Annotated in this window: 112 protein-coding genes and 1 tRNA gene (1 of these 113 only partly in view); 88 read left to right on the top strand and 25 right to left on the bottom strand. The window is 63.4% G+C overall.

Features of this window, described 5'->3' with window-relative positions; translation table 11 throughout:
* A protein-coding gene (locus AC0V2Y_RS05175) for a VOC family protein (RefSeq protein WP_099411623.1) crosses the window boundary here: on the top strand, positions 1–300 show its 3' portion. Its footprint begins 78 nt before the window's first position; 300 of the gene's 378 nt are visible here — the last part of the coding sequence; the start codon falls outside the window, past its left edge; its stop codon occupies positions 298–300.
* A gap of 23 nt (positions 301–323) precedes the next feature.
* Here the strand turns inward: AC0V2Y_RS05175 and AC0V2Y_RS05170 are convergent, their stop codons facing one another.
* The gene (locus AC0V2Y_RS05170) at positions 324–1,022 is read right to left on the bottom strand and encodes a hypothetical protein (protein ID WP_475415432.1); all 699 of its coding nucleotides are present in this window, start codon (positions 1,020–1,022) and stop codon (positions 324–326) included.
* Positions 1,023–1,160: 138 nt separating this feature from the next.
* Here AC0V2Y_RS05170 and AC0V2Y_RS05165 point away from each other — a divergent pair, with 138 nt between their 5' ends.
* The 4 genes from AC0V2Y_RS05165 (at position 1,161) to AC0V2Y_RS05150 (ending at position 7,811) form a co-directional block, all read left to right on the top strand.
* A complete protein-coding gene (locus AC0V2Y_RS05165; RefSeq protein ID WP_475415431.1) occupies positions 1,161–2,000 on the top strand; it encodes a M15 family metallopeptidase in 840 nt (279 codons plus the stop codon).
* Positions 2,001–2,217: 217 nt separating this feature from the next.
* Positions 2,218–6,039, top strand: a complete 3,822-nt coding sequence (gene tssM, locus AC0V2Y_RS05160) for a type VI secretion system membrane subunit TssM (protein ID WP_475415430.1) — start codon at positions 2,218–2,220, stop codon at positions 6,037–6,039.
* Complete coding sequence (tagF, locus tag AC0V2Y_RS05155; protein ID WP_475415429.1) at positions 6,036–7,016, top strand: type VI secretion system-associated protein TagF; 981 nt, start codon at positions 6,036–6,038, stop codon at positions 7,014–7,016. Before tssM ends, tagF begins: the two co-directional genes overlap by 4 nt.
* Before the next feature lie 9 nt (positions 7,017–7,025).
* Positions 7,026–7,811 carry an OmpA family protein gene (locus AC0V2Y_RS05150; RefSeq protein WP_475415428.1) on the top strand — a complete coding sequence of 262 codons (786 nt, stop codon included), beginning with the start codon at positions 7,026–7,028 and terminating at the stop codon, positions 7,809–7,811.
* A gap of 14 nt (positions 7,812–7,825) precedes the next feature.
* On the opposite strand, the gene icmH is transcribed toward AC0V2Y_RS05150, so the two are convergent.
* Genes icmH through tssJ form a run of 3 tightly spaced genes read right to left on the bottom strand, consistent with a single transcriptional unit; the run spans position 7,826 to position 10,622 of the window.
* Positions 7,826–8,611, bottom strand: a complete 786-nt coding sequence (gene icmH, locus AC0V2Y_RS05145; protein WP_475415427.1) for a type IVB secretion system protein IcmH/DotU — start codon at positions 8,609–8,611, stop codon at positions 7,826–7,828.
* Entirely contained in the window at positions 8,608–9,972 is a 1,365-nt protein-coding gene (gene tssK / locus AC0V2Y_RS05140) for a type VI secretion system baseplate subunit TssK (RefSeq protein WP_475415426.1), read from the bottom strand. Before tssK ends, icmH begins: the two co-directional genes overlap by 4 nt.
* Before the next feature lie 50 nt (positions 9,973–10,022).
* Positions 10,023–10,622 carry a type VI secretion system lipoprotein TssJ gene (tssJ, locus tag AC0V2Y_RS05135; RefSeq protein ID WP_475415425.1) on the bottom strand — a complete coding sequence of 200 codons (600 nt, stop codon included), beginning with the start codon at positions 10,620–10,622 and terminating at the stop codon, positions 10,023–10,025.
* A gap of 284 nt (positions 10,623–10,906) precedes the next feature.
* On the opposite strand from tssJ, the gene AC0V2Y_RS05130 reads away from it, so the two are divergent.
* The 12 genes from AC0V2Y_RS05130 to AC0V2Y_RS05075 all read left to right on the top strand — a co-directional run bounded on the left by AC0V2Y_RS05130 (position 10,907) and on the right by AC0V2Y_RS05075 (position 23,839).
* Positions 10,907–11,494, top strand: a complete 588-nt coding sequence (locus AC0V2Y_RS05130) for a hypothetical protein (protein ID WP_475415424.1) — start codon at positions 10,907–10,909, stop codon at positions 11,492–11,494.
* Between the two features lie 37 nt (positions 11,495–11,531).
* Positions 11,532–12,041, top strand: coding sequence for a type VI secretion system contractile sheath small subunit (tssB, locus tag AC0V2Y_RS05125; protein WP_475415423.1), 510 nt, complete (start codon positions 11,532–11,534; stop codon positions 12,039–12,041).
* Position 12,042: 1 nt separating this feature from the next.
* Positions 12,043–13,542 carry a type VI secretion system contractile sheath large subunit gene (gene tssC, locus AC0V2Y_RS05120; RefSeq protein ID WP_475415422.1) on the top strand — a complete coding sequence of 500 codons (1,500 nt, stop codon included), beginning with the start codon at positions 12,043–12,045 and terminating at the stop codon, positions 13,540–13,542.
* 31 nt (positions 13,543–13,573) lie between these two features.
* Entirely contained in the window at positions 13,574–14,065 is a 492-nt protein-coding gene (locus AC0V2Y_RS05115; RefSeq protein ID WP_034750126.1) for an Hcp family type VI secretion system effector, read from the top strand.
* A 64-nt stretch (positions 14,066–14,129) separates the two neighbouring features.
* Positions 14,130–14,603 carry a type VI secretion system baseplate subunit TssE gene (tssE, locus tag AC0V2Y_RS05110; protein WP_475415421.1) on the top strand — a complete coding sequence of 158 codons (474 nt, stop codon included), beginning with the start codon at positions 14,130–14,132 and terminating at the stop codon, positions 14,601–14,603.
* The gene (gene tssH, locus AC0V2Y_RS05105; RefSeq protein WP_475415420.1) at positions 14,600–17,242 is read left to right on the top strand and encodes a type VI secretion system ATPase TssH; all 2,643 of its coding nucleotides are present in this window, start codon (positions 14,600–14,602) and stop codon (positions 17,240–17,242) included. The genes tssE and tssH overlap by 4 nt, the downstream gene beginning before the upstream one ends.
* Before the next feature lie 20 nt (positions 17,243–17,262).
* Positions 17,263–18,297 carry a type VI secretion system protein TssA gene (gene tssA, locus AC0V2Y_RS05100; RefSeq protein ID WP_475415419.1) on the top strand — a complete coding sequence of 345 codons (1,035 nt, stop codon included), beginning with the start codon at positions 17,263–17,265 and terminating at the stop codon, positions 18,295–18,297.
* 33 nt (positions 18,298–18,330) lie between these two features.
* Positions 18,331–19,140, top strand: coding sequence for a substrate-binding periplasmic protein (locus AC0V2Y_RS05095; RefSeq protein ID WP_475415418.1), 810 nt, complete (start codon positions 18,331–18,333; stop codon positions 19,138–19,140).
* A gap of 49 nt (positions 19,141–19,189) precedes the next feature.
* The gene (locus AC0V2Y_RS05090; RefSeq protein WP_475415417.1) at positions 19,190–19,702 is read left to right on the top strand and encodes a lipocalin family protein; all 513 of its coding nucleotides are present in this window, start codon (positions 19,190–19,192) and stop codon (positions 19,700–19,702) included.
* 264 nt (positions 19,703–19,966) lie between these two features.
* Positions 19,967–21,730: a methyl-accepting chemotaxis protein gene (locus tag AC0V2Y_RS05085; RefSeq protein WP_475415416.1), complete on the top strand. Its 1,764-nt coding sequence runs from the start codon at positions 19,967–19,969 to the stop codon at positions 21,728–21,730.
* Positions 21,731–21,872: 142 nt separating this feature from the next.
* The gene (locus tag AC0V2Y_RS05080; RefSeq protein WP_475415415.1) at positions 21,873–22,568 is read left to right on the top strand and encodes a tRNA-uridine aminocarboxypropyltransferase; all 696 of its coding nucleotides are present in this window, start codon (positions 21,873–21,875) and stop codon (positions 22,566–22,568) included.
* An 80-nt stretch (positions 22,569–22,648) separates the two neighbouring features.
* Entirely contained in the window at positions 22,649–23,839 is a 1,191-nt protein-coding gene (locus AC0V2Y_RS05075) for a PA0069 family radical SAM protein (RefSeq protein ID WP_475415414.1), read from the top strand.
* Here AC0V2Y_RS05075 and AC0V2Y_RS05070 read toward each other — a convergent pair.
* Both AC0V2Y_RS05070 and AC0V2Y_RS05065 read right to left on the bottom strand, forming a co-directional pair.
* Positions 23,836–24,495, bottom strand: a complete 660-nt coding sequence (locus AC0V2Y_RS05070; RefSeq protein ID WP_475415413.1) for a gamma-glutamylcyclotransferase — start codon at positions 24,493–24,495, stop codon at positions 23,836–23,838. The two genes, AC0V2Y_RS05075 and AC0V2Y_RS05070, sit on opposite strands and share 4 nt — an antisense overlap.
* Positions 24,496–24,523: 28 nt before the next feature.
* Positions 24,524–25,480, bottom strand: a complete 957-nt coding sequence (locus tag AC0V2Y_RS05065; RefSeq protein WP_475415412.1) for a LysR family transcriptional regulator — start codon at positions 25,478–25,480, stop codon at positions 24,524–24,526.
* A 126-nt stretch (positions 25,481–25,606) separates the two neighbouring features.
* On the opposite strand from AC0V2Y_RS05065, the gene AC0V2Y_RS05060 reads away from it, so the two are divergent.
* From AC0V2Y_RS05060 to AC0V2Y_RS04990, 15 genes are all read left to right on the top strand, one after another.
* Complete coding sequence (locus AC0V2Y_RS05060) at positions 25,607–26,140, top strand: VOC family protein (protein WP_092710160.1); 534 nt, start codon at positions 25,607–25,609, stop codon at positions 26,138–26,140.
* A 48-nt stretch (positions 26,141–26,188) separates the two neighbouring features.
* Entirely contained in the window at positions 26,189–27,223 is a 1,035-nt protein-coding gene (locus tag AC0V2Y_RS05055; protein ID WP_475415411.1) for a fumarylacetoacetate hydrolase family protein, read from the top strand.
* A 15-nt stretch (positions 27,224–27,238) separates the two neighbouring features.
* Positions 27,239–27,889, top strand: coding sequence for a maleylacetoacetate isomerase (maiA, locus tag AC0V2Y_RS05050; protein WP_475415410.1), 651 nt, complete (start codon positions 27,239–27,241; stop codon positions 27,887–27,889).
* A 140-nt stretch (positions 27,890–28,029) separates the two neighbouring features.
* Positions 28,030–28,809, top strand: coding sequence for a uracil-DNA glycosylase family protein (locus tag AC0V2Y_RS05045; RefSeq protein ID WP_475415409.1), 780 nt, complete (start codon positions 28,030–28,032; stop codon positions 28,807–28,809).
* Positions 28,810–28,847: 38 nt separating this feature from the next.
* Positions 28,848–29,399 (top strand): NADAR family protein, encoded by a 552-nt coding sequence (locus AC0V2Y_RS05040; RefSeq protein WP_475415408.1) that lies wholly within the window; start codon positions 28,848–28,850, stop codon positions 29,397–29,399.
* Between the two features lie 189 nt (positions 29,400–29,588).
* Positions 29,589–30,065, top strand: a complete 477-nt coding sequence (gene iscR / locus AC0V2Y_RS05035; RefSeq protein ID WP_034779566.1) for a Fe-S cluster assembly transcriptional regulator IscR — start codon at positions 29,589–29,591, stop codon at positions 30,063–30,065.
* Positions 30,066–30,105: 40 nt separating this feature from the next.
* The gene (locus tag AC0V2Y_RS05030) at positions 30,106–31,362 is read left to right on the top strand and encodes an IscS subfamily cysteine desulfurase (RefSeq protein ID WP_070288779.1); all 1,257 of its coding nucleotides are present in this window, start codon (positions 30,106–30,108) and stop codon (positions 31,360–31,362) included.
* A 55-nt stretch (positions 31,363–31,417) separates the two neighbouring features.
* On the top strand, positions 31,418–31,807 hold the full coding sequence (iscU, locus tag AC0V2Y_RS05025) for a Fe-S cluster assembly scaffold IscU (protein ID WP_034779562.1): 390 nt from the start codon (positions 31,418–31,420) through the stop codon (positions 31,805–31,807).
* Positions 31,808–31,858: 51 nt separating this feature from the next.
* Positions 31,859–32,179: an iron-sulfur cluster assembly protein IscA gene (gene iscA, locus AC0V2Y_RS05020; RefSeq protein WP_034750079.1), complete on the top strand. Its 321-nt coding sequence runs from the start codon at positions 31,859–31,861 to the stop codon at positions 32,177–32,179.
* Between the two features lie 66 nt (positions 32,180–32,245).
* Positions 32,246–32,761: a Fe-S protein assembly co-chaperone HscB gene (gene hscB, locus AC0V2Y_RS05015; RefSeq protein ID WP_475415407.1), complete on the top strand. Its 516-nt coding sequence runs from the start codon at positions 32,246–32,248 to the stop codon at positions 32,759–32,761.
* Between the two features lie 108 nt (positions 32,762–32,869).
* On the top strand, positions 32,870–34,750 hold the full coding sequence (gene hscA / locus AC0V2Y_RS05010; protein WP_475415406.1) for a Fe-S protein assembly chaperone HscA: 1,881 nt from the start codon (positions 32,870–32,872) through the stop codon (positions 34,748–34,750).
* Positions 34,751–34,821: 71 nt separating this feature from the next.
* Positions 34,822–35,163 (top strand): ISC system 2Fe-2S type ferredoxin, encoded by a 342-nt coding sequence (fdx, locus tag AC0V2Y_RS05005; RefSeq protein ID WP_070311300.1) that lies wholly within the window; start codon positions 34,822–34,824, stop codon positions 35,161–35,163.
* A gap of 1 nt (position 35,164) precedes the next feature.
* Positions 35,165–35,359, top strand: a complete 195-nt coding sequence (iscX, locus tag AC0V2Y_RS05000; RefSeq protein WP_070288776.1) for a Fe-S cluster assembly protein IscX — start codon at positions 35,165–35,167, stop codon at positions 35,357–35,359.
* On the top strand, positions 35,346–36,263 hold the full coding sequence (locus AC0V2Y_RS04995; protein WP_070311301.1) for a class I SAM-dependent methyltransferase: 918 nt from the start codon (positions 35,346–35,348) through the stop codon (positions 36,261–36,263). Before iscX ends, AC0V2Y_RS04995 begins: the two co-directional genes overlap by 14 nt.
* A 177-nt stretch (positions 36,264–36,440) precedes the next feature.
* Positions 36,441–37,199, top strand: a complete 759-nt coding sequence (locus AC0V2Y_RS04990) for an rRNA pseudouridine synthase (RefSeq protein ID WP_475415405.1) — start codon at positions 36,441–36,443, stop codon at positions 37,197–37,199.
* Here the strand turns inward: AC0V2Y_RS04990 and AC0V2Y_RS04985 are convergent.
* The 5 genes from AC0V2Y_RS04985 to AC0V2Y_RS04965 form a co-directional block, all read right to left on the bottom strand.
* Positions 37,196–37,624 carry a group III truncated hemoglobin gene (locus tag AC0V2Y_RS04985; protein ID WP_475415404.1) on the bottom strand — a complete coding sequence of 143 codons (429 nt, stop codon included), beginning with the start codon at positions 37,622–37,624 and terminating at the stop codon, positions 37,196–37,198. The genes AC0V2Y_RS04990 and AC0V2Y_RS04985 overlap by 4 nt on opposite strands.
* A gap of 63 nt (positions 37,625–37,687) precedes the next feature.
* Positions 37,688–38,224 (bottom strand): RDD family protein, encoded by a 537-nt coding sequence (locus AC0V2Y_RS04980; RefSeq protein WP_475415403.1) that lies wholly within the window; start codon positions 38,222–38,224, stop codon positions 37,688–37,690.
* Positions 38,214–38,981, bottom strand: coding sequence for a DUF3106 domain-containing protein (locus AC0V2Y_RS04975; RefSeq protein ID WP_475415402.1), 768 nt, complete (start codon positions 38,979–38,981; stop codon positions 38,214–38,216). Before AC0V2Y_RS04975 ends, AC0V2Y_RS04980 begins: the two co-directional genes overlap by 11 nt.
* Positions 38,981–39,385, bottom strand: coding sequence for a DUF3619 family protein (locus AC0V2Y_RS04970; RefSeq protein WP_475415401.1), 405 nt, complete (start codon positions 39,383–39,385; stop codon positions 38,981–38,983). The genes AC0V2Y_RS04975 and AC0V2Y_RS04970 overlap by 1 nt, the downstream gene beginning before the upstream one ends.
* Positions 39,382–39,951: an RNA polymerase sigma factor gene (locus AC0V2Y_RS04965; RefSeq protein ID WP_475415400.1), complete on the bottom strand. Its 570-nt coding sequence runs from the start codon at positions 39,949–39,951 to the stop codon at positions 39,382–39,384. Before AC0V2Y_RS04965 ends, AC0V2Y_RS04970 begins: the two co-directional genes overlap by 4 nt.
* 496 nt (positions 39,952–40,447) lie before the next feature.
* On the opposite strand from AC0V2Y_RS04965, the gene AC0V2Y_RS04960 reads away from it, so the two are divergent.
* From AC0V2Y_RS04960 to AC0V2Y_RS04920, 9 genes are all read left to right on the top strand, one after another.
* Positions 40,448–42,178, top strand: a complete 1,731-nt coding sequence (locus AC0V2Y_RS04960; protein ID WP_475415399.1) for an acetolactate synthase 3 catalytic subunit — start codon at positions 40,448–40,450, stop codon at positions 42,176–42,178.
* 1 nt (position 42,179) lies between these two features.
* Positions 42,180–42,671, top strand: a complete 492-nt coding sequence (gene ilvN, locus AC0V2Y_RS04955) for an acetolactate synthase small subunit (RefSeq protein WP_010399754.1) — start codon at positions 42,180–42,182, stop codon at positions 42,669–42,671.
* A 75-nt stretch (positions 42,672–42,746) separates the two neighbouring features.
* Complete coding sequence (ilvC, locus tag AC0V2Y_RS04950) at positions 42,747–43,763, top strand: ketol-acid reductoisomerase (RefSeq protein WP_076567050.1); 1,017 nt, start codon at positions 42,747–42,749, stop codon at positions 43,761–43,763.
* Positions 43,764–44,015: 252 nt separating this feature from the next.
* The gene (locus AC0V2Y_RS04945) at positions 44,016–44,324 is read left to right on the top strand and encodes a hypothetical protein (RefSeq protein WP_475415398.1); all 309 of its coding nucleotides are present in this window, start codon (positions 44,016–44,018) and stop codon (positions 44,322–44,324) included.
* Between the two features lie 164 nt (positions 44,325–44,488).
* On the top strand, positions 44,489–45,727 hold the full coding sequence (locus AC0V2Y_RS04940) for an MFS transporter (RefSeq protein ID WP_475415397.1): 1,239 nt from the start codon (positions 44,489–44,491) through the stop codon (positions 45,725–45,727).
* A gap of 205 nt (positions 45,728–45,932) precedes the next feature.
* Positions 45,933–46,700 carry an SIMPL domain-containing protein gene (locus AC0V2Y_RS04935; protein ID WP_475415396.1) on the top strand — a complete coding sequence of 256 codons (768 nt, stop codon included), beginning with the start codon at positions 45,933–45,935 and terminating at the stop codon, positions 46,698–46,700.
* A 101-nt stretch (positions 46,701–46,801) separates the two neighbouring features.
* On the top strand, positions 46,802–47,557 hold the full coding sequence (locus tag AC0V2Y_RS04930; protein WP_475415395.1) for an SIMPL domain-containing protein: 756 nt from the start codon (positions 46,802–46,804) through the stop codon (positions 47,555–47,557).
* A 157-nt stretch (positions 47,558–47,714) separates the two neighbouring features.
* A complete protein-coding gene (pssA, locus tag AC0V2Y_RS04925; RefSeq protein ID WP_086136413.1) occupies positions 47,715–48,566 on the top strand; it encodes a CDP-diacylglycerol--serine O-phosphatidyltransferase in 852 nt (283 codons plus the stop codon).
* Positions 48,567–48,614: 48 nt separating this feature from the next.
* A complete protein-coding gene (locus tag AC0V2Y_RS04920) occupies positions 48,615–50,159 on the top strand; it encodes a 2-isopropylmalate synthase (protein WP_070288764.1) in 1,545 nt (514 codons plus the stop codon).
* A gap of 76 nt (positions 50,160–50,235) precedes the next feature.
* Here the strand turns inward: AC0V2Y_RS04920 and bamE are convergent, their stop codons facing one another.
* Positions 50,236–50,733, bottom strand: a complete 498-nt coding sequence (bamE, locus tag AC0V2Y_RS04915) for an outer membrane protein assembly factor BamE domain-containing protein (RefSeq protein ID WP_475415394.1) — start codon at positions 50,731–50,733, stop codon at positions 50,236–50,238.
* A gap of 185 nt (positions 50,734–50,918) precedes the next feature.
* On the opposite strand from bamE, the gene rpsO reads away from it, so the two are divergent.
* From rpsO to AC0V2Y_RS04745, 34 genes are all read left to right on the top strand, one after another.
* Positions 50,919–51,188, top strand: coding sequence for a 30S ribosomal protein S15 (rpsO, locus tag AC0V2Y_RS04910; protein ID WP_010399743.1), 270 nt, complete (start codon positions 50,919–50,921; stop codon positions 51,186–51,188).
* 220 nt (positions 51,189–51,408) lie between these two features.
* Positions 51,409–53,526: a polyribonucleotide nucleotidyltransferase gene (gene pnp, locus AC0V2Y_RS04905; protein ID WP_475415393.1), complete on the top strand. Its 2,118-nt coding sequence runs from the start codon at positions 51,409–51,411 to the stop codon at positions 53,524–53,526.
* Between the two features lie 216 nt (positions 53,527–53,742).
* Positions 53,743–54,438, top strand: coding sequence for a hypothetical protein (locus AC0V2Y_RS04900; protein ID WP_475415392.1), 696 nt, complete (start codon positions 53,743–53,745; stop codon positions 54,436–54,438).
* A gap of 6 nt (positions 54,439–54,444) precedes the next feature.
* Positions 54,445–54,744, top strand: a complete 300-nt coding sequence (locus tag AC0V2Y_RS04895) for a hypothetical protein (RefSeq protein WP_475415391.1) — start codon at positions 54,445–54,447, stop codon at positions 54,742–54,744.
* Positions 54,745–54,887: 143 nt separating this feature from the next.
* Complete coding sequence (locus tag AC0V2Y_RS04890) at positions 54,888–56,828, top strand: methyl-accepting chemotaxis protein (RefSeq protein ID WP_475415390.1); 1,941 nt, start codon at positions 54,888–54,890, stop codon at positions 56,826–56,828.
* A gap of 154 nt (positions 56,829–56,982) precedes the next feature.
* Positions 56,983–57,192, top strand: a complete 210-nt coding sequence (locus AC0V2Y_RS04885) for a hypothetical protein (protein WP_475415389.1) — start codon at positions 56,983–56,985, stop codon at positions 57,190–57,192.
* Positions 57,193–57,437: 245 nt separating this feature from the next.
* Positions 57,438–58,199, top strand: a complete 762-nt coding sequence (locus tag AC0V2Y_RS04880) for a GIN domain-containing protein (protein ID WP_475415388.1) — start codon at positions 57,438–57,440, stop codon at positions 58,197–58,199.
* 60 nt (positions 58,200–58,259) lie between these two features.
* Positions 58,260–58,868 carry a tetratricopeptide repeat protein gene (locus AC0V2Y_RS04875; RefSeq protein ID WP_475415387.1) on the top strand — a complete coding sequence of 203 codons (609 nt, stop codon included), beginning with the start codon at positions 58,260–58,262 and terminating at the stop codon, positions 58,866–58,868.
* A gap of 69 nt (positions 58,869–58,937) precedes the next feature.
* The gene (locus AC0V2Y_RS04870) at positions 58,938–59,918 is read left to right on the top strand and encodes an NAD(P)H-quinone oxidoreductase (RefSeq protein ID WP_475415386.1); all 981 of its coding nucleotides are present in this window, start codon (positions 58,938–58,940) and stop codon (positions 59,916–59,918) included.
* Between the two features lie 73 nt (positions 59,919–59,991).
* A complete protein-coding gene (gene tpiA, locus AC0V2Y_RS04865) occupies positions 59,992–60,741 on the top strand; it encodes a triose-phosphate isomerase (protein ID WP_475415385.1) in 750 nt (249 codons plus the stop codon).
* Between the two features lie 28 nt (positions 60,742–60,769).
* Positions 60,770–61,174, top strand: a complete 405-nt coding sequence (secG, locus tag AC0V2Y_RS04860; protein WP_034749996.1) for a preprotein translocase subunit SecG — start codon at positions 60,770–60,772, stop codon at positions 61,172–61,174.
* A gap of 191 nt (positions 61,175–61,365) precedes the next feature.
* Positions 61,366–61,450 (top strand) — tRNA-Leu (locus tag AC0V2Y_RS04855).
* Positions 61,451–61,627: 177 nt separating this feature from the next.
* Positions 61,628–61,987: an NADH-quinone oxidoreductase subunit A gene (locus AC0V2Y_RS04850; RefSeq protein ID WP_010399734.1), complete on the top strand. Its 360-nt coding sequence runs from the start codon at positions 61,628–61,630 to the stop codon at positions 61,985–61,987.
* Between the two features lie 3 nt (positions 61,988–61,990).
* Positions 61,991–62,467 carry a NuoB/complex I 20 kDa subunit family protein gene (locus AC0V2Y_RS04845; RefSeq protein ID WP_010399733.1) on the top strand — a complete coding sequence of 159 codons (477 nt, stop codon included), beginning with the start codon at positions 61,991–61,993 and terminating at the stop codon, positions 62,465–62,467.
* A gap of 17 nt (positions 62,468–62,484) precedes the next feature.
* Complete coding sequence (locus AC0V2Y_RS04840; RefSeq protein ID WP_475415384.1) at positions 62,485–63,078, top strand: NADH-quinone oxidoreductase subunit C; 594 nt, start codon at positions 62,485–62,487, stop codon at positions 63,076–63,078.
* Positions 63,078–64,331, top strand: a complete 1,254-nt coding sequence (locus tag AC0V2Y_RS04835; RefSeq protein ID WP_010399731.1) for an NADH-quinone oxidoreductase subunit D — start codon at positions 63,078–63,080, stop codon at positions 64,329–64,331. The genes AC0V2Y_RS04840 and AC0V2Y_RS04835 overlap by 1 nt, the downstream gene beginning before the upstream one ends.
* A gap of 12 nt (positions 64,332–64,343) precedes the next feature.
* Positions 64,344–64,823 carry an NADH-quinone oxidoreductase subunit NuoE gene (nuoE, locus tag AC0V2Y_RS04830; RefSeq protein ID WP_035820520.1) on the top strand — a complete coding sequence of 160 codons (480 nt, stop codon included), beginning with the start codon at positions 64,344–64,346 and terminating at the stop codon, positions 64,821–64,823.
* A complete protein-coding gene (gene nuoF, locus AC0V2Y_RS04825; protein WP_010399729.1) occupies positions 64,820–66,115 on the top strand; it encodes an NADH-quinone oxidoreductase subunit NuoF in 1,296 nt (431 codons plus the stop codon). Before nuoE ends, nuoF begins: the two co-directional genes overlap by 4 nt.
* A gap of 22 nt (positions 66,116–66,137) precedes the next feature.
* Positions 66,138–68,471, top strand: a complete 2,334-nt coding sequence (gene nuoG / locus AC0V2Y_RS04820) for an NADH-quinone oxidoreductase subunit NuoG (RefSeq protein ID WP_475415383.1) — start codon at positions 66,138–66,140, stop codon at positions 68,469–68,471.
* On the top strand, positions 68,471–69,553 hold the full coding sequence (gene nuoH, locus AC0V2Y_RS04815) for an NADH-quinone oxidoreductase subunit NuoH (RefSeq protein ID WP_475415382.1): 1,083 nt from the start codon (positions 68,471–68,473) through the stop codon (positions 69,551–69,553). The genes nuoG and nuoH overlap by 1 nt, the downstream gene beginning before the upstream one ends.
* Positions 69,554–69,567: 14 nt before the next feature.
* Positions 69,568–70,056 carry an NADH-quinone oxidoreductase subunit NuoI gene (gene nuoI, locus AC0V2Y_RS04810; protein WP_010399726.1) on the top strand — a complete coding sequence of 163 codons (489 nt, stop codon included), beginning with the start codon at positions 69,568–69,570 and terminating at the stop codon, positions 70,054–70,056.
* A 66-nt stretch (positions 70,057–70,122) separates the two neighbouring features.
* The gene (locus AC0V2Y_RS04805) at positions 70,123–70,755 is read left to right on the top strand and encodes an NADH-quinone oxidoreductase subunit J (protein WP_034779507.1); all 633 of its coding nucleotides are present in this window, start codon (positions 70,123–70,125) and stop codon (positions 70,753–70,755) included.
* The gene (gene nuoK, locus AC0V2Y_RS04800; RefSeq protein WP_010399724.1) at positions 70,752–71,060 is read left to right on the top strand and encodes an NADH-quinone oxidoreductase subunit NuoK; all 309 of its coding nucleotides are present in this window, start codon (positions 70,752–70,754) and stop codon (positions 71,058–71,060) included. The genes AC0V2Y_RS04805 and nuoK overlap by 4 nt, the downstream gene beginning before the upstream one ends.
* Before the next feature lie 46 nt (positions 71,061–71,106).
* Entirely contained in the window at positions 71,107–73,206 is a 2,100-nt protein-coding gene (nuoL, locus tag AC0V2Y_RS04795) for an NADH-quinone oxidoreductase subunit L (protein WP_475415381.1), read from the top strand.
* A 29-nt stretch (positions 73,207–73,235) separates the two neighbouring features.
* Positions 73,236–74,735 carry an NADH-quinone oxidoreductase subunit M gene (locus tag AC0V2Y_RS04790; protein WP_475415380.1) on the top strand — a complete coding sequence of 500 codons (1,500 nt, stop codon included), beginning with the start codon at positions 73,236–73,238 and terminating at the stop codon, positions 74,733–74,735.
* 16 nt (positions 74,736–74,751) lie between these two features.
* A complete protein-coding gene (nuoN, locus tag AC0V2Y_RS04785) occupies positions 74,752–76,254 on the top strand; it encodes an NADH-quinone oxidoreductase subunit NuoN (protein WP_475415379.1) in 1,503 nt (500 codons plus the stop codon).
* Positions 76,255–76,257: 3 nt separating this feature from the next.
* Complete coding sequence (locus AC0V2Y_RS04780) at positions 76,258–76,587, top strand: DUF2818 family protein (protein ID WP_475415378.1); 330 nt, start codon at positions 76,258–76,260, stop codon at positions 76,585–76,587.
* A gap of 59 nt (positions 76,588–76,646) precedes the next feature.
* The gene (locus tag AC0V2Y_RS04775) at positions 76,647–77,219 is read left to right on the top strand and encodes an NUDIX domain-containing protein (protein WP_475415377.1); all 573 of its coding nucleotides are present in this window, start codon (positions 76,647–76,649) and stop codon (positions 77,217–77,219) included.
* 8 nt (positions 77,220–77,227) lie between these two features.
* Complete coding sequence (locus AC0V2Y_RS04770) at positions 77,228–77,923, top strand: hypothetical protein (RefSeq protein ID WP_475415376.1); 696 nt, start codon at positions 77,228–77,230, stop codon at positions 77,921–77,923.
* Between the two features lie 12 nt (positions 77,924–77,935).
* A complete protein-coding gene (gene ispD, locus AC0V2Y_RS04765) occupies positions 77,936–78,649 on the top strand; it encodes a 2-C-methyl-D-erythritol 4-phosphate cytidylyltransferase (RefSeq protein WP_475415375.1) in 714 nt (237 codons plus the stop codon).
* Positions 78,650–78,666: 17 nt separating this feature from the next.
* Positions 78,667–79,167 carry a 2-C-methyl-D-erythritol 2,4-cyclodiphosphate synthase gene (gene ispF / locus AC0V2Y_RS04760; RefSeq protein WP_475415374.1) on the top strand — a complete coding sequence of 167 codons (501 nt, stop codon included), beginning with the start codon at positions 78,667–78,669 and terminating at the stop codon, positions 79,165–79,167.
* A 211-nt stretch (positions 79,168–79,378) separates the two neighbouring features.
* Positions 79,379–81,349, top strand: a complete 1,971-nt coding sequence (locus AC0V2Y_RS04755) for a PKD domain-containing protein (RefSeq protein WP_475415373.1) — start codon at positions 79,379–79,381, stop codon at positions 81,347–81,349.
* Between the two features lie 115 nt (positions 81,350–81,464).
* Positions 81,465–82,640, top strand: a complete 1,176-nt coding sequence (locus AC0V2Y_RS04750) for a PQQ-dependent sugar dehydrogenase (RefSeq protein ID WP_475415372.1) — start codon at positions 81,465–81,467, stop codon at positions 82,638–82,640.
* Positions 82,641–82,697: 57 nt separating this feature from the next.
* A complete protein-coding gene (locus AC0V2Y_RS04745) occupies positions 82,698–83,000 on the top strand; it encodes a hypothetical protein (RefSeq protein ID WP_436494861.1) in 303 nt (100 codons plus the stop codon).
* Positions 83,001–83,010: 10 nt separating this feature from the next.
* On the opposite strand, the gene AC0V2Y_RS04740 is transcribed toward AC0V2Y_RS04745, so the two are convergent.
* Positions 83,011–84,225, bottom strand: coding sequence for an MFS transporter (locus tag AC0V2Y_RS04740; RefSeq protein ID WP_475415371.1), 1,215 nt, complete (start codon positions 84,223–84,225; stop codon positions 83,011–83,013).
* Positions 84,226–84,315: 90 nt separating this feature from the next.
* Between AC0V2Y_RS04740 and AC0V2Y_RS04735 the strand changes: the two genes are divergently transcribed.
* On the top strand, positions 84,316–84,936 hold the full coding sequence (locus tag AC0V2Y_RS04735; RefSeq protein ID WP_070224096.1) for a TetR/AcrR family transcriptional regulator: 621 nt from the start codon (positions 84,316–84,318) through the stop codon (positions 84,934–84,936).
* A gap of 8 nt (positions 84,937–84,944) precedes the next feature.
* Here AC0V2Y_RS04735 and AC0V2Y_RS04730 read toward each other — a convergent pair whose 3' ends face one another.
* Entirely contained in the window at positions 84,945–85,283 is a 339-nt protein-coding gene (locus tag AC0V2Y_RS04730; protein ID WP_475415370.1) for an MmcQ/YjbR family DNA-binding protein, read from the bottom strand.
* A 515-nt stretch (positions 85,284–85,798) separates the two neighbouring features.
* Between AC0V2Y_RS04730 and AC0V2Y_RS04725 the strand changes: the two genes are divergently transcribed.
* Positions 85,799–86,455: a CCXG family PEP-CTERM protein gene (locus AC0V2Y_RS04725; protein ID WP_475415369.1), complete on the top strand. Its 657-nt coding sequence runs from the start codon at positions 85,799–85,801 to the stop codon at positions 86,453–86,455.
* Positions 86,456–86,547: 92 nt separating this feature from the next.
* Here AC0V2Y_RS04725 and AC0V2Y_RS04720 read toward each other — a convergent pair whose 3' ends face one another.
* From AC0V2Y_RS04720 to AC0V2Y_RS04695, 6 genes are all read right to left on the bottom strand, one after another.
* Positions 86,548–87,528, bottom strand: coding sequence for an FHA domain-containing protein (locus AC0V2Y_RS04720; protein ID WP_475415368.1), 981 nt, complete (start codon positions 87,526–87,528; stop codon positions 86,548–86,550).
* On the bottom strand, positions 87,525–88,916 hold the full coding sequence (locus AC0V2Y_RS04715; RefSeq protein WP_475415367.1) for a S1 family peptidase: 1,392 nt from the start codon (positions 88,914–88,916) through the stop codon (positions 87,525–87,527). The genes AC0V2Y_RS04720 and AC0V2Y_RS04715 overlap by 4 nt, the downstream gene beginning before the upstream one ends.
* Before the next feature lie 96 nt (positions 88,917–89,012).
* The gene (gene ribA, locus AC0V2Y_RS04710; protein ID WP_475415366.1) at positions 89,013–89,666 is read right to left on the bottom strand and encodes a GTP cyclohydrolase II; all 654 of its coding nucleotides are present in this window, start codon (positions 89,664–89,666) and stop codon (positions 89,013–89,015) included.
* Positions 89,667–89,887: 221 nt separating this feature from the next.
* Positions 89,888–92,131, bottom strand: a complete 2,244-nt coding sequence (locus tag AC0V2Y_RS04705; RefSeq protein WP_475415365.1) for a PhoX family protein — start codon at positions 92,129–92,131, stop codon at positions 89,888–89,890.
* 156 nt (positions 92,132–92,287) lie between these two features.
* Positions 92,288–92,674, bottom strand: coding sequence for a DoxX family protein (locus tag AC0V2Y_RS04700; RefSeq protein ID WP_429237955.1), 387 nt, complete (start codon positions 92,672–92,674; stop codon positions 92,288–92,290).
* 27 nt (positions 92,675–92,701) lie between these two features.
* Positions 92,702–93,403, bottom strand: coding sequence for a pirin family protein (locus AC0V2Y_RS04695; RefSeq protein ID WP_475415364.1), 702 nt, complete (start codon positions 93,401–93,403; stop codon positions 92,702–92,704).
* A gap of 166 nt (positions 93,404–93,569) precedes the next feature.
* Here AC0V2Y_RS04695 and AC0V2Y_RS04690 point away from each other — a divergent pair, with 166 nt between their 5' ends.
* Both AC0V2Y_RS04690 and AC0V2Y_RS04685 read left to right on the top strand, forming a co-directional pair.
* A complete protein-coding gene (locus AC0V2Y_RS04690; protein ID WP_475415363.1) occupies positions 93,570–94,496 on the top strand; it encodes a LysR family transcriptional regulator in 927 nt (308 codons plus the stop codon).
* A 153-nt stretch (positions 94,497–94,649) separates the two neighbouring features.
* Positions 94,650–96,806, top strand: coding sequence for a putative bifunctional diguanylate cyclase/phosphodiesterase (locus tag AC0V2Y_RS04685; RefSeq protein ID WP_475415362.1), 2,157 nt, complete (start codon positions 94,650–94,652; stop codon positions 96,804–96,806).
* 8 nt (positions 96,807–96,814) lie between these two features.
* On the opposite strand, the gene AC0V2Y_RS04680 is transcribed toward AC0V2Y_RS04685, so the two are convergent.
* Both AC0V2Y_RS04680 and AC0V2Y_RS04675 read right to left on the bottom strand, forming a co-directional pair.
* The gene (locus AC0V2Y_RS04680; protein ID WP_475415361.1) at positions 96,815–97,348 is read right to left on the bottom strand and encodes a DUF4256 domain-containing protein; all 534 of its coding nucleotides are present in this window, start codon (positions 97,346–97,348) and stop codon (positions 96,815–96,817) included.
* Positions 97,349–97,412: 64 nt separating this feature from the next.
* A complete protein-coding gene (locus tag AC0V2Y_RS04675; protein WP_475415360.1) occupies positions 97,413–98,321 on the bottom strand; it encodes a LysR family transcriptional regulator in 909 nt (302 codons plus the stop codon).
* A gap of 97 nt (positions 98,322–98,418) precedes the next feature.
* Here AC0V2Y_RS04675 and AC0V2Y_RS04670 point away from each other — a divergent pair, with 97 nt between their 5' ends.
* On the top strand, positions 98,419–99,642 hold the full coding sequence (locus tag AC0V2Y_RS04670; protein ID WP_475415359.1) for an MFS transporter: 1,224 nt from the start codon (positions 98,419–98,421) through the stop codon (positions 99,640–99,642).
* 13 nt (positions 99,643–99,655) lie between these two features.
* On the opposite strand, the gene AC0V2Y_RS04665 is transcribed toward AC0V2Y_RS04670, so the two are convergent.
* The gene (locus tag AC0V2Y_RS04665) at positions 99,656–100,543 is read right to left on the bottom strand and encodes an EamA family transporter (RefSeq protein ID WP_475415358.1); all 888 of its coding nucleotides are present in this window, start codon (positions 100,541–100,543) and stop codon (positions 99,656–99,658) included.
* A gap of 77 nt (positions 100,544–100,620) precedes the next feature.
* On the opposite strand from AC0V2Y_RS04665, the gene AC0V2Y_RS04660 reads away from it, so the two are divergent.
* Positions 100,621–101,109, top strand: a complete 489-nt coding sequence (locus AC0V2Y_RS04660) for an Lrp/AsnC family transcriptional regulator (protein WP_475415357.1) — start codon at positions 100,621–100,623, stop codon at positions 101,107–101,109.
* A 4-nt stretch (positions 101,110–101,113) separates the two neighbouring features.
* Positions 101,114–101,935, top strand: coding sequence for an APH(3') family aminoglycoside O-phosphotransferase (locus AC0V2Y_RS04655; RefSeq protein ID WP_475415356.1), 822 nt, complete (start codon positions 101,114–101,116; stop codon positions 101,933–101,935).
* 13 nt (positions 101,936–101,948) lie between these two features.
* Here the strand turns inward: AC0V2Y_RS04655 and AC0V2Y_RS04650 are convergent, their stop codons facing one another.
* A complete protein-coding gene (locus tag AC0V2Y_RS04650) occupies positions 101,949–102,473 on the bottom strand; it encodes a hypothetical protein (RefSeq protein ID WP_475415355.1) in 525 nt (174 codons plus the stop codon).
* A gap of 125 nt (positions 102,474–102,598) precedes the next feature.
* Between AC0V2Y_RS04650 and AC0V2Y_RS04645 the strand changes: the two genes are divergently transcribed.
* Entirely contained in the window at positions 102,599–102,982 is a 384-nt protein-coding gene (locus tag AC0V2Y_RS04645; protein ID WP_475415354.1) for a glutaredoxin domain-containing protein, read from the top strand.
* A gap of 8 nt (positions 102,983–102,990) precedes the next feature.
* On the opposite strand, the gene AC0V2Y_RS04640 is transcribed toward AC0V2Y_RS04645, so the two are convergent.
* Positions 102,991–103,227, bottom strand: a complete 237-nt coding sequence (locus AC0V2Y_RS04640) for a DUF3820 family protein (protein ID WP_034749909.1) — start codon at positions 103,225–103,227, stop codon at positions 102,991–102,993.
* 144 nt (positions 103,228–103,371) lie between these two features.
* Between AC0V2Y_RS04640 and AC0V2Y_RS04635 the strand changes: the two genes are divergently transcribed.
* From AC0V2Y_RS04635 to AC0V2Y_RS04615, 5 genes are all read left to right on the top strand, one after another.
* Positions 103,372–104,583, top strand: coding sequence for an MFS transporter (locus AC0V2Y_RS04635; protein WP_475415353.1), 1,212 nt, complete (start codon positions 103,372–103,374; stop codon positions 104,581–104,583).
* A gap of 75 nt (positions 104,584–104,658) precedes the next feature.
* The gene (locus AC0V2Y_RS04630) at positions 104,659–105,876 is read left to right on the top strand and encodes a YeeE/YedE family protein (protein ID WP_475415352.1); all 1,218 of its coding nucleotides are present in this window, start codon (positions 104,659–104,661) and stop codon (positions 105,874–105,876) included.
* 68 nt (positions 105,877–105,944) lie between these two features.
* Positions 105,945–107,423, top strand: a complete 1,479-nt coding sequence (locus AC0V2Y_RS04625; RefSeq protein ID WP_475415351.1) for a sodium:solute symporter — start codon at positions 105,945–105,947, stop codon at positions 107,421–107,423.
* Positions 107,424–107,498: 75 nt separating this feature from the next.
* Positions 107,499–109,373, top strand: a complete 1,875-nt coding sequence (gene sppA, locus AC0V2Y_RS04620) for a signal peptide peptidase SppA (RefSeq protein ID WP_475415350.1) — start codon at positions 107,499–107,501, stop codon at positions 109,371–109,373.
* 72 nt (positions 109,374–109,445) lie between these two features.
* Complete coding sequence (locus tag AC0V2Y_RS04615; protein ID WP_475415349.1) at positions 109,446–109,997, top strand: N-acetyltransferase family protein; 552 nt, start codon at positions 109,446–109,448, stop codon at positions 109,995–109,997.
* The last annotated feature ends 421 nt before the right edge of the window (positions 109,998–110,418 follow it).

Below are 110,418 nucleotides of genomic sequence, written 5' to 3'. Positions count from 1 at the left end.
GGCATGCAGCTGGAAACGTTCGGTGCCGGCCGCCATGCCTTCAAGTTTGGCGCGCAAAAGATCAATCTGCATGAAGCCGGCAAGGAATTCCTGCCCAAGGCAGACTTGCCCACGCCCGGCGCGCTGGACCTGTGCTTCATCGCCGCCGTGCCGCTGGACGTGTTCATCGCCCATCTGGCGGCGCTGGGCATTGCCATCGAGGAAGGACCAGTGTCCCGCACGGGCGCCAATTGGCCCATCCGCTCCGTGTATCTGCGCGACCCGGACCGCAACCTGATCGAAGTGTCCGAGCGCGCCTGAGGTTGCATGCGGCGCCCAGGCGTTCAATGGCAGGCGGGATCGCTGTCCCAGCGGCCCGAGCAGATGCGTGAGCGGCACAGCATGCCTTCGATCAGGCCCAGCTGCTGACAGCGCCGCAACAGTTCCGCCGTTTCGTGTTCCGGTCCCTGTTCCTGTCCCTGTTCCTGCCTGCGCAGCACCACGTCGCGCACAGGCGGCGCCGTGCCTTCCTGCCGGTGCGCATGGGCCACCATCGCCGTCAGCAAGGCGACGTCGCTGTCGCCGGGCGCGGCAGCCGGCCTCGTCCCCTGTGGGCGGGCGGCCGCCTGGCGCGCGGGCGGCGGCGTCTTGTGCGGCGCGCTGGCGTTCGCGGCGGCCGCAGCGGGCAAGGGCGGTCCCGCCGTATTGACGATGGTGGCCGCCTGCTCCGCGTGCGGCAGCGCCGTTGCTGCTGGCACGGGGGGAATCTCGGTCATGGCTGTGGCGGGCGCCGGCGGCAGGGGCGGCACCTCCGTGTCGTAGGCGAGCACGGCCGTTACCAGCAACGCCAGGCACAGCGCGCCGGCGGCGCCGTGCCGCCAGCCGGGGCGCCAGCGCAGGGCCTGCATGGCCGCGGGTGCGGCGACGCCGTGCTCGAGCTGCGACAGGATGCCCTTGCCTTCGATGCGCGCGCCAGCCGCGCCGGCTTTGCTCAGCAGGTCAGGACCGCGTGCCTGGCCATCCCCGGTTTTCAGTAAAGACAAAATATCACCTCCGCAGTGGATCAAATTCGACTGACCTTGATGTAAACCGCGCTCATGCGGGCCGCGGACGCCTACGATCTAGCGATACCGCCGAGCAATGACTTGCCCGGTCCCGCCGATTCCCTCACGGAGCGTCCCATGTTCGTCGCCCTGATCCTGATGTATTTCCTGCTCGCCTGTTTTGCCTGCTGGCTGCTGCTGTTTCCCGGCGGCCGCGCCATCGTGCTGCACACGCTCGTCAACCTGGGCTGGCGCATGCAGCGGCGCGCGCAGGGGCTGCAGCGGGGCGGCGGCGCGCAATGGCAGCGCGTGCAGCGGCACACGGGCTCGGGCATGTCGCGCGCATGGCGGCTGCTGTGGCGGCATCGCTGGCTGAGTTTGGCAGGCGGCGTGCTGGTCATCGTGCCGCCCCTGCTGGCCTGGCTGTCCAGCGACCGTATCGCCCTGCGCGGCTATGCCGACCAGCAACACGTGATCAATGACCAGGTCAGCGACTTGCTGAAAGGCGAGCAGCTGGTGCCGCCGCCGGCCTTGCCGCCGCTGCTGTTTTCCACGGCGGAGGTGACGCAGCTGCGTCCGCTGCTGGGCGGCGCCAGCCGCAACTGGCAATTGCTCGACCACGATTTCGCGCAGCGCCTGCTGCTGGTCTTCAAGATCATGAAGGACGTGCATGGCTACGACATGGTCTTGCTGGAAGGCTACCGCAGCCCGGCGCGCCAGGACCAGCTGGCGGCGGCCGGGCCGAACGTGACGAACGCCAGGGCGTTTCAAAGCTATCACCAGTACGGCCTGGCCGCCGATTGCGCATTCATGCATGAAGGAAAGCTCATCATTTCTGAAAAAAATGCCTGGGCCATGCGCGGCTACCGTTTATATGGCGTGACGGCCGAATCGGTGGGGCTGCGCTGGGGCGGGCGCTGGACCATGATGGATTTTGGCCACACGGAATTGCCGCAACCGCGCGTGCTGGGCAAGTAAGCCGCGCCAGCCATTCTAGCGCCGCGTACCGGCCCGCATTTCACCGCTGCAAGCTTGCTTGCGCAGCGTCAATGGCATGCCGGCGCCTGCCGCGCGCTGGCGCCTTGAACTTGTCATATGTCAACAAAGGCGCGCCGCATTGCTGTCAGCATGGGCCGAATCCGCCTCGCTGCGCGGCGGCGTTCCTCCTGCTTTGCGACCTCACCCTGGGCTCATCATGCTGCGACGACTCTGGCATTTCCTCACCGACAGCCGCAATCTGACCATCTTCGGCTTCGTGGCGCTGGCCGTGTCCCTGTACCTGGGCGCCGAGGTGCTGGAAGTGGCGCTGGTCTGGGCGCTGGCCTTGCTGCTGCTGGCTTTTCTCACCTGGCTGGGCCTGTGGCTGTGGCGCAGGCGACGCGCGCGGCGCGATGCGCAGGCGCTGGGCCAGGCCATCCTCAACGAGGCCGAGATCGCCGCCGCGCAAGCGGCCTCGGCATCGACGGCCAACAACACCCAGCATGGCGAACTCGACGCGGTGCGCACGGGCATGCTGGCCGCCATCGATACCATCAAGACGTCCAAGCTGGGCCTCAAGTCGGGCGCCGCCGCCCTGTACGAATTGCCGTGGTACATGATCATCGGCAATCCGGCCGCCGGCAAGAGCAGCGCCATCCTGCATTCGGGCCTGCAATTTCCTTTCGCCGACGGCAAGATCGTGCAAGGCGTGGGGGGCACGCGCAACTGCGACTGGTTTTTCACCACGGACGGCATCGTGCTCGACACGGCAGGGCGCTACTCCGTCGTCGACGAGCACCGGGGCGAGTGGTTCGGCTTTCTCGACCTGCTGAAAAAATACCGGCGCAAGGCGCCCATCAACGGCATCCTCATCGCCGTCAGCATCGCCGAACTGAAGGGCGACCCCGACGTCGGCATGCAACTGGCGCGCAGCCTGCGCAAGCGCGTGCAGGACGTCATCGAGCGCCTGGAAGTATTCGCGCCCCTGTACATCGTATTTACCAAGGCGGACCTGATCGCCGGCTTCACGGAGTTTTTCGCGGACGCCGAACGCAGCGAGCGCGAGCGCGTCTGGGGCGCCACCATGCCGTACCAGCGCAAGCTGCCCACGGCCGACTTGCTGAGTTTTTTCGACCAGAGTTTCGATGAATTGCACGATGGCTTGACGGAGCTGAGCCTGGCCAACATGGCGCACCGGCAACGCAACACGATGGCGCCGGGCGTGTTTACGTTCCCGCTGGAATTTGCCGCCGTCAAGCCGGCCTTGCGTGCCTTCATCGCCACCCTGTTCGAGGAAAATCCGTTCCAGTTCCAGCCCGTGTTCCGCGGCTTTTATTTCACCAGCGCGCTGCAGGAGGGCGAGCCCGTCAGTGCCTCCTCGCAGCAGGTGGCGCGCCGCTTCGACCTGGCCTTCGCGCCGGCCCCGGCCGCCGTGCCATCGGGCGCGCGCCAGCACGGCTATTTCCTGCTGGAGCTGTTCCGCAAGGTCATTTTTGCCGACAAGCACCTGGTGGCCAACTACGCCAACCGCGCCAGGCTGCGCTTCAAATATGCCGTGTTCTTTGCCGCCACCGTGTCGCTGGGCGCCTGCCTGGGCGGCTGGAGCTGGTCCTACCTGGGCAACCGGCAACTGGTGGCCAACGTCGAGGCTGATTTAAACAAGGTGGTGAAGCTGCAGGAGAAGCGCCTGGACTTGCAGTCGCGTCTGGAAGCGCTCGAGATATTGCAGGACCGCATCGAGCAGCTGGAAGCGTACCGGGAGCAAAGGCCGTGGTCCTTGCGCCTGGGCCTGTACCAGGGCGACCTACTGGAGCGCAAGCTGCGCGAGGAGTATTTCGCCGGCGCGCGCCAGGTCATGCTGACCCCCGTGGCGGGCGCGCTGGAAGCCCTGCTGTTCGAAATGAACGCCAGCGCCGACCAGCTGCAGCCCACGGCGCGCACGCCGCAGACGCCGGCCGCCGCATCGCCCGCTGCAGCACCCGCCGCGCCGCGCAGCGTGCAGTACCAGGCGGCCAGCGCGACGAATGTGGAAGACGCCTACAACGCGCTGAAAACCTATCTGATGCTGGCCGACAAGACGCATGCGGAGAGCAGCCACCTGAACGACCAGCTGACGCGTTTCTGGCGCGGCTGGCTGGAGGGCAACCGGGGCGCCATGCCGCGCGAGCAGATGATACGCAGCGCCGAACGGCTGCTGACGTTTTACCTGGCGCAGATCGGCGACCCGTCCTGGCCGCGCATCGAGCAGAAGCTGGCGCTGGTCGACCAGGCGCGCGAAAACCTGCGCCGCGTGGTGCGCGGCATGCCGGCGCGCGAACGCGTGTATGCCGACGTCAAGGCGCGCGCCTCGACGCGCTTTCCCGGCATGACGGTGGCGCGCATCGTCGGCGAACAGGATCAGGCCCTGCTGGCGGGGAGCTACGCCGTCTCCGGCGCCTTTACGCGCCAGGCCTGGGAAAAGTTCGTCGAAGGCGCGTTTCGTGATGCCGCCAACCGCGAGCTGCAAAGCGCCGACTGGGTGCTGAAAAGCGCCTCCACCGACGACCTGACTCTGGAAGGCAGCCCGGAGCAGATCGAGAAAAACCTGGTGGCCATGTACAAGGCCGACTACGCGCGCGAGTGGCAGAAATTCGTGCAGGGCGTGGCCGTCGCCGACCTGAAAGGCTTCGACGGCGCCGTGCAGGCGATGAACCGCCTGGGCGACCCGCAGTCGTCGCCGGTCGCCAGGCTGCTGACGGCCATCTACGAGGAAACCTCGTGGGACAACCCGGCGCTGCAGAATGCCCAATTGCGCAAGGCCGAGCGGGGCATCATCGCGTGGTTCAAGGAAACGGTGCTGCGCCGCGCGCCGTCGCAGCTGACGGCCAGTCCCGGCGTCAATGCGCAGCTCGACCCGGCGCGCCTGGACAAACCGATGGGGCCCGTGGGGCGCGAATTTGCCGGCGTGGGCAAGCTGGTGGCGGCCAGGGACAACAATGGCTCGCTGATGCGCGCCTACCTGGAAGCGCTGTCGAAACTGCGCAGCCGCTTGAACCTGCTGAAGAACCAGGGCGACGCTGGGCCGGGCGCGCGCCAGTTCATGCAGCAGACCCTGGAGGGCAGCGGTTCCGAGCTGTCCGACGCCCTGAAACTGGTCGACGAGCAGCTGCTCACGGGGATGAGCGACGCGCAAAAGCAGGCGATACGTCCCATCCTCGTGCGCCCGCTGATGCAGACCTTTGCCGTCATCGTCGCGCCGGCCGAACTCGATATCAACAAGACCTGGGCGGCGCAGGTGTATGAGCCGTTCCAGAAGTCGCTGGCCAACAAGTATCCGTTCGCGCCCACGGCGCGCATCGAGGCGAGCAATCTGGAGATCGGCCAGTTCTTCGGCCCGGAAGGCCTGGTGGCGAAATTCGTCACGACGTCCATGGGCCCCCTGGTGGTGCGGCGCGGCGACGTGCTGGCGCCGCGCACCTGGGCCGACATGGGCATCAGCCTGTCGCCGCAGGTGGTGGCGCGCTTTCCCGGCTGGATCGCGCCGCTGGGCGCGGGCGGCGTGGCGGCCACGTCGACGGCGGCGCAAACCGTGTTCCAGATCCAGCCGTCGCCCGCGCCTGGTACCCTGGAATACACGGTGGAGATCGACGGCCAGCAGCTGCGCTACCGCAACACGCCGGCGCAGTGGACGAACATGGTGCATCCGGGCCCGCAGGGCGCGTCGGGCATGCAAGGGGCGCGCATCACGGCCGTCACCTTCGACGGACGCACGGTGGAACTGTTCAACGAGCCGGGGCAGTTCGGCCTGAAGCGCATGATCGATGCGGCGGCCAAGAAGCGCAAGGACGGCGGCGTGTTCGAACTGCGCTGGGCGCGCGGCGAGGTGGCCGTGGCGGTCGACCTGAAAATCACCAGCAGTGCGGAAACGATGGCGACGGGTGCGGGCGGGACTGCGGCGGTGCAGGAACAGGGCTTTCGCGGCATGCAGCTGCCCGAGACCATCGTGGGTGCTGCGCCTCCTGTGCCGGTCATCGCCGCGGCTGCGGGAGTGTCGCCATGATGCGCGCGCAACAGCAGGTGCGCCTCGGCTACTTCGGCAAGATCCCCGCGCGCGGCGATTTCATCAAGGCTTGCGACAACCACGCGCTGGTGCAGCTGCTCGACGACTGGCTGGCGCAGGTCATGACTGCGCTGACGGCGGAGCCGCGCTGGAAGCTCAATTACGACGCCTTGCCGCCGCTGCGCTTTGCCTTCGTCGGCACGCGCAGCCGGCGCGCCATCGCCGGGCGCCTGGAAGCGAGCAACGACCAGTCGCTGCGGCGCTTTCCCTTCATGGCCATGGGCGCGCTGGAAGTTGACGACGCCGAGGCCTTCGTCGGCTGCAGCCCGCTGGCGCTGGCACCGCTGTGGCAGCGCGTGGAGCAGCTGTCGCAGGGCATCGTGGCCAGCGCCGAGCCGGGACCGGCGCTGCTGGCGCTGGCCGGCAACGTGGTGGAAATCGAACCGGCCGCACCGTGCCACGCGGCGCGGCTGGCCGCCTTCCTGCAGGCGCAGACCGTGCATGGCTTGCAAACGATGCTCGCTTCGCCCGCGTTCCCCGTGACGGTGCGCGAACTGCTGCTGGGCCTGGGCCTGCTGCTGCAGCCGGTGCGCCGGAGCGGCTTGCCGCGCCTGGAGAAAAGCCTGGTGCTGCCGCTGCCGCAAGAGGCGCAGCTGCGCGAGCTGGTGGCCAGCTTCTGGCTGCACCTGATCGCGCCTTTCCTGCGCCAGGCCGATTTCGAACTGGCGCTGTTCTTTTCCCACCTCGACGAGGCGCCCGTGCTGGTGATCGGCTTTTGCGGCGCCGACCCGCACGGCTTGCGCGCGCTGATCGATCCGCAGGCCGGTAGCGAACGGCTGATCGTCTTCGACCGGCTCGACTGGGTCGAGGAGCAGCTGGGACGCGCTGCGGCGCTGCGCCGGTTTTCCGCCTGCCTGCAGCAGGAGCAGCTGTCGCTGCGCTCGGCCTGCGCCATGTTCACGGATACCTTTGCCTGAAGGATTGCGATGAAACCAACCGTTTTCTTCCTGCTGCTGGCCGCCGCCGTTCCCTGCACCGCCCAGGCGCAGGCGCAAGCGCCGCAGACCCCGATGCCGGGGCAGATCCTCGTCACGGGCACCCTGGCCGATGAGGCGGGCAAGGCTGCCGTGCTGGCTCGCCTGCGCGAACTGTACGGCGCCGAGCGCGTGGTCGACCAGATCGCCATCGGCAACGTGGCCGTGCCGGCCAACTGGAACGGCTACGTGCAAAAGCTGATCGCGCCGAACCTGAAGCTCATTTCACGGGGGCAGATCAGCATCGACGGCAACAACGTCAGCGTGCGCGGCGAAGTGGCGAACGAGGCGCAGCGCCAGCAGATCGCCAGCGACATCGCCACCAGTCTCAATCCCACCTACATCGTCAACAACGGCTTGCGGATCAAGGCGGCCGAGGCCGAGCAGGGCTTGCTCGATGCCGCGCTGGACAAGCGCATCATCGAATTCGACAGCGGCAAGGCTTCCATCACGCCGGCCGGCCTGGCCATCCTCGACGAGATGGCGGCCGCCATGCTCAGGCTGCGGGGCCGCAAGGTGGAGGTGATCGGCCACACGGACGATACGGGCCTGCGCGCCAGCAACGTGGCCCTGAGCCAGGCGCGCGCCGAAGCCGTGCGCGCCTACCTGGCCAGCAAGGGCGTCGCGGCCGATACCGTGCTGGTGTCGGGTCAGGGGCCGGACCGCCCCGTGGCCAGCAACACGACGGCCGATGGCCGGGCGCGGAACCGGCGCATCGAGTTCCGCATCGCGCAATGATCCGCGCGCAATGATCAGGGCAGGGTGATCGTCAGGTGCGCAGGGCGCGGGGCCAGTTTGACCAGGTCCGCATACGCGGCCAGGGTCGTTTGCGTGCCGCGCGTCAGATGCGTTTTCAGGCCCAGGTAGGCGCAGATGGCCAGCAGGGCGAAAAAGCTCGACAGCGCCCACAGCGGCACGTCGCTGCCGCGTTTGTTGACCACCTGGTCGGGGCGTTCCGCGCGCGGCGCGAAGCCGCGGCTCTTGCCCTTGATGTGGGCGATCTCGTCGCCCAGGCGCGCCGTCAGATAGCTGAGTTTTTCACCGCCGTCGATCGCATACTTGCCCTGGAATCCCAGCAATAAACACATGTGGAACACCTGCAGCGCCTGCACGCGCATGGCGCCCTTGCCGCGCAAGGCGTCGAGGCGGTCGAAAAAGTGTTCGCCGGCCAGCTGGTCGCCGAAGATCAGCAGCTGCAGCGGGCGCCGCTCCCACTGCTTGCGCAGGGCGAACGGCGAGGCGAGGATGATTTCATCGACGGCCGCGCAGAACGCATACTTGGCCGCCTCGATATCGTCGCCATCGGCGCGGATCTTTTTCGCTTCGCGTTCGAAGTCGTCGAGGAAGGTCGTGATGCGGTCCATGAAGCTTTGCTCGTCGCCGGGCGCCGAACCGTGCTTCAGCATGAACAGCATGTAAAAGCCTTCGTGCATCAGGTCCAGCAGGGCGCTGCCCGCATGCCGGCTGCCGCCTGCCGGGGCGGCGCCGCGTGATCCCAGCAGGGAGGGCGCCGCGCGCCGTTCGATGAGCTGGCTCATGCCGTCACCGCGATCAGTTCCAGCTGCAGGTCGCGTATGCCGGCCGGCACGTACACGGAGATCGACTGCGCCTTGAGCATCTGTTCATACAGGGCGCCGCGGTTTTCAATCGCAAAGTAATAGGTGTCGGGCCGCACGGGGATGGCCGCCGGCACTTGCGGCGCATGCGACAATTTGAGGCCGGGCATGGCCGTGAGCACGCATTTTTCCACGTCGTCGGGCGCGCCCACTTTCACGCGCACGGGCACCACCTCCACCAGTTCGATGGCGGGCATGGCGGCGCGTATCGCCAGGTACAGGGTGGTGTGCTGGTCGATCTTGCCCGAGTCGAGCTTGCCCAGATGATACGAGGGCTTGTCTTCCAGCAGGGCGATGGAAAAATACTTCGACGAGATGACGGTGTCGAGCAGTTCGCGGATGATCGCGTCGATGGCGTCGAAGCAGGCGCCCGGCTGCGCGTGGTCGTAGGCCGGCAGGCTGGCCAGGGTGTAATGCTTGGAGTAGCTGAGCAAGCCGCCCGCCAGGCCCAGCAGCGCCTCGTACAGGCGCTCCGGATGCAGGGCCGGATGGCGCACATAGTGCATCAGCGCGGCGGCGGCCGTGCTGACCGTGTGCAGCAGCCAGAACGAGGACACGTCGCCCGAGCGGAATTCGATCACGTTGCGGCTCGGTTCGCGGTGGTGGCCGTGCAGCGCGCTCACCTTCGCCTGCAAGGCGTCGAGCAGGTGTTCCAGCACGCCCTGCAGGCGCGGCGCGCCGGCGATCGCCAGGCTGGGCGCCATGAACGAGGGCACGGGCTCGAAGCCGCCCGATACCGTGCGCCGCAAGGCGATCAGCGGCAGGCAGTCGTAGGAGCCGCGCGCCTCGCTGTCGGGAATCAGGCGCACGGTCTTCTTCAGGTAGGCCACGTCGGCCACGGCGGACTCGGTAAACAGGTCGGGCGTGGCGCGCATGGCGTGCGCAAAGCGCGTGGCCGCCGGCGTGCCCGCCGCCTGCGCCGTGTAATTCATGCCCTCGCGGTTGAGGATGGGCAGCGCCGCGTAGTACGTCACTTCCTGCACCGCCGGCGGCAGCGCTTCCAGGTCGACCGGAGGGGGCAGGGTGTCGCTGCCGGGCGCGCCGTCGCCCAGCGCCTCGAACACTTCGCCGTCGCGGAAGATGGCCGACAGGGCGTGCAGGCGCAGGGTGCCCGTCTTCAGCGCGGCCAGGTCCCACTGCATGTGCGCCACGCCCCACAGGTAGGGATGCAGCGCGCTGGCCGTGTGATGCAGGCGCGCTTCGTGATACTGGTCCTGGCGCTGGAAATGCTGCGGCCGCAGGAACAGGCCTTCTCCCCACAAGACTTTCGCTGCCATGCCCATCTCGTTTCTCCTTGTATGTGTGGTGCGCCGCTGCGTTGTACGGGTTTGCTTTACTGGCAGCGCGCGGCCGGCGGCGTGGACGCGCCGCTGATGCTGAGCGCGCAGGCATGCAGGCCGATGGTGATGCCGCCGCGTGCCGCGTCGGCGGCGGCAAAGGTGGCGCGCCAGCGCTGTGCCGCAGGCGCGCGGAACAGGGCCACGACGCCGATGAAATACGCTTCCTTGCTGACTTTTTCCTGCACTTCGTAGCGCTGGCCCGGCACCAGCAGGACCTCTTTGACTTCCATCAGGTCGGCGCCCAGCGCCGCCTTTTCGCGCTGTGCGTCGAGGAAGCTGTCGTAGGGCGCCTGCTCGAAGGCGGCGTTCTGGCGCAGCTTGTAGATGCGCGCCACCAGCGCCAGCGGCCGGCCGTCGGCATCCGTGTTGAGGCGCTGCGCCGCGTGCAGGCGGATGCTGACGTTGCGCGGCGGCTGCTGCGCGTCGGGCAGTTCCGGCGGCGGCTTGGCCAAGCCCGCCATCTGCAGCGCCGCGTTGGCCAGGGTGCCGATGGCGCCGCCCGCACAGCCGGCCAGCAGCAAGGCCAGCAGCGACACCGGCAGCAATAGCGCGGTGGCGCGGACCGGGCGGCGGAACGGGGCGTCAGATGGCATAGGCTGGGCTAGCTTTGCAAGGTGAATGGAGGAAATAAAAGTGCTGCAGTCATTTAAACGCATGCAGTGGCGACCTGCTTGCGTTGGCGCAAGATCCGCCTGCGATCAACGCAGTTCCTGCGCCAGATCAGGATTCATGTCGCTGTACACGGCTGTGATGTGGAACTTCTTCTTTGCTGATTAATCTCAATCTGGCCAAAAAATTGGCGATCAATAATGGCCTCCACCAAGGCGCCGCCCATCTTTCCCAGCGGTAGCGTCCTCCACGTGAAGGAGTGCCCCCGATGAAGCCAGCCACCACGTTGCCCCGTATTGCCTGCCTCGCCAGCGCCTTGCTGCTGGCCTCCTGCGCCACGCCAGAGCAGGCGGCGCCCCCTCAACCTGCCGCGCCGACGCTGGCGCAAGTCATGAGCGACGCCGATGCGGCCGCGCGCGCCGGCCAGTACGAGCGCGCCATGACCCTGCTTCAGCGCGGCGGCACGAGCTACCCGGCCGACAAGGCGCCGTGGCTGCAGATGGCGCAGATGAAGTTCGACCGCGGCCAGTACGGCGACGCCATCGGCCATGCGCTCGAAGCGCTGGAACGCGACCCGGACGACAAGGTCGCCAACAGCATCGTCGCCGTGAGCGGCTTGCGCCTGTCCGGCAAGGCGCTGGCCGACCTGTCGCGGCAAAACAATCTGAATGGCTCGCTGCGCTCGGAGGCGCAGGACCTGGCCAAGCTGCTGCGCGCGAGCATCGGCGAGGACGTGCTGCTGCCGCCGGCCAGGCGCCCGGCGGCCGGCAAGCGCGCCGCCGGTGCCGGCACGCCGGCGGCGAAGGGCGCGGCGGCGCCAGGCAGTGCGGCCGACCCGTTCAGCGGCCTGAAATAAGCCAGCATCCCCACCATCTCCTTGCAAAGGAAGCGATATGCCCAAGTCCGACAGCGTGCAGAAACGCCTGCAAAAGATACGCGCGCCGCGCGTGCAAATGACCTATGACGTCGAGATCGGCGACGCGATTGAAAACAAGGAGCTGCCCTTCGTGGTCGGCGTGCTGGGCGACTTTGGCGGCAATCCGGACAGCGAGAAAAAACGCCTGAAGGAGCGCAAGTTCGTCGCCATCGACCGCGACAACTTCGACGAAGTGCTGGCCGGCGTGGAGCCGGTGGCGCGTTTCGCCGTGCCGAACCGCCTCAGCGAGGCGGGCGGCACGTTCGCCGTCGACCTGCACTTCCGTTCGATGGACGACTTCCGTCCGGAATCGGTGGTGCGCCAGGTCGAACCCTTGCGCAAGCTGCTCGAGGCACGCACCAAGCTGGCCGACTTGCGCAACAAGCTGGCCGGCAACGACAAGCTGGAAGACTTGCTGACGGAAGTGCTGAACAACACGGACAGCCTGGCCACCCTGAAACCGCAGTTCCCAGCGCAGGAGGATTGAGATGAACGCCCAGGCAGAAGCCCCAGAATCCCTCTCTGTATCCGCATCCGATGCGCCGGCCGCCACCGATTTGCTGGACCAGATCGTCGAGCAGAGCCGCGTCGCCAAGTCCGGCGCCGAACATGCGCGCGCGCGCGACCTGATCTCGGAACTGGTGGCGCAGGTGCTCGATGGCACGGTGCTGATGTCCAGCAGCCTGTCGGCCACCTTGGACGGGCGCGTGGCGGAAATCGACCGCCTGATCTCCGCCCAGCTCAGCGAAATCATGCACGCGGCGCCGTTCCAGCAGCTCGAGCAAAGCTGGACGGGGCTGCGCTACCTGGTCGGTAATTCCGACACGGGCACGCGGCTGCAGATCCGCATGTTCAACGCCACCAAGCGCGAACTGGTGAAGGATTTCCAGGCGGCGCTGGAGTTCGACCAGAGCAGCATGTTCAAGAAGGTGTATGAGGAGGAATTCGGCACCTTCGGCGGCGCGCCGTTCGCCGCGCTGCTGGGCGACTTCGCCATCTCGCGCCAGCCGGAAGACATGTATTTCGTCGAGCAGATGTCGCACATCGCCGCCGCCGCGCATGCGCCGTTCATCGCCTCGGCCGCGCCGGAACTGTTTGGTCTGGAAAGCTACGGCGACCTGGGCAAGCCGCGCGACCTGGCCAAGGTGTTCGACACCATCGAATACGCGAAATGGAAAGCCTTCCGCGAATCCGAGGATGCGCGTTACGTCGGCCTGACCTTGCCCCGCTTCCTGGGCCGGCTGCCGTTCAATCCCGTCGACGGCACCACCGTCGAGGGCTTCAATTTTGTCGAGGAAGTCGACGGCAGCGACCATCACAAATACCTGTGGTGCAACGCCGCGTATGCGTTCGGCTGCAAGCTGACAAGTGCCTTTGCCGACTATGGCTGGTGCGCCGCCATCCGCGGCGTGGAAGGCGGCGGCCTGGTGGACGACCTGCCGACCCATACCTTCAAGACGGACGAGGGCGACGTGGCCCTGAAATGCCCGGCCGAAGTGGCGATCACGGACCGCCGCGAAAAGGAATTGTCGGATCTGGGTTTCATCTCGCTGGTGCACTGCAAGAACACGGCGTATGCGGCGTTTTTCGGCGCGCAGTCGGCGCAGAAAAGCCGCAAGTACAACAGCGACGCGGCCAACGCCAACGCGGTGCTGTCGTCGCAGCTGCAGTACATCTTTGCCGTTTCGCGCATCGCCCACTACATGAAGGCCATGATGCGCGACAAGATCGGCAGCTTTGCCGCCGCCTCCAACGTGGAAGATTTCTTGAACCGCTGGCTGATGCAGTACGTGCTGCTCGACGATAACGCCAGCCAGGAACAGAAGGCGCAGTTCCCGCTGCGCGAGGCGTCCGTGCAGGTGCATGAAGTGCCGGGCCGGCCCGGCGTGTACCGCGCCGTGTCCTTCCTGCGGCCGCACTTCCAGCTCGATGAATTATCCGTTTCGCTCCGACTGGTCGCGGAGTTGCCGAAGTCGACCAATTCCTGATTCACCCATCTTTCAACCAGAGGAGCACACCATGGCAATCGATGTATATCTGCAGATAGACGGCATCAAGGGCGAGTCCACCGATGACAAGCACAAGGACTGGATCGAGTGCAAATCGGTCAGCTGGAGCGTCGAGCAGCCGAAGTCCGCCACCGCCTCGACGGGCGGCGGCCACACGGCCGAACGCTGCGAGCACAAGGACATCGTCATCTCCAAGCTGGCCGACCTGGCCTCGCCGGTGCTGCTGCAGACCTGCTCGGCCGGCAAGACCATCCCCAAGGCGCGCTTCGAATTCATGCGCGCCGACGGTCAGGGCGAACGCGTCAAGTATTTTGAGATCGAAATCGAGAATGTGCTGATCGGCGCCGTCACGCCGAACGTGGAAGAGGGCGACATCCTCGGTGAACACGTCGGCTTCAAGTTCTCGAAAGTGAAGTGGAAATACACGCAGCAAAAGGTGACGGGCGGCGCCGGCGGCAATACCTCGGGCGGCTGGGACCTGGCCGCGAACCGCGTGGCTTGATCCATGGCGCGCGGCGCGCGACGGCCACCTTCGCCCGCGCCGCGCCGACTTTTCAGGAGAGCGCATGGACAGTTATGTACCTGGCCTGTTCGACCGCCTGATGGGCGACGGCGGTGCGGCGGGCGGCGTGGCGGCGCGCCTGTCGCTCGATCAATTGAAGGATGCGGTGGCGCGCGACCTGGAGGAACTGCTCAACACGCGCGTGGCCCTGCCGCCCGGCGCGCTCGACGCCTATCCGGAATGCGCGGCGTCCATCGTCAACTATGGCCTGATCGATTTCGCCGGCATGTGCCTGTCCAGCAGCGATGACCGCGCCCGCATCTGCGCCGCGCTGAAGGGGGCCATCGAACGCCACGAGCCGCGCCTGCGCAACGTGCGCGCCCGCCTGGAGCGTGAAGCGGGCGCCATCAACCGCGTCGGCTTCGTCATCAGCGGCACCCTGGCCGTGATGGCCGGCGGCGAGACGGTCAATTTCGACGCCGTGCTGCAGCCATCGTCGCTGCGCTATTCGATCAACCGCAAGGGAGCCGCCGCATGAGCAATAACCTCAAAACCCTGATCGCCAAACTGAATGACACGTCACGCACGGCCGCCACCCGCGCCGCCGCCATCTGCGTGGGACTGGGCCAGTATGAAGTCGATATCGAACACCTGTTCCTGGCGCTGCTGGAACAGGAGCGCAGCGATTTCGTCACCATTGCGCGGCGCAGCGAAATCAGCCTGACGGCGCTGGAGGCGGACCTGCGCCGCGAAATCGGCGGCTTCCGCACGGGCAGCGCGCGCACGCCCGTGTTTTCACCGCACTTGCCGCTGCTGTTCGAACATGCCTGGCTGGTCGCCTCGCTCGATACGGCGCAGCCGGGGCCCATCCGCAGCCGCCATCTGCTGCTGGCGCTGCTGACGGAGCCGGAACTGTCGCAGCTCGCGTACCGCGGCTCGAAGCTGTTCGCCCGCTTCAGCGTCGAGCAATTGAAGCATCATCCGGATAGACTCACGGCCGGCTCCGGCGAGGAGGAAAGCGCGGCAGTGCCGCGGCTTTCCGACACCGGTGACGATCCTGTTGCTAGCCTGGCCAGCAAAACCCCGGCGCTGGATCAGTTCACCACCGACCTGACGCAGCTGGCGCGCGACGGCAAGCTCGATCCCGTGATCGGCCGCGAGGCGGAGATACGCCAGGCCGTCGATATCCTGCTGCGCCGCCGGCAGAACAATCCGATACTCACAGGCGAGGCGGGCGTGGGCAAGACGGCCGTGGCGGAAGGCCTGGCCTTGCGCATCGCCGCCGGCGACGTGCCCGAGGTGCTGCAGGGCGCGCACATCCACGCGCTCGACATGGGCTTGCTGCAGGCCGGCGCCAGCGTGAAGGGAGAATTCGAAAGCCGCCTGAAAAATGTCATCGACGAGGTGGCGAAAAGCCCGCACCCGGTCATCCTCTTCATCGACGAGGCGCACACGATGATCGGCGCCGGCGGCCAGGCGGGGCAGAACGACGCGGCCAACCTGCTGAAACCGGCGCTGGCGCGCGGCGCCCTGCGCACGATCGCCGCCACCACCTGGAGCGAGTACAAAAAATATTTTGAAAAGGATGCGGCGCTGGCGCGGCGCTTCCAGGTGGTCAAGGTGGAAGAGCCGAGCGAAGACATCGCCTGCGCCATGCTGCGCGCCATGGCGCCGCTGATGGAACGCCATTTCGGCATCCGCGTGCGCGACGCCGCCATCGTCGAGGCGGTGCGCCTGTCGCACCGCTACATCAGCGGGCGCCAGTTGCCGGACAAGGCCATCGGCGTGCTCGATACGGCGTGCGCCAAGGTGGCGCTGGGCCAGCGCGCCACGCCGGCACAGCTGGAAAACGCACACCGGCGGCTGGAGCGCATCGGCGCGGAAATCGCCGCCTTGAGCCGCGAGGCGGCCGATGGCGAAGCGCCCGGCAAGGCCGGCGCCGCGCGCCTGGCGCGGCTGCGGCGCGAACATGACGAAGGCCAGGCGGCGGTCGCGGCGCTGGCGCAGCGCTGGGAGCGCGAAAAAACGCTGGTGGCGCAGATCGGCGACTTGCGCGCGCAGCTGCGCGGCGAGCGGCCGGGCGAAGTGGGCGCGGCGCGCCTGCTGGCGCTGAAGGAAGAACTGGCGGTCCTGCAGGGAGAAGCACCGTTGTCGCCGCTGGAAGTCGACGCCCAGGTGGTGGCCGGCATCGTCGCCGCCTGGACCGGCATCCCGCTGGGCAAAATGCTCAAGGACGAGATCCGCACGGTGCTGGCCCTGGATGGCGCGCTGCGCGAACGGGTGCTGGGACAGGACCACGTCATCGACGCGGTGGCGCAGCGCGTGCGCACGGCGCGCGCCAGCCTGGACGACCCGAACAAGCCGCAAGCCGTGTTTTTGTTTACGGGGCCGTCCGGCACGGGCAAGACGGAAACGGCGCTGGCGCTGGCCGATCTGCTGTATGGCGGCGAGCGCAAGCTCATTACCATCAACATGAGCGAATACCAGGAGGCGCACAGCGTGGCCGGCCTGAAAGGCTCGCCGCCCGGCTATGTCGGCTATGGCGAGGGCGGCGTGCTGACGGAAGCCGTGCGGCGCCAGCCCTACAGCGTGGTGCTGCTCGACGAGGCGGAAAAAGCCCATCCCGACGTGCTGGAACTGTTCTTCCAGGTCTTCGACAAGGGCGTGCTCGATGACGCGGAAGGACGCGAAGTCGATTTTCGCAACACCATCATCATCGCGACCTCGAACCTGGGGTCGGGCGCCATGATGGCCGCCTGCCTGAACCGCACAGCGCCAGACTTGCCCACGCCGGCCGCGCTGGAAGAACTGGTGCGCCCGCAGCTGGTGGCGCATTTCAAGCCGGCCCTGCTGGGCCGCCTGAAGGTACTGCCGTTCTATCCCCTGAACGACGCGGTGCTGGCCGAGATCATCGCCCTGAAGCTGGCGAGGATAGGCGCGCGCATCGCGCGCAACCACCAGGCGCAGTTCAGCCATGACGCGGGCCTGGTCGACGCCGTGCTGGCGCGCTGCACCGAGGTCGATTCGGGCGCGCGCAATGTCGATCAAATTCTGAACGGCAGCCTGCTGCCGGCCATCGCCGAAGCGGTGCTGGCGCGCATGGCTGCAGGCGAGCCGGTCGCGTCGATACGCGTCACTGCCAGCAAGCAGGGGCAATTCAAGTACACTATCCGATAATCCACCTTCCGGAGAGCGCCATGTTCAACCTGGAGCAGTTGCTGCACCCCGTCAGCGCCGTCAGCCCCTGCGGCGAAGACATCACCTTCAGCCAGGAGCTCGACGCCATCGCGCGCGCGCGCCAGTACGACGACCCGAGCCTGGACCAGGGCGAGTGGGTGACGGCGCTGAAGGAAGCCGACTGGCCTTTCGTGGCGACGCGCTGCGAACAGCTGATCGCCACGCACAGCAAGGATTTGCGCGTGGCCGTGTGGCTGGCCGAGGCGCACGCGAAAACGCGCCATTTCCGCGGCTTGGGCGACGGCTACGCGCTGCTGGCCGGCCTGTGCGAGCGCTATTGGGATGGCTTGTATCCGCCGGCGGAAGAGGGCGACCAGGAACAGCGCATCGGCAACGTCTTCTGGCTGCTCTCGCGCACGCCGCAGCTGCTGCGCGAGATCCCGCTGACCGAAGGCAGCGATGGCCTGTTCTCGCTGCAGGATTTCGATGCGGCGCGCCAGCGCGCGGCCGCCAGCCTGGCGCAGGGCGCAGCCGATCAGGGCTGGGGCGATGCGCGCCACGACGAAGGGGTGACCCTGGCGCAGATGGAGGCGGCGCGGCAAAGGAACACGCGCGCCTTTTCCGACGCCTTGCTGGCCGATGCCCAATACTGCATGCAGTCGCTGCTGGCCTTCGAGCGCAGCGTCGATGCGCGCTTCGGCGTCGATGGCCCGAGTTTTCGCGCCGCGCGCGAAGCGCTGGAAAACGCCATTCATTTCATCGCGCCGCTGTCGCCTGGCGCGGACCTTGCCGGCGCGCCGGCCGCCGGTCAGGGCGCTGACGCAGGTGCAGGCGGGGGCGCCATCGTGCAGCGCCAGCAGGCGCTGGCCCAGCTGCGCCAGGTGGCCGATTTCTTCCGCCGCACGGAGCCGCACAGCCCCGTCGCCTACCTGGCCGACAAGGCCGCCAGCTGGGGCGAGCTGCCGCTGCACCTGTGGCTGCGCGCCGTCGTGAAGGATTCAAGCACCCTGGCGCAGCTCGACGAGATGTTGGGCACGAACGGCGCGAACGGATGATCGGTTTGCGCGCTTCCATGCTAATCTTCCGGCATGTCCAGAATGCTCATCCTGCCTGCCGCGCTATGCCTGTTCATCGCCGCCGGCGCGCGGGCCGAGGGTGCGACGCCGCTGGTGATCTATGGCGACGACGATTATCCGCCGTACTCCTACGTCGAGAACGGCCGGCTGAAGGGCATCTACACGGAGATCGTGCGCGAAGCCGTGCAATCGATGCCGCAATACGCGGTGCAGCTGCGCCCCGTGCCCTGGAAACGGGGCGTGCTGATGCTGCAGACGGGCGAGGCGTTTGCCCTGTATCCGCCGTATTCGTGGCGCAGTGAGCGGCCGTACGTGCGCTATTCCGTGCCGCTGCTGATGGAGCAGCTGGTGGTGCTGTGCAACCAGGACGTGCTGGCGAAACGCGCGCTGCGGCAGTGGCCCGCCGATTACGGCGGCCTGCACATCGGCGTGAACGCGGGTTTTTTGCTGGGCGATGCGAAGCAGACGGCAGCCCTGCAAGCGGCCAACATCGTGTTCGATACGGCCAAGGGCACGCGCACGAATCTGCTCAAGCTGATACGCGGGCGTATCGATTGCTATGTCAGCGACCGCCTGTCGGCGCAGTGGGAATTGCAGCGCATCCGGCGCGAGGGTGCGCCGGGCACGCCGGTGCAGGCGATCCAGGCGATACAGGAAACCGCGCAGCTGGCCAGCCAGCAGGGGCACCTGGGTGTGACGGAGCGCCGGCCCGCCGCCTACCCGTACCGCGATGATTTTATCGAACAATTCAATGCCGCCATTGTGCGCATGCAAGCCAGTGGCGCGATCCGCCGCATCGTCGACCGCGCGTTGCTGCCCTGACCTTGCTGCCCAGAAACTGCTACCTTGATTTCATTCGTTGGAGAAGACCATGAAAAAACTGTTGTTCCTGTGTGTGCTCGTGCTGGCCGGCTGCGTGGGCCGGCCCGAGAATATTGTACCTGTCAGCAACTTCGACACGACCCGCTATCTGGGCAAATGGTACGAGATCGCGCGCCTCGACCATTCGTTCGAACGGGGCCTGAGCCATGTGACGGCCGACTACAGCCTGCGCCAGGATGGCGGCCTGAAAGTGCTCAACCGGGGCTACCAGGATGCGGACGCGAAGTGGAAGGAAGCGGAAGGCAAGGCGTATTTCGTCGACAAGAAAGACGTGGGTTACCTGAAGGTGTCGTTTTTCGGCCCCTTCTATGGTGCCTATATCGTGTTTGATTTGGACCAGCAAGAATACAGCTATTCCATGATCAGCGGCCCCGACAAGTCCTACTTCTGGTTGCTGTCGCGCACGCCCAGCATGGATCCTGCCTTGCAGCAGCGCCTGATCGAGAAAGCACGGGGGCTGGGTTTCGATACGTCAAAATTGATCTACGTGAAGCAAAACTGACCTTGCTTGCCTGCCGCCCGTTCGTGGCGGCAAAGCACCTTCTGGTTGTTGCTTTTCTGCATGTTATTTCTTGCAATACCATCCTGATTCACTCACAATCTGCTCCAAAGTGGTGCGCTGCGGCGTGCTGCCATTCTGGTGACGCGCCTACCGTTGCGTCGCCGCTCGTGATTGCCGCACGGCGGATGCCTGCTATAGTGATTTGTAGCAGTAAGTCGGTTTCGTGGCGTCTGTGCATTGTTTTCTTCAGATAGGAATCACGCAATGAAAAACCTCAAAATCGGCGTACGACTCGGTGGCGGTTTCGCTGCCGTCCTGCTCCTGTTGACGACCCTGACCGTGGTGGGCATCGTGCAGATGCAAAGCGCCAGCAAGGAAACCGATGCGCTCGTCAACGTCAAGGTGCGCAACGAGCGCCTGATCGGTGAATGGACCAAGGTCATCGAGGTGAACGCGGCGCGCACGGCGGCCGCCTGGAAAGTCAGCGATCCCGAACACCAGAAGCAGTTTGAAAAGGAAATGGCGGTCTCGTCATCGCGTGCCACGGAAATCCAGGACGCGATCGGCAAGAGCGAGCTGAACGCTGAAGAGCAATCGCTGTACCAGGAGGTGCTGAGCACGCGCAAGGCCTACACGGAAGTGCGCAAGAATGTGTTCAAGGCCAAGAATGCGGGCGACCTGGAACTGGGCAAGCGCCTGTACGAAGGCGACATGGCCGCCAAGCGCGACGTCTACCTGGCGGCGCTGAAGAAGCTGGAATTGCTGGAAGCCAAATTGCTCGATGAAACGGCCGCGCAAATCCGTTCGCGCTACGAAAACGGCCGCTTGCTGCTGATCTCGCTGGGCGTGGTTGCCATCTTGCTGGGCATCGCCTGCGCGTACTGGATCACGCGCTCGATCACGCGTCCCATCACGCGCGCCGTCGAGGTGGCGCAAGCCGTTTCCGCTGGCGACCTGACCAGCCATATCGTGGTGGAAAGCCGCGATGAGACGGGGCAGCTGATGCACGCGCTGAAAAATATGAACGATAAACTGGTCAGTATTGTCGGCCAGGTGCGCGCCGGCACTGAATCCATCAGCACGGCGTCGAGCGAAATTGCGGCCGGCAACCTGGATTTGTCGTCCCGCACGGAAGAGCAGGCCAGTTCGCTGGAAGAGACGGCGTCATCCATGGAAGAGCTCACTTCCACCGTGAAACTCAATGCCGACAATGCGCGCAGCGCCAACCAACTGGCCATCGACGCCTCGCAGATCGCCAGCAAGGGCGGGGTGGTGGTGTCGGAAGTGGTCAGCACCATGGGCTCGATCAACGATTCCTCGCGCAAGATCGTCGATATCATCAGCGTCATCGACGCCATCGCCTTCCAGACGAATATCCTGGCATTGAACGCGGCCGTGGAGGCGGCCAGGGCCGGCGAGCAGGGCCGTGGTTTTGCCGTCGTCGCTTCCGAAGTGCGCAACCTGGCGCAACGATCGAGCGCGGCGGCCAAGGAAATCAAGGGCTTGATCGACGATTCCGTGCAAAAGGTCGAGGCCGGTTCGCAACTGGTGGACAAGGCGGGCCGCACCATGGATGAAATCGTGCAAAGCATCAGCCATGTGACGCAGATCATGAACCAGATCACCGACGCCAGCGATGAGCAGCGCGCCGGCATCGAGCAAGTCAACCAGGCCATCGGCCAGATGGACCAGGTGACGCAGCAAAACGCGGCCCTGGTGGAAGAAGCGGCCGCCGCGGCCGAATCCATGCAGGAACAGGCGGCCAAGCTGGCCGACGTGGTGGGCGTGTTCAAGCTCGATGCCACGCAGCAATATGTCTCGGCCAGCGTATCCGCCCGTCCCGCCGCAGCCACCGTCGTCAAGCCTGCCGCACGGCGCACGGTCACCGCTTCTGCGCGCACCTCCGCGTCGACGTTCGTCGCCCACTCTGCCAGCGGCCCAGCCAAGGCCGCAAAACCGGACACGACGCCCGCCAGCAAGCCGCGCGCACCGGTCGCTTCCGGCGCCGATGAGTGGGAAGAGTTTTAATCCGTTGTTTTAATCCGTTGTTTCAGGCCTTTCCAAGCAGTTTTTGGCAGTTGTTTTAACCGGCCCTTCACACGGCCATTCCCGCTGGCATGGCGTGGGCGCTACAATCGCGGCTTGAAGACAGCCGCGAACGCGCTCCGCCATGACCACCCGCCGTACCTCCAGCACTAGCTCCAGTCATCCCTCAGCATCGTCCTCCCTGGCGGAGCCGGCCAAACGCGCACGTTGCCCGGTCTGCCTGCGCGCCGCAGCCAGCTGCATCTGCCGCTGGATCGCTCCCGTTGCCCACGCCGTGGAAGTGCTGATCCTCCAGCATCCGCTGGAAGTCCACAACGCCAAGGGCAGCGCCCGCTTGCTGCACCTGAGCTTGCCCAACAGCCGCCTGCTGACGGGCGAACAGTTTGCCCCGGAGGCGCTCGCCGAATTGCTGGCCGGCAAGCACAATGTGCTGCTGTACCCGGATACGCCCGGCGACCGTTCGCTGGGCATCGCGCCGCCGCCAGCGCTCGACCCCGCCATCTTGCTCGATCCCGCCCGGTTGGCGACCCAATTGCGGCTGGTGGTGCTCGATGCCACCTGGCGCAAGAGCCGTAAGATGCTGTACTTGAATCCTTCGTTGCAACAGCTGCCGCGCCTGCCGCTGCGCGATACGCCCGCCTCCCATTATCTGATCCGCAAGGCGCACGCGCCAGACCAGTTATCGACCCTGGAAGCGACGTGTTATGCCCTGATGCAGTTGGAGCAGGACGTCCCCCGCTTCGTTCCCCTGATCGCGGCATTCGACGGCTTTGTCGCGCAGCAGTTGAGTTATGTCATGCTGCACGGCGAAAAAGCTTGAAACGACAGCACGGCAGCCCTTGATCTTGGCCGCACAGCGGCATAGTATACTGTACGTATATACAGTTGATGGGGCCGTTCATGAAAGCAATCATTCCAGAGCACGATGACAGCTTCGCCGGGCAAGCCATGTTGCCGCCGCAATCGCTGAAAGCGCACAAGGGGCGCGGGGCCGTCTCGAACCTGCAGGGGCGCCACGAGACGCATGCGCGCGCCGGTTTCGACGATGGCTGGAGCGTGGGCGGCCTGGATGAGCCAGGCGGGGAGGAGAGCACGCCGACCTGGAAGACGCAGGTCAGCGACGAGCAGGCGCGCACCATCCTCACGCGCAACGCTTCGCCCGATTTGCCGTTCAACGTGTCGTTGAACCCGTACCGGGGTTGCGAACATGGCTGTATATATTGCTTTGCGCGTCCCACGCACAGCTACCTGGGCCTGTCGCCGGGCCTGGACTTCGAAAGCCGCATCTACGCCAAGGTGAACGCCCCCGAACTGTTGCGGCGTGAACTGGCCAAGCCGTCGTATGTGCCCGAACCGATCGCCCTGGGCGTCAATACGGATGCGTATCAGCCCTGCGAACGGGAACGGCAGTTGACGCGGCGCGTGCTGGAAGTGCTGCACGAGTGCGATCATCCCGTGGCGCTGATCACGAAATCGTCGCTGATCGAGCGCGATATCGACATCCTGGCGCCCATGGCGGCCAGGCGCCTGGCCGCCGTGGCCGTCACTGTCACGACGCTCGACCCGGCCATCGCGCGCACCCTGGAACCGCGCGCGGCCGCACCGGCGCGGCGATTGCGCACCATCCGCACCCTGACGGAGGCGGGCATTCCCGTGGGCGTGAGCATTGCGCCCATCATTCCTTTCGTGACGGAGCCGGAAATCGAGCAGCTGCTCGAAGCCGTGCGCGACGCGGGCGCCATCCACGCCCATTACGTGGTGCTGCGCCTGCCGTGGGAAGTGAGTCCATTGTTCCAGCAATGGCTGGAAGCGCACTTTCCTGAACGGGCTCAGCGGGTGATGAACCGCGTGCGCGAAATGCGTGGCGGCAAGGACTACGACAGCGCGTTCGGCGCGCGCATGCGGGGCGAAGGCGTGTGGGCCGATCTCATCCGCCAGCGCTTTGAAAAGGCCGTGCATCGGCTGGGGCTGCATGGCAAGGGCGGGCGCTTCAAGCAGCTCGATTGCACGCAGTTCCGCCGCCCGCTGGTGGTGCCGCCGCTGGGCGCAAACGTAAAAAAAGGCAATGCGGGGCAGCTGGATCTGTTTTAAGTTAAACCAGCGTCAGCGCTGATGCCGCAGGGGTGTGCCGCGGCGCTGTCCTGGCTATGTGCCTGGAGCTGCGTCAGGTGTTGCTCGATGGCAAAGACATGCGGATCGCTCTTGCCCAGTTCGCGCAGGGCGTTGGCCAGGTGCAGCAGGTATTCGCTGTTCGGACCGCTGGGACCGTTTGATCGGGCGATCTGGCGCGCGATATCCAGTTCCGATGCGGCACCGAGGAAGGCGGCGTTTTCCTCGTTGGCGATGTACACCAGGCCTTCGACCTTGCTGCCATCGTCGAAGGTGATCTCGGTGGCCAGGCGCAGGTAGCCGTTCTTTTCGCGGTGGTCGAGGTGGGCGAAGACTTCGGGCGTGATCAGATACGCCATGCCGTCGCACACGGCGCCCGCCTGCGGCACGATGGTAGCGACCCGGCCCGGCGCCATCGGCGTGCCCCGGTGGTCGTGCGAACCTTGCCAGAAGCGCCGCGTCCAGCCTGCGATGCTGGCGGGACGCCGTTCGATATAGGGGAAGTCCGCCTTGTAGATCAGCGAGCCATAGCCGAACAGCCAGACCTGCGCATGGCCGTCGAATTTGTTCATGCGCTGGTTGATGGCGATGGTGGCGGCGTCGGTGGGCGACAGGTCGTGCTGGTCAGGCTGGGTCATGGCGTTAGCGGCAAGGGGCGATGCGCCATTATAAAGGGCCGCCGGCCGGCAGCGTGTCGCGGGCTGCGGGCCCGCCCGCGCCCACATTCCACTCGTGCGTCTCGACGAAGCGGAACAGGAATGCCATGAAGCTTTCGGCCGCCGGCGACAGCGAACGGCCCGTCTTCGTGTAGACGAAAAAGCGTCGCGTCAGTTCCGGCTCGTGCAGGGCGCGCATCTGCAATTTGTAGAGTTTGACCATCGGCTCCGCGTAGGGCAGGCAGACCGTGATGCCCAGGTTGGCGCTGACCATGGCCAGCGCCGTCGTCATGAAGGTCACTTCATTGTAGGGGTTGAGCGACAGCTCGCGAAACGCGCCGTGCATGTCGCGCAGCAAACGCTCCGTGAACTGGCCCTGCAGCGAAATGAACGGGTAGTCGCCCACGTCGGCCCAGGTCACGCGCTCTTTCTGTTGCAGCGGATGCTGCTCGGGGAAGACCAGCACGAAGGGCATTTCGAACAGCACTTGCGCGGCGATTTCCGCCGTCGGGTCGCGCTCGGGGCCGATGCCGAAATCGACTTCGCCGCTGAAGACGCGCGCCGACACGTTTTCCACGGGGCAATCGACCAGGCGCAATTGTACGTCCGGGTGCGCCTGGCGGTAGGCGGCGATCACTTCCGGCAGCAGGGTGCAGGCCATCATCTGCGGCGCGGCGATGCGCACCAGGCCGGTCTTCAGGGCCTTGCGCTGGGCGATGCCGGCCATGGCGCCGTCGAGGTCCTCGATCATCTTTTCAAACAGCGGATACAGTTCGCGGCCGATTTCCGACAGCTGCGTCTTGCGCGTGCTGCGCTCGACCACGCGCACGCCCAGCACGCTTTCCAGTTCCTTGATCAAGCCGCTCAAGGCCGATTGCGTCACGTGCAGGTATTCGGCGGCCAGGGTAAAACTGCCGGTCTTGGCCAGCGCCACGAAGGCGCGCATTTGCCGCAGGCTGGGACTCATAAGATAATCCGATAAATCAATGGTTAAAAATTGTTTGTATGATAGCTGTAACTCGATTCTAATGGTGAAAAGCTGAAAAACAGGCCAGCCATCGCGCCCCGGGCGCCATCCATTGGAGACAAGCACATGAAGATCAAGCAAATCCACCACGTTGCCTACCGCTGCATCGACGCGAAGAAAACCGTCGAGTGGTACGTCAAGCATTTGAACATGAATTTCGTCCTCGCCATCGCCGAAGACCTGGTGCCGTCGACCAAGGCGCCGGACCCGTACATGCACGTCTTCCTCGACGCGGGCCAGGGCAATGTGCTGGCCTTCTTCGAGCTGCCGACGCAGCCGCCGATGGACCGCGACCGCAATACCCCGGCCTGGGTGCAGCACCTGGCGCTGGAAGTGGGCAGCATGGAAGAACTGCTGGCCGCCAAGGAGCGTCTGGTGGCCGGCGGCATCGAGGTGCTGGGCCCCGTCAATCACGCCATCTTCCAGTCGATCTATTTCTTCGACCCGAACGGCCACCGCCTGGAACTGGCGGCCAACGTGGGCACGCCCGAGATGATGGCCAAACTGGACGCCGTCAAATGGGAAATGCTGGAAGAATGGTCGCAGACGCGCCGCGCACCGAAGCACGCCGCCTGGATGCATGCGCCAGCCGACGCCTGAGCGCCGCACACGGCATCCATCTGAACCCTACGCCTAACAAGGAATACCATGAAACTCGCAACCCTGAAAAACGGCAGCCGCGACGGCGCCCTGATCCTCGTCAGCCGCGACCTGCGCCAGTACCAGCGCGTGGCCGCCATCGCTCCCACCCTGCAGGCGGCGCTCGACAACTGGGACGCCGTGGCGCCGAAGCTGGAACAAGCCTACGCCGACCTGAACGCGGGCCGGGCGCCGGACGCGCAGCCGTTTGACGCCAATCTGTGCCACTCGCCGCTGCCGCGCGCCTACCAGTGGGCCGACGGTTCCGCCTACATCAACCACGTGGAACTGGTGCGCAAGGCGCGCAACGCGGAAGTGCCGGCCTCGTTCTACACGGACCCGCTGATGTACCAGGGCGGCTCCGACAGCTTCATCGGCCCGCGCGATCCCATCTTCGCCCTGTCGGAAGAGTGGGGCATCGACCTGGAGGCGGAAGTGGCGGTGATTACGGGCGACGTGGCCATGGGCGCCGGCGTGGCCGACGCGGCGCAAGCGATCCGCCTGGTGATGCTGGTCAACGATGTCTCCTTGCGCAACCTGATCCCGGGCGAACTGGCCAAGGGCTTCGGTTTCTTCCAGTCGAAGGCGGCCAGCGCGTTTTCGCCCGTCGCCGTCACGCCCGATGAGCTGGGTGCCGACTGGGCGGACAGCAAATTGCACCTGCCGCTGCTGGTGGACCTGAACGACAAGCCGTTCGGTAAACCAAATGCGGGCGAAGACATGACCTTCAATTTTGCGCAGCTCGTCGCCCATGCGGCGAAGACGCGCGAACTGGGCGCCGGCAGCATCGTCGGCTCGGGCACCGTGTCGAACAAGCAGGGCAACCTGTTCGGTTCCAGCATCGAGAACGGCGGCGTGGGTTACTGCTGCCTGGCCGAAGTGCGCATGTATGAAACCATCGAACATGGCGCGCCCAAGACGGCGTACCTGAAGTTCGGCGACACGGTGCGCATCGAAATGCGCGACGCGGCCGGCGCCAGCATCTTCGGCAGCATCGAGCAGGCGGTCGCGCTGTATGTTGGCAACAGCGCCGGCCGCGCCTGAGGGGGAGGCCGCGCCATGAAGCTGTACACCTATTTCCGCAGTTCGGCCGCCTACCGCGTGCGCATCGCCCTCAATTTGAAGGGCATCGCCTACGACAGCATCCCGGTGCACCTGCTGCAGGACGGCGGCCAGCAGCTGCTGCCGGCCTACCGCGCCGTCAATCCGTCGGCGCTGGTGCCGGCGCTCGATGACGAGGGCGCCATCCTGACGCAGTCGCTGGCCATGCTCGAGTATCTCGACGAGACGCGGCCAGCCGTGCCGCTGCTGCCTGCGGATGCGCTGGGACGCGCCCGCGTGCGCGCGCTGGCGCTGGCGATCGCCTGCGACGCCCATCCGCTGACGAATCTGCGCGTGCTGAAATACCTGAAAAACACCCTGGGGCTGTCGGACGAGGCCAAGCAGGAATGGTACCGCCACTGGATGGCCGAGGGACTGGCGGCCGTGGAAGCGCTGCTGGCGCAGGGCGACCCGGCCGGAACGGGCCTGTTCTGCCATGGCGACAGCCCCACGATGGCCGACTGCTGCCTGGTGCCGCAGGTATTCAATGCGCAGCGCTTCGCCATCGACCTGGCGCCGTACCCGCGCGTGGCGCGCATCCACGCGCATTGCGCCGGCTTGCCGGCCTTTGCCGCCGCGCATCCGTCGCAGCAGCCTGACGCCGAGTAAGTTTGAGCCGCATCAAACGTAAGCCGCCCCGGTCAGCATGCAGACCGGGGCTTTTTTATGCGGAATTGATTTTGGGCAGTCAATACCCGCTTGCCGGTGCGCTACAATTTGCGTTTGCCCAAATATTTTACTGACGCGCCATGACCGCAACAACCGTTCCTGCCAGCATCACCGATGCCCTGTCCCTGGCGCATGCTTCCTGGCGTCCCATCCTGCTGCGCGGCTTGCAGGCCGTGATGGCGGCCGATCCCGCCTACCTGCCGGCGCTGGCCGTCGACGATTACCTGCCCACGCAGGGCCGGCTGTTCGCCGCCTTTGCCCTGCCGCTGGCGCAGGTGCGCTACGTGCTGGTGGGCGAGGGGCCGTATCCGCGCGCCGACAGCGCCACGGGCGTGTGCTTCATGGATGGCGCCGTCGGCAGCCTGTGGTCGGCGACGGGCCTGTCGAAGCCCGTCAACCGCGCCACCTCCCTGCGCAACTTCATGAAGATGCTGCTGGTGGCCGATGGCCAACTGCTGGGCGGAGATACTTCCGGCGTGGCCATGGCGCCCGTGGCGGCGGCCGCGCTGCAAGCCGGCAGCGGCGTCATCCAGACCCTGCCCGATTTGCAGCGCAAGATGACGGAGCAGGGTTTCTTGCTGCTCAACGCGGCGCTGGTATTCCGTGCCCACGTGCCGCCCGTGCAGGATGCGCGCGGCTGGCTGCCCTTCCTGCAGGTGGTGCTGGAAGCGCTGGCGCAGCAGGGCGGGGCGGCCTTGCCGCAACTGGTCTTGTGGGGCAAGATTGCCGAGCTCATCAAACGCTTGCCGGTGGCCGCAGCCTTGCCGCAGGTGACGGCGGAACATCCGTATAATCTGTCCTTTATCGGCAACAGCGACATGCAGGCCCTGTTTGGCCCGATGCAGCTGTTGCGTGCTTGAGCTTGAATCATCGCCTGTCTGGCGGAAGTGCGGGGAATATGCAAATCAGTAACGTGGAAGAATTGAAGGCGTGGATCGCGGCGGGCGGCGAGCCCGACTATCTGTATTTCTGGGGCCACACGCCGGCGCAGCCGCAGGTGCCCGACAAAAGCTGCTTCAGCCAGTGGTTTCCCTCGCCATTCAGCCTGGCCGGCGTGACGTACGCCACGGCCGAGCACTACATGATGGCGCAAAAGGCGGCCCTGTTTGGCGACACGGCCGTGCAGGCGCGCATCGTGGCGGCCGCACGGCCGTCGGAAGTGAAGAAGCTGGGGCGCGAAGTGGCCAATTTTGACGCCAGGGTGTGGGAGGCGGCGCGCGCGGGCATCGTCTTCGATGGCAACTTTGCCAAGTTCTCGCAAAAAGCCGCGCTGCGCAAGTTTTTGCTGGGCACGGGCGAGCGCGTCATCATCGAAGCGAGCCCCGTCGACCGCATCTGGGGCGTGGGCCTGGCGTCGGACAATCCGCGCATCGGCGATCCGGCCCGCTGGGACGGCTTGAACCTGCTGGGGTTTGAGTTAATGAAAGTACGTAGCGCTCTGCGTGCCTGAGCAGTATTGTTGTTTTCCTGATGCCGCCGCGCCTGGCGCGGCCGGCCATGCCCCTTCCAGCCCTGTGGTCATCGAGGGGCGCTCTGACAAACCCCGCCGAATTTGTTATACTTGACTAAATCATTCAACTACTCGGGGTTTGAGAAGTTGAAAAACCGCAATATTTTAAACCAGTTGACCAGAGGATGTATGCGTCTGACTACAAAAGGCCGTTTTGCCGTGACAGCGATGATCGATCTTGCCCTGCGCCAGGGCAAGGGACCGGTCACCTTGTCCGGCATCAGCCAGCGCCAGTCGATTTCCCTGTCCTACCTGGAGCAGCTGTTCGGCAAGCTGCGCCGCCATGAGATCGTCGAATCGATCCGCGGTCCCGGCGGCGGCTACAGCCTGGCGCGCCGTGCCGACAAGGTGACGGTGGCCGACATCATCATCGCCGTCGACGAGCCGCTCGATGCCACGCAGTGCGGCGGCAAGGAACATTGCCACGGCGCCGACGCGGCCACGGGGGCGCGCTGCATGACGCATGAATTGTGGTCCACGCTCAACGAAAAAATGGTCGATTATCTGGATTCTGTGTCCTTGCAGGACCTGGTCGACCAGCAGAGACAAAAGATTGCCGAACAAAGCGTGATGGTGATGCACCGTAACCACGCCGCCCTCGGTTGAACATAACAAAATACCAAGTTGCTGATTGCAGGAGTTATTGATGAACGCCCCAGAAAAAAACGTAGGCCAAGTGCACTTTGAAACCGCACCGCATTTCCCGATCTACATGGATTACTCGGCCACCACGCCGATCGATCCACGCGTCGCCGACAAGATGATTCCCTACCTGCGCGAGCAGTTCGGCAATCCGGCCTCGCGCAGCCACATGTACGGCTGGACGGCGGAAAAAGCCGTGGAAGAGGCACGCGGCCACGTGGCGGCCCTGGTGAACGCCGATCCGCGCGAAATCATCTGGACCTCCGGCGCGACGGAAAGCAACAACCTGGCCATCAAGGGCGCTGCGCAGTTCTACAAGACCAAGGGCAAGCACATCATCACCGTCAAGACCGAGCATAAATCGGTGCTCGACACGGTGCGCGAACTGGAACGCATCGGCTTCGAAGCGACCTACCTGGAACCGCAGGACAACGGCCTGATCACCGTCGAGCAGCTGGCCGCGGCCGTGCGCCCGGACACCATCCTCGTGTCGGTGATGCTGGTGAACAACGAAATCGGCGTGATCCAGCCGATCGACGAAATCGGCGTGTTCTGCCGCTCTAAAGGCATCATCTTCCATTGCGACGCCGCGCAAGCGACGGGCAAGGTCGTCATCGACCTGCAAAAGACCAAGGTCGATCTGATGACCTTCACGGCGCACAAAACCTACGGCCCGAAAGGCGTGGGCGCCCTGTACGTCTGCCGCAAGCCGCGCGTGCGCCTGGAAGCGCAGATGCACGGCGGCGGCCATGAGCGCGGCCTGCGCTCGGGCACCTTGCCGACGCACCAGATCGTCGGCATGGGCGAGAGCTTCCGCATCGCCAAGGAAGAAATGGACAGCGAAATCGGCCGCATCAAGGCTTTGCGCGACCGCCTGGCCAAGGGCCTGCAGGAGATCGAAGAAGTCTACATCAACGGCGACATGGATCACCGCGTGCCGCACAACCTGAACGTGAGCTTCAACTACGTCGAAGGCGAGTCGCTGATCATGGCGATCAAGGATATCGCCGTGTCGTCCGGTTCGGCCTGCACCTCGGCCAGCCTGGAACCATCGTACGTGCTGCGCGCCCTGGGCCGCAGCGACGAACTGGCGCACAGCTCGATCCGCTTCACCATCGGCCGCTTCTCGACCGAGGAAGACATCGACTTCGCCGTGAACCTGCTGAAATCGAAAGTACACAAGCTGCGCGAACTGTCGCCGCTGTGGGACATGTTCAAAGAGGGAATCGATATTAACTCCATCCAATGGGCAGCCCACTAACCAACACCGTGGCCCCTGTTGACGGGGCCGGCAAGAATATTAAAGGAGCATCAAAATGGCTTACTCGGACAAAGTACTCGATCACTACGAAAACCCGCGCAACGTGGGCGCTTTCGACAAGGGTGATGAAACCATCGGCACCGGCATGGTAGGCGCGCCTGCCTGCGGCGACGTGATGAAACTGCAGATCAAGGTCGGCGCCGACGGCCTGATCGAAGATGCGAAATTCAAGACCTACGGCTGCGGTTCGGCCATCGCATCGAGCTCGCTGGTGACCGAATGGGTCAAGGGCAAGACCCTGGACCAGGCGCTGGCCATCAAGAACACGCAGATCGCCGAAGAACTGGCCCTGCCGCCAGTGAAGATCCACTGCTCCATCCTGGCGGAAGACGCCATCAAGGCGGCAGTATTGGACTACCAGACCCGCCATCCGGCTGCGGCCTAAGTTTGCATCCTGCCCGGCGCCGCAAGGCGCGGGGCGGGCGCGGAGAAATACATGATCACACTGACCGAAAAAGCGGCGAAACACATCAACCGTTATATCGAACGGCGCGGCAAGGGCATGGGCCTGCGCTTCGGCGTGCGCACCACGGGCTGCTCGGGCCTGGCCTACAAGCTCGAATATGTCGATGAAGCGGCGGCCGAAGACAGCGTCTTCGAATCGCACGGCGTGAAAGTCTTCGTCGATCCGAAAAGCCTGCCTTACATCGACGGCACGGAACTCGATTTCGCGCGCGAAGGCTTGAACGAAGGCTTCAAGTTCCACAATCCGAACGAAAAAGACGCCTGCGGCTGCGGCGAGTCCTTCAGGATTTAAACAGCTGGCAAGACCCCGGTCGGTGCGCTGTACCCATCGATTGCGGTACAGCGACCACTGACAATTATGCAAAACCACTTCGAATTATTCCAGTTGCCGGCGCAGTTCGGGCTCGACATGAGCGCGCTCGACGCGGCCTACCGCGACGTGCAGGGCAAGGTCCACCCGGACCGTTTCATCAACGCCAGCAGCGCCGAGAAGCGCGTGGCGATGCAATGGGCCACGCGCGCCAATGAAGCCTATCAAACCCTGAAAAGCCCGCAAAAGCGCGCGCAATACCTGTGCGAACTGAATGGCGTCGATCTGCAGACGGAATCGAACACGGCCATGCCCGTCAGCTTCCTGATGCAGCAGATGGAATGGCGCGAGGAACTGGGCGATGCGCGCGCGGGCAAGGATGCCGAGGCGCTCGACGCCCTGGACCGCCAGCTGCGCGGCGAACGCAAGGCCCTGCTGGCCCAGGTGGCGACCCAGCTCGATGGCGGCGACTATGTGAATGCCGCGCAAAGCGTGCTCGCCCTGATGTTCCTCGACAAATTCGGCGAGGAAGTCCGTTTTGCCTATGAGGCGATCGAGGTTTGATCGCCGGATAGCTTGACCGGCGTGCCAAGCGCCAGTCTGGCGCGCGTCTTATAATGCGCACCAGGCATCAGCTGCATCACGCAAAAAATTAATCGAGGCACGAATACAATGGCACTTCTGCAAATTTCCGAACCAGGCATGTCGACCGCGCCGCACCAGCACCGTCTGGCCGTCGGCATCGACCTTGGCACCACCAATTCCCTGGTCGCGACCGTGCGCAACAGCATTCCCGAGGTGCTCAACGACGAAGAAGGGCACTCCCTGCTGCCGTCCGTCGTGCGCTACCTGCCGAACGGCCACGCCAACATCGGCTACAAGGCCCTGGCCGCACAGACCACCGACCCGAAGAACACCATCGTCTCCGTCAAACGCTTCATGGGCCGCGGCCTGGCCGACATCGCCTACGCGGAAAACCTGCCCTACGACTTCCAGGATACGCCTGGCATGGTGCAGCTGAAAACCGTGGCCGGCGTGAAAAGCCCCGTCGAAGTGTCGGCGCAAATCCTCGCCACCCTGCGCCAGCGCGCGGAAGACTCGCTGGGCGACGACCTGGTGGGCGCCGTGATTACCGTCCCAGCGTATTTCGACGATGCGCAGCGCCAGGCGACGAAAGATGCGGCCCAGCTGGCCGGCATCAATGTCTTGCGCCTGCTGAGCGAGCCGACGGCCGCCGCCATCGCGTATGGCCTCGATAACGCGTCCGAAGGCGTGTACGCCGTGTATGACCTGGGCGGCGGCACCTTCGATATCTCGATCCTGAAGCTGAGCAAGGGCGTCTTCGAAGTGCTGTCCACGGGCGGCGACTCGGCCCTGGGCGGCGACGATTTCGACCGCCGCCTGTTCTGCTGGATCAGCGAACACGCCAAGCTGGCGCCGCTGTCGGACGAAGACACGGCCATCCTGATGGTAAAGGCGCGCGAGATCAAGGAATTGCTGTCGACCAAGCCGGAAACGACGATCGACGCCAAGCTGAACTCGGGCGAAGAAATCCACCTGCGCATCACGGCGGCCGACTTTGCCGCCATGACGCAGCATCTGGTGGCCAAGACCATGAACGCCATCAAGAAAGCCCTGCGCGACGCGAACGTGGATGCGGACGACGTCGACGGCGTGGTGATGGTGGGCGGCGCCACGCGCATGCCGCACGTGCAGCGCGCCGTGAGCGAATTCTTCCACACGACGCCGCACGCGAATATCGACCCCGATAAGGTGGTGGCGCTGGGCGCGGCCATCCAGGCGAACTTGCTGGCCGGCAACCGCGCCGCCGGCGACGACTGGCTGCTGCTGGACGTGATCCCGCTGTCGCTCGGCATCGAAACCATGGGCGGCCTGGTGGAAAAGATCATCCCCCGCAATTCGACGATACCGTGCGCGCGCGCCCAGGAATTTACGACTTTTAAAGATGGCCAGACGGCCCTGGCCGTGCACGTGCTGCAGGGCGAGCGCGAACTGGTCAGCGATTGCCGCTCGCTGGCGCGTTTTGAATTGCGCGGCATTCCGCCGATGGTGGCGGGCGTCGCGCGCATCCGCATCACCTACCAGGTCGATGCGGACGGCTTGCTGTCCGTCTCGGCGCGCGAACTGCGCTCGGGCGTGGAAGCGTCGATCAGCGTCAAGCCCGCCTACGGCCTGGGCGACGACGACATCGCCCGCATGCTGCAGGATTCGTACACCTCCGCCGACACCGACATGGTGGCGCGCGCGCTGCGCGAAGAGCAGGTGGAAGCGGAACGCATCCTGCTGGCCACGCAGTCGGCGCTGGACGAAGACGGCGGCTTGCTCGACGACGCCGAACGCGCAGCCGTGGATGGCCTGATGCAGAAGGTGCGCGACGCCATTGCGCAATCGCAAAGCGGCGCCATCGACCACCAGGCATTAAAACTGGCGATCGAGGCGCTGGCCGACGGCACCGAGGATTTCGCCTCGCGCCGCATGGACCGCAGCGTGCGCACGGCGCTGACCGGCAAAACGCTGGACCAGGTGGTTTAAAGATAATTGACATGCGCGCCGCAGGCACTCGCCGCGGCCGCGCCCCGAATGACAGACTGAAAGAAGAAACCATGCCACAAATCGTTATCCTGCCGCACGCCAAGCTTTGCCCGGACGGCGCCGTCATCGAAGCACCAAGCGGCAAGTCCATCTGCGACATCCTGCTGGAAAACGACATCGACATCGAGCACGCCTGCGAAAAATCGTGCGCCTGCACCACCTGCCACGTGCTGGTGCGCGAAGGCATCGAATCCCTGAACGAAGCGACGGAACTGGAAGAAGACATGCTGGACAAGGCCTGGGGCCTGGAAGCCGTGTCGCGCCTGTCGTGCCAGTCCATCGTGGCCGAGGCCGACCTCGTCGTCGAAATCCCGAAATACACGATCAACCAGGTCAGCGAAGGCAGTCACTAAGATGAAATGGTCCGACATACACGCGATCGCCGAGGCGTTGTTCGACGCGCATCCGGACATCGACCCGCTGACCGTGCGATTCACCGACCTGCACAACTGGGTGGTGGAACTGGACGGCTTCGACGATGACCACACGCGCGGCGGCGAAAAAGTGCTCGAAGCGATACAGATGGCGTGGATCGATGAAGCGCGCTAAGGGCGCGGCACCCGCCGCCACCGCAGCCGCTGCGCCGAAAGACGTTATCACGGCCGCCAGCAACATGCCCGAGATCAAGGATGGTCAGTCGGTCGCCTTGCTGCAGGAATTGCACATCCTGACGCGCGACGGCAAGATGAACCAGGACAGCCGCCGCAAGCTCAAGCAGGTCTACCACCTGACGCAATTCATCGAGCCGCTGCTGCGCGAGGTGCAACTCGACCATCCCGGCGTATCCTTGGTCGACCACGGCGCCGGCAAGTCCTACCTGGGCTTCATCCTGTACGACCTGTTCTTCAAGAACGGCAACGACGGTTCGCACATCTACGGCATCGAGACGCGCGAAGAGCTGGTGCAGCGTTCGCAAGAGCTGGCGAAGAAGTTCAAGTTCCCCGGCATGTCGTTTTTACCCCTGTCCGTGGCCGAATCGACGGAATCGAACTTGCTGCCGCAGCAGATCGACATCGTCACGGCCTTGCATGCGTGCAACACGGCGACGGACGACGCCATCCACTTCGCCCTGAAGAAAAAGGCGAAGTTCATGGTGCTGGTGCCGTGTTGCCAGGCGGAAGTCGCTTCCGTCCTGAAGAAGAACAAGGGCAAGAGCCTGGGCAAGAACGTCTTGACGGAATTGTGGCGCCACCCGCTGCACACGCGCGAGTTCGGCAGCCAGATCACCAACGTGCTGCGCTGTCTGCAGCTGGAAGCGCACGGCTACCAGGTCAGCGTGACGGAGCTGGTGGGCTGGGAGCATTCGATGAAGAATGAGCTGATCATCGCCAGCTACAAAAACCTGCCGCGCCAGCGTCCGACGGAGCGCCTGCAGGAAGTGCTGCAGACCCTGGGCCTGGAAGAGATGGGCCACCGTTTCTTTGCCGAGGAATTGGCCAAGGCGCAAGCCTGATTGTTGGCTTACGCGGCTAGCCGCTAAGCCAACCTACAAAACCGCACATGGTCGGATAGGTCGGGTAGGTCGGATTAGCGCAGCGTAATCCGACAATCAGCAGCGCGCACCGCAAAAGAGGAGGAGCGGGTCGGTTACAATACCGGCTTTCTCCTCCTCTTGCTTTTGCGCCTCCCCATGACCACACCACACGAAATGCCCACCGTCCGCCTGGCCAAGCGCCTGTCCGAAGACGTGCCCTGCTCGCGCCGCGAGGCCGAGCTGTATATCGAGGGCGGCTGGGTCACGGTCGATGGCGTGCTGGTGGAGGAATCGGGCGCGCGCGTGGCGGATAATCAGGAAGTGGTGCTGTTGCCGAACGCCACCCTCGATGAAATGCCGCCCGTGACGATTCTGCTGCACAAGCCGGCCGGCATCCATGGCGGTATCGGCAGCGAGGGCAAACCCGCATTGAGCTGTTTGCGTCCCGAAGAGATTTTCACGCCGGAGAACGTGGCGCCCAGCTCCGTCACGCGCTTCCTCAAGCGCCATTTGATCGGCCTGACCATCACCAATCCGCTGGAAACCATGGCCTCGGGCTTGCTCGTGTTCACGCAGGATTTCCGCGTGGCCCGCAAGCTCGTCGATGAAGCGAAGACGGTGGAGCAGGAATTCATCGTGGAAGTGTCGGGTGATATCATGGAAAACGGCTTGGCGCTGCTGAATCACGGCTTGCCCTTCAATGGCAAGCCTTTGCCGCCGATCAAGGTGAGCTGGCAGAACGAGACGCGCCTGCGTTTCGCCCTGAAAAACGTGCAGCCGGGCCAGATCGCCCATATGTGCAAGATGGTGGGACTGGACGTCGTCGCCATGAAGCGCTTGCGCATCGGCCGCATCCCGATGGGCGCCATGCCCGTGGGTCAATGGCGTTACCTCCAGGGTTACGAACGATTCTAAAGCTGCGGCGCCACGATGGCGTGGTTTTCCGCAAAGCTTTTCCATAGCCGTTCGGCAATATTCAAGGCGATGGTGTCGGCCTTTTCTTGCAAGGCGGCATTGCCCATGCTTTCGGTGGTGGCGAAGAACAGGGTCAGCCAGCGGCGGAACATGCACGGCGTCAGGTTTTCCATGTTCGCGTGCTGCGCCAGCGGCTTGCCGTGGTAGCGCATGGTGCCGCGCAGCAAGCCGGACCAGAAATCGACCAATGTTGCCAGATGGGCGTCCCAATCCTTGACCTCGGCGGCAAAGATGGGACCCAGCATGGCGTCTTCGCGCGCGGCCGCATAAAAGGTGTGGACGAGGTGCTTGACGTCGTCTTCGCTGCAGACTTCCTCGCGGTAGGGAGCGAAACGTGTGTGGGGGAGGGGGGCGGTATTCTTCATGGCACGCCATGATCGCAGAGCCCCCGTAGCGCTTCAATGACGCAGGTCAAGCCGCATAAAAACTCAGGCGGCGACTTTCTTCGACTTTTTCGCGGGGGCCGGCAATTGCACGATCTGCGTGCCCGCCAGCTTGTCGTGCAGGAATTGTCCATTGCCCGTGAACAGGGCCGTGGCCGACCAGGCCAGGATGCCCGCGCCGATGGCGCCCAGCGCTGTCCAGTGCTGCAAGCCGAATGCATACGACACCAGCAGGGCCGGCAGCAGCCACATCCATGACAGCATGTAGCGGTAGGCGGCCACCCGCAGCGGCACGTGGGCGTGGCCCGGCAGCACGACTTTCAGTCGCCACGTCTTCATGGCCAGGGTTTGCCCTTCGCGGCTCCATTGATGGATGAAATACGCGCCCATGACGAGGAAGGCCAGGCATTGGCGCATGTGTTCCGTCATGGGCGTATGCGCGCACTGCACGGCCAGTTCAAACAGCAGGAAGGGTAAAAAGAGCACGGCCAGGGCCAGCAGCGACTCGTACACCATGGAAATCAGGCGGCGCTTGATCGTGGGATGGGAGGTGATGCTGGCGGCAGGCGCGCTATTTGACATAGTTCGGCAGTGGGGCTGGCGTAACAGGTGGCGTGACGGGCACGGTGGCGGGGACCGCGGCAGGATCCGTGAGCGGCACGGCCGCCGCTGGCGTGGCGGCTGGCGGCAGGACGGGCGCGGCGGCGGCAGGCGCTGGCGGCGTGGCGGGGAGCAGGATGGGGGCCGGCTTGCTCGTATTCGAATTGATCGCCGGCACCTTGCCCAGCGGTTTTTTCGGCACGAGTTCCGTCGCCAGCTTTTTCTTTTGATCTTCCGGCAATTGCTGGTACTGCTCCCATTGCGCGGTTTTTTGACCCGGATCGATCTTCTTCGTGCGCGTATAGTTTTCGCGCACGAGGCGGCGCTGTTCCGGCGTCAGCTTGATCCATTCGCGCATGCGTTCGTGCACGCGGATTTGCTCGTCGGGCGACATGGAGGCGAAGCGGCTGGCGATATCGAGCCATTTCTGCTTGCGCAAGGCTTCCAGCTTGTTCCATTCTCCCGCCAGCGGCTGCAGGGCTTCCTGCTGCACGCGCGACAGCTTGTTCCAGGACGGATTGTCGCTGGCCTTGGGCGTGCCGCCCTTGCCGGCCGTGCGGGGCGAGCCGGGCTTGGCGGCTGAGGCCGGGGCCGGCGCCACCACGGGCGCCGCCGCCACGGGAGGCGCGGCGGGAGCGGGATGTTGCTGCGCGCCTACCCAGGCGGCGCCGGCCAGGGCGCAGGCGCCCAGGCCGATGCCGCCGGCCAGCCAGCCTTTGCGTACGCTCGTGCGTGCCATTATTGCTCGCGTTTCGTCAGGTAGGCGTTGAAGCCATGGTCCATGTACGCGGAGAGCGGCAATTCGTCGGACAGTACGGCGGCGTCGATTTCTGCCAGTTCGGCAATATGTTGTTCCTGCTCAAACTGATAGATGCCCACCAGGCCGCCGACCAGCAGCAGCAGGGGGATGATGACGCTCATGCGGCCCAGCCACGACAGCGGCTCGACGAACAGGCTGCTGGCCACGCCGGCGAACACATTCTGGCGCACGGTGACGGCGGCGGGCGCGTCCGCCTTCTTGCGCGACAGGGCCAGCTTGCGTGCCGCTGCCAGGCGATCGGTGGCCGATGCGGGCAGCTCGTCGAGTTTTTCGTTCAGTGCATGGCGCACTTTGTAAGCGAAATTGAGATCGTCGGTGTTCATAATTTAATTCCCTTGGCTTTCAGCGATTCGGCGAGCGTGTGGGTAGCTCTAGAGCAATGTGTTTTCACGCTACCTTCGGAGCAACCCATCGCTTCCGCTGTTTCAGCCACATCCATGTCCTGCCAATAACGCATGAGGAAGGCTTCGCGTTGACGTGAGGGCAGTTTTTGTACCTCTGCATCAATCAAATCAAGGATTTGCGCGCGTTCGACCTGGTCGGCCGACGATTCGGCGGCGCTGGAGCCCTGTTCCGATTCATAGGTGTCAAGTATATCAAAATCCTCATGCTCGTCGCCCGAGGGCTTCATGCCGGAAAACAGGCTGACCCAGGTGTTGCGAACTTTTTCGCGGCGGAAATAATCGAGTATGGTGTTCTGCAAGATGCGCTGGAACAGCATCGGCAGCTCGGCGGCCGGCTTGTCGCCGTATTTCTCGGCCAGCTTGATCATGGCATCCTGCACGATGTCGAGTGCCGATTCTACCTTGCGGACCGCGTAGGCGGCCTGCTTGAAAGCGCGCCGCTCGACATTTTCTAGAAAGTCGGATAATTCTTTGTCTGTTGCCATGCGGTATGGGGATCTTAGCGGCTGCGGGGTGCGGTGGGCGAATGGGGGGCGGGTATGCTTTTTGCAACCCCGTGCATGCTAGCAAAAAATGTGCGTTTCCGCAGGGTTTTTGCACGTTGTGCGGGCAAAAATGCAGCGAGGCCGACATTTTCCTTGACCATCATGGTGCAACGCGATAACGTATGGGACGCTTTGAACACCCCAAAGCCCTATGGTCAGGTCGCGACCGGCACACAAGGCCATCCGCGGCAAGACGCGCTTTCATTTGTAGGCAGTTTGTTCTAACCCGCGCCACAAGCGCGAGCGGTTCGTACAGGCGCCACAGAAACTCCAGCCAAACGAGTTGCGTTAAGCGTTGTTTTGTAAGGTATCTATGGGTGCCCAAAGAAATTGCGTGACCGCATGAAAAGGGAAGCAGGAGCACTGTTGCGTTAGGCGTACCTCGTCAGGAAAGAACATCCGATCAATCTCCAATGGACCTTGAAAGGAATGTTTCATGAATACCGAAGCAACAGCAGGACCCATTACCGGCGCAGAAATTGTCGTGCGCTGTCTGGCTGAAGAGGGCGTCGAGCACGTCTTTGGATATCCGGGCGGAGCCGTACTCTACATCTACGACGCCATCTTCCAGCAAAACAAATTCCAGCATATCCTGGTACGCCACGAGCAGGCCGCGATCCACGCCGCCGATGCCTATTCGCGCAGCTCGAACAAGGTCGGTGTCGCCATCGTCACGTCCGGTCCGGGCGTCACGAATGCCGTCACGGGCCTGTCGACCGCGTACATGGACTCGATCCCGATGGTGGTGATCTCCGGCCAGGTGCCGAGCCACGCCATCGGCCAGGATGCGTTCCAGGAATGCGACACGGTCGGCATCACGCGCCCCGTGGTCAAGCACAACTTCCTCGTCAAGGACGTCAAGGACCTGGCAGCGACGATCAAGAAAGCGTTCTTCATCGCCCGTACCGGCCGTCCGGGACCCGTGCTGGTCGATATCCCCAAGGATATCAGCATGCACAAATGCAACTTTGACTATCCGAAGGAAGTCGAGATGCGTTCCTACCGTCCCGTCGACAAGGGCCATTCGGGCCAGATCCGCAAGGCCGTGCAGCTGCTGCTGCAAGCTGAACGCCCGATGATCTACACGGGTGGCGGCGTCATCCTGGCAAATGCCTCGGCCGAGCTGAACAAGCTGGTCGACCGCCTGGGTTTCCCGTGCACCAACACCTTGATGGGCCTGGGCGGCTACCGCGCCTCGAGCGAGCAGTATGTCGGCATGCCCGGCATGCACGGCACCTACGAAGCGAACATGGCGATGCAGAATTGCGACGTGCTGATTGCCATCGGCGCCCGTTTCGATGACCGCGTGATCGGCAACCCGAAACATTTCGCCTCGCATCCGCGCAAGATCATCCACGTGGACATCGATCCATCGTCGATTTCCAAGCGCGTCAAGGTCGATATCCCCATTGTCGGCAACGTCAAGGACGTGCTGATCGAGTTCCTCGCGCAACTCGACGCCGCCGAAGCCAAGCCGAACGTCAATGCCTTGAGCAACTGGTGGAAGCAGATCGCCGAATGGCGTGGCCGCGAATGCCTGAAATATCCAACGTCCGACCTGGTCATCAAGCCGCAAGCGGTGGTGGAAAAAGTGTTCCAGATCACCAAGGGCGATGCCTTCATCACGTCCGACGTGGGCCAGCACCAGATGTGGGCCGCGCAATACTATGGCTTCGACAAGCCGCGCCGCTGGATCAATTCCGGCGGCCTGGGCACCATGGGTGTCGGCTTGCCGTACGCCATGGGCGTGCAGATGGCCAATCCGGACGCCACCGTTGCCTGCATCACGGGCGAAGGTTCGATCCAGATGTGCATCCAGGAACTCGCCACGTGCAAGCAGTATCACCTGACGCCGAAGATCATCATGCTCAACAACCGTTTCCTCGGCATGGTGCGCCAGTGGCAGGAAATCGATTACGGTTCGCGCTACTCCGAGTCGTACATGGATTCGCTGCCCGACTTCGAGAAGCTGGCGGAAGCATACGGCCACGTGGGCATGAAAATTGAAAAACCGGGCGACGTCGACGGCGCCCTGAAAGAGGCGTTTGGCATGAAAGACAGGCTGGTATTCATGAACTTCATTACCGACCAGTCTGAAAACGTGTGGCCAATGGTGAAAGCCGGCAAGGGCCTGTCCGAAATGATGCTCGGTTCGGAGGATCTCTAATATGCGCCATATTATTTCTGTCTTGCTGGAAAACGAAGCGGGCGCCCTGTCGCGCGTGGTGGGTCTGTTCTCGGCACGCGGCTACAACATCGAAACATTGACGGTGGCGCCGACGGAAGACTCGACCCTGTCGCGCATGACCATCGTCACCAGCGGTTCGGATGACATCATCGAGCAGATCACCAAGCACCTCAACCGCCTCATCGAGGTAGTCAAGGTGGTGGACTTGACCGAAGGCCAGCATATCGAACGCGAGTTGATGCTGATCAAGGTCCGTGCCGTGGGCAAGGAGCGCGAGGAAATGAAGCGCACCGCCGATATCTTCCGTGGCCGCATCATCGATGTCACGGAAAAGACGTACACGATCGAACTGACCGGCAACAAGGTCAAGCTCGACGCGTTCATCGATTCGATCGACCGCGCCGCCATCCTGGAAACCGTCCGCACGGGCGGTTCCGGCATCGGCCGCGGCGAACGCATCCTCAAGGTATAAAAGTACACAGCAGCACTACGCGGCCCGCGGGCCGCATTTAAAACAACAACGCATCATCAAATTATAGGAAATACCATGAAAGTTTTTTACGACAAAGACGCTGACCTCTCCTTGATCAAAGGCAAAAACGTCGCCATCATCGGCTACGGTTCGCAAGGCCACGCGCACGCGCAAAACCTGAACGATTCGGGCGTCAACGTCACCGTCGGCCTGCGCAAGGGCGGCGCTTCGTGGACCAAGGTCGAGCAAGCGGGCCTGAAAGTGGCGGAAGTCAACGACGCCGTGAAAGCGGCCGACGTCATCATGATCTTGCTGCCGGATGAAAACATCGCCCAGGTCTACAACGAAAACATCGCGCCGTTCGCCAAGCAAGGCGCCGTGCTGGCCTTCGCCCACGGCTTCAACGTGCATTACGGCCAAGTCGTGCCACGCGCCGACCTGGACGTGATCATGGTCGCGCCGAAAGCGCCTGGCCACACCGTGCGCGCCACCTACACCCAGGGCGGCGGCGTGCCCCACCTGATCGCCGTGTACCAGGACAAATCGGGCATCGCCCGTGACGTCGCCCTGTCGTACGCCTCGGCCAACGGCGGCGGCCGTGCCGGCATCATCGAAACGAATTTCCGTGAGGAAACCGAAACCGACTTGTTCGGCGAACAAGCCGTGCTGTGCGGCGGCGCCGTGGAACTGATCAAGGCCGGCTTCGAAACCCTGACGGAAGCGGGCTACGCGCCTGAAATGGCGTACTTCGAGTGCTTGCACGAACTGAAGCTGATCGTCGACCTGATCTATGAAGGCGGCATCGCCAACATGAACTACTCGATCTCGAACAACGCCGAATACGGCGAATACGTGACCGGCCCTAAGGTCGTCACCTCGGCCACCAAGGATGCGATGCGTCAATGCCTGAAAGATATTCAAACGGGCGAATACGCGAAGAGCTTCATCCTGGAAAACAAGGCAGGCGCACCGACCCTGATCTCGCGCCGCCGTCTGACGTCCGAGCACCAGATCGAAGAAGTGGGCGCGAAACTGCGCGCCATGATGCCTTGGATCGCGAAGAACAAGATGGTCGACCAGTCGAAGAACTAAGCATTTACCGTTCTTTACAGGAAGCCGGCGCAAGCCGGCTTTTTTTGTGCGCAGGCGTTTGGCCGCCAACATCCGTTACAATCAGACCCAGTCAACCATACCGTCAGCACCATGCTTGTTTTTTCTAAAGTTTTTGTAGGGAATCTTCATGCGGTCAAGCGCCCCATCTCGGTTGCCATCAGCTGCTGGTTTCTGATCCTCAGCTCGTTGTTATCGCTGGCCTCGGCTTACCTTGGCCGCAACGATCCCGCCATGCTGGCCGGGATGACACACGGCGCGATTCCCGTCGAGGCGCAATACGTGATGATGCTCTTCAGCCTGGGCCTGACCCTGGTGACAGCCCTGGCCATGCTGCAAAGGCAGCGTGGCGCGCGCACCGTCTATCTGGTGTGGGGCGTGATCGACATTGCGTTCTGTCTGGCGACCTTGCCGCTGAAGATGAACGTCTTGCCTGGCGCGCTCATGTTGGCCGTCACCTGCGCCTTCCTGTACAGTCCGAAATCGAATGCCTGGTTTTCGCCGCGCAAGGCGGCCAATGATGCCTGCATGACGCCAGCTTGAGGTGCGCACGCTTTTGCTGCGTTTGCTTTACAATTCCGCCCTTCCTTTGCAGTTTCCTGTGGACTGCATCTGTTTCGGTATCTGCCGACCGCAACGCGCATCACCGCTTTTGTAGCACGCCAGGCGCTGGTTGATCAGCCGCTTGCGCAATCTGAAGGACCCCTATGACCGACCGCATCACCGCCGCAGTGCCCATGCCGGGCACTGCCGAATCTTCCATTTCCGAACGGCTTCCCGTGCTGGCCTTGCTGGCCCTGGCCATGACGGCGTTTCTCGCCCTCCTGTCGGAAACCTTGCCGGCCGGCTTGCTGCCGCAGATTGCCAAGGACCTCAATATTTCCGAAGTCATGACGGGCCAGTTGGTCACCGTGTACGCCATCGGTTCCATATTGACGGCGATTCCCCTGACGGCGCTGACGAGCAGCTGGCGCCGGCGCAATGTCCTGTTGCTGGCCATCATCGGCTTTTTGATCTTCAATACGGCGACGGCCCTGGCGCCCAACTACCTCGTCGCCCTGGTGTCGCGCTTCGTGACGGGCATGGCCGCCGGTCTGGCCTGGGGCTTGATGGCCGGCTACGCGCGCCGCATGGTGAGCGTCGAGCAGCAGGGCAGGGCGATGGCCATCGCCATGATCGGCACGCCGCTGGCCCTGTCGCTGGGCGTGCCGCTGGGTACCCTGATGGGCGGCGTGCTGGGCTGGCGCAGCATCTTCGGCATCATGTCCGGCCTGGCCGTGGTGCTGGTCGCGTGGGTGCTGCTGGTCGTGCCCGATTATCCGGGGCAAAAGCAGGGCGAGCGTTTGTCGATCCGCCAGGTGTTCATGACGCCGGGCGTGCGGCCGATTCTGGCGGTGATCGTCGCCTGGATGCTGGCGCATAACATTTTATATACGTATATCGCGCCGTTCCTGGCGCCGTCCGGCTTGCGCCCCCGCGTCGACCTGGTACTGCTCGTGTATGGCGTGGGCTCCTTGGCCGGCATCTGGCTGGTCAGCCAGCTGATCGACCGCTGGCTGCGCCCGCTCGTGCTGGGCTGCATCGCCGCCTTTGCCCTCGTGATGGTGGCGCTGGGGCTGGCGATGGACTCGCCCGCCGTGATCTATGTCAGCATGGCCATCTGGGGCATCACCTTTGGCGGCGCCGGTACCTTGCTGCAGACGGCGTCGGCGGACGCGGCCGGCGACGGCATGGACGTGGCGCAAGCGATGGTGGCGACCATTTGGAACGTGGCCATCGCGGGCGGCGGCCTGGCGGGCGGCATGTTGCTCGACGGTTATGGCGCGGCGTCGTTCCCGTGGGCCATGCTGGCCTTGCTGCTGGTGGCGTTGACCATCGCCTGGTGCGCGCACCGCCACAGTTTCAAGCCGGGCCGGCGCAGCGGCGGCGCGGTGCTGGGCCACTAATAACGTTGTTATTTGAAATTGCAGTGTATTGAAATGTGAGCAGATGTGACTGCCAGGCACATTTTGTGACGATTTGTTAATTTGCGCCACAGGAATGAATGAGGCGTTAGAATCTACACAGTTTGACAAGTTTCTCAGGCGAAAGGGATGGCAAAGCCTCCCCTTCGCGGGCTGTCAGCCACATTAACTACCTAGGAGTACCCCCATGACCGTGATGAAATCCGTCCTTGTTGCCGCCGCAGCCACCGTTGCCCTGAGCGCGCAAGCCCACGCACAAGCTCAAACCTTGCCGACTTCCGGCACCCTGGTGGTGGTCCCCGCATTTGGCGAAGTCAAGCATGTCAATGACCAGGTGGTCGCTACCCTGGCCGTCGAAGAACAGGACAAGGACAAGGCTGCCGCCGCGTCGAGAGTCAACCAGAAGATGAACAAGGGTATCGCCATCGTCAAGCAGGCCGATCCGTCGGCGGCACTGAAATCGTACGGCTACTACACCTATCCCGTGTACCCGGAAGAGCGCCCATTGCCGGCCGGCGCCGTGGCCAAGCCGCGTTTGCCAACTGCCTGGCGCGTCGGCCAGTACCTGGAAGTGACGACGGCCAACCTGGCGTCCTTGCCAAAAACCGTGTCGGCGGCGCAAGGCGTGCTGACCCTGAATGGCTTGAATTTCGGCCTGAAGCCGGAAACCGTTCGCTTGCTGGACGACCAGCGCATCGCCGCCACCTATAAAAACCTGAACGAGCGCGTGGCCGCCATCGCCAAGGCCATGGGCCGCAATGTCTCCGACGCCGTGCTCGATACGGTGGACTTCGAAGGTTCGGGCAACTACGCCACGGAAAGCCGTCCTGCCGCCGCGCCGATGATGATGCGTAGCGCCAAGATGGCCGAAGACAGCACCGTTGCCGAACCGAGCTTCGAGCCGGGCGAAACGACGCTCGACATGCGTGTCGTCGGCAAGGTCAAGTTCAAGTAAGCGCATCCGCGTGGAAATGTTTCCGCGTTAGCATGTTTTAAAAATCATGGGGCTGTTGGCCCCATGGTTGTTTTTGCCCCATTATTTTCCAGGAGAACACCATGACCGTCATGAAATCGCTGCTGGCCGCGGCCGCCGCTGCCGTAGCCCTGGGCGCCCACGCCCAAACCTTGCCCACCTCGGGCACCCTCGTGGTGGTGCCCGCGAATGGCGAAGTGGTGCACGCGAACGACCAGGTGACCGTCACCCTGGCCATCGAAGAGCAGGACAAGGACAAGGCCGCCGCCGCCTCGCGCGTGAACCAGAAGATGAACCAGGGTGCGGCCATCGTCAAGAAGGCCGACCCGCAAGCCGTGCTGAAGACCCAGGGCTATTACACGTATGCCGTGTACCCGGAAACGGCGCCCTTGCCGCCGGGCGTCGCCGCCAAGCCAAGGGTGCCGACGGGCTGGCGCGTGGGCCAGTACCTGCAGGTGACGACGACCAACCTGGCCGCCTTGCCGAAAACCGTTTCCGCAGCGCAAGGCGTGCTGACCCTGAACCGCCTGAATTTCGGCCTGGCACCCGCCACCGTGCGCAAGCTCGACGACCAGCGCATCGCCGCCGCGTACAAGAACCTCAATGAGCGCGTGGCCGCCATCGCCGGCGCCATGGGCCGCAACGTCAATGACGCCGTGATCGATACCATCGATTTCGAAGGTTCGGGCAACTATGCGCAGCGCGCCAACGTGGCAGGCGCGCGCGCCATGAGCGCCGATTCCATGGGCTATGGCGGCAGCCAGGTGGCCGAACCGAGCTTCGAACCGGGCGAAACGACCCTCAACATGGGCTTGGTGGCCAAGGTCAAGTTCAAATAAGGCTAGTATTGGTGTCAATATTGCCGGCTTGACGCCGCCGCGCTTTTCTTTGGCGGCGGCTCCTCTATAATGGCAACATCGGCAGGCGCACGCCGTGACAGTCTTGCGCCTGCCATCTGGCACCGAATCCCCTGCAGTACACAAGATATGGAACAACATGGCAAACTTCCCCCGTCGTAGAGGCAAGAACGGCACTCCCGCAGCATCCAAAGCGTCCCGCTTCAGTAAATTCGTGCGCCAGCCGGTGACCGATGGCACTGGCAAGAAAACCTTGCGCCGCCGCGGCATCTATCTGTTGCCGAACGCCTTCACGACGGCAGCCCTGTTTTGCGGCTTCTACGCCATCGTCATGGCCATGAACCAGAAGTTCGAACACGCGGCCTGGGCCATCTTCATCGCCATGATCCTCGACGGCCTAGATGGCCGCATCGCGCGCCTGACGAATACGCAGAGCGAATTCGGCGCCCAGTACGACAGCCTGTCCGACATGGTGTCGTTCGGCGCCGCGCCGGCGCTGGTGATCTACGAATGGTCGCTGCGCGGCATGGGTAAGCTGGGCTGGCTGGCCGCCTTCGTGTATTGCGCCGGCGCCGCCCTGCGCCTGGCCCGCTTCAACACGAACATCGCCGTGGTCGACAAGCGCTTCTTCCAGGGCTTGCCCAGCCCGGCGGCGGCCGCCATGGTGGCCGGTTTCATCCTGCTGATGAACGACCTGGAATTTGCCGGCAACCAGCTGGCCTGGGTGTCGTGGACGATCGCCCTGTTCTCCGGCCTGACCATGGTCACCAACGTGCCGTTCTACAGCTTCAAGGATGTGAATTTCCGCAAGTCCGTGCCTTTCATCGTGGTATTCCTGTTGGCATTGTTCTTCGCGCTCATTTCCATCGACCCGCCGAAAGTGCTGTTCCCGATTTTCGTCGCCTATGGCCTGTCCGGCTACGCCGTGTTTTTCTGGCGCATGGCGAAGGGCAAGCCCGTCAGCATCATCCAGACCGACCCCGAGCATTGATGCGCCGAGTCGGTAGCGTCGCCAGTCTTCAGCCAGCCAGGAGCAGCCATGAACACCAGCAACCGACTCATCATTTTTGACACCACCCTGCGCGACGGCGAGCAATCGCCGGGCGCTTCCATGACGCGCGAGGAAAAGCTGCGCATCGCCAAGCAGCTCGAGCGCATGAAGGTCGACGTGATCGAAGCGGGCTTTGCCGCCGCCTCGCAGGGCGACTTCGAGTCGATACGGGCGATTGCCGGCGCCGTGCGCGAATCGACCATCTGTTCGCTGTCGCGCGCCAACGACCGCGACATCGCCCGCGCCGCCGAAGCGCTGGCGCCAGCCGAACGCAAGCGCATCCACACCTTTATCGCCACCTCGCCGCTGCACATGCAGATGAAGCTGCGCATGACGCCCGAGGAAGTCTTGTTGCAGGCGCAGAACGCCGTGCGCTACGCGCGCCAGTTCACGGACGACATCGAATTCAGCCCCGAAGACGGCAGCCGCTCGGACGAGGATTTCCTCTGCCGCGTGCTGGAGGGCGTGATCGCCGAGGGCGCCACCACCATCAATTTCCCCGATACGGTGGGCTATGCCGTGCCTGAAATCTTCGGCAATACCATCAAGCGCTTGCGCGAACGCATACCGAACTCCGATAAAGCCATCTGGTCTGTCCATTGTCATAACGACCTGGGCCTGGCTGTGGCCAATTCGCTGGCCGGCGTCATGATCGGCGGCGCGCGGCAGATCGAGTGTACCGTCAATGGCCTGGGCGAGCGGGCCGGCAATACGGCGTTGGAAGAGGTGGTGATGGCGCTGCGCACGCGCGCCGCCTATTACAACCTGACGGTGGGTATCGATACGACGCAAATCGTGGCCGCCTCGAAAATGGTGTCGCAGATCACGGGCTTTGCCGTGCAGCCGAACAAGGCCGTCGTGGGCGCGAATGCCTTTGCGCACGCGTCCGGCATCCACCAGGACGGCATTTTAAAGGCGCGCGAGACGTATGAAATCATGCGCGCCGAAGACGTGGGCTGGACGGCCAACAAGATCGTCCTCGGTAAACTGTCGGGCCGCAACGCCTTCAAGCAGCGGCTGCATGAGCTGGGCATCGCGCTCGAATCCGAAGCGGAAGTCAACGCCGCCTTCCTGCGTTTCAAGGAGCTGGCTGACCGCAAATCCGAGATCTTCGACGAAGACATCATGGCTCTCGTCAGCGAGGAGCAGCAGGCGCAGGAGAGTGAGCACTACCGTTTCATTTCCCTGACGCAGCAATCGACGACAGGCGCCGTGCCCCATGCGCGCGTGGAATTTCTCGTCGGCGGCGAACAGCGCAGCTGCGAAGGGCGGGGCGACGGCCCCGTCGACGCCACCGTCAACGCCATCGAAAGCGCGGCCGCCAGCGGCGCGGAACTGGTCTTGTTCTCCGTCAATGCCATCAGCACGGGCACGCAGTCGCAGGGCGAAGTCACCATGCGCCTGTCGCGCGACGGGCGCATCGTCAACGGCGTGGGCGCCGACCCCGATATCATCGTCGCGTCGGCCAAGGCGTATTTGTCGGCGCTGAATAAATTACACGCGAAAGACGAGCGCATCGACCCGCAGCCGTAAGTCGGGGTCAGACCCGCCGGGTCTGACCCCAGAATTTGCATTTGGGATAGGCGCTAGTCTTGGTGCAAGACGCTCGTCACCAGAAAAACCGCCGCTCTTCTTTGGCCGGATCGGGCCCGTTCATCATCATGCGCACGATGCCGTCGTGGTCGAAGTGCACGTGCATCATGGAATCCCACACGCCCGATTCCTTGTAGCGGTAGGACCAGACGTGCAGTTTCGGCAGCGACAGATACGAGGTTTCCGTCGGGCGGCCCAGGATGTGCAGCACGTCTTGCTGGGTCGACACGCCTACCTTGATGCGGGCAAAGCCCGGCGTGTCGAGCACTTGCTCGTAGGAAATCAGCTTGTCGTCGGGGCCGAAGCGGGCCATGTACGTGTACTGGCCGTACGGGCCCGTCGCGTATTCCAGTTCCGGCCCCGTGGGCAGCTGGTAGATGGCCGTGGGCCGGCCCAGGCGCGCTTCCACGGCGGCGCGCGGCTCACCCGGCTGCGGCGGCGGGACGTTCCAGCTGGCGCAGCCGGTCAGCGCGGCAAATAGCAGCGGCGTTGCTAATTTGAGCAGTTTTTTCATGTTTGACCTCCTGAAATGCAGGAAAACCCTATCATGCACCGAGAAAAGCGCGCACGGCAGGATACAGGCGGGCATTTTTCCGATATACTTGCGCGTCTGGTTGGAAGCCTAGGCCAGTATTTTAATAATCGTAGTTCACGGTGGATAGGGTTCAGACTCTGTGCACCGCATGTGAAAGGTTTATCATGACAGTAGAAAACATCAACAAAGCCGCTATCATCGCGGACAACGCACGTGGTCAAAACGACACCGGCTCCCCTGAAGTGCAAGTTGCACTGCTGACAGCTCGCATCAACGAACTGAACGGCCACTTCAAAGCCCACTCGAAAGATCACCACTCCCGCCGCGGCCTGATCATGATGGTCAACCGTCGTAAGAGCCTGTTGTCCTACCTGAAGGCTAAAGACGCTACCCGTTATCGCGACCTGATCGCTAAACTTGGTCTGCGCAAGTAATTTTTGCCGTACAAGGTTTATACAGAAATGCCTGCGCCAGTTCGCTGACGCGGGCATTTTGTCATTTGAATTCCGGATTTATGTCGAGAAGTACAGTATTCTCTACCGATATCATGTTTTAAAAGTAAAGTAGTAAAGGCGGCAACGGTGTTTCCGCCGCCTGTGGTGAGGTGAACGACAGCCCCTGAAAATCTGTCGGCAATTAGAAAAGGGATACCCCATGTTTAACAAAGTTACGAAAACCTTCCAGTACGGTCAACATCAAGTGACCCTGGAAACCGGCGAAATCGCTCGTCAGGCATCCGGCGCAGTGCTGGTGTCGATCGAAGATACCGTCGTTCTGGCAACGGTGGTGGCACGCAAAGATGCCAAGCCGGGCCAGGATTTCTTCCCTTTGACGGTTGATTATGTCGAGAAAACCTATGCTGCCGGTAAAATCCCGGGCGGTTTTTTCAAGCGCGAAGGCCGTCCTTCCGAAAAAGAAACACTGACATCGCGTCTGATCGACCGTCCTATCCGTCCATTGTTCCCGGAAGGCTACCTGAATGAAGTGCAAGTCATCATTCACGTGTTGTCGGTCAACCCTGAAATCGATCCGGACATCGCCGCCATGATCGGCGCCTCGGCCGCCCTGTGCGTATCGGGCGTGCCTTTCAACGGCCCGATCGGCGCCGCGCGCGTCGGTTACGCCAATGGCCAGTACATCCTGAATCCGACCGTCCAGCAACTGAAAACGTCGCAGATGGACCTGGTGGTCGCCGGTACCGAAACGGCCGTGCTGATGGTCGAATCGGAAGCGCAACAGCTGTCCGAAGAAATCATGCTGGGCGCCGTGGTCTTCGGCCACGACCAGATGAAAGTCGTCATCGACGCGATTCACGACCTGGTGCGTGACGGCGGCAAGCCGGAAGTGGAATGGGCGCCTGCGCCGAAGAACGAAGCACTGATCGCCCGCGTCGCGCATTTCGCCAACGCCAAGATCAATGACGCGTATCAAACCAAGGACAAGCAAGAGCGTACGGCCAAGCTGAAGGCAGCAACGTCGGAAGTGATCGCCGACCTGTCGGCCGAAGCGGCTGCCGCCGGCGGCGCGTCGATCGACAGCGCGGAAGTGAACAACATCCTGTTCGACATCGAAGCGAAAATCGTGCGTACGCAGATCCTGGACGGCGAGCCACGCATCGACGGCCGCGACACGCGCACCGTGCGTCCGATCTCGATCCGCACCAGCGTGCTGCCACGCACCCACGGTTCGGCCCTGTTCACGCGCGGCGAAACGCAGGCGCTGGTCGTGGCAACGTTGGGCACCGCCCGCGACAGCCAGAAGATCGACGCGCTGATGGGCGAGTTCACCGATTCGTTCATGCTGCATTACAACATGCCTCCGTTCGCCACCGGCGAAACGGGCCGTGTCGGTACGCCGAAACGCCGCGAAATCGGCCACGGCCGCCTGGCCAAGCGCGCGCTGATCGCCGCCCTGCCAGCCGCCGAAGAGTTCAGCTACTCGGTGCGCCTGGTATCGGAAATCACGGAATCGAACGGCTCCTCGTCGATGGCTTCCGTGTGCGGCGGCTGCCTGGCACTGATGGACGCCGGCGTGCCGATGAAAGAGCACGTGGCCGGTATCGCCATGGGCCTGATCAAGGAAGGCGGCAAGTTTGCCGTGCTGTCCGACATCCTGGGCGACGAAGATCACCTGGGCGACATGGACTTCAAGGTAGCCGGTACCCGCAACGGTATCACGGCGCTGCAGATGGACATCAAGATCATGGGCATCACCAAGGAAATCATGCAAGTGGCACTGGCGCAAGCCAAGGAAGGCCGTGAGCACATCCTGGGCGAAATGCAAAAAGCCATGCCGCACGTCAAAACCGAACTGTCCGATTTCGCACCGCGTCTGATCACCATCAAGATCAACCCGGAAAAAATCCGTGACGTGATCGGCAAGGGCGGCGCCGTGATCCGCGCGCTGACCGAAGAGACGGGCACCCAGATCGACATCAGCGACGAAGGCGTGGTCACCATCGCTTCCGTCGACGCGCAAGCCGGCCAGGAAGCCAAGCGCCGCATCGAAGAACTGACCGCGTCCGTCGAAGTGGGCAAGACCTACGAAGGCACCGTGCTGAAACTGCTGGACTTCGGCGCCATCGTGCAAGTCATGCCAGGCAAGGACGGCTTGCTGCATATCTCGCAGATCGCCAACGAGCGCGTCAACGCCGTGGCCGACTACCTGAAAGAAGGCCAGCTGGTGCGCGTCAAAGTGCTGGAAACGGACGACCGCGGCCGCTTGAAGCTGTCGATGAAAGCTGCCGAAGGCAACGAAGCGCCAGCCGCTTAAGTTCGTCTAAGTCAGCCTGAGTGCGGCTAGGTCCGCATGCTCAACAACCGCCAGTGCGCAAGCCCTGGCGGTTTTTTTATGCATATCGCTTGCGCTGTATCGAAGGTGTGTGCCGACGCGTGCACCGGCCTTGATCCAGCGCGTATCGGCCGCCGCCGCGCCTTGTAGATTCGGAGTGGGATTTTCCCTCGAACGAGTCTTCCAAGGAGATGCAGCATGCGCACATTCTGCGGGCTGGCCGCCGCCTTCCTGTTTGCCGTCGCGCCCGGCGTCCGGGCACAGCTGGACAACGTACCCACGCCGGTGCCGTTGCCCATCCCCATCGCCGCCGCGTCCGCGTCCATGCCGGCGCAAGACCTTGACGCCTTGCGCGCCGTGCATGCGCGTGAAATCAATGACCTCAGCACGTTCAGGACGGCGGGCTTGCCGCGGGACGCAATCGACGCCTACCTCGAGAGCGGGCCGGGACAGCAGTTCCTGCGCGAGCTGCGCGCCGCCGATCCTGCCGCCTCGGCCGACACCATCTATGCGCGGGCGGTCGAGCAGCTCGCTTCCGGCAGCACCGTGCCCGACTTGCAAGCCATGTCAGCCGCATTGGTAAAAATCGTGCCGCATGGCCAGAATGTGTCGCCGTATTCGCCGTATTTCACTACCAGCGCGCAATTGCAGCTGGCTTCTGGCCGCTGCGCCACCCTGGCCGACTGTTTCGGCTTGCCCTTGAAGAGCGAGGCGCCGCTGTATGATGTGTATCAGATCATGCCCAAGGGCACCGTCAATGTATTCGTCAGCGAGGTGGCGCCGACGGAAGAGCTGGGCGGGCTGGTACGGCGCAAGGGTGGGGCGCAGCAGTATTTGCTCCCCAACCGTAGTCTGTGGTCGGCACCCGTGCTGATCGGCACGATCAAGAATTGAGGACAGATGATGGATCAACAGCGTTTGCAAGCCCATGCCGCGGAACTGGAGCAGTTGCTGGCGCGCCTGGCGCCCGCCGACGGCGAGGTGGCCGACCTGCGCAGCGCGCTCGAGCCGTTGCTGGCCCTGGTGGGCAGCGGCGCCTTGAGCGCGCCGCTGCCGTGGGGCGATATCCCCGGCGGGCGCTATTTTACGGAAGGCGGCTTGCGCCGGTACCCCGAGCTGGAACAGGCATTTGCCCGCTTCCGCATCGAGGCGACGGGTGGCGAATCGCCGGCTCTGCGCAAGCTGCGCGGCGAGATATAGTTAATATTTTATTAATGCATAGTTAATATAAGGTATCAATTGTTGTTTATGGGTAATCGATAGTCGGTATTGCTTGACGACAAATTCTTATTCCCCGACCATGGCGCATCCCTCCCGATTTTCTCTTTTTTATTGGATGCACCATGTTGTCCTCCCTTAAGGCGCGGCTGATCGCCATCGCCGTTTCCATCGTCGTGCTGGCCATGCTGGCCGTCGCCATCGCCAATTTCTTCACCACGCGTTCAAGCACCCTGGCCGCGCTCGACACGCAGATGCTGCAGTTGTCGCACAGCCATGCGCAAGCCATCGCCGAATGGCTGCGTTCCAAGCAAGCCGTCGTGGGCTCGCTCAAGCAGGGCGCCACGGCGGCCGATCCGCTGCCGGCCCTGAAGGCGGCCGAGCAGGCAGGCACGTTCGACATGGCGTATATCGGCTTTGCCGACAAGCACGCCGTCTTCTCGCAGGAGCGCAAGCGCGCCGCCGACTACGATCCCACGGCGCGGCCCTGGTACAAGCTGGCGTCCGAAGTGGGCGGCCCCATCATCACGGCGCCGTATATCGGCGCCAGCACGGGCAAGCTGGTGGTGACGTTCGCCGAGCCGCTGGGCGGCAAGGGCAGCGTGACGGGCGTGATGGCGGCAGACGTGATGATGGATGCGGTGGTGCAAAACGTCGCCTCGATCAAGCCGACGGCGGCCAGCTATGCCTTCCTCGTCGATGGCGGCGGCAAGATCATCGCCCATCCGGACGGCAAGCTGACGCTGAAGCCGCTGGCCGAGCTCGACCCGGGCCTGAGCGCGCAGGCGCTGGCCGATATCGAAAAGAGCGGTGACGGCGCCGCCATCCGCCTGGACGGGCGCGACGGCATCTTGCATGTGAGTAAGGTTCCAGGCAGCGACTGGCTGCTGGCGACCGTGCTCGACCGTGAGGAAGCGACGCAAGCCTTGAGCTCCATGCTGCGCGCCTCGGCACTGACGGCCTTGCTTGTGCTGGCCCTGGCCGCCACGGTACTGAGCGTGCTGGTGGCGCGCGCCTTGCGCCGCCTGGGCCTGGTGCGCGATGCGATGGAAGCGATCGCCACGGGTGACGGCGACCTGACCAGCCGCCTCGATGCGCAAGGCACGGACGAGCTGGCACAGATCGCCAAGGCCTTTAACTTGTTCGTCGAAAAGATCGCCACCGTGCTGGTGCAGATCCGCAGCATCAGCACCCTGGTGCGCAGCGAGTCGGCCGATATTGCCGCCGGCAACGCCGACCTGTCCTCGCGCACGGAAGCGCAGGCGGGCGCGCTGGAAGAAACGGCCAGTTCGATGGATGAGCTGACCTCGACCGTCAAGCAGAATGCGGAGAACGCGCATGCGGCCAACGAATTGGCCGTGTCCGCTTCGGAAGTGGCGGCCAAGGGCGGGCGCGTGGTGCAGCAGGTGGTGGGCACCATGGCCGGCATCCAGGAAAGCTCGCGCAAGATCGTCGACATCATCGGCGTGATCGACGGCATCGCCTTCCAGACGAATATCCTGGCCTTGAACGCGGCCGTCGAGGCGGCGCGCGCGGGCGAGCAGGGCAGGGGCTTTGCCGTGGTCGCCTCCGAAGTGCGCAACCTGGCGCAACGCTCCGCTGGCGCGGCCAAGGAAATCAAGGAATTGATCGGCGACTCGGTGGAAAAAGTCGATGCGGGCGGCCGCCTCGTCGATGAGGCGGGCCAGACCATGGATCAGGTGGTGGCCTCGGTGCAGCAATTGACGACCATCATGAGCGAAATCACGGTGGCCAGCCGTGAACAGAGCGCCGGCATCGGCGAGATCAATACGGCCGTCACGCACATGGATACCATGACACAGCAGAATGCCGCCCTCGTCGAGCAGGCGGCCGCCGCCGCGGAAAGCCTGCAGGAGCAGGCCGTGGACCTGGCGCAAGCCGTCGGCATGTTCCGCCTGGGCGATGCCGGCCCTGCCGCCGCGCCCGTGGCGCGCCTCAAGGCGAAGCCGGCTGCTCCGGCGCCACGCGCGCCGGCCCGCGCGCTGTCGCCGGTCAAGCCCGTCAAGGCGGCCAAGTCCGGCGCCGACGAGTGGGAAGAGTTTTAAGCTGCAAGCGTAGCGATCTGCGCGTTCATCCGCGTTTTTGTCAGGCCAGCCTGCCAAAAGCGCAGTTCGTCGCAATCGGCGTGCCGGCCGGGAGCGGTATGGCTATAGTGACACCATACCGCAAGCCCACTGCCAGACACCCGAGGAGAACAACATGAACGTCGCTAAAAACATGGAAATCATTGCCGTTGCCGCCGCCATCCTGCTCGGCGCCGGCTGTTACGCCATCGCTCCGGCCGCCCCGGCCCTGCAAGTGGCCAGTTCCACGGCCAGCCTGACCGCGCCAGCGAACAAGGCTGCCATGCAAGTGGTGGTGGTCAAGGCCAAGCGCCTGACTGCCGCCGAAAAAGCCCGTTTCGCATAAGACACCCATCAAAACCTACTGCGCGTCGCGATTTGCGGCTTCCGATGCTCACTGTGCATTCGCACAGTTCCGCTTCTCGGGCCAACGGGGGCGCCGAGCCTCACTGCCGCTCGCTACGGTTTTGTCAGGCGTCAAAGTCATTGCCAGTCATTTTCCGCGCTGCTAGAGTGCAAGGCGCGATGCAATGCCGGCCGCCCAACGCGGGCGCCGCAATACATAAAAACAAGATACCGAGGATGCACTACATGAAAAAGATACTGCAACTGGCGCTGCTGTTCCTGGCGACACTGGGCCTGGTGCGCGGCGTGGCCGCCGAGACCCGCTTGCTGGAAATGCGCAACGTCGACGCCCGCGTGGTGCGCGTCAAGCTCGATGGCGTGATGGAAGTGCGCATTCGCCAGGGCAACGTGCCTTCGCTGAGCATCACTGCCGACAAGCGCTACATCGCCGATGTCAGCACGGCGCAAAGCGGCGACACGCTGCACATCGAAACGGAAGTGCGCGGCTTCAAGCTCGGCCCCACGTCGATCCGCGCCGACCTGGTCTTGCCGAACTTGCGCGAGCTGAGTTCGGAAGGCTTCGGCAGCACCGACATCACGGGTTTCAAGGGCGAGGAACTGACCCTGTCGCTGGAAGGGGCGGGCAGCATCAAGCTGGTGGGCGACTACCGCAAGCTCAATGCCAGCCTGGGCGGCGTGGGCAGCATGCAGCTCTGGATCGGCAACAATGAGCGCGCGGAGCTGGACTTGCAGGGCGCCGGTTCCGTGGTGCTGGGCGGACGCGGGCGCATGCTGAAAGCCAGCCTGGGCGGCCTGGGCAGCCTGAATGCGCAACAGTTCGAAGTCGATGCCGTCAACCTGGAATTGAGCGGCCTGGGCAATGCCACGGTGAATGCCCATACGAATGCCAAGCTGAACCTGAGCGGACTCGGTTCGGTGGTGGTGTACGGCAAGCCGGCCAACCGCGACGTCAGCGTCGAGGGCCTGGGCAAAGTTAGCTGGAAGTAAGGGGCTCCTGCCTTGGGCAGGATAGGAAAAGAAAAAGCAGTCAGACCACATCCCATTCCGATGAAAAAACTGATCATTACATTACTCATGCTGTTGACGATACAGCTACCCGCGCGGGCTGGCTTCGTCGAAGGCGCCAGCGCCTACAACAACAAGAATTACGCGCTGGCTTATAAGGAAATATTGCCCCTTGCGAAGACCGGCAATGCCGATGCCCAGCACTTGCTGGGCTTGATGTATTACATGGGACGGGGCTTGCCGCAGGATTACAAGCAAGCGATGTTCTGGCACCGCAAGGCGGCCGAGCAGGGCAAGGCCGACGCCCAGTACGTGGTGGGCGCCATGTATTACACGGGCAACGCCGTGCTGCAAGACCACAAGCAGGCCGTCAGCTGGTTCCGCAAGGCGGCCGAGCAGAACCATGCCGAGGCGCAGCAGGTGCTGGGCCTGATGTACCGCTATCACATGGGCGGCGTGCAGCAGGACAACGTCATCGCCTACATGCTGTGGAACCTGGCGGCCGCGAATGGCAACGCGAATGCGGCCGACCAGCGCGCCGCCGTGGTGCGCAAGATGACGCATGAGCAAGTCGAGGAAGGGCAGGCCCTGTCGGCGAAATGGAAGCCGGGCACGCCCTTGCCGCGCCAGTCGAAGACGGGCGGCGCTTAGGAGGGACCCTCCCTGCAAGGGTGGACGGCTTGGCGTACAATCGCCGTTTTCCCTTGAAAGAGTCCCGCCATGCGTGCAGTTGCCATCAGCCAGCCAGGTCCCGCCGACGTTTTGCAGATCGCCGAACGTCCCATGCCGCAATATAAGGCGGGCGAACTGCTGATCAAGGTGCACGCGGCCGGCATCAACCGCCCCGACGTGCTGCAGCGCCTGGGCAAATATGCGCCGCCAGCCGGCGCCTCGGACTTGCCTGGCCTGGAAGTGGCGGGCGAAGTCGTCGATGGCGACTTTGCCAATACCGGATTCAAGAAGGGTGACCTGGTCTGCGCGCTGGTGCAGGGCGGCGGCTATGCCGAATACTGCGCCGCACCCGCCGGCCAGTGCCTGCCCTTGCCCAAGGGCTTGACGGCGCTGGAAGGTGCGTCTTTGCCGGAAAACTTCTTTACCGTCTGGAGCAATGTGTTCGACCGCTGCGCGCTGGCGGACGGTGAAACGTTATTGGTGCAGGGCGGCACCTCGGGCATCGGCGTGGCGGCCATTCAATTGGCGGCCGCGCTCGGTCACCGCGTGTTTGCCACGGCCGGCAGCGACGAGAAGGCGCGCGCCTGCGAGGCGCTGGGCGCCGAACGCGGTATCAATTACCGCACGGAAGACTTCGTCGCCGTCGTCAAGGAATTGACCGATGGCAAAGGCGTCGACGTCATCCTCGACATGGTGGGCGGCGACTACCTGCCGCGCGAAATCGATTGCCTGGCCGATGATGGCCGCATCGGCCTGATCGCCGTGCAGGGCGGCACCAAGGCGGAGCTGGACCTGGGTGCCTTGCTGCGCCGTCGCCTGACGGTGACAGGTTCCACCTTGCGTCCCCGTTCCGTCGCCTTCAAGGCGGCCATCGCGCACCACCTGCGCACGACCGTCTGGCCGCTGATCGAAGCGGGCAAGATCAAGCCCGTGATCCATCAAACTTTCCCGTTGGAAAAGGCCAACGAGGCGCATGCCTTGATGGAAGCGAGCACGCACGTGGGCAAGATCATGTTGCAAGTTGCCTGAAACGGGGCACTGCCTGTTTGACCGGCATCGGTGCCGGAGTTAGAATGACGGGTTATTAAGAATTTAGGCTACTATGCGTCGCAAACTCGTCGTCGGAAATTGGAAAATGAACGGCAGTCGCACCTCGAACGCGGTGTTATTGTCTGAAATAGTTGCTGGCTTGACCGCCTCTGGCGCCGCCAGCGCCGTCTGCGTGCCCGCGCCCTACCTGGCGCAGTGCCAGGCGCAATTGGCAGGCACGGCGCTCGGCTGGGGTGCGCAGGATGTTTCCGCGCATGCCAGCGGCGCCTACACGGGCGAAATCTCGGTCGCCATGCTGCAGGATTTCGGCTGCGGCTATGTGGTGATCGGGCATTCCGAGCGTCGCGCCTACCACGGCGAGACCGATGCGCAGGTGGCGGCCAAGACGGTTGCCGCGCTGGCGGCGGGCATCACGCCTATCGTCTGCATCGGCGAGACCCTGGCGCAGCGCGAAGCGGGCCAGACCAATGCCGTGGTGGAGCAGCAACTGGGCGCCGTGCTGGCGGCGATTTCCGCCGACGACGTGGCGAAACTGGTGCTGGCCTATGAGCCGGTCTGGGCCATCGGCACGGGCAAGACGGCCACGCCGCAAATGGCGCAGGACGTGCATCAGGTATTGCGCGCCCAGCTGGCAGAAAAGAATGCGGTAGCGGCCGCCGGCGTGCAGATCCTGTACGGCGGCAGCATGAAGCCGGAGAACGCAAAAGAATTGATGGCGATGCCGGATATCGATGGCGGTCTGATCGGTGGAGCAGCATTGAAGGCGGCGGATTTCCTGGCGATTATTCACGCCGCCGATTGAATTAATTTAAACTGAGAATGGAATTGCAATGAACATGATGTTCAATCTGGTAGTGGTAGTACAGGTTATTTCGGCATTGTCGATTATCGCGCTGGTGTTGCTGCAGCACGGCAAGGGCGCCGACATGGGTGCCGCCTTCGGTTCGGGCGCCTCGGGCAGCCTGTTCGGTGCGACGGGTTCGTCGAACTTCATGTCGAAATCGACGGGCGTTGCCGCCGCGATCTTCTTCGGCGCCACGCTGGCCCTGTCGCTGATGGCCAATCAGCGTGCCACCACGGTGGGCGGCGGCGTGATGGATAAGGTCGTCAAGCCGGTGCCGGTCACCGGCGCGGGCGCGATCCCGACGACGGTGCCTGCGGCAGCTCCGGCAGCCAGCGCTCCGGCAGCGGCGGCACCGGTTGCCAGCACCCCGGCCGGCGCGATTCCGAAGTAATTCTGCAGGAACTCGATACCTCATCGAGAGTAATTCTCATTACGGGCAGATTATTGCTCAATGTTTTAGCAGCGCGGCAGGAAAAAATCGTGACGCGCTGGAAGATGTAAAAATTTATCGTTTTTATCTGTGTTTTGATGCATTTGTGCATTAACTTTAGCGCCAAAGCAGAGTAGAATACGGGCCTTACCGCCGACGTGGTGAAATTGGTAGACACGCTATCTTGAGGGGGTAGTGGCGCAAGCTGTACGAGTTCGAGTCTCGTCGTCGGCACCAGAAATCAGAAGCCAGCAACGGCGCACGAGCCATGGCTCGTACAAAGTTGCTGGCTTTTTTTACGAGGATGTGTCGTTCGATCCTGGTCTTAGCTTTGATTGGGGTCGTGCGTTAGATACGCTGCAAATGATCGCAGCGTCCTCATTTAACCGATCGTTCAATATAAGCTCATCAATCGTGAACCTCGAAAATTACTTCCCCGTCCTGCTGTTCATTATTATCGGCCTCGGTGTCGGTATCGCTCCCCAGCTCCTGGGGCGCCTGTTAGGCCCTAACAAGCCTGACGCAGCAAAACTCTCCCCGTACGAATGTGGTTTTGAAGCATTCGAAGACGCGCGCATGAAATTCGATGTGCGCTACTATCTGGTCGCAATCCTGTTTATTTTGTTCGATCTGGAAACGGCATTCTTTTTCCCATGGGGCGTTGCAATGCGCGACCTGGGCTGGGCCGGTTTCGTCACGATGATGGTGTTCATCGCTGAATTCGTGGTCGGATTTTGGTACATTTGGAAGAAAGGTGCCCTTGACTGGGAATAAGCCATGGCTATTGAAGGCGTATTAAGCGAAGGTTTCATCACCACCTCGGCCGACAAGCTGATCAACTGGGCGCGCACCGGGTCTATGTTCCCGATGACGTTCGGTCTGGCCTGCTGTGCGGTCGAAATGATGCATGTGGGCGCAGCCCGCTACGATATGGACCGTTTCGGCGTCGTGTTCCGTCCGTCGCCGCGTCAGTCCGACGTCATGATCGTTGCCGGTACCCTGTGCAACAAGATGGCGCCGGCCCTGCGCAAGGTCTACGACCAGATGGCAGAGCCACGCTGGGTCATCTCGATGGGTTCCTGCGCCAATGGCGGCGGGTACTACCATTACTCCTATTCCGTGGTGCGCGGCTGCGACCGCATCGTGCCCGTCGACGTGTATGTGCCAGGCTGTCCTCCGACCGCTGAAGCCTTGCTGTACGGCATCATGCAGTTGCAGAACAAGATCAAGCGTACCAGCACGATCGCACGCTAACCGGGTCGCTTCAGATTATGACAACACATTTAGAAGTATTGCAAAACGCCCTCGGCACTGCCCTGGGCGATCGCGTTAGCACGACGGTTGCGCTGGGCGAAGTCACCTTGCAGGTCAAGGCCGAGGACTACCTGGCCGTAATGCAGACCCTGCGCGACGATCCGGCCCTGCATTTCGAGCAATTGCTCGACCTGTGCGGCGTCGACTACTCGACCTATGGCGACGGCAGCTGGGATGGCCTGCGGTTCGCAGCCGTTTCGCACTTGCTGTCGGTCAAGCACAACTGGCGCGTGCGCGTGCGCGTGTTCGCGCCGGACGACGACATGCCGCTGCTGCCCTCCGTGGTCGGCATCTGGCGCGCCGTCAACTGGTACGAGCGCGAAGCGTTCGACCTGCTGGGCATCCTCTTCGAAGGCCACAACGACTTGCGCCGCCTGCTGACCGACTACGGTTTCATCGGCCATCCGTTCCGCAAGGATTTCCCCGTCTCCGGCTATGTCGAGATGCGTTACGATCCGGAACAAAAGCGCGTGATTTACCAGCCCGTGACGATCGAGCCGCGGGAAAACGTGCCGCGCGTGATCCGCGAAGAACATTACGGGATGAAATAATGGCTGAGATTAAGAACTACACCCTGAACTTTGGGCCGCAGCATCCGGCCGCGCACGGTGTGCTGCGCCTGGTGCTGGAGATGGATGGCGAAGTCATCCAGCGCGCCGACCCGCATATCGGCCTGCTGCACCGCGCCACCGAAAAGCTGGCCGAACAGAAGACCTACCTGCAATCCGTGCCGTACATGGACCGTCTCGACTATGTGTCGATGATGTGCAATGAACACGCGTACGTGATGGCGATCGAAAAGATGCTGGGCCTGGAAGTGCCCCTGCGCGCGCAATACATCCGCGTCATGTTCGACGAGATGACGCGCATCCTGAACCACCTGATGTGGCTCGGCACCCACGCGCTGGACGTTGGCGCCATGGGCCCGTTCCTGTATTGCTTCCGCGACCGCGAAGACTTGTTCGACGCCTACGAGGCGGTATCGGGCGCGCGCATGCACGCGGCCTACTACCGTCCGGGCGGCGTGTACCGCGACCTGCCGGACGCGATGCCGCAGCACAAGGCCTCGATCATCCGCAACGCCAAGGCGATTTCCAAGCTGAATGAAAACCGCCAGGGTTCCCTGCTGGACTTCATCGAAGACTTCGCGCGCCGCTTCCCGAATTCCGTGGACGAGTACGAAACCCTGCTGACCGACAACCGTATCTGGAAACAGCGTACCGTCGGCATCGGCGTGGTCTCGCCGGAAGATGCGCTGGCCATGGGCTTTACGGGCGCCATGCTGCGCGGCTCGGGCGTGCAGTGGGACTTGCGCAAGAAACAGCCGTACGAAGTGTACGACCTGATGGATTTCGACATTCCTATCGGCACCAACGGCGATTGCTACGACCGCTACCTGGTCCGCGTGGAAGAGCTGCGCCAGTCGAACCGCATCATCAAGCAATGCGTGGAGTGGCTGCGCAACAATGAAGGTCCTGTCATGACCAGCAACCGCAAGGTGGCGCCTCCGGGCCGTGTCGACATGAAGACCAACATGGAATCGCTGATTCACCACTTCAAGCTGTTCACGGAGGGTTTCCACGTGCCGCCAGGCGAGGCCTACAGCGCCGTGGAACATCCGAAGGGCGAGTTCGGCGTGTACCTGGTGTCCGATGGCGCCAACAAGCCGTACCGCATGAAACTGCGCGCGCCAGACTACGCCCACTTGCAGTCGCTCGACGAGATGGCGCGTGGGCACATGCTTGCCGACGCCGTGACCATCATCGGGACGCAAGATATCGTGTTCGGCAGTATTGACCGCTAAGAGGCAAAAAGTATGTTGTTATCAGAGCAATGCTATAAGAAAATTGACCGCGAGCTGGCCAAGTACCCGGCCGACCAGCGTCAGTCGGCCGTCATGGCCGCGCTGGCCCATGCCCAGGATGAACTGGGCTGGCTGGCGCCGGAAACCATGAAGGAACTGGCCGATTACATCGGCATGCCGGCGATTGCCGTGCAGGAAGTGGCCACGTTCTACAATATGTACAACGTGAAACCCGTGGGCAAGCACAAGATCACCGTGTGCACCAACCTGCCATGCGCCCTGTCGGGCGGCGTGCGCGCTGCAGAGTACCTGAAGCAGAAACTGGGTATCGATTTCCGCGAAACCACCGCAGACGGCCAGTTCACCCTGGTCGAAGGCGAGTGCATGGGTGCTTGCGGCGATGCGCCTGTCTTGCTGGTCAGTAATAAAACCATGTGCAGCTGGATGTCGAACGAGAAAATCGACGCCATGCTGGAGGAACTCAAGAAATGACGTCACTCCACAACCGCCATATCGATCCATTGATCCTGAAGGATCTGGATGGCAAGAACTGGCATTTGCAAGATTATGTGAACCGCGGCGGCTACAGCGCCCTGCGGCGTATCCTGGAAGAGAAAATCACGCCGGAACAGATCATCGCCGACCTCAAGGCCTCGTCCTTGCGCGGCCGTGGCGGCGCGGGTTTCCCTACCGGCCTGAAGTGGAGCTTCATGCCGCGCCAGTTCCCGGGTCAGAAATACCTCGTCTGCAATACAGATGAAGGCGAACCGGGCACTTTCAAGGACCGCGACATCATTCGTTACAATCCCCATGCCCTGATCGAAGGCATGGCCATTGGCGCTTATGCGATGGGCATCACCGTGGGCTACAACTATATCCACGGTGAAATCTTCCAGGAATACCTGCGTTTCGAAGAAGCGCTGGAAGAGGCGCGCGCCGCCGGTTTCCTGGGCGACAAGATCATGGGCAGCGAGTTCTCGTTCCAGTTGCATGCGCACCATGGTTATGGCGCCTACATCTGCGGCGAGGAAACGGCCCTGCTGGAGTCGCTGGAAGGCAAGAAAGGCCAGCCGCGCTTCAAGCCGCCTTTCCCTGCCTCGTTCGGCCTGTACGGCAAGCCGACGACGATCAACAACACGGAAACCTTTGCGGCCGTGCCTTTCGTGCTGAACATCGGCCCGGAGAAATACCTGGCGATGGGCAAGCCGAACAACGGCGGCTCGAAGATCTTCTCGATCTCGGGCGACGTGGAAAAACCGGGCAACTACGAAGTGCCGCTCGGCACCCCGTTTGCGACCCTGCTGGAACTGGCAGGCGGCATGCGCGGTGGCAAAAAGATCAAGGCCGTGATTCCTGGCGGCTCGTCCGCGCCGGTGATCCGCGGCGACATCATGATGCAGACCGACCTGGACTACGACTCGATCGCGAAAGCCGGTTCGATGTTGGGTTCGGGCGCCGTCATCGTGATGGACGAAACACGCTGCATGGTGAAGGCGCTGGAACGCCTGTCCTACTTCTACTTTGAAGAATCGTGCGGCCAGTGTACGCCTTGCCGTGAAGGCACAGGCTGGATGTACCGCATGGTGCACCGCATCGAGCAGGGGCAGGGTCGTCCAGACGACCTGGACATGCTCAACTCGATCGCCGACAACATCCAGGGCCGCACCATTTGCGCGCTGGGCGATGCGGCTGCCATGCCGGTACGGGCCTTCATTAAGAATTTCCGTGAAGAATTTGAATATCATATCGAGCACAAGCATTGCTTAGTGCCCGCATATATCTAAGCTGCGTCAGGTAACGATCACCATGGTTGAAATCGAAATAGACGGCAAAAAAGTCGAAGTCCCTGCTGGTAGCATGGTGATGGACGCCGCCAACAAATTGGGAACCTACATTCCGCACTTCTGCTATCACAAGAAATTGTCGATCGCAGCGAACTGCCGCATGTGCCTGGTCGAAGTGGAAAAGGCGCCGAAGCCTTTGCCCGCTTGCGCGACCCCGGTCAGTGCCGGCATGATCGTGCGCTCCGCCAGCGATAAAGCTGTGCAGGCGCAAAAGTCGGTCATGGAATTCTTGCTGATTAACCACCCGCTCGATTGCCCTATCTGCGATCAGGGCGGCGAGTGCCAGTTGCAAGACTTGGCTGTGGGTTACGGCAAGAGCGAATCGCGCTACAAGGAAGACAAGCGCGTCGTCACGCCGAAGGAAGCCGGTCCGCTGGTTTCCATGCAAGAGATGTCGCGCTGCATCCAGTGCACCCGCTGCGTGCGTTTTGGCCAGGAAGTGGCCGGCGTGATGGAGCTGGGCATGATCGGCCGCGGCGAACACTCGGAAATCGTGTCCTTCGTCGGCCAGTCGGTCGACTCCGAACTGTCGGGCAACATGATCGACCTGTGCCCGGTCGGCGCACTGACCTCGAAGCCGTTCCGCTACAGCGCCCGTACGTGGGAACTGTCGCGCCGCAAATCGGTCAGCCCGCATGACGGCCTGGGTTCGAACCTGATCGTGCAAGTGAAAGCTGGCAAGGTCAAGCGCGTACTGCCGCTGGAAAACGAAGCCGTCAACGAGTGCTGGATCTCGGACAAGGACCGTTTCTCGTACGAAGCGCTGGACAGTGCCGAACGCCTGACTTCCCCGATGCTGAAACAAGGCAACGAGTGGAAGGAAGTCGATTGGCAGACCGCGCTGGAATACGTGGCGCACGGTTTGAAAAATATCAAGCACGAGCATGGCGCCGACGCCATCGCCGCGCTGGCCACCCCGCATTCGACCGTCGAAGAGCTGGTCCTGCTGCAAAAAGTCGCCCACGGTCTCGGTAGCGAGAACGTCGACTTCCGCCTGCGCCAGACCGACTTCGCGCTCGATGCCAGTGTGAAACCATGGCTGGGCATGCCGATCAGCGAATTTGGCCAGATCAAGCGCGCCTTCGTCATCGGCTCCTTCCTGCGCAAGGATCACCCATTGCTGGCCACGCGTCTGCGCGCGTCCGTCAAGGGCGGCGCCAAGCTGTCGATCCTGCACGCCTCCGACGATGATCAACTGATCACCATCGCCAACAAGATGATCGCAGCGCCAAGCGATTGGCTGGCGGCCTTGTCGGAAGTGGTCGTCGCTGTTGCTAAAGCGAAAGAAATCGCCGCGCCAGCCGGTTTTGAAGCGCTTGTTGCTTCCGACGTGGCCGTCGCCATCGCCGCCAGCCTGATGGCCGGCGACCATGGCGCCGTGCTGCTGGGTAACGCGGCAACGCAACACCCGCAAGCGTCGCAACTGCATGCTGCCGCGCAATGGATCGCCGAACAGACGGGCGCCAAGCTCGGTTACCTGACGGAAGCGGCCAACACGGTAGGCGCGCACCTGGTCGCCAAGCCGCGCGCCAATGTGCAAGCCGCCTTTGCCGTACCGAAGAAAGCTTATGTGCTGCTGCACGCCGAGCCGGAACTCGACGCCGCCAATCCACAGGCGGCCCGCGCCGCCCTCGATGGCGCCGACATGGTCGTGGCGATGTCGGCCTTCAAGCACGGCATGGATTACGCCGATGTCTTGCTGCCGATTTCGCCATTTGCTGAAACTTCGGGCACCTTCGTCAACTGCGAAGGCCGTGCGCAAAGCTTCAACGGCACCGTCAAACCGCTGGCGGAAACCCGTCCAGCCTGGAAAGTGCTGCGTGTCCTGGGCAACATCCTGGGCCTGGCCGGTTTCGACTACGACACCTCGGAAGCGATCCGCGACGAAGCATTCGGCGCCGGCGTGACCGATCTGTCGGCACAGCTGAACAATATTGCCAAGAACGCACCGGAAGCGGCAAGCTACGCACCGGCCTCGCCAGCGCTGCAACGCATCGCCGACGTGCCGATCTACTTCGCCGACGCGCTGGTGCGCCGCTCCGAACCGTTGCAACGCACGGTCGACGGCGCCGCGCCGCAAGCCCATCTGTCGCCGGCATTGGCCGAGAAGCTGGGCATCAAGGCGGGCGACAAGGTCAAAGTGGCGCAAGGCTCCGGCAGCGCCATCCTGGTGGCGGCACTCCATGCCGGCCTGCCAGCCAATGTGGTCAAAGTGTCGGCGGCGCATGCCTCGACGGCCAGCCTGGGCGGCATGTTCGGTGACATCACAGTTGAAACAGCAGAGGGGAAAATCTGATGGCTCTGCCTGAATTTGTAAACGTCATCAACAGCAGCGGTCAGGATCTGCTGGGCGGCACGTGGCCGTTCTTCTGGACCCTGATCAAGATCCTGTGCGTGCTGTTGCCGCTGATGGGCCTGGTTGCCTACCTGACCTTGTGGGAACGCAAGCTGATCGGCTGGATCCAGATCCGCGTGGGCCCGAACCGCGTCGGCCCCTTGGGCTTGCTGCAGCCGATCGCCGATGCGCTGAAACTCTTGTTCAAAGAGATCATCATCCCGTCCAAGGCCGCCAAGGGCCTGTTCGTGATCGGCCCGATCATGACCATCATGCCGGCCCTGGCCGCCTGGTCGGTCGTGCCGTTCGGTCCGCAAGCCGTGCTGGCCAACGTCAACGCCGGCTTGCTGATGCTGCTGGCGATTACCTCGATGGAAGTCTACGGCATCATCATCGCCGGCTGGGCGTCGAACTCGAAGTACTCGTTCATGGGCGCCATGCGCGCGTCGGCACAGATGATTTCGTATGAAATCCCGATGGGCTTCGTGATGGTCATCGTGCTGATGGTCTCGGGCAGCCTGAACTTCATCGACATCGTCGGCGGCCAGCAGATCGGCTTCTTCGCCGACAAGGGCGTCAATTTCATGTCGTGGAACTGGCTGCCGCTGCTGCCGATGTTCGTCATCTACCTGGTGTCGGGCCTGGCTGAAGCCAACCGTCACCCGTTCGACGTCGTCGAAGGCGAGTCGGAAATCGTGGCCGGCCACATGGTCGAGTACTCGGGCATGGCCTACGCCATGTTCATGCTGGCCGAATACGCCAACATGATCCTGATCGGCGCCCTGGCTTCGATCATGTTCCTCGGTGGCTGGTCCGCACCATTTGCTTTCCTTGAGTTCTGGGGTGGTTTCGGCGGCTTCTTCTGGTTGTTCGCCAAGACCTTCTTCATCGTGTCGGTGTTCATCTGGGTACGCGGTACGTTCCCACGCTACCGTTATGACCAGATCATGCGCCTCGGCTGGAAAGTGTTTATCCCGTTGACGCTGGTCTACCTGGTCTTCGTCGCTGCCTGGATGCAGACATCCTGGAATATTTGGAAGTAAGAGAGTGCATACGAATGGATAAGGTAAAAGATTTCTTCAGCAGCCTCTTGTTAGGCGAGCTGATCAAGGGCATGGCGCTGACAGGCAAGTACATGTTTTCGCGCAAGATCACGGTGCAATTCCCGGAAGAGAAGACACCGATCTCGCCGCGTTTCCGTGGCTTGCACGCGCTGCGCCGCTACCCGAACGGCGAGGAACGTTGCATCGCCTGCAAACTGTGCGAAGCGGTTTGCCCGGCGATGGCCATCACGATCGAATCGGAACAGCGTGACGACGGTTCGCGCCGCACCACGCGTTACGATATCGACTTGACCAAGTGCATCTTCTGCGGTTTCTGCGAAGAGTCCTGCCCGGTCGATTCGATCGTCGAGACGCAAATCCTGGAATACCACGGCGAGAAACGCGGGGATTTGTATTACACGAAAGAGATGTTGCTGGCCGTAGGTGATCGTTATGAAAATGACATCGCCGCTGCGCGCGCCGCCGACGCACCTTATCGCTGATGGATGCGCCGCAGCTGACCAGCTGCGGCGCGCCCCTCGTTCATCTGTACGTCTATTGGGTTTTTTATGGACTTTAAAACAATTTTGTTTTACGCCTTCGCGCTGATCTTGATTCTGGCAGCGACGCGCGTCATCACGGCCCGTAATCCGGTCCACGCAGTACTGTTCCTGGTACTGTCCTTCTTCTCGGCAGCGGGCATCTGGATGCTGCTGCAAGCTGAATTCCTGGCCATCGTGCTGGTATTGGTGTATGTCGGCGCCGTGATGGTGCTGTTCCTGTTCGTGGTCATGATGCTCGATATCAATATCGACCGCATGCGCGAAGGCTTCTGGGGCTATCTGCCATTGTCCGTGACGGTGGGCGTGATCATCGTGCTGGAAATGGCCGCCGTCCTGTGGCACGGTTTCCGCAACTTTGCGCCTAGCATCGCGCCGGTGAACGTCAACCTGGGCGGCACCAAGGAACTGGGCCTGCTGATCTACACGAAATATGTGTTCGCCTTCGAAATCGCCGCCGTCGTGCTGCTGGTGGCCATCGTAGCCGCCGTCGCACTGACCCTGCGCAAACGCAAGGACACCAAGCATTTTGCTCCAGGCGATGCCGTGCGCGTCAAGCGCAACGACCGCCTGAAGATCATCAAGATGGACGCGGTCGTCGAGCGTCCTGCGGCTGAGCCGGAAGTTAAGGAGGCACCATGACATTATCGCTCACACATTTTCTGGTCCTGGGCGCGATCCTGTTCGCAATCTCGATCGTCGGTATTTTCCTGAACCGCAAGAACATCATCGTATTGCTGATGGCAATCGAATTGATGCTGCTGGCGGTGAATATGAATTTCATCGCGTTCTCCCATTTCATGGGCGACGCGGCCGGTCAGATCTTCGTTTTCTTCATCCTGACGGTTGCCGCCGCTGAGTCGGCTATCGGTCTGGCTATTCTGGTGGTGATGTTCCGTAATCTGGATACCATCAACGTCGAAGACCTGGACAGCCTCAAAGGCTGATGTTTTTCAGACTCGATCTCTCGAATAATAACGATTAAGGTTCATCATGGCGGGGCAACTCCTCAACCCTAACCTCCTTCTTGCCGTACCGCTGGCGCCGCTGGCCGGTGCCGCGATTGCAGGCTTGCTTGGCACCCAGTTCCTGGGTAATTTGGTCGGACGCAAGACGTCGCATACCGCGACGATCCTGGGCGTACTGATTGCGTTCATCCTGTCCGTGCAGACATTGCTGGCAGTGATGGATGGCGCGACATTCAATGGCACGATCTATAACTGGATGACGATCGGCACCCTGAAGATGGAAGTGGGCTTCCAGATCGATTCGCTGTCGGCGATGATGATGTGCGTGGTCACCTTCGTTTCCCTGATGGTGCATATCTACACGATCGGCTACATGAAGGACGACGAAGGCTACAACCGCTTCTTCGCCTACATCTCGCTGTTCACGTTCTCGATGCTGATGCTGGTCATGGCCAACAACTTCCTGCAACTGTTCTTCGGCTGGGAAGCCGTGGGCCTGGTCTCCTACCTGCTGATCGGTTTCTGGTACCAGCGTCCGACGGCCATCGTGGCCAACATGAAGGCTTTCCTCGTCAACCGCGTGGGCGACTTCGGCTTCATCCTCGGTATCGGCCTGCTGCTGGCCTATGCCGGCACCATGAATTACCAGGAAGTGTTCGCCAAGAAAGACGAACTGGCTCTGTTGAGCCTGCCGGGCACCGACTGGGCCCTGCTGACGGTGGCCTGCATCTGCCTGTTCATCGGCGCGATGGGCAAATCGGCGCAGTTCCCGCTGCACGTGTGGCTGCCTGATTCGATGGAAGGTCCTACCCCGATCTCGGCACTGATCCACGCCGCGACGATGGTGACGGCCGGTATCTTCATGGTCTCGCGCATGTCGCCGCTGTTCGAACTGTCCGACACGGCACTGTCCTTCATCCTGGTGATCGGCTCCATCACGGCGCTGTTCATGGGCTTCCTGGGCATCATCCAGAACGACATCAAGCGCGTCGTCGCTTACTCGACACTGTCGCAGCTCGGTTACATGACCGTCGCGCTGGGTTCGTCCGCGTACTCCGTGGCCGTATTCCACCTGATGACGCACGCATTCTTCAAGGCACTGCTGTTCCTGGGCGCCGGTTCCGTCATCATCGGCATGCACCACGACCAGGACATCCGCAACATGGGCGGCCTGCGCAAATACATGCCGATCACCTGGATCACTTCCCTGATCGGTTCGCTGGCCCTGATCGGCACGCCGCTGTTCTCCGGTTTCTACTCGAAAGACAGCATCATCGAAGCCGTCGAAGCGACGCACATCTGGGGTGCTGGCTTTGCCCAGTTCGCCGTGCTGGCTGGCGTGTTCGTCACCGCCTTCTACTCGTTCCGCATGTATTTCCTCGTCTTCCACGGCAAGGAACGTTTCGGCCAGGCGCATGCGCACGGTCATGACGACCATCACGCACCGAAAGCGGCCCATGGCGCGCACGGCGATGCACATGACGACCATCATGAAGAGGAAGAGGACGACCACGGCCACCACGGCCTGGAACCTGGCCAGAAGCCGCATGAATCCCCGTTCGTCGTCTGGTTCCCGCTGGTGATGCTGGCGATCCCTTCCTTGATCATCGGTTACCTGACGATCGGCCCGATGCTGCATGGCGATTTCTTCAAGGGCGTGATCTTCGTCGGCGAAAACCATCCAGCAATGGAAGAGTTGTCGCATGAATTCCACGGCGCGATGGCGATGGCGATCCACGGCCTGTCGACGGCACCGTTCTGGCTGGCATTGTCCGGCGTGGTGGCAGCCTACTACTGCTACATGGTCAACCCGCGTGTACCGGCCTGGTTCTTTGCCAAGTTCCACGCGATCCACACCCTGCTGGACAACAAGTACTACATGGACAAGTTCAATGAAGTCGTGTTCGCCGGCGGTGCCCGCTTGCTGGGTAATGGCCTGTGGAACTTCGGTGACAAGAAGCTGATCGACGGTTTCGTCGTCAATGGCAGCGCCAAGGTCGTCGCCTGGCTGTCCTCGCTGTCGCGAGTGTTGCAGACCGGCTACATCTATCACTATGCATTCGTGATGATCCTGGGCGTGCTGGGCTTCCTGATCTATTTCCTGCCATTCTGGCCCGCTAAGTAAGCTGACCTGATAAAAGAATACTGAGAACCATGATGCAGTCTACGATTTCTACATTACCTCCTTACCTGAGTCTGTCGATCTGGGTGCCGATCATTTGCGGCGTCCTGGTCCTGGCTCTCGGCCGTGACAGCAAAGCGGGCTTTACCCGCTGGCTGTCGCTGGCTGGCGCCGTGCTCAGCATGCTGTGCACCTTGCCGCTGATCCAGCATTTCGACAACGCCGCGCACGGCATGCAATTCGTCGAAAAAGCACCGTGGATTGAAACCTTCAATATCTGGTACTCGCTGGGTATCGACGGCCTGTCGCTGTGGTTCGTGCCGCTGACGGCCTTCATCACGGTCATCGTCGTCATTTCCGCTTGGCAAGTGATCGAGAAGCGCATCGCCCAGTACATGGGCTCCTTCCTGATCCTGTCGGGCCTGATGATCGGCGTGTTCTGCGCGCTGGACGGCTTGCTGTTCTACTTCTTCTTTGAAGCAACCCTGATCCCGATGTTCATCATCATCGGTATCTGGGGCGGTTCGAACCGCGTGTACGCGTCGTTCAAGTTTTTCCTGTACACCTTCTTCGGTTCGCTGCTGACCCTGGTTGCCATCATTTACCTGCGCAATGTGTCGGGCACCTTCGACATCCTGGCCTGGCACGCGTTCAAGCTGACGATGAACGAACAGATCTTCATCTTCCTGGCCTTCCTGATGGCGTTTGCCGTCAAGGTGCCGATGTTCCCCGTGCATACGTGGTTGCCGGACGTCCACGTGGAAGCGCCGACGGGCGGTTCCGCCGTGCTGGCCGCCATCATGCTGAAACTGGGCGCCTACGGCTTCCTGCGTTTTTCGCTGCCGATCACGCCGGACGCCAGCCACTACCTGTCGGGCTTCATGATCACCCTGTCGCTGATCGCCGTCATCTACATCGGTCTGGTTGCCCTGGTGCAAACCGACATGAAAAAACTGGTCGCCTATTCGTCGATCGCGCACATGGGTTTCGTCACCCTGGGCTTCTTCATGTTCAACGACATTTCGGTGCAGGGCGGTATCGTGCAGATGGTCTCGCACGGCTTCATCTCCGGCGCGATGTTCCTGTGCATCGGCGTACTGTATGACCGCATGCATACCCGCAACATCGCCGACTACGGCGGCGTCGTGAACCGCATGCCGAAATTTGCCGCCTTCTTCGTGCTGTTCTCGATGGCCAACTGCGGTCTGCCAGCCACGTCCGGCTTCGTCGGCGAGTTCATGGTGATCCTGGGCGCGGTGAAATACAACTTCTGGATCGGCCTGCTGGCTGCAACGGCACTGATCTGGGGCGCGGCGTACTCGCTGTGGATGGCCAAGCGCGTGGTGTTCGGCAAGATCAAGAACAAGCACGTGGCCGAATTGACCGACATCAACAAACGTGAATTCTTCATGCTTGCTGTGCTGGCCATCGCCGTGCTCGTGATGGGTCTGTACCCAGCCCCGTTCACCGACACGATGCAAACTTCGGTTGCCGACCTGCTGCAGCATGTCGCCATCAGCAAGTTGCCTTAAATAGAAGACCGATAACATGACTAATGCACCTAATCTGGTACCGCTGTACGCGGAAATCTTTCTGCTGATCGCCACGTCGGCGCTCTTGCTGATCGATATGTTCTTGCCTGCGGCGAAGCGTTCGATCACCTATGCGCTGTCCTTGCTGACCCTGGCCGGCTGCGCCTTGCTGACCGTGGGCGACTTCAACGCGGGCACCACCGTCTACACGTTCCACAACATGTTCGTGTCGGACCCGATGTCGCAGCTGCTGAAACTGTTCTCGTACGGCGCCGTGGCGTTGACCCTGATCTACTCGCGTGCCTATGCCACCGACCGCAGCATGCTGTCGGGTAACCTGGGCGGCGAGTTCTACGTGCTGGCCCTGTTTGCACTGCTGGGCCAGATGATCATGATCTCGGCCAACAACTTCCTGATCATCTACCTGGGTCTGGAACTGATGTCGCTGTCGCTGTACGCGCTGATCGCTCTGCGCCGCGACAATGCCAAGGCCACGGAAGCGGCCATGAAATACTTCATCCTGGGCGCGCTGGCTTCCGGTTTCATGTTGTACGGTATCTCGATGCTGTACGGCGCCTCCGGCACGCTGGACCTGGGCGAACTGCGCGTGGCGCTGGAAAACGGCAAGACCAATGGCACCATCATGGTCTTCGGCCTGGTGTTCCTCGTTGCCGGCCTGGCCTTCAAACTGGGCGTCGTGCCATTCCACATGTGGGTGCCTGACGTGTATCAAGGTTCGCCGACGGCCGTGACCCTGCTGCTGGGCGCGGCGCCGAAATTGGCCGCGTTCGCCATCACCCTGCGCTTGCTGGCCGAAGGCTTGCTGCCGATGGCGCATGACTGGCAGCAAATGCTGCTGGTGCTGGCCGTGATGTCGCTGGCCATCGGTAACTTCACCGCCATCGCGCAAACCAATTTGAAGCGCATGTTGGCGTACTCGACCATCGCGCAAATGGGCTTCGTGCTGCTGGGCTTGCTGTCCGGCACCGTCGATGCGCCGAACAACACCCTGAACGCGGCCGGCGCAGCCACCGCCTACGGCGCCTCGATGTACTACGTCATCACCTATGTGTTCACCACGCTGGGTACCTTTGGCGTGATCATGTTGTTGGCACGTAATGGTTTCGAAGCAGATGAATTGGCCGACTTCAAGGGCCTGGGCAAACGCAGCCCGATCTTCGCGCTGGTGATGACCCTGTTCATGTTCTCGCTGGCCGGCGTGCCGCCGCTGATGGGCTTCATGGCCAAGTACTCGGTGCTCGCTTCCGTGCTGGCCACGGGCCAGCTGTGGCTGACCATCGCCGCCGTGCTGTTCTCGCTGATCGGCGCCTTCTACTACCTGCGCGTCGTCAAGATGATGTGGTTCGACGAGCCGAGCGACAGCAACGCGCTGGTCGTGCATGGTGACATGCGCGTCGTGCTGGCCCTGAACGGCGTGTTCGTCCTGGCCCTCGGCGTGATGCCGAACAGCATCCTGGCTGCCTGCGCGACGGCCATCACCAAGACCCTGGCGTCCTGACCGATGGATGTCACCGCTTCGAGCTGGCTGGTGATCGCTCTGGGCATCCTGGGCGCGAACCTGCCTTTCCTGAACGAGAAACTGTTTGCCGCCGTGCCGCTGAAAAAGGCGGCGCAGGCAGACGGTGGCAAAGGCTGGCGCAAGCCGCTGGCGCTGCGCCTGCTGGAGATGGTGATTCTGTACTTCATCGTTGGCGCCGCGGCGTTCGCGCTCGAAGCGCGCATCGGCAACGGTTTCCCGCAGACGTGGGAGTTCTACGCCATCACGGGATGCCTGTTCCTGGTGCTGGCTTTCCCAGGTTTCGTGACTCGTTATCTGCGTAAACGCCGCTAGGCACCATCCTCCGAAAGCGGCGCCTCTGGCGCCGTTTTTTATTGAACATAAGGAAATGTATGGATACCCAAGCCACTGATACGCAATTGATTGAAACCAAGGTCGACGGCGAGCTCGTCTACCAGGGCGGCTTCCTGCGCGTGCAGCGCGACCGCGTTGCACTGCCGGATGGCAAGATCACGGCGCGCGAATTCGTTTTGCATCCGGGCGCCGTCGTGATCCTGCCGCTGCTCGACGATGGCACCGTGCTGATGGAACGCCAGTACCGCTATCCGCTGGACCGGGTCTTCATTGAATTTCCGGCCGGCAAGATCGACGCGGGCGAGTCCCACCTGGCCTGTGCCCAGCGCGAATTGCTGGAAGAGACGGGCTACACGGCGACCGACTGGCAATTCGTTTCCACCATTCACAACGCCATCGCCTATTCCGACGAGCACCTGGAACTGTTTTTGGCGCGTGGGCTCGTGGCGGGCGAACGCCAACTCGATGAAGGCGAATTCCTGGAAACGTTTACGGCCACCGTGCCGCAGCTGCTCGACTGGGTCCAGGATGGCACGATCACGGACGTGAAAACCGTGATCGGCATCTTCTGGCTCGACAAGATCACCAGCGGCGCCTGGCAAGCGGCCTGATTCCCCACATGCGCGCGGTTCTCTTCCTGCTGCTGGCGTCGGCCTGCCTGGACACGCTGGCGGCAGCGCGCACGCCGTTCCAGGTGCGCTGCGAAGACACGATCAGCAAGACGGTGTCCGTGCTGACGGCGCAGCAGAACGGCTACAGCATCGATACGCATCTGCCGTACAAGGCGCTGACGGTGATGAAGGGCACGGCGCGCGCGAATACCTGGGTGCTGGGCCTGACGAAGACGGATTCGCGCGTGGCCATCGCCCTGGCCGGTCCCATGCTGCAAGACCCGGCCAGCGGCTATGAATGCGTGGCGCCGCAGATTACCGTGAGCCTGACGTATGCGCCCGTGGTGATCTACATCGGCCGCGAATTTGCGCCCGGCACGTGCGCGTATGATGAGATACTCGCGCACGAGCTGCGGCACATGAAAACCTATATGGAACACTTGCCGCGCGTGGAAAAGACCGTGCGCGCGGCGCTGGCCAAACGCTTCGAGGCGCGGCCCCTGTACGCGCCCAGCGGTACGGCCAAGGCGGCGCTGGCGCGCGAGATCGATACGGGCTGGTTGCCGTATATCAAGGCGGAAATGCGCAAGGTGGAAACCTTGCAGGCCGCCATTGATTCTCCGCAAGAATATGCGCGCCTGGGCAAGGCGTGCAAGGGAGAAATCCAGAACATCCTGGCGGGCAAGGCAACGCCCGCCAACTAGACAAGGAATGGCATGACAGCAGCACCGAATAGCGTCCGTTACTTTGCCCTGATCCCCGCCGCCGGCGTGGGCGCGCGCATGGAAGCGGGCAGTCCCAAGCAATATTTACAGATCGCCGGCAAGCCCATGCTGCGCCACGCGCTCGACGCCTTTCTCGCCAGCCCCCTGATCGCGCATACCTATGTCGTCGTCAGCGCCGACGATGGCGTGATCGACACGGTCGTGCCGGAGCAAGGGGCAGGGGGGGGCATATCGGTGCTGCGCTGCGGCGGCGCCACGCGCATGGAAACGATATTGAACGCCCTGCAAGCCTTGCACGGCTGCATCGATGCCCATGACCAGGTGCTGGTGCACGATGCGGCCCGTCCCGGCCTGACGCCGGCGCTGATCGCAAAACTGATCGCGGAAGTGGGCGACCATGCGGCCGGCGGCTTGCTGGCCTTGCCCGTGGTCGATACCGTCAAGCGGGCCGGGCCGGGCAGCCTGTCGGCGCAGACGGTGCCGCGCGACGGCCTGTGGCTGGCGCAGACGCCGCAAATGTTCAGCTATGCCTTGCTGCACCGGGCACTATCCGAAGCGCCCGATCCGTTGGCGATCACGGACGACGCCAGCGCAGTCGAAGCGCTGGGCCTGGCGCCGAAACTGATCGAGGGCCACCCGCGCAACCTGAAGGTGACCCTGCCGCGCGACATCCACACGGCCGAGCTGTATTTGGCCCATCCTTGAATTCCAGAGAGACCCGCATGAACACAACGACACCCGACCTCCCTTTCCGCATCGGCCAGGGCTATGACTGCCACGCGCTGGTGGAAAACCGCGACCTGATCATCGGCGGTGTGAAGATTCCCCATCACCTGGGCCTGCTGGGCCATTCCGACGCCGACGTGCTGCTGCACGCGATTACCGACGCCATCTTCGGCGCCGCCGCCCTGGGCGACATCGGCCGCCATTTCCCCGACACGGACGCGCAGTTCAAGGGCGCCGATTCGCGCACCCTGCTGCGCGAAGCCGTGCGCCGCGTGCAGGCGACGGGCTATGTGGTCGGCAATATCGACGCCACCATCATCGCCCAGCGCCCGAAGATGGCGCCGCACATCGCCGCCATGTGCGCGAACGTGGCCGCAGACCTCGGTGTGACCGTGGGCCAGGTCAATATCAAGGCCAAGACGAATGAAAAGCTGGGCTACCTGGGCCGCGAAGAGGGCATTGCGGCCGAAGCCGTGGCTTTGCTGCTGCGCGCCTGAGCTAACCCTGCCGTACCTTTTTAATGATTCTTGAAAATTAATATTTCCAAAGTGGAATTTAGTGAAAATTTAACGTTATTGTCATGATAATATTTGTCCGCTTTTTCGGACGCGACAAGACGTCACTTTATAACCACGGGAAATATTGAGAGAACGGAATCATATGCGTAGTCGTATGCAGGGACCAGCAGTGCGCTGTTTGATAGCGGGTATGTTGGCCATGGCCATGTTGGCCGGATGTGGCGGCGGTGGCGGCGGCAGTGAAACTGCGCCGCCGCCCGTGGCGGCCGTGCCGCAGCCTGCCATCCTGTTTGCCGGTGCCGTGTCGGCGGCGGCAGAAGGCGCCGATGCTGTCGGCAGCATGGGCGGGCAGATTGAACTCGATGCCGGCAGCAGCAAGGATAGCGACGGCGGGACGCTGAGTTTTGCCTGGAGTCTGGTCTCCAAGCCTGCCGGCAGCGGCCTGAACATGGGTGCTGTCGCGACCCCCAAAATGAACTTCCAGCCCGACGCCCTGGGCACGTATATCTTCAAGCTGCGCGTGACGAATAGCAAGGGCGGCTTTGCGGAAAAGAACGCCACCGTGCTGGTGAATAACCGGGTGCCGAATGCGGTGGTGGTGGTCAATGCGACGTTTACGGCGCAGCCGCTCGTGAAGGATGCCGTGAGCGTCTCGGCAGGTTCCGGCATCGTCCTCGATGCCACCGGCAGCACCGACGCGGACGGCGACAAGGTGACCACAACGTGGGAGCTGATCCAGAAGCCGGCCGGTAGCAGCGCCACGCTGTTTGTCGCGGGGCAAACCGCGCGTTTCGCCCCAGATGTAGTTGGTCTGTATAAAGTGCGCGCCCGCGGCGCGGACGGCAAGGGCGCGTATGCCGAAACGGTGTACCAGTTCGATGCCAACAACAGCATGCCGACGGGCGTGATCCAGGGCACGGTGGCCGTGGTCAGCCGCAGCAACCAGACCGTGCCCGTTGGCCAGCCGGTGGTGACCAGCGGCATCCTGAGCTATGACGAGGGTGGCGCGCAATTGACCTATGCCTGGGCGGTCGACAGCCGGCCTGCCGCTTCTGTTGCCGTGCTGGGCGCAGCAGCGACTGCCATACCATCGTTCACGCCGGACGTGGCCGGCGCTTATGTGCTGTCCTTGACGGTCAGTAATGGCCGGCAAACGGCGGTGGCCTACCTGAAGTTCAATGCCGTTATCGCATCCTATAGTGTCGTGGCCTTGCCTTTCACGCCGCAGGATGTGCGCTACAGCAAGGGACTCGATCGCCTGGTCATGATCAGCACCGATCCTGACGCCGTGAAAATCACCAACCCGGTTGATGGCGTCACTACCAGCATCAGTCTGCCAACCGCGGTCAAGTCGTTTAATCTGAGTCCGGACGGTAAGCTGGCCGCGGTATTGCATGAAGGCGTGGTCAGTCTGGTTGATCTGGTGGCAGGGCAACTGCTGCGCTCTACAGGCACAGACGGTACGCAGACGGAGGTATTCACGACCAATGATGGCATCGTTTTTCTGATGGGCCAATCTGTCGGCACGTCGTCGCGAGCGGCCATTACTGTGCTCAATGGGCGTACCGGCCAGGTCCTGCCTGGACTTGATTATGCCAACGGCTTCTATGGGACGCTGCGTGGCGTTTTTGCGGTATCCAAGAACAAGGCATTTGTAGCGCAGGGATATTCATCCGCTATCTCGTATTTCTCCATAGACCCGCAAAGCAACGCGATTCAGGCCAGTGCCTATGCCTATGTCGACTACCCGGCGGTGGCCCCGCTGTTCTTGTCGCCCAAGGAAGATCTGCTGTTTACGGCGGCTGGCACGTACTTCAGTACCGACACGCTGAAATATGTCGGCCGCTTTATCCTCAGTTCGGCTGGTAACACTGTGCTGTCAATGAGTCACTCGCCCGTGAAGGCGGAAGCGCTGCTCATGGAAACATCGTACAGCTATATGTATCCGGTTGGCGATGTGACCTACCAAGCAAGCTACAAGCGTTTCAGTGGCGAGTTGTTGTTCCCTGATGGTAGCGTCACCTTGCCCGTCATTGGCGGCGAGCAAAGTTACGGCATCGGCATCTTCCATACGGCCGCTGGCGAGCCTGTGGCGCTGGTGCAGACCGGTGGCGCACAGAAAAACACGCCGCGCGTCAAGTACCATCTGATCTATCGTTGATAGTCGCTGTCAGGCGGCGCGCCCGCCTGGCAATCTGTGCTATTTTTAGAAGGCGGCGCGATGGCACAGACCATCCCGGCCGCCTTTTTTCATAGCCGACACAGGAGAATCCCGGATGCTCAACATCAAGCGCACATACCTTGCCACCGCACTGCTGCTGGGAGCCTTCGCCGCTTGCGCCGTGCCCGCCCACGCCGAACTGCAAGCCACGGGCGAGCCGCCCGCCGCCAGACAGGGCTGGAAAGCCGAGACCGTCGCGCAGGGCGTGCGCCAGCCGTGGGGCATCGCCTGGCTGGGCGAGGGGCGCGCGCTGGTGACCAGCAAGCAGGGGACACTGCATCTGCTCAATGGCAAGACTTTTACCGACGTGGCGCTGGAAGGCATGCCGGCCGTCTTCACGGGCGGGCAGGGCGGCTTGCTCGACATCGTGCTGCATCCGCAGGATGCGGGCAAGCCGAACCCGCGCGTCTACATGACGGTGTCGACGGGCACGAATGACGCGAACCGCACGACCCTCGTGCGCGGCGTGTTCGACGGCAAGAAGGTGACGGGCATCCAGACCCTGTTCAAGGTCGCCACCGACAAGAGCGGCGGCCAGCATTTCGGTTCGCGCCTGCTGTGGCTGCCGGACGGCACCTTGCTGATGAGCGTGGCCGATGGCGGCAATCCGCCGCTGCGCATCGGTGACCGCCTGGCGCGCGAGCAGGCGCAGAATCTGGCCACGCACCAGGGTTCCATCCTGCGCCTGACGCAAGACGGCAAACCGGCGCCCGGCAATCCCCTTGCCGCCAAGGGCGCCTTGCCGGAAATCTGGTCGTACGGCCACCGCAACGTGCAGGGCCTGGCGCTCGACCCCGTGTCCGGCCGCGTGTGGGCCACGGAACACGGCCCGTACGGCGGCGACGAGCTGAACCTGGTGGTGGCGGGCGGCAACTACGGCTGGCCCCTGCAAAGCTATGGTGCCGACTATACGACGCATGAGCCCGTCGGCAAGCATGAGGTGCCCGGCATGCTCAATCCCAGCGTGGCCTGGGTGCCGTCGCCGGCCCCGTCGGGCCTGGCCGTCTATACGGGCGACAAGATCGCCGCCTGGCGGGGCAGCATCTTCAGCGGCGGCCTGGCGGCCAAGGACATCCGCCGCATCGCCGTCGACGCGAACGGCAAGGTGACGGCGCAGGACCGCCTGGCCATCGGCGCGCGCGTGCGCGACGTGCGCCAAGGGCCGGACGGCTACCTGTATGCGCTGACGGACGAAGACAACGGCCGCCTGCTGCGCATCGTGCCGCAGTAATACGCCAGGCGCCATCTTCGCTTAAGATGGCGCCTTTATTTCATTCAAGGTGGCGGCATGGCCCGTGATACTTATGCATACCGGCACGTTGCCGTCGAATCGCGCGCCATCCATGGCCGCGTGGAAATCCGCCCCGTGCCGGGCCAGGCCTTTTCGCCCGAGCTGGCGGTGCAGTGCTCGCGCCGCCTGTCGGACCTGCAGCGTTATCCGCTGGGCAGCCGCTTCTTGTTGTTCGCCAAGCTGACGGACCGCCTGGGCGGCACGCCCTTCCTGTATGCGTATCACGGCGATGCGGACGTGCCCATGACGCCGGCCGAAGTGACGAAATTCCTCGGCGAATTCCGCCGCGGCCGCATCTGAAGGCACGCTCCTACGACGCTGGGCACGCCGCGCCGGCCTTGGCGCCGGCCTGCGGCTTGCCGAAGAGCGCGATCGTCAAGGCGCAGCCGAGGGCGAACAGGCCGCCCACCACCATCGCGCTGGACACGCCCAGCCGGTCGACGGCCATGCCGCCGAGCAAGGCGCCCGACGCCAGCGATACTTGCACAATCGCAACGAACAGCGCGCTGCTGCCTTCCATCAAGTGGGGCGCCGCCTTGAACATCCACGTCTGCACGGCGATCGGCATGGCGCCGAAACCGAAGCCCCAGACGGCCACCAGCAGCATGGCCGTCACGGAATGGCTGCCGAACGCGGCCAGGGCCAAGGTGGACAGGCCCAGCACGGCGCCCGTCGCCATCAGCGCGGCCCGTTCGTAGCGCCCGGCGGCCCAGCCGCCCACGAGGTTGCCGATGAAGCCGGAAGCGCCGTACACGAGCAGCATGGCGCTGACCGTGCCGGCTGCCAGATGCGAGATCTGCGTGAGGAAGGGGGCGATATACGTGTAGGCGGCGAACTGGCCCGTGAAGAGCATGGCCGTGGCGATCAGGCCCAGCCTGGCCTTGCGGATGCCGAAAATCATCGGCAACTGGCGCAGGCGGATGGCTTGTGTCGGCGGCAGTTTGGGCAGCAGCAACAGCTGGCCTATGAAGACCAGCACGGCAATGGCGCTGGCCGCGCCGAAAGCCACGCGCCAGCCCACCAGCTCGCCCACCAGCGCGCCGGCCGGCACGCCCGCCACCGTGCCCAGCGAGACGCCGGCGAAGATGATGGACATGGCGCGCGACGCATGCTGCGGTGCCACCAGGCGCGGGCCGATGGCGCTGCCGATGGCCCAGAAACCGCCCACGCCCACGCCCAGCATGGCGCGGCCCAGCAGTATCGCCCCATACGAGGGCGCCAGCGCCACCAGCAGGTTCGAGGCGACGAGCAGGGCGGTAAGGGCCAGCAGCACGATGCGGCGGTCCAGCCGGCCCGAGCCGACGGTGACGAAGATGGCGGCAAAGGCGGCAACGATGCCGGGCGTGGTGATCATCAGTCCCGCCTGGCCCTTGCTGATGGCCAGTTCGGCGGCCATGGCCGGCAGCAGGCCGACGGGCAGGAATTCGGAGGTGACGAGGGCGAAGGCGCCGATGCCGACCGATAAGACGGCCAGCCACGGCGCCACGGTGGTATCGTCGGCAGAGGTGTTGGAAGGTGTGTGCATAGGGTTCCTGAAAAGCCGGGAGGTTTTTAACCGGTCGGTATATAATCAGGGCAGGCAGACAGTGTTGTCAATAATTTTTTACCGAACGGTATGAAACAAGATAAAAAAGAGGAAGTCGTCAAGGCGAAAACGGGGCGGCCACGCACCTTCGACGCGGACGAGGCGCTCGATTGCGCCATGAAGGTGTTCTGGGAAAAGGGCTATGAGGGCAGTTCGCTGCCGGAATTGACGAAGGCCATGGGCATGAACCGGCCCAGCCTGTATGCCGTCTTCGGCAACAAGGAGCAATTGTTCCACAAGGCGCTCGAGCGCTACAGCGATACGCGCATGCGGTTTTTCGATGCGGCGCTGGAACAGCCGACGGCGCGCCAGGTGGTGGAAGCCTTGCTGACGCAGTATGTCGACGCGCAAACCATGCCGGACGGCCCGCACGGCTGCATGGGCGTCAATGCGGCGCTCGCCTGCAGCGACGATGCCTTGCCGATCCGCGATGAATTGTTCGCGCGCCGGCTGCGCGGCGAGATCAAGTTGCGCGACCGCTTGCGGCGCGCCAAGGAAGAGGGGGATTTGCCGCCCGATTCCTGCCCGGAGCAGCAGGCGCGCTTTGTCGTGACCCTGTCGCAGGGCATGGCCATCCAGGCGGCGGCGGGCGTCTCGCGGGAACAGTTGCAGCAGATGGTGGGTTTGCTGTTGCGCAATTGGCCGATGTAGCAGGCGCCTTACCCGGCCTGGTCGATGGTCTTGGCCAGGTCGCTGGGCGCCTTGCGGCGCCAGGCGGCCGTCAGGGCGGCGGCCAGCATGTCCAGCTCGGCGTCCGCCAGGCATACCGTGATGCCGGCCAGGCGTTCGCCCCACCAGAGTTTCTCGCAGCCGGAGGGCGTGATGACGGTGGCGATATGCGCCGCTTCCGCATCGAGCAGCACGTTGATGTGCTCGTCATCGGGCAGGGTGGCGAAGATCTTCCCGCCCACGCGGAAGGCTGGACGGTCGTGGTGTTCTTCCTCGGTCGTGTCGGGAAACGACAGTGCCAGATAGCGTAGTTCTTCCAGGTCGACCATTCCTCTTTCCCCCTCATCGGACAGATAGCAGCGTGACTACATTTTGCCATGCTGTTTCGCCCCGTGGTGCAGCGGCATGCGAAAAGAAATGCGCGCGATGCGACAGTGCCGGCCTGGTCTGTGGTACCGCCGCGACACGCCGCGCACCGCAGATGGCCGTCGCGCCGGAGTGGAACACGCCTTTTTTCTGCCTCCGGATGAGTGCTTGCCAGAAAAATATCTTTCATGGTTAAAAGAAAAATAATTTTCTTCTAGGGAATTTACGCTAGAATAGTTTCAACGTCTTGCCTGACCCGTCAACTGTCTGACCTTGTCCCGGGAACCCGAACCCTTTCCAGGACGCTTGCGGTGCCGCCATGGCACGCTGCAAGTCCGCGCTGTTACGCGGAAGTTCACGCCCCCGACCGCTCATTCCCGCAATCCCCAGCGCTTTGCCGACACGCCTCAATGCAGCGTGTATTCAGCTCCAGCGCTCCTTGCTGCGCCCACTGAATACTTACTTACTGGATACCATCATGAAAAACTTGCCTAAAATCGCTCTGTCCCTGATCGCCGTCGGTGTGTTTGCCCACGCGAACGCCAGCACCATCACCGTTTCCACCGGCTACTCGGACGCTGGCGCGCAAAGCTCCGCCGCCGCCTATGAGTCCGTGGTGAATGCCGCCGTGGCCACGCCAGGCGCCGGTTATGGCTCGACGACGATTGCCAGCTACGATAACTTCAACAACAGCGGCCTGTTCGGCAGTGGCTCGAACATCGCCTTCAAATCCGTCATCAACTTTGGCGTCAGCGCGGCCGACGCGGGCGCCTGGAGCTTCCGCAGCGGCGTCGATTTCGGCAAGGGCGGCGCCCTGTTCCTCGACGGTGTGGCGCTGGACTTCAAGAGCAACGACATGTGGTGGGCAGGCAACTACGACAATGGCAGCCAGTTCTTCAGCGGTTCGAGCATCCTGGCGGCCGGCAACCATACCTTGAGCATCTATGGCCTGGAAGACTGCTGCGATGGCGGCCAGCAAGCGCAGTTCAAGGCGGGCAACAATAATTTCGTCAGCTTTGGCGCCAACGATGGCTTGATCTCGGCCGTTCCTGAGCCGACCACCTACGCCATGCTGCTGATCGGCCTGGGCTTGCTGGGCTTTACGGCGCGCCGCAAGCAGGAAGCCAAGTTCTAAGTTTGTATCGCCGATCTCGCCGCGCCTGATGGCGCGCGATAAAAAGCCCGCCGGTCTGTCAGGACACGGCGGGCTTTTTGCATGCTGGCGCGTTAATCGCCGCTGTCTTCGTCTTCGTCGGCGCCCTTGGCCGCCTTGCCCCGTTCGGCATCGACGGCGCGCTGCAGGCTGGCCGCATCGCGGAAGAAGGCGTCCGTCGTGTGATCCGGGCTCAGGCGCAAGGCCGGCGGGTAGAGCGCCGACATGTACGCCTCGTCGGCCAGGCGGCCGCTGATCTGCAGGTTGCTCAGCAGGATCAGGCTCGAGCCAAGGATGGCCAGCACCACGGCAACGAGGCCGAAGCGGCGCGGATGCTGCGGCTTGATCGTGCGCAAATGGTAGTAGATCATGGCGCAGACGATGACGATGAACATATGCCGTCCGTAGCGCGTCAGCGCTTCGAGCGAGAGCGCATACGCCGCCACGTTGCTTGCCAGTTCCCACACTTCCATGGCCAGCAAGCCGCAGCCGATGATGAACAGGTGGCGGCCGAAGCGCGCCATATGGCCGAACAGGCGGTTCGCCACGGCCCAGATGGAAGCCCAGACGAGGCCGCCACCGAGCGCATACGCGATGACCATCAGGTAGGAAATCGGGTCGAAGGCGTCCGCATCACTTAACCAGTTGCTGAAGGCGGCCGAGGCGCCGATCATGGCCAGGCCGGCGACGGCGGGGCGCAAGCCTTCCCAGTCGTGCCTGGTCGTGTCGCTCAGTTCGGGCGCCACCGGATGGTCGCTGGCGCGCACGCGCAGGCGCGTGTGGCCCAGGCGCACGATGCTGTTGCCGTTCAGGGACACTTGCGGTTGCCGCTGTCCCCGGTGGATCACGCCATTCTGGCTGCCCAGGTCGCGCAGCAGCAGGCCGCCTGCGCCATCGTCCTCGACAATGGCGTGCTCGGCCGCCGTATGCGCGTCGTCGAGGATGAAGTCGTTGTCATAGCCGCGCCCGATGCGGATCGGCAGGGATTCAATGCGCTGGCGCTGCCGCACTTCGCCATTTTCGGCGAGGATTTCGATGTAATAGGGAGGCTTCATGGCTTGCGGCTGCTTTCCCGCGACAGCGCTTCGAGGAAGGTGCGCGTGACGCGCAAGCCGTTGGCGTAGGACACGCCGCGCGCGTCGATGCGGCTTTGCAGGCTCATGAGCGGCTCATCGGTACTGGCCGCCAGCAGGGCAAAGTCGTACAGTCCCGTAAACTTGCGGTAGGCGCGCACGCACAGGACGGCGCGCAGGGGCAGGGTGGTGTTCTTGACGAACTGTTCGGTGCAATGGGGGCCCGTCAGGTGCGCGCTCTTGTAGCTGCCGAAACTTTCATTCTTGAACGAGGCGCTGGCCAGCTCGGAAAAGCGCAGCGCGCCCAGTTCGCTGCTGCGCAGAAATTCGTGGCGCATCGACACTTGCCCCGTCTGCAGGGCGCCGGAAATGAAGATGGCCGACTCCATGGCGCAGCTGGTGTTGTCGAGCATGTAGGGCTTGTCGGACTTGACGTTGGAGCGGCCCCAGCAGCGCATCTGGTCGGACTCGCGCACGGGCACGCGGTAGGGGCCCATGGTTTTCAGGCTCAACGGTGTGTCGAGCAGGCGCGCCAGCATGACGTCCTGGTGCGCCAGCAACTGCGCCGTCACCAGCGGCTTGAAGTCCTTCGGCGGCTTGCCTTGCAGGGCGACCTTGGCCAGCAATTGCTGCGCATAGCGGGCCGGCACGAGAAAACTGACGAGTTCGCCGTCGAGGCGTTTCGACACGTTCACGCCCGCGACGTCGCCATTCGCGGTGACGCTGGGGCCGCCGCTCATGCCGGAATTGATCGGTCCCGTAAACATCAGCTGGTCGTAGAAGCTGCGCGTGACGACGCCGTTGTACGAGCCTTCCGAAATGGCGAAGCCCAGGTCCAGCGGGTTGCCCATCGAATACAGGTACTGGCCCTGCGTCAGCGGTGCCAGCGTCTCCGGCATCTTGAAAAAGCCCGTGCCGTGGCGGTTCACGCGCAGCACGGCCAGGTCGTGCAGCACGTCGACGGCCAGCAACTCCACATTGCCCCGCTGGCCGCTGGTGTCGACCCATTCGCCCACATAGGTGTCGGGGTCGAGCGCGAATTGCGACACCACGTGATAGTTGCTCACCACCAGGTCGCCCGTGCCGATCAAAAAGCCCGAGCCGACCGACGATTGCGTGCGGCCGTTTTTCAGCAGCACGCGCACTTGCAAAATATCGGCGCGCGCGGCCGTATAGAGTTTTTGCGCGGCGGACGAGGGTGGCGGCAGGGCCGCGTGTTCGGTGGCGGCGGGCGCGGCGGTGGCCGGCGGCGGTTTTACGGGGGGAGTCGAAGCGGTGGTGGCCGCGGCTGGCGCCGGTGGCGGGGCCGCGTGGGCGCCTGCGCCAGCGCACAGGCTGGCCAGCAAGCAGGCGAGGTTAGATAATTTCATGCATCCTTTGTGCGTGAGCAGCAGCGAAGCGGGCGCCCAGGCGGCGCGCCGCTGCACGCCGGCCCGGCAAGCCGGTGCGGCAAGCCGGTGCGGCAATTACAGGGCGCCGTCTTCCAGCGCCGGCGCCGTTTCCGGCGTCATCATGTGGCCCAGCTTGCTTTGCTTGGTATTCAGGTAGTGCTGGTTGAACGCGTTGCGGTTGACCAGCAGCGGCACCCGTTCGGCCACCGTGATGCCCAGCGCTTCCATGGCGGCGATCTTGCGCGGATTGTTTGTCATCAAACGCAGGCTGCGGATGCCGAATTGCGCAAACATCGGCTGGCACAAGGTGTAGTTGCGCGCGTCGGCCTTGAAGCCCAGCTGTTCATTCGCCTGCACCGTGTCGGCGCCCGCCTCTTGCAGGCGATAGGCGCGGATCTTGTTGATCAGGCCGATGCCGCGCCCTTCCTGGCGCAGGTACAGCAAGATGCCGCGGCCTTCCTCGGCAATGCGTTTCAAGGCGCCTTCGAGCTGGGCGCCGCAGTCGCAGCGCTGCGAAAACAGCACGTCGCCCGTCAGGCACTCGGAATGCACGCGCGCCAGCACCGGTTCGCCGTCGCCGATGTCGCCCAGCACCATGGCCAGGTGTTCCTTGCCCGTGGCGTGCTCGACAAAGGCGTGCAGGGTGAACTGGGCCCACGGCGTCGGCAGTGCGCAGGAAGTCGTGTAATCCAATTCGCCTGTCGCCAGGAGGTCTGCGCCGCTTTGCATGGTTGTGCTCATATAAGTAATTATCAAAAATAAAAGGCGCGCGACACCACTCCGGTGCCGGCGCGCCTTGCCATCATACCAAAAAGCCGGGAAACGTTTTTCCCCGGCTGCCATTCGGTTGTTGCAATGTCTGGTGATGAACCTTACTTAAGGGCACTTCCTCCTTTTACAAGGTCGATGGCCGGCTTTGCCTGGCGGATGCCGCCGCCAGGCACGGGACATCAGCTGCCGATGCGTCCGCCATCGTTCTTGGTGATCACGATGGTGGCCGAGCGGGGACGCTTGCCGGCGCCATAACCGGCGTTGGCCGGCCACTGGCTCGTGTATTTGGACGGATCGCCGATATTCGCCAGCGCGGTGTTTTCGCCCGGATGCTGGATGTTGATGAACATGGTCTTGCCGTCCGGCGTTTCGCTGATGCCCGTGATTTCCGAGCCGACCGGCCCCACCAGGAAGCGCTTGAGCGTGTCGGCCGTGGGTTTCTTGCCGATGAAGGTGTCGACGGCCAGGTTGCCGCCGGCCGCCGTGGCGTAGTTCAGGGTGGACTTGGCGCCGTCGCCCACCTTGCCGGGGATGGCGGCGAGCATCATGCAGTTGGTCACGTCCGTGTACGCGCCATCGTCCGTCTGGATCCAGCAGATGCCCGTGTAGGGGCTGAAGGCCAGGCCGTCCGGGCTCGAAAAGTCCTGGTCAGCCGTCAGGTTCGACAGGTTGATCTTGCTGGCGTCGGCGCCGCTCTCGGCGCCAAACAGGTAGACATCCCAGGTAAAGCTGGTGGCCGCGGCCGCGCCCGTGCCTTCCTTGAAGCGGATGATGTGGCCGTTCGGATTGCCGTTCTGCGCGCTGCTGCCCTTCATGTCCGTGTAGGCGCGCGGGTTGGCGCTGTCCGGCACCAGCTGCGACGAGCCGCTCGGATTGACGGTGCGGTTCGAGTTGTTGGTCAGCGTGTAATAGATCTCGCCGTTGGCCGGGTTGACCGAGCACCATTCCGGGCGGTCCATCTTCGTCGCGCCCACGGCGTCGGCCGCCAGGCGGGCGTTGACCAGCACGTCGGCCAGGTCGGCGAACTTGTAGGCGCCGTACGCCTGGATCTGCGCGTTCGACATGGCCAGTTCGATCCACTGGCCGGTGCCGTCGGCGGCCAGCTTGGCCACGTACAGCTTGCCCGAATCGAGGTATTTGTCGCCGGTGGCGATGCGGTCGGCCGGGTTGGCGTCCGCGGCGGCCCAGACGGCGGCCGTGACGAATTTGTAGATGTATTCGTTGCGCGAATCGTCGCCCATGTAGACGGCCAGCTGCTGGCCCACGGCCGGCACGCTGAAGGCGGCGCTTTCGTGCGCGTAGCGGCCCAGCGCCGTGCGCTTGCGGATCGCCTTGGTCTTGTCGTACGGGTCCATTTCGACGATGTAGCCCATGCCGTTCAATTCATTGCGGTAGTCGTCGCTGCCGTTGGCCGATGCGCCGATCTTGCTCAGGTTCCAGCGCGCGTATTTGTCGTCGCTGCCGCCCGTTTCCCAGCCGTGGCGCGAGGCGCCGCCCTGGCTGCGGCCATAGCGGTTCAGCGACACGACGGACTTGTCGCCGCGCGCGGCGTTGTCGGTGGACGAGCGCGTGAAGTAGCCGGCCCAGTTTTCTTCGCCGGAGAGGTAGCTGCCCCATGGCGACTTGCCCGTGCCGCAGTTGTTGATGGTGCCGCGCGTCTTGGTGCCGGTCGGCGAGTACTTGGTCACCACGAGGGCGTTGCCGCGCACGGGGCCGGCAAGCTCGATGTCCGTCAGCGGCGTGACGCGGCGGTTGAAGGCGGAATCGTTGACGGTGGCCCAGGCGCTGCCCGTCTTCCTGACTTCGACCACGCTCAGGCCGTGGACGGCCACTTCCTTGTCGACTTCGGCGGCGGGGCGCGGCAGCGTGGTGGTGCCGCCATTCACGTGCAGGAAGTGCGAGGACAGTTTTTCGTCCGTGGTCGCTTCGTGGTTCATCGCCAGCAAGCCCCGTTCGGCGCCGGACGCCAGCGGCGCGCCCGCGGCGGACAGGCCGTAGTATTCCATGCCGTCGTGGTGGTCGCCGGCGCGGTTGTCGAAATCCGTATCGCTGCCGTCGTTCTTGTAGGCTGGCGTCGCCGCGCGCAGCGAGTCGCCCAGCGCATACAGGGCGGTGGCCGTGTAGCCGGCCGGCACCGACACGACGTCGGCCAGGCTTTTCGGCACGGCCGTGAAGGCCAGCAGTTTTTCGGGCGTCGGCGTTGGCGTCGGCGTGACGGCCGCCGCATCGCTGCCGCCGCCACAGGCGGACAGGCCCATCGAACCCATGACGGCGGTAGCGGCCGTGACGGCGCTGCCGCGCAGCCAGTTGCGGCGGCTCAGGCGGGCGTTCAGGATGCTGTTGAAATGGTTGTCGTGGGACGCGTTGCTGTCGATGTCGTTCAGATCGGTGGCGCGGATGGCCAGATCGTTGGGCTTGTTCATGGGCTGCGATGTCCTGTGGTTGCGTGATTTAAGGGCAACCGCATGATAGTTGTTGAATGTGACAGCGCCATGTCAGCTTGATGACAAAACGGTGACAGGCTGCCGGCCGGGCGGACCCCGTACGTGACGGGCCCGTCCGGCCAGGCAACCTTGGCCTCACTTGGCCTGGCGAAAACCGCGCTCCACCAGCAAGAGCATGCCGCCGAAGATGGACAGGTTCTTCAGGAAGTTCGTCAGCTGGTCCTGGAAGTGGGCCGCATCGGCGCTCCAGAAGGCGTGGAAGATGAGCGTCGTCGGGATCAGGAACAGCGCCAGGGCCAGCGCCGCCCAGCGCGCCTGCCAGCCCGTGATCAGCAGCAGGCCGCCGCCCACTTCCAGCACGATCACGCCCACCAGCAAGATATTGGCGATCGGCAAGCCCTGGCTGGCCATGTAGCCGGCCACGCCCGCAAAGCCGCCGATTTTCAGCAAGCCCGAAACAAAGAACAGCACGCCAAGGGCGGCACGGCCGAGGGGCAGCAATACGTTGGTTCTGTTTTCCATGATTTTCTCTTTCTTTGTATTTATTAATTATTTCGGTAAATCGAAGACCAGAAACTCTGCGTCCTCTGCTTGCGTGATGGTCACGGCCACTTCCTGCGTCAATTTCAGCGCGTCGCCCGCCTTCAAGGGCGTGCCGTTGACGACCAGGCTGCCGCGGATCAGGTGCACGTAGGCGAGGCGGCCTTCGTCCAGCGCATGTTCGGCTTGCTCGCCTTCCTGCAGGATGCTGGCGTAGATGGCCGCATCCTGGTGGATCAGCACGGAACCCTGGCGGCCGTCGGAAGAGGCGATCAAGCGCAGCTTGCCCCGTTTGCTTTCCGGCGTGAAGTGTTTTTCTTCATAGCTGGGGGGAATGCCCGTCACGTTCGGCTGGATCCAGATCTGCAGGAAGTGCAAGCCATCCGTCGCCGAATGGTTGAACTCGCTGTGGCGCACGCCGCTGCCGGCGCTCATGCGCTGCACATCGCCGTAGTGCAGCACGGAACCGGTGCCCATGCTGTCCTTGTGTTCGAGCGCGCCGTCGAGCACATACGAAATGATTTCCATGTCGCGGTGGCCGTGCGTGCCGAAACCCTGGCCTGGCGTGACCCGGTCTTCATTGATCACCAGCAAGGGACCAAAGCCCATGTGCAGCGGATCGTGGTAGCTGCCGAAGGAAAAGCTGTGGTGGGAATTGAGCCAGCCGTGGTTGGCGGCGCCGCGTTCTTCGCTATGACGAATCTGTAACATGGTGGACTCCGTTTCTAAAGGTTAATGTGCGATAATTTCGAAGGACCGTTGCCTGGCGCTATGCCCCGGCTTCTTTCTGCCCTTCGCTGTACGATGGAGAAAGTATAGGGCGCCCAGCCGAGAAAGAAAAACGGAAAATCTACCGAGCTATGATCGAAAAAATCGAATGTTAAGACTGAGCCTGGAAGCCCTGCAAATCGTCGACGCCATCGACCGCCGCGGATCGTTCTCGTCCGCCGGCAAGGAGCTGCATAAAGTCCCGTCTACCATTTCCTATACGGTGGCCAAGCTGGAAGACGACCTGGGCGTGCAGGTGTTCCAGCGCAATGGCCCGAAAGTCATGCTGACGGCGGCCGGCCAGGAATTGCTGAAAGAGGGCCGCTATCTGCTGAAGGCGGCGCAGGACCTCGAGCACCGCGTGCGCAGGGTGGCGTCCGGCTGGGAAACGGAATTGTCCATCGGTATCGATTCCATGTTTTCCGCCGTGGCCCTGGCCGATGACGTGCGCGCCTTTTACGATGTGGCGCAGCAGACGCGCCTGCGCCTGTCGCAAGACACCCTGTCGGGTACCTGGGAAGCGCTGCTGGACCGGCGCGCCGACTTGCTGGTGGGCGCGCCCGGCGACGGGCCGGCCGGCGGCGGCTATATCGCGCAGCCGATCGGCATGCTCGACTTCGTCTTTGCCGTGGCGCCCACGCATCCGCTGGCGCAGGTGCCGGAACCCTTGTCGCGCGGCCACCTGCAGCAGCACCGGGCCGTGGTGGTGGCCGATTCGGCGCGCCAGATGGCGCCGCGCACGGTGGGGCTGCTGCTGGGACAAGACGCCTTGAGCGTGCCCAACATGCAGGTCAAGTTCGATTACCAGGTGCTGGGGCTGGGTTTCGGCTTCCTGCCGGGACCATGCGCGCGCGCCGCCATCGCGCGCGGCTTGCTGGTGGAAAAGGCCGTGGAAGAACCGAAACCGTCGGAAACGTTTTACCTGGCCTGGCGCGTGGGCGAGGATGGCGCCGCGCTGCGCTGGTGGATGGCGCGCATGCGTGAACCGGATGTGTTTGCCCGCCTGGCGCAGCATCTGCCTGGCCATTCGGCGTAGGCCTTAAAATGTTGACATACGCCAACATTTTTAAGTTACCATATTCACAGTATTTCCGCCCGACCTCCACGCCCCACAGTGGGATTTTGATGATTACACACACCGCAGCGCCCCTGAAACGTTCCCCTGACCTGGCCCAAGCGTGGGGTTGCCATGCTTGAGGCGAAGGTCGCGCTGTGCCTGCGCCTGGCCCAGGATGCCCGTGAACAGGCGGGGCCGCAGCAGGCCGCCACCCTGGCGCGGCTGGAGGAAGAGCTGGAGCGGCTGCGCGGCGCCAGCCGGCCCGTGGTGCGCGTGGCGCCGGCCGACGCCTTGCTGGAAATCGATCCCGACGGCTTTTTGATCGGCTGGAACCATGGCGCCGAACAGATGTTCGGCTATTCCGAACTGGAAGCGCTGGGTCAGCACATCCTGTTCCTGTATCCGGAAGACGACGCGGAAGCGAGCGTGCTGGAGCTGCATTTCACCCAGGGCGACGTGGCCACCGATGTGCGCCGGCGCAAGAAGTCGGGCATGGTGACGTGGCTGCGCATGCACCGCCACGTGATCCACGACCAGGCGGGCAAGGGCTGCGGCATGGCCGTGCGCCTGTCGGCCATGAGCGAGCCGCTGTCCGACGTGGACAAGGTCAGGTTGCATGCACGCATCATTGAAGACAGCGAGCAAGCCGTGCTGATCACGGATGCGGAAGAGCGCATCGTCTCGATCAACAGCTCGTTTTCCCGCATCACCGGCTATTCGCCGGCCGAGGCCATCGGCCGCACGCCCGATCTGTTGCGCTCGGGCGTGCACGACCCCGATTTCCGCGCCAAGGTGCGCGCCGCCATGCGCGGACACGGTTCCTGGCGCGGCGAAATCATCGGCAAGCGCAAGAATGGCGAACTGTTCCCGCAAGACGTCACCATCAGCGTCGTGCGCGACGAGTATGGCGAAATCAGCCACGTGTTTTCCCTGTTTTCCGATATCTCGGTGCACAAGGATGCGGAAGCGCGCATGCAGCGCATGGCCAACTACGACAGCTTGACGGGCTTGCCCAACCGCTGCCTGCTGAACCAATTGGTCGACCAGGGCCTGGCCGAAGCGAAACGGCAAGGCACGCATGGCGCGCTGATGGTCATCGACATCAGCCGCATCGGTTCCATCAGCGATACCCTGGGCCATGAAGTGGGCGACCAGCTGGTGATCGCCATCGGCCAGCTGTTCCGCGGCGCCCTGCGCGACGCCGACATCCTGGCGCGCGTCGACAACAGCAAATTCGTCGTGGCCCTGCTGCACATCGAAAAGCGCGAACACGCGGCCAACGTGGCGCAAAAGCTGCTCAACCTGCTGGAAGCGCCGATCAATATCGATGCGCACGCGCTGCACGTGGGCGCCAGCATCGGCATCACCGTGTATCCGGAAGACGGCCTGGAAGCGCCGGCCCTGTTCCGCTTTGCCGACGTGGCCGTGTCCAAGGCGGGGCAGACGATTGAATCGACCTTCCTGTTTTATCGCGAAGACATGAACCGCAGGGCAAAGGAACATTTGCGCCTGGAAAGCGAAATGCGTTTGGCCCTGGGCGACAAGGAACTGGAATTGCATTACCAGCCGAAGGTGAGCCTGGCCAGCGGACGCATCGTGGGCGCGGAAGCCTTGCTGCGCTGGAAGCATCCGATGCGCGGCATGGTCTCGCCCGGCGTCTTCATCCCCGTCGCCGAGGAAACCAGTCTGATTCTGGAACTGGGCACCTGGGTGCTGGATGAGGCTTGCCGGCAGATTCGCAGCTGGGAAGACCGGGGCCTGCACATGCCGGCCATCGCCGTCAACCTGTCGGCGCGCCAGTTCGATGAACAGTTGCCGGCGCGCATAGCGGCCGTGCTCGAGCGCTACGGCGTGCGGCCCGACCAGATCATGCTGGAAATCACGGAAAGCCTCTTGATGCGCGGGGCCGACAAGGTGATCGACATCATGAACCAGCTGGTGGCCATGGGCCTGGCGCTGGCGCTGGACGACTTCGGCACCGGCTATTCCAGCCTGGCGTACCTGAAGAAATTTCCCATCAGCACCCTGAAAATCGACCGCTCCTTCGTCATCGGCTTGCCCTTCGAGGAAAACGATTGCGCCATCGCCCGCGCCATCGTCACCATGGCGCAGCAGCTGCGCCAGGAAATCGTTGCCGAAGGGGTGGAAACGGCCGAGCAGATGCGCTTCCTGCGCGAACTCGGCTGCGACCAGCTGCAAGGCTATCTGTTCAGCCCGGCCGTGCCGGCGGCGGAATTCGAAGTGATGCTGGGCGAGGGGCGGCAGTTGCGGCTGGAAGAGCTGGCCTGAGGGACCGGTCAGACCCGCAGCAGTCCGCGAAAGCCCCGGCTCGCATAATACGATTCGGCGCCGTTGTGATACACGAAGACCTGGTCATAGCGGCGGTCGCAAAACAGGGCGCCGCCCAGCGCCCGGATGCTGTCCGGCGTCGCGATCCAGCTCGAGGTCTTGCGGTCGAACGGTTCCAGCTCCTGCAACTGCCGGTACTGCGCCTGCGTCAGCAAGGCGATGCTCATCGCCTGCGCCATGGCCATGGCGCTGCCGGCCGGCTTGTTGGCCTTGCGCGCAGCCAGGGCCGCCGCGTCGAAACACAGGCTGCGCCGGCCGATCGGGCTTTCTGCTGAACAATCGCAAAACGTGACGGCGTCCGTCTCGCCGGCGTGCCCGATGACGTCCGGCTCGCCGCCCGTGTCTTCCATGTGCCGCAATACCGCCAGGCTGGCGGGAGCGGCGCTCAAGCGCGCCAGCACCTTGTCCCAGGTCCATCCCGGATGGCGGTGCATGTGCCGGCTGAAGCGGGTTTGCAAGGTGCGGATCAAGTCGTCATGCATGGCGCGGCTCCCTGGGGTTTCAACGATATGGCCGATTATAAGACGCGATGCCGGCGGGCGGCGCTCATCCCAGTTGCACTTTTTCCAGCAGATAGTCGAGCATCACGCGCACCCTGGCCGGCACTTGCAAGCCCGGTCCCACGAAGACGGCGTGCACGAGTTCCTTGTCGCCCGGATTGTAGTCCTGCAGCACGGGTATGAGTTGGCCTTGCTCGATGTCGCGCTGCACGTGCTGGCGCGAAAAGCGTCCCAGGCCCATGCCCGCCAGCACCAGCTGGCGCATGCTTTCGCCATCGCTGACGCAGGTATTGCCCTGCGGCGCCACCTGCAGTGTATTTCCTTCCCCATCGAGGAAGGGCCAGGTTTCGTTCTGGCAGCGGAAGTTGAAGGCCAATAAATTGTGTTCGGACAATTCCTGCGGCGTGCGCGGCAAGCCGTGCCGGGCCGCGTAGGCGGGCGACGCCACCACCACCATCGCGTCCTCGCCGAGTTTGCGCGCCACCAGGTTCGATGCCTTCAGCTGGCCCGTGCGGATGGCGATGTCGGTGCGGTCTTCCAGCAGGTCGACGATGGCGTCGCTGACGACGACGTCAAGCACGATGTCGGGATAGCGCTGCGCGAACTCGGGCAGGATGGGCAGCAGATGGCGCACGCCGAACGGCACGAAACAGTTGATGCGCAGGCGTCCGCGCGGCGCCGCGCCCTGCGATGCTTCGCGCTCGGCGCCATCGATATCGTCGAGGATGCGCTTGCACTGCACGAAGAAGGCGTCGCCCTCGGGCGTGGTGTGCAGCTGGCGCGTGCTGCGCTGGAGCAGGCGGGCGCCCAGCCGTGCTTCCAGGCGGTTGACGAGCTTGCTGACGGCCGACGGCGTCAAGGCCAGGCGGCGCGCGGCGGCGGAAAAGGCGCCCGTTTCCACCACGGCCACGAACACGGCCATCTCGAACGCGCGGTTGATGTCTTGCCTGGCCATTATTGAATCCATTTCACAGGTGTTTCCATTATTAGAGTCTATATCAAAAGTATTTATCTCGATACACTGGCCCGCTTGAACCCTTGTTGGAGCCATCATGACCACCGCAGCCCCTGTTTCCCCTTCAGCCAGCAGCATGCCGCCCGGCGTGCTGGCGCTGGCCGTCGGCGCCTTCGCCATCGGCGTGACCGAATTCATCGTCGTGGGCATCCTGCCCGCCATCGCGAAGGATTTGCACATTTCCATCGAATCGGCCGGCTCGCTGGTCAGCCTGTATGCGCTGGCGCTGGCCATCGGCACGCCGCTGCTGGTGCTGCTGATGTCGCGCCTGCCGCGCAAGGCGGCCTTGCTGGGGCTGATGAGCGTGTTCCTCGCCGGCAATCTGCTGGCCGCCTTTTCCCACACGTTCGAACTGCTGCTGGCGGGACGGGTCATCACGGCCGTGGCGCACGGCACTTTCTTTGCCATCGGCGCCACCGTGGCGGCCAGCCTGGTGCCCAAGGCGCAGGCGGGCAGGGCGATTTCCGTGATGTTCGCGGGACTGACCCTGGCCATGGTGATCGGCGTGCCCTTCGGCAGTTTCCTCGGCAACCTGATGGGCTGGCGCTTGCCCTTCTTTGCCGTAGTGGTCTTGGCCGCCGTGGGGCTGGGCGCCATGGCGCGCTGGCTGCCGGCCGGTTTGCAGCAGGGCAAGGGCGGCAAGGCCATGACGCAGCTGGCAGCCCTCGGCAGCGGCCCCATTCTGACGATGATGGCCGTGACCACGTTCGGCTTTGGCAGCAGCTTTGCGGCCTTCACGTTTATTACGCCCATCCTGACGGATGTGACGGGCTTTTCCGCCACCATGGCCAGCGCCTTGCTGATCGTGTTCGGCATCGCCACCTTTGCCGGCAACCTGGCGGGCGGCTATCTGACCAGCCACCTGGGCTGGCAAAAGGCGCTGCGATTGATGCTGCTGTTGCTGGCCGCCACGCAAGTGGGCGTGGCCTTGAGCATCAGCTCGCCATGGATGATGACGGTGATGCTGTTCGTCTGGGGCGTGTTCGCCTTCGGCCTGTCGCCTGCCTTGCAGGCCGGCATGCTGGCCACGGCCGAGCGCTACACGCCGCAAGCCGTCGATTTTGCCTCGGGCCTGAACATTTCCGCGTTTAATCTCGGCATTTCCTTCGGTTCCATGCTCGGTGCGCTGATGGTGTCGCGCCAGCTGATGGCGTCGTCGCCGTGGGCCGGTGTGGCCGCCGCCTTGCTGGCCTTGCTGCCGCTGGCGTGGCTGGCACGCAAGAACTTGGCCGCCCACGTGGCTGGGGCGGCCGCGCATTAAGGATAGGGAGGACTCAGGTATGCACGGCGGCGGCCGGCGCCCGTCTCTGGCGCTGCGCCATGTACGAGCTGCCCATGGACGCGGCCATGATCATGGCGATGGCCAGCCATTGCGCCGCGTCCAGGCGTTCATCGAGCAGGATGAAGGCCAGCATGGCGGCCACGGCCGGTTCCATGCTGCTCATGATGCCGAACGCTTGCGGCGTCAGCCGTTTCAGGGCCACCATTTCCAGCGAGATCGGTATCGCGCTGGAAATGAGCGCTACCCCCAGGCCGATGCCCAGCACGACGGGCGAGAGCAGGGCGGCGCCGCTGTGCATCACGCCCACGGGCACCACCACCAGCGCGGCCATGGTCAGGCCCAGGGATACCGAATGGCCCGCATGCAAATGGCTGGCGCGCTTGCCGAAGACGATGTACGAGGCCCAGCAGACGGCCGCGCCCAGAGCGAACAGCACGCCCGTGGGGTCGAGATTGCTGATGTCGTGGCCGAGCGGCAACAGCAGCGCCAGTCCCGCCACGGCCAGGGCCACCCAGACGAAGTCGAGCGGGCGGCGCGAGGCCAGCAGGGCCACGGCCAGCGGCCCGGAAAACTCGATGGCCACGGCGATGCCGAACGGGATCGTGCGCAAGGCCATGTAGAAGCACAGGTTGGTCAAGCCCAGCGCCGCGCCGTACAGGGCCACCGTGCGCAGGTCGGCGCGGCTCAGCTGCCAGCGCCACGGGCGCCAGAACAGCAACAGCAGCAAGGCGGAAAAGCCCACGCGCACGGCCGTCGTGCCTTGCGCGCCGACCAGCGGGAACAGGCTGTGCTTGGCCCATGAGGTGCCCAGCCCCAGCGCGGTGACGGAGCCGAGGATGGCGAGCAGGGGAATGAACGAGGAATAGCGGCGTAATGGCATGATGATAAATGGCTTGATATCGAAGTAGCGAAAGTTTATTGTGTCTGCTCCGATATTTGCACTGCATTTTGCCCTCCATGACGCAACTTTCGCTCACGCCTTCGCCCGCCCTCGATGCCTTCGACCTGGCCATCCTCGACATCTTGCAGCGTGATAATACGACTTCGCAGCGCGAAATCGCCCAGGCCGTGCATTTGTCCGCGCCGGCCGTACAGCGGCGCATCCGCCGCCTGCGCGAGAGCGGGGTGATCCGCAGCGAGGTGGCGGTGCTCGACGCCAGCCGCCTGGGCCGCCCCTTGACCCTGACGGTGGAAGTGCATCTGCACGACGAGCACCCGCAGCGCACGGCTGGCATGCGCGCGCGCATCATGGCCGAACCTGCCATCCAGCAATGCTATGGGATTACCGGCGAGGCCGATTACCTGCTGGTCATCACCGCCAGCAGCATGGCCGAGTACGAGGCGCTGACGGAGCGGCTGTTCGGCGGCGACGACAATATCCGGCGCTACCGCACCTCGGTGGCATTGACCTGTCTCAAGATGGGTTTGCACGTGCCGCTGGAATAGAGCGATGAGTACCTTCGACAGCATGCAAACCTCCGTGACGGAGGCCATGCCCGCCAGCCTGCGCACCGCCGTTGCCGGCTATCAATGGACGCGCGACAGCATCGGCGCGTCGGATGCCGCCGTCTACCGCCTGCAGGGCAGGGATGGCGCGCCGGACCTGTACCTGAAGCACGGCAGGGGGCCTGCCGCCGCCGACCTGGCCGATGAAGCGGCGCGCCTGCGCTGGCTGGCGCCGCACCTGCCCGTGCCGGTCGTGGTCCAGTTCGGCCAGGCGGCGGACCGGCAGCAGGCATGGCTGCTGATGACGGCGCTGCCAGGCACAACGGCGTCTGCGGTGCTGGAAGCGAACCCCGCGCTAAGGTCCACCGTGGTCGACGCGCTGGCGGCCTTCCTGCGCCGCCTGCACGCGCTGCCGGTGGCCGGCTGTCCGTTCGACGCCGGTCCTGCCGTCCGGCTGGCCCAGGCGCGCCAGCGCATCGATGCGGGCCTGGTCGACACCGATGATTTCGATGCTGAACGGGAAGGCTGGACGGCGCAGCAGGTGTGGGCGGCGCTACAGGATTGCCAGCCCGTCGCGCCCGACTTCGTCGTCACGCATGGCGATTTTTCGCTGGAAAATATCCTCATGCACGAAGGAAAGGTTGCTGGCTGCCTCGACGTGGGACGGGCGGGCGTTGCCGACCGTTATCAGGACCTGGCCATCGTCTGGCGTGCTCTCGGTGAGTTGGACGCCGCGCTACAGCAAAGGTTTGCTGAGCAATATGGGCTCCTTGATATCGATCAAGGCAAGCTGCAATTTCACTTGCTGCTCGACGAGCTGTTTTGAAGGCTGCCAGCCATCAAGGCTCTTCGCGCTCCGCATCGCGTTCGCGGCAGCTCAAGGACGCGTAATGACCTTGGGGCAGCCGGGCCTGGATGGCAACCTCGCTCAGTGCTTGCCGGATATCGACGGGGTCGCTCAAGGTGCAGCGCTGGGCGATGGCGAACGCTTGCAGCTTCTGTGTGCTGCCCTGCACCCTGACCGTCACGCCCGCGCCGGGGCTGACGCAGCAGCCGATGTATTGCGTGATGTATTCTTCCTCGATCAGCACCAGTGCATGCCCCATGAAGCTGGCGGGCTTTTTCAGCAGATAGTAATCGGTGTAATCGAAGCGCTGGTCCGGGCGCTTGCCGACGTAGCCTTCGCGCACGTAGGCGGCGATGGCCTTGCCGGAGGTGCCCACCCGCTCCGTCGTGCCCTTTTTCAGGTGCAGGGCATGGAGCAAACCCGTCTCCAGGCCGGGATCGGCGGAGGCCACGGCGCTGGCGCAGCTAAGGGCGAGCAGAAGCGCGCCGAGCAGGCGGCGGGTGCGGCATGCAGACATGGAGGTGATTGCTTGCATCTATTTCACGCGTAAGGGGAGAAGAGGCGCAGTGTAGCGCACGCGAGCCTGTGCGCATGGCACAATGCATGATCCGCACGCCACGTGCCACTGACCCCAGGACTTTCATGACCCGCGCCACCCTCGACGAAGCCCAGATCCATCCTGCCGCCCGCCCTTTGATCGGCAGCAAGCACCAGGACATCGTGCGCGAGGTGCAGGCGGCCATCGCCGCGCACCAGGTGGTGGTGGTCGGCATGGCGCTCAATCCGTTTCCGCGCAAGGCGCGCAAGATTCTCGACGTGCTGGGCACGCCCTACCAGTACCTGCAATACGGCAGTTATCTGAACCAGTGGCACCGCCGCAATGCCTTGAAAATGTGGACGGGCTGGCCCACGTTTCCCATGGTTTTCGTCAATGGCGTGCTCATCGGCGGCGCCAGCGAGCTGCAAAAGCTCGTGGAAAATGGCGAGTTCAGCGCCATGCTCGCGAAGAAGCTGCGCGCGATTTAAGCTCCGTCCTATTCGCCCGGCCGCCACGGCGACTTGCGCGTGCGCAAGGGGTCGAGCAAGCTGCGTAAATCGTTGTGGTCGAGCTCATACATGAGCGCAATTAAACTGCCCAGTTCGCCCGAGGGGAAGCCCTCGCGCGCGAACCAGCCCAGATAGTGTCCCGGCAAGTCGGCCAGCAGCCTTCCCTGATATTTCCCGTATGGCATTTCGCGCGTGACCAGCAGCGCCAGTTTTTCTGAATTCATGGTGGTGACCCCGTGTTGATGCGGCCAGTGTAGCAGACCATTACATTGTTGATTTGAGCGCAATTATCTTCTGCCAGATCAGGTATTTTTCGGAATAAAGAAAACCCCGATACTGCATGCCAACATCATTTATCGGAGTTTGTCATGCCCATTGCCTTGCTCGCGCTGACCCTCAGCGCGTTTGCCATCGGAACCACCGAGTTTGTCATCGTGGGGCTGTTGCCCACCATCGCCGCCGACCTGGGCGTCAACCTGCCGTCGGCCGGCCTGCTGGTCAGCCTGTATGCGCTGGGCGTCGCCGTCGGCGCGCCCGTGCTGACCGCCCTGACGGGCAAGATCCCGCGCAAAACCCTGTTGCTGTCGTTGATGGTCTTGTTCACCCTGGGCAATTTGCTGGCGTGGAAATCACCGGGCTATGCAACCCTCGTCGTCGCCCGCATCCTGACGGGGCTGGCGCATGGCGTGTTCTTTTCCATCGGCTCGACCATCGCCACATCATTGGTGCCCAAGGACAAGGCGGCCAGCGCGATCGCCATCATGTTTACGGGCTTGACCGTGGCCCTGGTGACGGGCGTGCCGCTGGGCACCTTCATCGGCCAGCACTTCGGCTGGCGCGAAACCTTCCTCGCCGTCTCGGCCCTGGGCCTGGTCGCCTTTGTCGGCAGCCTGCTGTACGTGCCGTCGACCATCAAACACAGCAAGCCCGCCTCGCTGCTGCAGCAAGTGCAGGTGCTGGGCCAGCCCCGGCTGCTGCTGGTGTACGCCATGACGGCCGTCGGCTATGGCGGCTCCTTCATCGCCTTTACCTATCTGGCGCCGATTTTGCAGCAAGTGTCGGGTTTCAGCGCCGGCGCCGTGGGCGCGGTGATGCTCGTGTATGGCGTGTCCGTGGCGTTCGGCAATATATGGGGCGGCAAGCTGGCCGACAGGAAGGGGCCAGTGCGCGCCCTGAAACGGATCTTCCTGCTGCTGGCAGCCGTCCTGCTGCTGTTGACCTTCACGGCGCCGCATCCCGTGCTCGTCGTCATCACCGTGCTGCTGTGGGGCGCCGTGGCCTTCGGTAACGTGGCCGGTCTGCAAGTGTATGTGGTGCAGCAAGCGGAACACTTCACGCCCAGCGCCGTGGACGTCGCCTCCGGCCTGAATATCGCCGCTTTTAACCTTGGCATCGCCGGCGGCGCCTGGGGCGGCGGCCTCATTGTGGAACACCTGGGCCTCGTGCACACGGGCTGGATCGGCGCCATCGTCGTGCTGGGCGCCTTTGGCTTGACGGCCTTGAGCGGCCGGATGGACCGCTTGAATCCCATCCCCGTGCGTGCGGGCGGCGAAAAGTCGATGCATGCGGTGGGGCATTAGTCTACAAGCAAGTCGCTGGTATGGACGAGACTAGGGTTTACAATGGTGTTTACTTTCCTCTCGCCCATACTCCCCATGTCCGATACCGCAATGTCACCGCTGCGCCTGCGCGCCGCCATCAACCCGAAACCGCTGGGCGTCGCCCTGTTGCTCATCGTGCTCGGCGCCTGGTACCTGGCGCTGACGGTGGGCGCCACCCAGTCCGCGCTGTACGTGGTGGGCGCCTTGCTCGGCATCACCCTGTATCACGCGGCGTTTGGTTTCACGTCAGCCTGGCGCGTCTTCATCGCCGACGGCCGCGGCGACGGCTTGCGCGCGCAAATGCTGATGCTGGCCGTGGGCGTGGCGCTGTTCTTCCCCGCGTTGTCGGCCGGCACCCTGTTCGGCACGCCGGTGGCGGGCCTGGTGTCGCCCGCCGGCACCTCGGTGATCTTCGGCTCCTTTATCTTCGGCATCGGCATGCAGCTGGGCGGCGGCTGCGCTTCCGGCACGCTGTACACGGTGGGCGGGGGCAGCACGCGCATGCTCATCACGCTGGCCGCCTTCATCGTCGGCTCCGTGATCGGCACGGCGCACATGCCGTTCTGGACGGCATTGCCGCAACTGAAACCCATTTCCCTCGTCACAAGCCTGGGCCTGGTGCCCGCGCTGGCGCTGAACTGGCTCGTCTTCGCGCTGATCGCCGGCATCACGGTGCTGGTGGAAAAGCGCCGCCATGGCAAGCTCGTCGCGACGCCCCTGCGCCCGTCGCAGGCGTCGCCCTGGCTGCATGGCCCCTGGCCGCTGGTGGCGGGCGCCATCGCGCTCGTCGTACTCAATTTCATCACCCTGGCGCTGTCGGGCCGTCCGTGGGGCGTGACGTCCGCGTTCGCCCTGTGGGGCGCGAAAGCGGCGTCCGCGATCGGCATCGACACGGCCAGCTGGGCCTATTGGTCGACCAAGGCCAACGCGGCCGCCCTGGCCGCGCCGCTGACGCAGGACAAGACTTCCGTGATGGACATCGGCATTGTGCTGGGCGCCATGCTGGCGGCGGCCCTGGCCGGCCGCTATGCGCCCGTGTGGCGCATCCCGCGCCGCTCGATCATCGCCGCCATCGTCGGCGGCTTGCTGCTCGGCTACGGCGCGCGCCTGGCCTACGGCTGCAATATCGGCGCCTACTTCAGCGGCATCGTCTCGGGCAGCCTGCACGGCTGGCTGTGGCTGGTCTGCGCTTTTCTGGGCAACGTCATCGGCACGCGTTTGCGCCCGTGGTTCGGCCTGGAAGTGGAGAAAGTCAAACCGACTGGCTGCTGAGGCCGGCATAAACAGGGGCTTTGCTGTATATTTCGGCCCCTGTTCCCCTTGCCGCCAGCGTATCTCCCATGTCCCCCCTCATCCTGTTTGCCGTCGTCCTCGCGTATTTCCTGATCCTGCTGGGCGTGGCATGGCGCACCTCGCGCCACGCCACCAATGACAGTTTTTTCATCGGCAACAAGGACAGCAACTGGATGCTGGTGGCTTTCGGCATGGTCGGCACCACGCTCACGGGCGTGACCTTCATCAGCGTGCCGGGCGCCGTGGGCAGCAACGGCTTCGGCTATATCCAGCTGATGATCGGCTATGTGCTCGGCTACCTGGCCATCACCTTTATCTTGCTGCCGCTGTACTACCGGCTGCAGCTGACCTCCATCTACCGCTACCTGGAAGTGCGTCTGGGCCGGCGCTCCTACCAGAGCGGGGCGGCGTTTTTCATCGTCTCGCGGCTGCTGGGCGCCACGGCGCGGCTGTATCTGGTGGTCAATATCCTGCAAGCCACCATTCTCGACAGCCTGGGCGTGCCGTTCTGGCTGACGTCGTGCGTCGTGCTGCTGCTGATCCTGCTCTACACCTACGAGGGCGGCGTGAAGACCATCGTCTGGACCGATACCCTGCAAACGGCGTGCATGCTGGCGGGCCTCGTCATCTGCAGCGTGTTTTTGCTGCGCGCAATGGACCTGTCCCTCGTCGACAGCCTGGAGCGCATGCGCGCGCAAGGCCTCACGCGCATCTTCAACGTCGACCCGGACAGCCCCGCCTATGTGTGGAAGCACATTCTCGCCGGCATGTTCATCACGATTGCCATGACGGGCATGGACCAGGAAATGATGCAAAAGAACATTTCCGTGCGCACCTTGCGCGACTCGCAAAAGAACATGCTGAGCCTGACCGTGGTGCTGACCGGTGTGCTGCTGCTGTTCCTCTTCCTCGGCGGCTTGCTGCACCTGTATGCGCCGCAGGCCGGCGTGACGGCCACGGGCGACAAATTGTTCCCCGCCGTCGTGCTGGGGCACTTCCCCGCCGTGGTGCAGCTGATCTTTTTCATCGCCCTCGTTTCCGCCCTGTTTCCCAGCGTGGACGGGGCGCTCACTGCCTTGACGTCCACCTTCTGCATCGACATCCTGGGCGTGCAGCGCAGGCCGGACTTGAGCGCGGCCGCGCAGATGCGCTGGCGCCGCCGTGTCCACCTGGGTTTTGCGGCCCTGTTCCTGGTGCTGATCATGGCCTTCAAGTGGTTTGACGATCCCAGCATGATAGGCGTGATCCTGAAGCTGGCCAGCTATACCTATGGTCCGCTGCTGGGTCTGTTCGCCTTCGGCCTGCTGAGCCGGCGCGGCGTGCGCGACCGCTGGGTGCCGCTGGTGGCCGTGGCGGGGCCGCTGCTGTGCGCGCTGATCGAAGGGGAGCAGGCGCGGCTGTTCGAGCATTACCGCATCGGCCTGGAACTGCTGATCCTGAACGGCGCCATGGTGCTGGCTGGCCTGTTCCTCATTTCCACGCCGCCAGGGCAGGGCGGCCAGGACGCGCAATACTTGTCAAAATAAGACGAATCCCAAGGCGATGGCGGCCATTTTCAGCTATATTGATTTCCTTTAGGTACATAACCTCACGGAGCATCGATGTCACTCAACCCCTTCCCGCCGTTACGCCGCGGTTTTGGCGCATTCTGGCGCGCGCTGGACGCCACCCGCCGCGCGGTCATCAATCTGATTTTCCTGCTGATCGTCATCGCCATCCTGATCGCCATCTTTGGCGGCGGCGCCAAGCCCCTGGCGGACAAGACCACCCTGGTGCTGGACTTGCAAGGCCCGCTGGTCGAGGAAACCCCGGGCGGCGTGCGCGAGGCCGTGCTGGCCAATGTCAGCGGCGAAGTCAAGAAAAGCGTGCAGCTGCGTGACGTGCTGGCGGTGCTCGACACGGCGGGCAAGGACAAGAACATCGGTTCCATGGTGATCCTGCTCGACGAATTGCAGGGAGGCGGCCTGGCGTCGCTGCGCGAAGTGGCGGCCGGCGTGGAGCGCTTCCGCGCCACGGGCAAGAAAGTGACGGCCTGGGGTTCCAGCTACAACCAGCGCCAGTACCTGGTGGCGGCCAAGGCCGACGAGGTATTCCTGCACCCGATGGGCGGCGTCATGCTGGAAGGCTTTGGCCGCTACCGCAATTACTACCGCGACGCGCTCGACAAGGTGGGCGTGACGGTCAACCTGCTGAAAGTAGGCACGTATAAAAGCGCGGCCGAGCCCTTCATCGCCAACGGCCCGTCCGAAGCGGCGGCCGAAGCGGACCGCTACCTGAACAACGGCCTGTGGGCCACCTACACGGCGGACGTGGAAAAGGCGCGCAAGCTGCCGGCCGGCGCCATCATGCAAACGATCGATAACCTGCCCGCGCTGATGACGGCCGCCGGCGGCGACATTGCCAAGCTGTCGCTGGACGCCAAGCTGGTCGACGGCCTGAAAACGCGCGATGAACTGCGCCAGTTCATGATGGCGCGCGGCGCCAAGAACACGGAAGGCACGAACTTCCGCCAGGTGAACTACTCCGATTACCTGGCGCGTTTGCGCCCCGTGCACATCGGCGACGCCGTCGGCGTGGTCATCGCCTCGGGCGAAATCGGCGACGGCATCGCGCCGCCGGGCGCCATCGGCGGCCTGTCCACCTCGCGCCTGATCCGCCAGGCACGCGAAGACAAGTCGATCAAGGCCATCGTGCTGCGCGTCGATTCGCCGGGCGGCAGCGCCTTCGGCTCGGAACTGATCCGCCGCGAACTGGAGCTGACGCGCGCCGCCGGCAAGCCGGTGGTCGTCTCGATGGGTAACGTGGCCGCTTCGGGCGGCTACTGGATCAGCACCTCGTCCGACGAAGTGATCGCCGACGCGGCCACCATCACGGGTTCCATCGGCGTGTTCGCGATCCTGCCGACGGCCGACAAGGTGGTGGAAAAGCTGGGCATCCACACGGCCGGCTCGCCCACCACCTGGCTGGCCGACGCGGGCAACCCCTTGCGTCCGCTCGATCCCCGCTTCGCGCAAGTGATCCAGGGCTCGATCAACCACGTGTATGGCGACTTCCTGAACCTGGCCGCCAAGGCGCGCAAGACGACGCCGGAAAAGATCGATGCCGTGGCGCAGGGCCGCGTCTGGACGGGCTTGCAGGCGAAAGAGCGCAACCTGGTCGACCGCATCGGCAGCTATGGCGATGCGCTGGCCTCGGCCGCCAAGCGCGCCAATCTGGGCACCGACTACCGCGTGACCTACCTGGAGCAGGAAACGTCGAACGTGGACCGTTTGATCGGCATGTTCGGCTCCAAGGCCATGGCCTCGCTGGGGCTGGGCGAGCACGTGAAACTGGGCCTGGCCGGCACGGGCTTGCCAGCCGATGCGGCGCTGGGCATAGCGCAGGACCTCTCCTGGCTGTCGGGCATCACGCGCGAGCACAAGCCGTTCATGGCCCTCACGCACTGCCTGTGCGAGGTGCCTTTGGGTGGCAAGTAAGGTCAGGCCTTACACAGCGATATGACACCCCAAGCCGGCTTTGCCCGGCTTGTTTTCCTTGAGGAGCGGACTATGGCAAGCGACATGAACGGCGATACGGATAGCGCGATCGCCATCCGACCTTGCGTGAAAGGCGATGAACAGGCGCTGGCGCTGGTGGGACAGGCTACTTTTCTTGAGGCGTTCGCCGGCATCCTCGATGGTGCCGACGTCATCGCCCATTGCCAGCGCCAGCACGACGCGCAGCTGTACCGCGACTGGCTGGCGCTGCCGGCCATGCACCTGTGGCTGGCCGAGGCCACGCCCGGCGGCGCGCCCGTGGGCTACCTGGTGCTCAGTCCTGCCAGCCTGCCGGTGGCGGACCCCCGCCCGGACGACGTGGAAATCAAGCGCATCTACTTGCTGCACCGCTTCCAGGGCCGGCGCGTGGGCCAGCGCCTGATGCAGGCGGCGCTGAGCCAGGCGCGCGCCGGCGGGGCGGGGCGCGTGCTGCTGGGCGTGTACGCGGAAAACCACGACGCGCTGGCGTTCTATGCGCGCTGCGGTTTTGCGCAGCTGGGCCGGCGCACCTTCCGCGTGGGCCGTACCGACTACCAGGATGTCATCCTTGGCATCACGCTGTAAGGCGGCGCTGTCATTCAGATAAAGCGGTGCGCCCGCCGCCGCTTGCATCACCGCCCGGCGGCCCGCCTACAGGCAAGCCCATCCACCATTGGTTTCTTTTGCTGCCTGCTTGTTACTTTCCATTGCCGCCGGCGCCCACGTATTTCGTTGCTGCCGCACGGTGTTGCCAATAGGGAAGTCAGGCGGCCATCCTATCATGTTACTTTTCAGTAACAAGAATCTCTCGAATTGTTGCAGTCAATGTAAATAAGAATTATTATCATTTGACTGCCTGGCAAATCACCAATTCACTCTTGAGAGACCTTCCTTCATGCCTGTTATTTCCCTGCTGCGGCAACGCCCGCTCCACACCGCGCTCACGGCCGCTTTCGGGACGGCCGCCGCATTTCTGAGTTTTGCGGCATCGGCACAGAACGTCCGC

The sequence above is a fragment of the Janthinobacterium sp. BHSEK genome (assembly GCF_056174685.1).
This window is presented reverse-complemented; position numbering and strand designations above follow the sequence as displayed.

Excerpts from the sequence above, each read along its gene's own strand:
- tagF (WP_475415429.1), top strand. The coding sequence starts at position 6,036 with ATGATGCGCGCGCAACAGCAGGTGCGCCTCGGCTACTTCGGCAAGATC.
- AC0V2Y_RS04640 (WP_034749909.1), bottom strand. The coding sequence starts at position 103,227 with ATGAATTCAGAAAAACTGGCGCTGCTGGTCACGCGCGAAATGCCATAC.
- nuoI (WP_010399726.1), top strand. The coding sequence starts at position 69,568 with ATGGATAAGGTAAAAGATTTCTTCAGCAGCCTCTTGTTAGGCGAGCTG.
- AC0V2Y_RS05130 (WP_475415424.1), top strand. The coding sequence starts at position 10,907 with ATGAAGCCAGCCACCACGTTGCCCCGTATTGCCTGCCTCGCCAGCGCC.
- AC0V2Y_RS04840 (WP_475415384.1), top strand. The coding sequence starts at position 62,485 with ATGACAACACATTTAGAAGTATTGCAAAACGCCCTCGGCACTGCCCTG.
- AC0V2Y_RS05075 (WP_475415414.1), top strand. The coding sequence starts at position 22,649 with ATGAAAGCAATCATTCCAGAGCACGATGACAGCTTCGCCGGGCAAGCC.
- iscA (WP_034750079.1), top strand. The coding sequence starts at position 31,859 with ATGATCACACTGACCGAAAAAGCGGCGAAACACATCAACCGTTATATC.
- AC0V2Y_RS05090 (WP_475415417.1), top strand. The coding sequence starts at position 19,190 with ATGAAAAAACTGTTGTTCCTGTGTGTGCTCGTGCTGGCCGGCTGCGTG.
- tssC (WP_475415422.1), top strand. The coding sequence starts at position 12,043 with ATGAACGCCCAGGCAGAAGCCCCAGAATCCCTCTCTGTATCCGCATCC.
- AC0V2Y_RS04720 (WP_475415368.1), bottom strand. The coding sequence starts at position 87,528 with ATGAAGCCTCCCTATTACATCGAAATCCTCGCCGAAAATGGCGAAGTG.
- AC0V2Y_RS05085 (WP_475415416.1), top strand. The coding sequence starts at position 19,967 with ATGAAAAACCTCAAAATCGGCGTACGACTCGGTGGCGGTTTCGCTGCC.
- AC0V2Y_RS05045 (WP_475415409.1), top strand. The coding sequence starts at position 28,030 with ATGACCGCAACAACCGTTCCTGCCAGCATCACCGATGCCCTGTCCCTG.
- ispD (WP_475415375.1), top strand. The coding sequence starts at position 77,936 with ATGACAGCAGCACCGAATAGCGTCCGTTACTTTGCCCTGATCCCCGCC.
- AC0V2Y_RS04890 (WP_475415390.1), top strand. The coding sequence starts at position 54,888 with ATGTTGTCCTCCCTTAAGGCGCGGCTGATCGCCATCGCCGTTTCCATC.
- AC0V2Y_RS04980 (WP_475415403.1), bottom strand. The coding sequence starts at position 38,224 with ATGTCAAATAGCGCGCCTGCCGCCAGCATCACCTCCCATCCCACGATC.
- rpsO (WP_010399743.1), top strand. The coding sequence starts at position 50,919 with ATGACAGTAGAAAACATCAACAAAGCCGCTATCATCGCGGACAACGCA.
- AC0V2Y_RS04650 (WP_475415355.1), bottom strand. The coding sequence starts at position 102,473 with ATGTCTGCATGCCGCACCCGCCGCCTGCTCGGCGCGCTTCTGCTCGCC.
- AC0V2Y_RS05115 (WP_034750126.1), top strand. The coding sequence starts at position 13,574 with ATGGCAATCGATGTATATCTGCAGATAGACGGCATCAAGGGCGAGTCC.
- nuoE (WP_035820520.1), top strand. The coding sequence starts at position 64,344 with ATGTTGTTATCAGAGCAATGCTATAAGAAAATTGACCGCGAGCTGGCC.
- AC0V2Y_RS04615 (WP_475415349.1), top strand. The coding sequence starts at position 109,446 with ATGGCAAGCGACATGAACGGCGATACGGATAGCGCGATCGCCATCCGA.
- AC0V2Y_RS05055 (WP_475415411.1), top strand. The coding sequence starts at position 26,189 with ATGAAACTCGCAACCCTGAAAAACGGCAGCCGCGACGGCGCCCTGATC.
- AC0V2Y_RS04870 (WP_475415386.1), top strand. The coding sequence starts at position 58,938 with ATGCGTGCAGTTGCCATCAGCCAGCCAGGTCCCGCCGACGTTTTGCAG.
- AC0V2Y_RS05030 (WP_070288779.1), top strand. The coding sequence starts at position 30,106 with ATGAACGCCCCAGAAAAAAACGTAGGCCAAGTGCACTTTGAAACCGCA.
- nuoL (WP_475415381.1), top strand. The coding sequence starts at position 71,107 with ATGGCGGGGCAACTCCTCAACCCTAACCTCCTTCTTGCCGTACCGCTG.
- AC0V2Y_RS04770 (WP_475415376.1), top strand. The coding sequence starts at position 77,228 with ATGCGCGCGGTTCTCTTCCTGCTGCTGGCGTCGGCCTGCCTGGACACG.
- AC0V2Y_RS04945 (WP_475415398.1), top strand. The coding sequence starts at position 44,016 with ATGCTGGCCGGGATGACACACGGCGCGATTCCCGTCGAGGCGCAATAC.
- AC0V2Y_RS04745 (WP_436494861.1), top strand. The coding sequence starts at position 82,698 with ATGGCCCGTGATACTTATGCATACCGGCACGTTGCCGTCGAATCGCGC.
- AC0V2Y_RS04755 (WP_475415373.1), top strand. The coding sequence starts at position 79,379 with ATGTTGGCCATGGCCATGTTGGCCGGATGTGGCGGCGGTGGCGGCGGC.
- AC0V2Y_RS04990 (WP_475415405.1), top strand. The coding sequence starts at position 36,441 with ATGACCACACCACACGAAATGCCCACCGTCCGCCTGGCCAAGCGCCTG.
- nuoK (WP_010399724.1), top strand. The coding sequence starts at position 70,752 with ATGACATTATCGCTCACACATTTTCTGGTCCTGGGCGCGATCCTGTTC.
- AC0V2Y_RS05070 (WP_475415413.1), bottom strand. The coding sequence starts at position 24,495 with ATGACCCAGCCTGACCAGCACGACCTGTCGCCCACCGACGCCGCCACC.
- AC0V2Y_RS04660 (WP_475415357.1), top strand. The coding sequence starts at position 100,621 with ATGACGCAACTTTCGCTCACGCCTTCGCCCGCCCTCGATGCCTTCGAC.
- AC0V2Y_RS04965 (WP_475415400.1), bottom strand. The coding sequence starts at position 39,951 with ATGGCAACAGACAAAGAATTATCCGACTTTCTAGAAAATGTCGAGCGG.
- AC0V2Y_RS05095 (WP_475415418.1), top strand. The coding sequence starts at position 18,331 with ATGTCCAGAATGCTCATCCTGCCTGCCGCGCTATGCCTGTTCATCGCC.
- nuoF (WP_010399729.1), top strand. The coding sequence starts at position 64,820 with ATGACGTCACTCCACAACCGCCATATCGATCCATTGATCCTGAAGGAT.
- AC0V2Y_RS04875 (WP_475415387.1), top strand. The coding sequence starts at position 58,260 with ATGAAAAAACTGATCATTACATTACTCATGCTGTTGACGATACAGCTA.
- AC0V2Y_RS04995 (WP_070311301.1), top strand. The coding sequence starts at position 35,346 with ATGAAGCGCGCTAAGGGCGCGGCACCCGCCGCCACCGCAGCCGCTGCG.
- ilvC (WP_076567050.1), top strand. The coding sequence starts at position 42,747 with ATGAAAGTTTTTTACGACAAAGACGCTGACCTCTCCTTGATCAAAGGC.
- tssB (WP_475415423.1), top strand. The coding sequence starts at position 11,532 with ATGCCCAAGTCCGACAGCGTGCAGAAACGCCTGCAAAAGATACGCGCG.
- AC0V2Y_RS04730 (WP_475415370.1), bottom strand. The coding sequence starts at position 85,283 with ATGGTCGACCTGGAAGAACTACGCTATCTGGCACTGTCGTTTCCCGAC.
- AC0V2Y_RS05065 (WP_475415412.1), bottom strand. The coding sequence starts at position 25,480 with ATGAGTCCCAGCCTGCGGCAAATGCGCGCCTTCGTGGCGCTGGCCAAG.
- AC0V2Y_RS04670 (WP_475415359.1), top strand. The coding sequence starts at position 98,419 with ATGACCACCGCAGCCCCTGTTTCCCCTTCAGCCAGCAGCATGCCGCCC.
- tssA (WP_475415419.1), top strand. The coding sequence starts at position 17,263 with ATGTTCAACCTGGAGCAGTTGCTGCACCCCGTCAGCGCCGTCAGCCCC.
- AC0V2Y_RS04725 (WP_475415369.1), top strand. The coding sequence starts at position 85,799 with ATGAAAAACTTGCCTAAAATCGCTCTGTCCCTGATCGCCGTCGGTGTG.
- nuoN (WP_475415379.1), top strand. The coding sequence starts at position 74,752 with ATGACTAATGCACCTAATCTGGTACCGCTGTACGCGGAAATCTTTCTG.
- AC0V2Y_RS05080 (WP_475415415.1), top strand. The coding sequence starts at position 21,873 with ATGACCACCCGCCGTACCTCCAGCACTAGCTCCAGTCATCCCTCAGCA.
- AC0V2Y_RS04655 (WP_475415356.1), top strand. The coding sequence starts at position 101,114 with ATGAGTACCTTCGACAGCATGCAAACCTCCGTGACGGAGGCCATGCCC.
- pnp (WP_475415393.1), top strand. The coding sequence starts at position 51,409 with ATGTTTAACAAAGTTACGAAAACCTTCCAGTACGGTCAACATCAAGTG.
- AC0V2Y_RS04630 (WP_475415352.1), top strand. The coding sequence starts at position 104,659 with ATGTCCGATACCGCAATGTCACCGCTGCGCCTGCGCGCCGCCATCAAC.
- AC0V2Y_RS04680 (WP_475415361.1), bottom strand. The coding sequence starts at position 97,348 with ATGCATGACGACTTGATCCGCACCTTGCAAACCCGCTTCAGCCGGCAC.
- iscR (WP_034779566.1), top strand. The coding sequence starts at position 29,589 with ATGCGTCTGACTACAAAAGGCCGTTTTGCCGTGACAGCGATGATCGAT.
- tssJ (WP_475415425.1), bottom strand. The coding sequence starts at position 10,622 with ATGCCATCTGACGCCCCGTTCCGCCGCCCGGTCCGCGCCACCGCGCTA.
- AC0V2Y_RS05060 (WP_092710160.1), top strand. The coding sequence starts at position 25,607 with ATGAAGATCAAGCAAATCCACCACGTTGCCTACCGCTGCATCGACGCG.
- ribA (WP_475415366.1), bottom strand. The coding sequence starts at position 89,666 with ATGCAAAGCGGCGCAGACCTCCTGGCGACAGGCGAATTGGATTACACG.
- AC0V2Y_RS04635 (WP_475415353.1), top strand. The coding sequence starts at position 103,372 with ATGCCCATTGCCTTGCTCGCGCTGACCCTCAGCGCGTTTGCCATCGGA.
- AC0V2Y_RS04960 (WP_475415399.1), top strand. The coding sequence starts at position 40,448 with ATGAATACCGAAGCAACAGCAGGACCCATTACCGGCGCAGAAATTGTC.
- bamE (WP_475415394.1), bottom strand. The coding sequence starts at position 50,733 with ATGAAAAAACTGCTCAAATTAGCAACGCCGCTGCTATTTGCCGCGCTG.
- tssK (WP_475415426.1), bottom strand. The coding sequence starts at position 9,972 with ATGGGCATGGCAGCGAAAGTCTTGTGGGGAGAAGGCCTGTTCCTGCGG.
- AC0V2Y_RS05165 (WP_475415431.1), top strand. The coding sequence starts at position 1,161 with ATGTTCGTCGCCCTGATCCTGATGTATTTCCTGCTCGCCTGTTTTGCC.
- AC0V2Y_RS04740 (WP_475415371.1), bottom strand. The coding sequence starts at position 84,225 with ATGCACACACCTTCCAACACCTCTGCCGACGATACCACCGTGGCGCCG.
- AC0V2Y_RS04715 (WP_475415367.1), bottom strand. The coding sequence starts at position 88,916 with ATGAAATTATCTAACCTCGCCTGCTTGCTGGCCAGCCTGTGCGCTGGC.
- AC0V2Y_RS04920 (WP_070288764.1), top strand. The coding sequence starts at position 48,615 with ATGAACACCAGCAACCGACTCATCATTTTTGACACCACCCTGCGCGAC.
- AC0V2Y_RS04705 (WP_475415365.1), bottom strand. The coding sequence starts at position 92,131 with ATGAACAAGCCCAACGATCTGGCCATCCGCGCCACCGATCTGAACGAC.
- ispF (WP_475415374.1), top strand. The coding sequence starts at position 78,667 with ATGAACACAACGACACCCGACCTCCCTTTCCGCATCGGCCAGGGCTAT.
- AC0V2Y_RS04780 (WP_475415378.1), top strand. The coding sequence starts at position 76,258 with ATGGATGTCACCGCTTCGAGCTGGCTGGTGATCGCTCTGGGCATCCTG.
- hscA (WP_475415406.1), top strand. The coding sequence starts at position 32,870 with ATGGCACTTCTGCAAATTTCCGAACCAGGCATGTCGACCGCGCCGCAC.
- AC0V2Y_RS04735 (WP_070224096.1), top strand. The coding sequence starts at position 84,316 with ATGAAACAAGATAAAAAAGAGGAAGTCGTCAAGGCGAAAACGGGGCGG.
- AC0V2Y_RS04695 (WP_475415364.1), bottom strand. The coding sequence starts at position 93,403 with ATGTTACAGATTCGTCATAGCGAAGAACGCGGCGCCGCCAACCACGGC.
- iscU (WP_034779562.1), top strand. The coding sequence starts at position 31,418 with ATGGCTTACTCGGACAAAGTACTCGATCACTACGAAAACCCGCGCAAC.
- tpiA (WP_475415385.1), top strand. The coding sequence starts at position 59,992 with ATGCGTCGCAAACTCGTCGTCGGAAATTGGAAAATGAACGGCAGTCGC.
- AC0V2Y_RS04675 (WP_475415360.1), bottom strand. The coding sequence starts at position 98,321 with ATGGCCAGGCAAGACATCAACCGCGCGTTCGAGATGGCCGTGTTCGTG.
- fdx (WP_070311300.1), top strand. The coding sequence starts at position 34,822 with ATGCCACAAATCGTTATCCTGCCGCACGCCAAGCTTTGCCCGGACGGC.
- icmH (WP_475415427.1), bottom strand. The coding sequence starts at position 8,611 with ATGAGCCAGCTCATCGAACGGCGCGCGGCGCCCTCCCTGCTGGGATCA.
- AC0V2Y_RS04685 (WP_475415362.1), top strand. The coding sequence starts at position 94,650 with ATGCTTGAGGCGAAGGTCGCGCTGTGCCTGCGCCTGGCCCAGGATGCC.
- AC0V2Y_RS04700 (WP_429237955.1), bottom strand. The coding sequence starts at position 92,674 with ATGGAAAACAGAACCAACGTATTGCTGCCCCTCGGCCGTGCCGCCCTT.
- pssA (WP_086136413.1), top strand. The coding sequence starts at position 47,715 with ATGGCAAACTTCCCCCGTCGTAGAGGCAAGAACGGCACTCCCGCAGCA.
- AC0V2Y_RS04880 (WP_475415388.1), top strand. The coding sequence starts at position 57,438 with ATGAAAAAGATACTGCAACTGGCGCTGCTGTTCCTGGCGACACTGGGC.
- AC0V2Y_RS05040 (WP_475415408.1), top strand. The coding sequence starts at position 28,848 with ATGCAAATCAGTAACGTGGAAGAATTGAAGGCGTGGATCGCGGCGGGC.
- AC0V2Y_RS04790 (WP_475415380.1), top strand. The coding sequence starts at position 73,236 with ATGATGCAGTCTACGATTTCTACATTACCTCCTTACCTGAGTCTGTCG.
- AC0V2Y_RS04930 (WP_475415395.1), top strand. The coding sequence starts at position 46,802 with ATGACCGTCATGAAATCGCTGCTGGCCGCGGCCGCCGCTGCCGTAGCC.
- AC0V2Y_RS04940 (WP_475415397.1), top strand. The coding sequence starts at position 44,489 with ATGACCGACCGCATCACCGCCGCAGTGCCCATGCCGGGCACTGCCGAA.
- AC0V2Y_RS04895 (WP_475415391.1), top strand. The coding sequence starts at position 54,445 with ATGATGGATCAACAGCGTTTGCAAGCCCATGCCGCGGAACTGGAGCAG.
- AC0V2Y_RS05150 (WP_475415428.1), top strand. The coding sequence starts at position 7,026 with ATGAAACCAACCGTTTTCTTCCTGCTGCTGGCCGCCGCCGTTCCCTGC.
- AC0V2Y_RS04775 (WP_475415377.1), top strand. The coding sequence starts at position 76,647 with ATGGATACCCAAGCCACTGATACGCAATTGATTGAAACCAAGGTCGAC.
- tssM (WP_475415430.1), top strand. The coding sequence starts at position 2,218 with ATGCTGCGACGACTCTGGCATTTCCTCACCGACAGCCGCAATCTGACC.
- AC0V2Y_RS04805 (WP_034779507.1), top strand. The coding sequence starts at position 70,123 with ATGGACTTTAAAACAATTTTGTTTTACGCCTTCGCGCTGATCTTGATT.
- AC0V2Y_RS04645 (WP_475415354.1), top strand. The coding sequence starts at position 102,599 with ATGACCCGCGCCACCCTCGACGAAGCCCAGATCCATCCTGCCGCCCGC.
- sppA (WP_475415350.1), top strand. The coding sequence starts at position 107,499 with ATGTCACTCAACCCCTTCCCGCCGTTACGCCGCGGTTTTGGCGCATTC.
- AC0V2Y_RS04885 (WP_475415389.1), top strand. The coding sequence starts at position 56,983 with ATGAACGTCGCTAAAAACATGGAAATCATTGCCGTTGCCGCCGCCATC.
- AC0V2Y_RS04665 (WP_475415358.1), bottom strand. The coding sequence starts at position 100,543 with ATGCCATTACGCCGCTATTCCTCGTTCATTCCCCTGCTCGCCATCCTC.
- iscX (WP_070288776.1), top strand. The coding sequence starts at position 35,165 with ATGAAATGGTCCGACATACACGCGATCGCCGAGGCGTTGTTCGACGCG.
- AC0V2Y_RS04690 (WP_475415363.1), top strand. The coding sequence starts at position 93,570 with ATGTTAAGACTGAGCCTGGAAGCCCTGCAAATCGTCGACGCCATCGAC.
- AC0V2Y_RS04985 (WP_475415404.1), bottom strand. The coding sequence starts at position 37,624 with ATGAAGAATACCGCCCCCCTCCCCCACACACGTTTCGCTCCCTACCGC.
- secG (WP_034749996.1), top strand. The coding sequence starts at position 60,770 with ATGAACATGATGTTCAATCTGGTAGTGGTAGTACAGGTTATTTCGGCA.
- nuoG (WP_475415383.1), top strand. The coding sequence starts at position 66,138 with ATGGTTGAAATCGAAATAGACGGCAAAAAAGTCGAAGTCCCTGCTGGT.
- hscB (WP_475415407.1), top strand. The coding sequence starts at position 32,246 with ATGCAAAACCACTTCGAATTATTCCAGTTGCCGGCGCAGTTCGGGCTC.
- AC0V2Y_RS04900 (WP_475415392.1), top strand. The coding sequence starts at position 53,743 with ATGCGCACATTCTGCGGGCTGGCCGCCGCCTTCCTGTTTGCCGTCGCG.
- AC0V2Y_RS04975 (WP_475415402.1), bottom strand. The coding sequence starts at position 38,981 with ATGGCACGCACGAGCGTACGCAAAGGCTGGCTGGCCGGCGGCATCGGC.
- AC0V2Y_RS04845 (WP_010399733.1), top strand. The coding sequence starts at position 61,991 with ATGGCTATTGAAGGCGTATTAAGCGAAGGTTTCATCACCACCTCGGCC.
- tssH (WP_475415420.1), top strand. The coding sequence starts at position 14,600 with ATGAGCAATAACCTCAAAACCCTGATCGCCAAACTGAATGACACGTCA.
- nuoH (WP_475415382.1), top strand. The coding sequence starts at position 68,471 with ATGGCTCTGCCTGAATTTGTAAACGTCATCAACAGCAGCGGTCAGGAT.
- AC0V2Y_RS04935 (WP_475415396.1), top strand. The coding sequence starts at position 45,933 with ATGACCGTGATGAAATCCGTCCTTGTTGCCGCCGCAGCCACCGTTGCC.
- tssE (WP_475415421.1), top strand. The coding sequence starts at position 14,130 with ATGGACAGTTATGTACCTGGCCTGTTCGACCGCCTGATGGGCGACGGC.
- AC0V2Y_RS04750 (WP_475415372.1), top strand. The coding sequence starts at position 81,465 with ATGCTCAACATCAAGCGCACATACCTTGCCACCGCACTGCTGCTGGGA.
- ilvN (WP_010399754.1), top strand. The coding sequence starts at position 42,180 with ATGCGCCATATTATTTCTGTCTTGCTGGAAAACGAAGCGGGCGCCCTG.
- maiA (WP_475415410.1), top strand. The coding sequence starts at position 27,239 with ATGAAGCTGTACACCTATTTCCGCAGTTCGGCCGCCTACCGCGTGCGC.
- AC0V2Y_RS04970 (WP_475415401.1), bottom strand. The coding sequence starts at position 39,385 with ATGAACACCGACGATCTCAATTTCGCTTACAAAGTGCGCCATGCACTG.
- AC0V2Y_RS04625 (WP_475415351.1), top strand. The coding sequence starts at position 105,945 with ATGTCCCCCCTCATCCTGTTTGCCGTCGTCCTCGCGTATTTCCTGATC.
- AC0V2Y_RS04835 (WP_010399731.1), top strand. The coding sequence starts at position 63,078 with ATGGCTGAGATTAAGAACTACACCCTGAACTTTGGGCCGCAGCATCCG.